Origin of the sequence: Bradyrhizobium zhengyangense, assembly GCF_022012435.1 — a bacterium.
Lineage (GTDB): Bacteria > Pseudomonadota > Alphaproteobacteria > Rhizobiales > Xanthobacteraceae > Bradyrhizobium > Bradyrhizobium zhengyangense.
Map to the genome: position 1 here is coordinate 1 of NZ_JAKLUA010000013.1, position 114,140 is coordinate 114,140.

The window sequence follows — 114,140 nt, forward strand, 5'->3', positions numbered from 1 at the left end:
TGGCATGCTCACCACGCATGCGGATGTCCTCAACCCCGACCTGCTCTCGTTCATCAGGTCTTGACGACATCTCTCATGCATCATCGCCTGTGTAGACAGGATACTCAAAGGCACTCGACCGGCCGAGATTCCGGTCGAGCAGCCGACAAAATTCGAGCTGGTCGTCAATCTCAAGTCCGCGAAAAGGCTCGGCATATTTTGCAAACAATCATTGCGCGCGCCGACGGTGTGATCGAATAGCAGATACCGGCCGCGTCTGCGCGGCCCTCAAGGCGACACCACCATCTCCCTGCGGCATTCATCGCAGCGCGCGCTCGTCCCGACGATCTCGCAAGTCATGTCGTTCGGTCCGATGTTGCGGCGACATTTGGGGCAGGAATATCCTGAAGTCCCCAGCTCGAAGTCGTACGCCGGCCCGACATAGGCGCAGATCAGGTGATGAAATACCGGAAAGCTTTGCAGGCCTTCGGCGCCACAGGCCGGACAGACGATCTGGTTGCTTTCAATCTGCATGCTCTGCGGTTCACTGCAGTCCGAAGAGACGAACGAGCGCGCCGCCCAGCCAGGCAGCAAACCTGCTGTAGTGCATATGCACATAGACCGTGGAGTTGAGGGGCGGCGCCGAGGCGCCGGGATCGAAGCGGATGCGCGCGATCTGGGTCGCGGGGCGGTCTCTCAGTTGATTTTGCGTTCCGGTGTACACGGCCGAGACTGGCAGGATTTGTGCGATCGTTCCGGGGATGCGCCGATTGCCGAACACGACAAACACCTCTTTGCCAACGGTCGGGTCAATCAGGCGTTCATTGGGGATATACCAGTCGACAAACGTATCGGTTGGATCGAGGATTTCGGCGATCGACGTGCCCGCCGTCAAGGACTGGCCGACATGCGCAATGCCGGTCGAGACGACGCCAGCGGTGGGAGCAAAGGCCTTCCCTTGGCCGAAGTGCCGTTGCGCTTCGTCCAGTTGGCTGCGCAGCTGACGAATGAATTCATCCAGTGAGGCGAGTTGGATGGTGGATTCCGCCACTTCGGCCTCATGGGAGACCACGGCTTTGCCAGCAGAGGCGCGTTCGCGCAAAACTTCCATGCGGAACGTCACAGTTGCGGAGGTCATGCCGTCCACTTGCTTTGCTGCCTCTTCGGTCACCTGCAGGTAAGCGCGCGCGGCGTTGAGGGATTCCTGCGCAACGCGGGCCTTGATACGCAATTCGGCGGTGCGGCCGTTGATGTCAGCCAGCGCGCGCATATAGGTCGAGACGATGCTGTCTTGCTCCGGCGAAACCACCTCCGCGATTTCCTCGCCCGCCTTGACGGTCGCGCCGGGCTCCAGGTTCATCCTGGTGATCTGCACGGTATAGGGCAGCGACACGATCTGGCGTGGCGAGGTGACGATGCCGGGCCCGCCGAGATAGACGAAGGGCGCGCCGAAGTAGATGACGAAGAATGCGAGGACGCCGAACACGATCATCGCATAGGCGAAGCGCACCACGCGACCCGCTGCGCGGCGCCGGCTTTCAACCGGATCGGGTAAATTGGGATCGAGACGATTGAGCTTGATGTCCATGTCCTGTGCACTCAAATGCGATCTTTGAGGAGAGCTCGACGAACCCGCGGTGGCACGAAGTCGTCGTGGCGCGACGTGGCGAATATGATCTCCGACGAATAGGAGACGAACCGGGCGAACTTCAAATAGACGCCCTGATAGAACGGAAAGATCAGCGACGCGCCGAGAGCAAAGAAGCCGACGGACCGATTGAACATCACGAAGGCAAGCGCCAAGTTGAAAAACGAGATCCAGAGCAGCAGCAGGTAGATGGCGCCAAGGAACGCGGCAGCGCTCGGACCGAACAGCAGAACGACGTAGGCCAGGTAGAACGGCAGCGCCAACGTCGGAACGAGATCGAAGACGATGAAATCGAGCCTTTGTAGCGTGTCCGCGAGCCCTTCGAGCGGATGAAAGAAGTTCAGTTCGCCGTACATCATGAGCCGAATTCTCAGGGAGTCGCGATCCCAGCGCGCGCGCTGGCGCAACAGGCCGATGCCGCTCGCCGGCCCGTCGGTCTCCGCCCATGCGTCCGGAACGAAACGAATGAGATAATCGAGGCGGCGCAGCCGCAAGCTGAATTCGAGGTCTTCGCCGGGGCCGACGTCGAGGCCGCCCTGGCGCAGGAAGACGTCGCGACGATACATCGCGCAGGCGCCGGACAGGCACGCGATCGCGCCTGCGACGTCGAGGATGGAGCGGCCGGCGCTGATCGACATCAGGTACTCGACGCTTTGCAGGCCGGTCCAGAGCGAATCGGCCTCGTTGCCGAGCGCGATGTTGCCGCTCGCGCCTGCAACGCGGGTATCGTGGAACGCGGCTGCGAGCTGGGCTACTGCATGAGGCTCGAAGACCGTATCCGCATCGACGGTCAGGATGAGATCTCCGCGTGCAAACCGGGCGCCGGCGTTGATCGCCGGGCTGCGGCCGCAGCGCGTGCCGTGACAGATCACCATATCCACCAGGCCGAGCGCGCGCGCCCGCTCTGCGACAGCACGGGTCTGATCGGTCGAGCCGTCGTCGATCACGATGATCTCGAATGGGCGCAACGTCTGCCGGTGCAGCGAAGCGATGGTCGGTTCGAGACCAGAGCCGCCGTTGAAGGTCGGAATGATGACGCTGACCGTGGCGTCGGCGGCCGGCGGCGCGACGCCTGACTTGCGCATGCCGAACAATGCCAGCGAAATCAGCGATAGCGTAAAGCGGGGAATATCGAAGATCAGCACGGCGAGAAAGAGCTGCAATGGGTCGGTTCTGGCGACAAGCTGCAACATCTCGAACATGATGGCCTCCCGCAGGGGCTGACCGTACTCGTGAGCGAGACCTATCTCGATGGGGGAGGCGGCATTTGAGATGGATCAATGAACGATGGCGACGCCGGCAGAGCCGATCTGAATGCCAAAGATTTGAATCAATGGGATCTCACGTACCGCCCTTGCCACCTGAGACTGGAACTCCTGTCGCACTGCCATTCGTTATCAAGGCGCAGCCGGCACATCCACGATCCCTTGTGTTGGCTGTCGGGCAAAACACGCTAGTCGTGGGGCAATATACGCCGGCAAAATATTCCGCTTTACCGAAATTCGGAAATGGCGTATGTGTCGTGGCGACCCGGCCCATGAAAGAGGGGCGTATCGCGATCGTCACGACGCGGGCCGGACGGCGGTGGACGTGGGTCACGTCGGCGCGATCAGCTCTGCAGGGCGGGCAACCGTAAGCAAGGCTATCCGCGCAAACGACCGGTGTGGCTGCGTACGGCAAAATCGTGTGGTCCTGGCGCCCGGGTCTGTGCGTCAAGGCTCGTGGTGATACGGGTGGTCCAAGCGGACCTTCGTATTGGCGATCTGCGAGACGACGGGGATAGTGCCTCGCTCCCCGGGGAGAGCACGACATAAGCCGTAAAACCACTGCGCAGGGAAGGCCGGATGTTTCGGCTTCACCTGTACGCCGCTGTGCAGCCTCTTCTTTTAGGTATCGCACAGTGGACCCCAGGTGCCAGTCGGGCACCCGGTCTTCCCTGCGGCCTCTTTCAGATGAGGGTGAGGCGACAAAGCAAAGCTCGGGCGAGATGAGCCGCGAGAATGCGAAAGTGTGTCTGCGATGAAGATGCGGATCGAAAGAGCGACGCCGCCACCACACACGCCGTCATTGCGAGGAGCCCTTGCGACGAAGCAATCCAGACTGCCTCCGCGGAAAGACTCTGGATTGCTTCGCTGCGCTCGCAATGACGGTGTTGATGCAGGTGTGCCCAAAAGCAACGCTAAGAGGCGTTGCGGCGCGTCCGGGACACGGGAGAAGAGAATGGTGCGCTACACCCCAGACATGAGAAAGCGCCCGTGGGGGGCGGGCGCTTTCTGTAGTCGACTTGGGGTTGGGGTCGTCTACATATCCACGTGGCGACTTTGGGGGGCTGGTAAAGAGCCGCGTGAATTCCTTAAAACTCAAAATCTCCTTAGCGAACGAGCGATGCGTTCGAACTGGTGATCACGACCGGCTTGCCGGCCTTGATGACGCGAGCAGTCTGTGTGAGCCCTTCATCTGACCCAGTGCGCGCCGAGATGCCAAAGCCCGCAACCGCGATGCCGGCAACGAGCGCCACGGCCACCACCTTCAGGTGGGTCGAGCGATCCGCGCTGTAGATCGAGTGGTTCATGGAAGCCTCCTGCCGCCATCTACCCGAAGTAGTCGCCAGCCTGTTCAGGCAGGTTCATGCTTCCGGTGCCCAACAACCTAGTATTGGGGGGATTCGTTCCCAAGGGGCCATCACAAGAGCGTGATAGGACGTGAAAGATCGCGATCAAAAGCAGGTCTTGATCGTTCGATTTTGCAATTATTTCAAAGTGGTAATGCGCTTGTGAGGCGCCTTGTCAGCATTTGCTCGACAAGGCGCCCGGAACTCAAAAACCATTTGCCTGTGGCCAAAAAACACACGGCTTCTTAAGCCAAATCAGATGCTTCCGACCGTTTTCAACCTCGCTCTGGGGTGGATTTCAGCCTGCGACAAGACAGTTGTCTGAGCCCGGAACCGTTCGACCAGGGAGCGGACGAAGGGACGAATTGCCGCAGAGGTCACCAGCACCGGCGCCTCGCCTTCGCGGGCGGCGCGCTCGAAGGCCTCGCGCACGGCGGTCATGAATTCCGACAGCTTCGAGGGCTGCATCGCGAGGCTGCGCTCCTCGCCCTGGCCGATGATGGATTCGGCAAAGGCCTGCTCCCATTTCGCCGACAGTGCGATCAGCGGCAGGTAGCCTGCATAGGAAGTGTTTTGCGCGCAGATCTGCCGCGCAAGGCGGGCGCGGACATGCTCGACCATGGTCGCGGGATTGCGCGAGAAGGCGAGCGAGTCGGCGATGCCCTCGAGGATGGTCGAGAGGTCGCGGATCGAGATGCGCTCGGCGAGCAGCAGCTGGAGCACGCGCTGGATGCCGGAGACGGTGACCTGTCCGGGCACGATGTCCTTGACCAGCTCGCTCTGCTCCTTCGGCAGCTCCTTGAGCAGCTTCTGCACCTCGCCGTAGGACAACAGGTCCGACATGTTAGCCTTGAGCAACTCGGTGAGATGGGTCGAGAGCACGGTGGCGGCGTCGACGACGGTGTAGCCCTTGAGCGAGGCCTCCTCCTTGAGGCTGGCATCGACCCAGGTCGCGGGCAGGCCGAAGGTCGGCTCGGTGGTGTGGATGCCGGGCACCTGCACCTGGCTGCCGCCGGGATCCATGACCATGAACTGGCTCGGCCAGATCTTGCCGGTGCCGGCGTCGACCTCCTTGATCTTGATGATGTAGGTGTTGGCCTCGAGCTGGACGTTGTCGAGGATGCGCACGGCCGGCATCACGAAGCCCATCTCGATCGCGAGCGAACGGCGCAGCGCCTTGATCTGCTCGGTGAGGCGATCGGTGCCATCGGGGCCGTTGACGAGCGGCAGCAGCGCATAGCCGAGCTCGATCTTGAGGTCGTCGATCTTCAGCGCCGCCGAGATCGGCTCCTCGGCCGCAGCTGCGCCCGGCGCTCCGGGCTGACCTGCCGCTGGCGCGGCCTTGGCAGCGGCTTCGGCCTTGGCCGTCGCACGGTTGCGGTTGCGCGCGGTCCAGGCCAGCACGCCGGCGCCGGCGCCGAGCGCGAGGAAGGGGAGGGTCGGAATGCCCGGCAGCGCCGCCAGCACCAGCATGACCGCCGAGGACATTGCCAGCGCCTGCGGATAGCCGGAGAACTGCTTCATCAGCGCCTTGTCGGCCGCACCGGAGACGCCAGCCTTGGAGACGAGCAGGCCGGCCGCGGTCGAGACGATCAGTGCCGGCACCTGGGTGACGAGGCCGTCACCGACCGTCAGCAGCGTGTAGCTGCGTCCCGCATCGGCAAAGGACAGACCCTGCTGCGCGACGCCGATGATCATGCCGCCGACCACGTTGATGAAGACGATCAAGAGGCCGGCGATGGCATCGCCGCGGACGAATTTCGAGGCACCGTCCATGGCGCCGAAGAAGCCGCTCTCGTCCTCCAGCGCCTTGCGGCGCTCCTTGGCGACCTTCTCGTCGATCAGGCCGGCCGACAGATCGGCGTCGATTGCCATCTGCTTGCCGGGCATGGCGTCGAGGTGGAAGCGCGCGGCGACTTCCGCGATACGGCCCGAACCCTTGGTGATGACGACGAAATTAACGATGATCAGGATGGCGAAGACGATGATGCCGATGACGAAATTGCCGCCCATCACGAAGCTGCCGAAGGCCTCGATGACGTGACCAGCCGCATCCGTGCCCTCGTGCCCGTGCGACAGGATCAGGCGGGTCGAGGCCATGTTGAGCGACAGCCGCAGCATGGTCGAGATCAGGAGGATGGTCGGGAAGGCGGAGAATTCCAGCGGCGCCTGGATGAACAGCGACGTCATCAGGATCAGGATCGACAGCGTGATCGAGATCGCCAGGAACAGGTCCAGCACGATCGCGGGCAGCGGCAGGATCAGCACCACCAGGATGGTGAGGATGCCGAGCGCCAGCGCGATGTCGCCGCGCTTGAGGATGTTGACGATCTCGGAGAGGGTGGGAACGCCGGCCTTCGTGTTGCCTACGCCCTGTCCCGCGGTGACGTCGACCATGGTAGCTGCCTCCCCGCGCGACTGCCGTCCGCGCGCCCCAAACGTCTGCGCGGCGGCCGATGGGCCGCCGGTCCGAAAGTGAGGCACCGCACTGGCGTCCACGGGGGCTCCCGTTCTACGCGGCTGACGACACTCGACTTCACCCGGCAATTCTTGCCGGGTGTATGGTTAGCAAAGGGTTAACGGAGGGGGGGCGGGAAGAGGTCGGGCCGGGGTATTTCGGGGCCTCCGGCCGTCATTCCGGGCGATGCGCAGCATCGAGCCCGGAATCCATCGTGCCGCAGGTGTTGTGGGGAAATGGATTCCGGGCTCGCGCCAAGAGGCGCGCCCCGGAATGACCGTTGAGGGGATGCTCCTATTTCGCCTTCTGCATGCTGGTCACCATGTACCCCGACGGGGCCTCCTCCGCTTCGAAGGTGACCTTGTCGCCGACCTTCACCTGCTTGAGCATGCCTGGATCCTTGACGCGGTAGACCATGGTCATGGGCTCATCCATGCCGAGGCTCTTGGCGGGACCGTGCTTGAGCGTGATCTTGCCGGCACCTTCGTCGATTTTCTTGACCTCACCGCTGATGGAGGCGGCTTGCGCCAGCGCGCTGATGGTCAGGCCCAGCGTCAGCGCAAGCGCTGCGGTGGTGATGCGGATGATTGGCTTCATTGATGTCTCCATTGGCTTCATTTCACGGTGACGTGGCCGACCATGCCGTAGTCGCGATGGTCGGGGATCAGGCAGGAAAATTCGAAGGTACCGGCCTTGGTGAACTTCCAGACGATCTCGGCCGTCTTGTTCGGCGCGAGCCGCACCCCGTTCGGATCGTCGTGCTCCATGTGCGGATGCTTCTTCATCACCTCGGCATGGGCGAGATTCTCCTTGGGTGTGGCGAGCAGGAACTCGTGATCCTCCCTGCCGACATTGCGCAACACGAAGCGGATCTGCTCGCCGCGCTTCACGTCGATCTTCGATGGCTCGTAGGACATCTCGCTCAACGCGATCTCGATGGTGCGCGCCGGCTTGTTGGGATCGCCGGGCTCGCCGGCCGAGAAGCCGTGATGGTCGTGCCCCTCGTGCGCGAGGGCGGGTGCGGCCGAGAGCGCGGCCAGCACGAGAGCGAGTTCGATCGTCTTCTTCATTGTAGTCTCCGGTTGGTAGTTCATGGAAACGCTCGGCTACATCTTCATCTTCGGCATCGGCGCCGCCGGTTGCCGTGGAGGCTCCGCCGCGGGCGAGGCGATCTCGTAGGCGACGGTGCCTTGCGGGAATTGATAGGGGCCGGGATCGCGGTAATCGTCGCGCGCGAGGCCCTCGCGGATCTTCATCACCGTGAACATGCCGCCCATCTCGATCGGGCCGAACTGGCCGTTGCCGGTCATCATCGGCAACGTGTTGTCGGGCGCCGGCATCTCCATGTTGCCCATCGCCATGCCGGTCGAACCCATCGCCATGCTGTCGGGCGCGAGCTTGCCGACGGCCTTGGCGAGATCCTTGCGCGACACGCCGATGAGGGTACGCACCTCGTGTCCCATGGCATTCATGGTGTGATGTGACTTGTGGCAGTGGAACGCCCAGTCGCCGGGATTGTCGGCGAGCACGTCGAACACCCTGACAGCGCCGACGGGAACGTCGGTCGTGGTTTCGGGAATCTGCGCGCTCTCCGGAATCCAGCCGCCGTCGGTGCAGGTCACCGCGAAGCTGTGGCCGTGCAGGTGGATCGGATGGTTGGTCATGCTGAGATTGCCGATGCGCACGCGCACCTTGTCGCCGAGCCGGACCGGCAAGGGGTCGATGCCCGGAAACACCCGCGAATTCCAGGTCCACATGTTGAAGTCGGTCATCTCGTTGACCCGCGGCAGATAGGTGCCGGGATCGACGCGGTAGGTGCTCATCACGAAAACGAAGTCGCGGTCGACGGGCCTGAAGTTCGGATCGCGCGGATGCACGACGACCATGCCCATCATGCCCATCGCCATCTGCACCATCTCGTCGGAATGCGGGTGGTACATGAACGTCCCGCTCTTCCTCATCTCGAACTCGTAGACGAAGGTCTTGCCGGGCTGGATGTGCGGCTGGGTCAAGCCGCCGACGCCGTCCATGCCGCTCGGCACAATCATGCCGTGCCAGTGGACGGTGGTGTATTCGGGCAGTTTGTTGGTGACGAAGATGCGGACCTTGTCGCCCTCGACCGCTTCGATGGTCGGGCCCGGCGACTGGCCGTTATAGCCCCACAAATTCACCTTCATCCCCTCTGCGAATTCGCGCACCACGGGCTCGGCGACGAGGTGGAATTCCTTCCAGTCGCCGTTCATGCGAAACGGCAGCGACCAGCCGTTCAGCGTGACCACGGGGCGATAGTCGGGGCCGTTGATCGGGTGCAGCGGCGGCTGCATCACCACTTTATCCATGGTGGGCGCTTCCGGAATCGACGCGGCCTGGACGCGGCCGCTGACGGCTGACGCACTGACGAGCGCGGCGGTGCCCAAAAATCCTCGGCGGGAAAACATGCTGGTCTCCATGTCAGTGACCGCCATCGGCAGGCGCTGCCGCGGCGATATTGGTGGGACTGTCGCCGCCGGACGCAGGCGTGCCGCCGCCATTGACGACGGCCTGCAACTCGGACCGGGCGAGGAAGAAGCTTTGCTTGGCGTCGATTGCGCCGCGCAGCGACGCGAGGCGCTGCCGTGCCTCGGTCAGCAGCGCGAAGATGTCGACCTGCATGCTGGAGAAGCGCAGCTGCATCTCCTCGGTGATGATTTTTCGTAAGGGCAAAATCTCGCGCTGGTAGTGGCTGGCGATGTCGTAAGTCGATCGGTAAGCGCGATAAGCATCGCGCGCCTCCGAGCGAACGTTCACGGCACGCTCGGTCAGGCGGTTGAAAGCGAGATTGTAGGTCTCCGCCGCCTGCCGCACGCGCACCTCGCCGCCGTCGAAGATCGGGATCTGGAACTGGACGTCGAAGCCGCGTTCGCGGAACGGGGCGCCTTCTGGATCCTGGGTCCGGCGGGAGATGCCGGCGAGATCGAGCAGCGTGACGAAGCGCGTCGCCTCGGTCAGGTTCAACGACTTCGCCAGGGCCGTCAGTTCGAGCCGCGCGATCTGCAGGTCGATGCGATGAGCGACCGCATCGGCCTCGATCGAGGGCAGGGCCTGCGGCCGGCCTGGCAACGACGGCAACGCGTTGGGTAGACGGAAGTCGAGGCCGTCGTCCCACAGTCCCATCAGGCGCGCCAGTCTTTCGCGCGCGCTCGTCGCCGCCTGGCGCGCCGTCGCGAGATCGGCGGTGGTTTCGGCGTAGAACACCTGCTCGCGGGCCTGGTCGAGCTTGTTGAGCGAGCCGGTTTCACCGAGCTTGACTGCAAGCTGCGCGGTGGATTCCGCCGTCGCCTTCGCGTCGGTGAGCAGCGCCACCATCTCGTTGCCGGCAACTGTGCGGACATAGGCGCGGCGCACGTCGGCAGCGAGCCGCAACGTCGCCAGTGCCGCACGCAACTGGGCCTGACGGAAGCGGTCGCGCGCGATGTCGGAGCGGAACGGCAGCGTCGCCAGCGCGAGGATGTCGCCGACCACCTGGCGCTCGACCTCGCTCGCCCCGTTCCCGCTGATGCGCGAGATCGAGAACACGGGGTTGGGCGGCAGGCTCTGCTCGACCAGATCGGTTTCGGCCAACGCCAGCTCATTATACGCGGCTTGCAGACCCTTGTTGTTGAGCAGCGCGATCTGCACCGCGGTCTCGATCGTCAGCGTGCGCGCCAGCAACCGGTGGACGGTTGCATCGACGGCCTCGGCACCTTCGGCCGATCGGACGAAGGCGACGTCCTTCTTGATGGTCTGGCTGGTGAGGTCCGAGACCGTTGTCATGCCGCCGTCCGGCGAGAATGCCATGCAGCCGGCAAGACCTATGGACGAAAGTCCGAACGCGGTGAGCATGAGCAGGCCCCGCGCAAGATGATGTGCCATGGCGCGCCCCTACCGGTCTTGCTTCGGTTGCGGCGCGACGGCGTCGTTGCGGTCCCGCCACGGTGTCGGTGCCGCAGGCCGCAGGCTGGTGTAGGGCGCGATGGTCGAGCGATAGCCGACGCGTGCCGCCTTTGCCGCTGGATCGGCGGGGTCGGCGCTGGTGACTTGTGTCGTTGCCGGCATGCACCCGGACAGCGCCAACGCGGCAAAGGCCGGCAGCAGCCAACTGAATCGAAAATATCGTCCATTGAATCGAAAATATCGTCCATCCACCGCAGATGCGGCGGCAGACTTCGCCCCGAAAAGCGCAAGCATGATTCATCCCTGATCTGGAAACCACAGGTTCGCGCGCGCAGACGCGCGCTCGAACCGACGTCGTTGCGTCAGATCAGGCGATGGGGGGACGGTAGTGCTGGGGCGGCGCAGTGCTGTGCAGGCTGGCCACGATCTCGGGCGCGCAGGTCGAGGTCGGCCGGACCGGTGTGGCAACGCTGGGCAGATCGGCTGGCAGCGCGCTGACGCACATCATCGCGCAGCAAGGACCCACGGTTCCCTTGCCGCCATGGTTATGCGGAGCGGGTGCGTCCTTTGCCGCAATTTGGTGATGCGCATGGGTTCCCGCATGTTCGTGCGAGGAATCACCATGTAGATGGCTCGCCATCTGCTGATGCACCGGCACGAGGTCGGCGACGAGCGTATCGTCGAGGCATGGCGCGGGACCGGTGCCCCAGGCGAGGCCTCCCGCCGGCGCGAGCACGCAGAACAGATAGGCAAGGGCGATGATCCGTCCCACCCTGATCCGCATTGGTCGCGTCAACCGCAACAACATTCCGCCGATATGCTCCTCGCGCGGCAAGGTTGCTCACGCTGATTGCAAACTAGTGGCAAAACGCGCGTTCGCCAAGCTCCTTCTTACCGCAGCGCACCACGCATGCCCAATATATCGCCACGTTGCTTGACCGTGTCGCGATCCACAGGCCATGGTCCGGCCGTGCACGCGCCAAATCATCCAGGACAAAGACCAGACTCATTCGCCCCTGACTCGCGTCAGGCCTGGGTGCGGCTTTTGCTCGCACTGGTGATCGGCTCGATCGGCAGCGTCGGCATGTGGGCTGTGGTCGTGGTGATTCCCGTGGTGCAGGCCGAATTCGCTGCCACACGAGGCGCGGTGTCGCTCGCCTTCACGCTCATGATGTTCGGCTTCGGCCTCGGCGGCGTGATTGCAGGCAAGATCACCGACCGCTTCGGCATCGTGCCGGCGATGGCGATCAGTATCGCCTTCCTTGGCATCGCTAACGTACTGGCCGGGCTGTCGACGCAGCTTTGGCAGTTCGTGGCTGCCTACTTTCTCATTGGTCTCGGTACCTCGGCGACCTTTGCCCCTTTGATGGCGGAGGCCTCGCACTGGTTCGAGCGTTATCGCGGGCTCGCAGTGACCATCGTGGCAAGCGGCAATTATGTCGCGGGCACGATATGGCCGCCAATCGTGAGCTACGGCATGAGTACGGTGGGTTGGCGCACCACTCACATCGGTATTGGCCTCGTCTGTGCGAGCCTGATGGCTGTGCTGGTGCTGGTGCTGCGCGCGCAGATGGGCGACGACAAGGTCCGCAATCACGCCAACGCGCCGCCGCCGCGCGTCGATCTCAAGCTCTCGACCAACACGCTGACGGTGCTGCTCTCGATCGCCAGTATTTCCTGCTGCGTCGCCATGGCGATGCCGCAGGTGCATATCGTCGCCTATTGCGGGGATCTCGGTTACGGCGTGGCGCGGGGCGCCGAGATGCTGTCGCTGATGATGGCCTGCGGCATCGTCAGCCGCATTGGCTCGGGCTATCTCGCCGACAAGATCGGGGGCATCCGTACGCTGCTGCTCGGCTCGCTGGCGCAAGGCTTTGCGCTCGTGTTCTATCTATTCTTTGACAGCCTCACCTCGCTCTATCTGATCTCCGCGATGTTCGGCCTGTTCCAGGGCGGCATCGTGCCGAGCTACGCCATCATCGTGCGGGAGGCGATGCCGGCGAGTGAAGCCGCAACCCGCGTCGGCATCGTGATCTTCGCCTCCGTGTTCGGCATGTCCTTTGGCGGCTGGGTGTCCGGCATCATCTTTGATGCCACCGGCTCCTACGGCGCAGCGTTCGCCAACGGCGTCGCGTGGAATGCCCTCAATGTCAGCATCGTCTTGACGCTGCTGATCCGCTCGCGCATGAACACGGCAAGAGCAGGGGCCGGCTTCGCGACTTGAGCCGCGCACCGTCGGCGCGAGGTCGTATCGATGCAGACCGGAACACTTTGACCATGCCGCTGGCGCCGTCACGCCGGTGGATCTGGCTGATCATTGTTGTCGTGCTGCTGGATCAGGGCACCAAACGGCTCGCCGTCGGTTTACTGGAGCCGGATCGACCGATGATCATTCTCGCGTCCGGCGCATTGCCGTCGATCGACTTTCTGCTGTCCTACAACAAAGGCGTGTCGTTCAGTTTCCTGCGGCTCGCCGGCGATGCGCAGCGCTGGCCGCTGGTTGGCCTGTCGCTCCTCGCTTGCGGATTATTGGCCTGGTGGCTCCGCCGCGTGCCGGCGCGCCAGTCGATCTTGGCCACTGGACTGGCCCTGATCATCGGCGGGGCGCTCGGCAATATGCTGGACCGCGCCCGGATCGGCTCGGTGGTCGACTTCGTCCATCTCTCCTACCGGGCCTGGTCGTTCGCCATCTTCAACGTCGCCGACACGGCCATCACCTTGGGTGCCATCGCGACCGTGATATCCTTGATGCTCGAGGCGGCTTAAACCGCCTGTCCCGCCTTCAGCAGCGAGCAGCCAGTGATCTTGTAGCTTCCGTCCGCTTGCTGCTCCAGCGTGTAGAGCGCTTCCCAGGCTTCGCCATTGGCATCGATGATGTGGACGCGCTGGGCAATCGAGCTGCCCTCGGTCTTGCTGTCGCCGAACTCAAAGCTCTTGTGGCGGTACACCGGCGCGTAGCCGTTCTGCACCATCGACATGAAAATATCGGGTGCGGGGAAGATCTGCTTGATCGCCGGTGCGGCATAGGAATAGGCGGCGCTCGCATCATCATGGATGAAGGCCTGCTCCTGCGCGCGGATCGCGTCTTGTGCCGCCGAGACATCGTCGGCGCGCGCGGCGAGGGGACTCAGGGCAATGGTGAGGGCGACGACCAAGGCTGCAATGCGCATGACAGGCTCCGCGTTGATATCCCGGCGATACTGACGCTAACACGACCTGGGGAAATACGGACGTGCTACCGCTTCCGTTTCACCGCCGCCTTCGCCGGTTTGGCTGTGCGCGTGTTGGTACGTGTCTTGGCCTTTGCGACGGGCTGCACGCGCAATCCGTCTACGAATACGTCTAGCATCCGCAGCACCGAGGATTGCCAGCCGGGCTGGTCGTGCATGTAGCACATGCCGAAGAACGCGCGCAGCAAATCCTCGGGGCTGATATCGGCGCGCATTGCGCCGGCTGCGACTGCGCGATCGAGCAGCGAGCCGACCGCCTTGGTCAGGCGCTCGAAGGAAAAAGCATGCAACTCGGACCCGCTCTGCACCGCAAGTGCCAAGGCTGCGACCATGCCCTTCTTGGTGGCAACGAACTCGACACCTGACCAGAGCCAGCGCCTGAGCGCATCGACCGGGTCCTTGGCGTTCTTCAACTGCTCGGCGAACTCGCTGAGCTGCTCGACTTCGCGCCGGTACACCGCCTCGAACAGATCCTCGCGCGTCGGGAAATGCCTGTAAAGGGTGCCGATGCCGACCCCGGCGCGTTTGGCCACGGCCTCGAGGCTCGCCTCCGGGCCGCCCGCGTTGAACACGAGCTTGGCCGCTTCGAGCACGCGTTCACGATTGCGCACGGCATCGGCACGGGGTTTTCGGGTCTGGTCGGTGTGGTCGTCCATATCAGGCAATGTAGATCACGAATTGGTTAGATTGAACCCCGAGCCTGCTGCATCGCGTTGTCAGCCCACGGGCTTTTGACGAATTCCAAATATTTTCGGGGGGCCCTTGTTAAGCGGAGGGTGCCTCCGTATCTTCGCGGGTGTCGGCCCGGAACATGTCCGGGCTGGCGCGATATCGACGGTGGCCACGGCGGTGGCGCGCCGAACGATGAGCCATGTCCATATCTGATCGGAGCCCTTTATGAACCACTCCATCAGCCTCACCGTGAACGGTGCGCGGCGCGACTTCGTCCTCGACGATCCGCGCGTCACGCTGCTCGATCTCCTGCGTGAGCGCCTGCATCTCACCGGAACCAAGAAAGGATGCGACCGCGGCCAGTGCGGCGCCTGTACCATTCTCGTTGACGGCAAGCGTATCAATTCCTGCCTTGCGCTCGCCATCAGTCATGATGGCGCCGACATCCTGACCATCGAAGGCGTCGCTCGAGGCGACCAGCTTCATCCCGTGCAGGCCGCCTTCATCGCCCATGATGGATTCCAGTGCGGCTTCTGCACGCCCGGCCAGATCATGAGTGCCATCGGCATGATGCGGGAAGCCCAGGCCGGCAATGATCCCGAACGCATCCGCGAGTGCATGAGCGGCAATCTCTGCCGCTGCGGCGCCTATGCCGGTATCGTCGATGCCGTGCTCGAGGCTCAGGCCGGTGCCGACGAAACCAACCAGAGGCGCTCCGCATGAAACAGTTCGCTTATGTCAGGCCCGCGACGGTCACCGAAGCCGTTGCCGCCGCCGCCCAGCCGGGCGCTGTCTATCTTGCCGCCGGCACCAATCTGCTCGATTTGATGAAAGGTAATATCAGCCGTCCGGACCGGCTGGTCGACGTCACCCATCTCGACGGGCTCGATCGAATCGAGCGCCTCGCGGACGGGTCGTTGCGGGTCGGTGCGCTCGTGAGCAATGCCGATCTTGCGTATGATGCTGAGTTTGCGAAGGCCTACCCGGCCGTCGCGGAAGCGCTGCTCTCCGGCGCGTCTGCGCAATTGCGTAACGCTGCGACGGTGGGCGGCAATCTGTTGCAGCGGACGCGCTGTGCGTATTTCTACGACACCGCCAGCCGCTGCAACAAGCGCGAGTCCGGCAGCGGATGCGACGCCCGAGACGGCGAGAACCGCACCCATGCCGTGCTTGGCTGGAGCGACAGGTGCATCGCGACGCACCCCTCAGACTTCTGCGTGCCGCTGGTCGCGCTCGACGCCATCGTTGAGATCGAAGGCAAGAACGGTCGTCGCGAGATCGCGCTCGACGAACTACATCGCTTGCCCGGCAATGCGCCCGAGCGTGAATCTGCGCTCGAGCCCGGCGACCTCATCGTCGCGGTGCGCCTGCCGCCCGCGGCGCGCGGGTTTGCCGCGCATGCGCGCTATCTCAAGGTCCGCGAGCGGACGTCTTATGCGTTCGCCATTGTCTCGGCTGCGGCAGCGTTGCGGATCGAGAACGGCAAGATCGCAGATGCGCGGCTTGCTCTCGGCGGTGTTGCAGCAAAGCCGTGGCGTGCCCGGGCCGCGGAGGATGTCCTCAAAGGCGTCGCGCCCACCGCAGATGCCTTCCAGGAAGCCGCCTGGCGCGCGCTGACCGACGCAAAACCGTCCGGCGACAACGCCTACAAGATCGAGCTGGCGCGCCGCATCGTCATGCGCGCGCTGACCCTTGCCGCTGCCGGGACGCCCGCGCGCATCCCCGCGCTGCCGGCATCTCCCTTTGCTTCGACCTCTGGAGCCATTCATGCCTGAGCTCAATCTCACCAGCGCTCCCGCGCATCTTCGTCACGGCTCGAGCATCGGCCAGCCGCTGACGCGCCGCGACGGCGTGCTCAAGGTCAAGGGCGAGGCGACCTACGCCGCCGACAATCACCCGCCCGGTATGTTGTTCGCGGTGATCGCCGTCGCCAGCATTGCGCATGGCCGAGTCACCTCGCTTGATGTCGCTGCTGCCAAGCGTCATCCGGGTGTGGTCGATGTCATGACGCCTGATCACAAGCCGCAGCTCGCGATCGATCCTGAAATCAAGACCAATCCGTTCGTGTTCCGGATGGAGGTGCTGCAGGGCAACGAGGTCCGCTACGCCAACCAGCCGATCGCCGTCGTGATCGCCGAGACACTCGAGGCGGCGACGGAAGGCGCGGTGCTGCTGGCGCCTCGCTACGAGACGCTGCCCGCGCTGGTCGGGCTTGATGCGGGCAAGAGTTACGTGCCTCCCGTCGTCGGCGTCGGCAATCCCTCGGAGAATCATCATGGCGATGTCGCAGCAGGCCTTGCGTCAGCCGACAAGCAGATCGATGCGACTTACGAGACGCCGGCGCAATATCACAATGCGATGGAGCCGCATGCGATCGTAGCTCACTGGAACGACGATCATCTTCAGATCGACATGCCGACCCAGGGATTGATGCTGTCCTTGGCGCGCGTCGCCGAGCTGTTCGGCATTGCGCATGACAAGATCCACATCCGCAGCCCGTTCCTCGGCGGCGGGTTTGGCTCGAAGGGGCTGATGGCCGGTCCTCCGGTCCTCGGCATCATGGCGGCAAAGTTGGTCGGAAGGCCGGTCAAGCTGGTGCTGCGCCGTGAGCAGATGTATGGCCCGGTCGGTCATCGTGCGCCGACGCGTCAGCGCTTGCGCATTGGGGCTGATGCCGAAGGTCGCCTGACCGCGCTCGATCACCACGCGCGCACTGTGTCGAGCACGTTCGACGATTTCTACGAGCCGGCTGCTGATGCCTCGCACACGCTCTATGCGGCGCCTGCGATTCGCACCTCGCATGACGCCGTGCGCGTCAACACCGGCACGCCGCTGTTCATGCGCGCGCCGGGCGAGGCAACGGGCTCGATCGCGCTGGAAAGTGCGATCGACGAGATGGCCTGGGCCTGCGGGATGGATCCGCTCGCCTTCCGCCTGAAGAACTATGCCGAGGTCGAGCCGATCACCGGAAAACCGTTTTCCTCGAAAGCGCTGCGTGCCTGTTACGATCAGGGCGCGGCGCGTTTCGGCTGGGCGAAGCGCTCGCTCCGGCCGCGACAGATGCGCGACGATGCCGGACTGCTGGTCGGCTGGGGGATGGGCACCGCGACGTTCCCCGCGCTGATGTTCCAGGCTGAAGCGCGCGCGGCGATCCGCCGTGACGGCACCGGCGCGATGGAAATCGGCGCGCATGATATGGGGCAGGGCGCCTGGACGGCGCTGGCCCAGATCGCGGCCGATGCGGTCGGCCTCGATATCGACAGCGTCAACTTCAAGGCCGGCACGTCCGACCTGCCGGATGCCGGCATCGCCGGCGGCTCGGCACACACGGCGACCGCGGGTGCTGCGATCCACAGCGCCGGTGCGGCCGTGATCGCAAAGCTCGCCGACCTCGCCACCAATGATGAGCGCTCGCCGCTGTTCGGCGCCGGCAATACCGGTGTGATCGCGCGCGACGGCCGCTTGATCCGGCGGGACGACGACAGCCGCAGCGAGAGCTACAGCGAGATCTTGGCGCGCGCCGGCGTTGCCGAGGTCGAGGCGCGCGGCACCGGCGCACCGAACCCGGCGGCGATGGAAGAGTATGCCATGCACGCACATGGCGCGGTGTTCGCGGAGGTGAAGGTCGATCCCGAGCTTGGCCAGATCCGTGTCACCCGCATGGTCGGCGCCTTCGCGGCGGGGCGCATCGTCAATCCGCATCTGGTGAAGAGCCAGCTGTTCGGTGGCATGATCTGGGGCATGTCCTTCGCGCTGCACGAGGAAGCCATCACCGACCGCCGCAGCGGCCGGATCATGAATGCCAATCTCGGCGAGTACCACATTCCCGTGAATGCCGACGTGCCGCCGCTCGATGTGATCACGGTCGAGGAGCACGATCCGCATGTGAATGCGCTCGGCATCAAGGGTGTTGGCGAAATCGGGATCACCGGCAGTGCCGGCGCGGTTGCCAATGCCGTCTGGCATGCGACCGGCGTGCGGGTGCGCCGCTTCCCGATCAGGATCGAGGAGCTGCTGACGCAGCGCTGAGGTCCGACAATCGATGCTGCCGCAAAGCGCGATGATGATTCACCAGAATCTCATCGCGTTTTAGCGTATCGCACTCGTCGGCTTGTCGATGTCTTCGGACGGCTTTGCCGGAAACAGCCGTGCCGTCGAGGAGATCGTGGTGTTGCGCTTGCATTTCGCTTCGTCGTCGGCGTTGTCGTTCTTGCCCTCGCGTTTCCTGGCAAAAACGTCGTCGAGCCGGTTGACGACGAGCATGCCATGGTCGCGTTCGAGCGTATCAGGGTTCTTGCGCTGCTCGCTTGATTGGAACGTGCCGCCCTTGATGTCGCCGCTGATCTCGTAGTCACAGCCGCCTTTCCAGTCAGCCTGCGACCATTTCCATCCCTGGGCGTCGACCGAACCGTCCTTGTCCACGGTGATCCTGATGACGGCGTTATAGGCAAGCCAGGTGCCGGCGAGGCCGGCGCGCTTGTCGTCGAAGCCTTCGAGCAGCGCGATGCGCTCGCGTTGCAGGCTGTCGAGACGGTCGCGTCCAAACACCGTGTAATGCATCGCCGATGTCTGCTTCTCCCATGCGGGATGCAGGAATTCGGGATATTGCAGAGACTGGGCGCTCACCCAGTGGCGCTGGTCGTCCGTCAACCCGCGTCGCGTTGCTTCGTCCAGCCGCGGCAACAGCGCTTTCCATGCACGGTTCAGCCGCTGGTCGTTCGCGGCCAGATCCGGGTCGGCACAGATTTCCTCGTCGGTCGCCGTTTCAGGGCGAGTGCAGTCGAACGTCGGAGACACGAAAGCGGTATCGATCTTGTCGGTCCCATTCTGCTTGGCGCTCGCGAAATAGGTGCCGGTCACCTGGCCGAGGCGATCGCAATCCGGATCGTTGGAGAACGACCATTGCTCCTCGCTTGCCAGGATCACCACGCGGAGCGTGTCGCCTTGGCGCCGCAATTTGATCGAAATCGGATCGGCAGGTTTTGCGCCGGGCTCGGATGGTTGTGTCGGGACCGTGACGCCTGCGAGCCAGCCGTCTGCGCCGGCCTTGACGTTTGCCGTGAGCGTGCAGTGCCAATGCTTGTCACTGCCATAATCGGAGTTCAGCTCCGCATCGAGACGATAGCTGCCCGTCTCGGTCGCCGCGACGGTGATGCCACCAAAGGCGTTGGCCCAGCCGCCGGTCAGGCCGCTGCGACCGAAGCCGCGCGCGAGGTCATCCAGCACGGTCGCGCGCTGGCGCAGCACGTTGGTCATGTTCTGGCGCAGCTCGGCCTCGTCGGCTTCCTCGACGGTATAGGCGGCTTCCTGGATCATCTCGTTGAACCAGACTTGGTCGCGCTTGAACAGGGGCCGAACGTTTGCCGGTGCCTTGGCGATGGCCGCCGCAAACGATGCCTCGACCGCAGCAACGTGCTTGTCGTAGCCGTTGGCCTTGCAAAACTTGCTCGCGCCGCCCTCGATCTTGCTGCCGTCGGAGTTTTTCGCGCAGAACGTCATCGCCAGCGGTCCGCTGCTGCTGGCGCGCATGAAATCGTCCATCGCGTCGGCAGTGGCGGAGCTGAGCAACGCGGCTGCAAGCAGCGCGAGGCGGACAGGCCTGGACATGGGCGGCTCGTGGTCAAAGCAGGTTCGGATCTGCTCCTTGGTCGCCGCTTGCATCCTTCCGGTTCAGGAGGCCGCGTGACGTCGCGTCCGCCCTGGCGGCCGGATCAGTTCATCATTCGGCGGAGCGCCTTGATCTGCTCTCTCTGCTCTTCGATGTATTTCTCGATGGCCGCGCGCAGCTCCCGCGAATGGAGCTTTCTGGTATCGCGCTGAACTTCGTCGAGCGCGGCTTCTGCATTGGCGAGGGTGGTCTTCATCGCGAGCCCTGTTACGAAGCGGCCCCGGAGCGCCTAGGAGTCCGGGGCCATAACCTCAGCACCTTTGCGCGAGGCTGCTCGGCTACATCTCGTAATATATAGCGGCTCGGTCCGCGGAAATTGAGCTGGCTCAAGCTCCGTAAGATGCCGGTGCTCCGTATGATTGCGGAGGTCGCGATCGCGCCTTAGAACGTCGGCGGCGTGCAGGCCGAGATCACCTCGCACGGCTTGCCGCCGACGCAGCGGAAGCGATGCGGGCGGCGGCTTTCGAAATAGTAGGCATCGCCGGGATTGAGGATGCGCCGCTCGTCCTCGACGGTGACTTCGAGCTTGCCCGATATCACGATGCCGCCTTCCTCGCCGTCGTGGACGAGGTGCACGCGCCCGGTGTCGCTGCCGGGCTCATAGCACTCCTTCAGGATTTGCAGGCTGCGGCCGAACAGATTGTCGCCGACCTGCCGATACGAGATCGGCTTCTTGCCGACCTCGGTCAGCTCCTCGGCGCGGTAGAAGATTTTGCGCCTGGACTCCGGCTCCAATGCGAAGAACTCGGCAAGCCCCATCGGGATGCCGTCGAGGATGCGCTTGAGCGCGCCGACCGACGGGTTCATCTGGTTGGATTCGATCAGCGAAATCGTCGAATTGGTGACGCCGGCACGCTTGGCGAGCTCCCGCTGCGACAGCTTCTGGCGGGCCCGGATGAATCGCAGCCGTCCACCGATGTCGACGCTCATGCCTCTGGCCCCTGTTGCAAGTGTTGCGGATCGCGCAAATATGGACCGGCTACCCAGGAAAATCAATGGCTTGCAGGTCACCAGAAAAGGACTTGTTGCGCTATCGAAGCCGTGGCTCTGCTATGCCGTCAGCAAAGGAGCGTGGCCCGTGACCCTTCATCAGATTCCGAACACTATCAAGACCGACTCGTTCTGGATGCCGTTCACGGCCAATCGCCAGTTCAAGAAGGCGCCGCGCCTGTTCTCCTCGGCCGAGGGCATGCATTACACCACCGTCGACGGCCGCAAGGTGATCGACGGCTCCGCCGGCCTCTGGTGTGTCAATGCCGGCCACGGCCGCAAGCAGATCGCCGCCGCCGTCGAGCGGCAGTTGATGACGCTGGACTTCGCGCCCGCCTTCCAGATGGGGCACCCGCTGGCCTTCGACTTCGCCGAGCGGCTCGCCGAGATCGCGCCGAAGGGCCTCGACCGAATCTTCTTCACCAACTCCGGCTCTGAATCGGTCGACACCGCGCTGAAGATCGCGCTGGCCTATCATCGTGCCACCGGCCAGTCGAGCCGCACCCGCTTGATCGGCCGCGAGCGCGGCTATCACGGCGTCGGCTTCGGTGGCATGTCGGTCGGCGGCATGGTCGCCAACCGCCGCGCCTTCGCCACGCATCTGCCGGGCGTCGACCATATCCGCCACACCCATGATCTTTCCCGCAACGCCTTCGCCAAGGATCAGCCCGAGCACGGCGCCGAGCTCGCCGATGATCTCGAGCGTCTGGTCGGCCTGCATGGCGCCGAGACCATCGCTGCCGTCATCGTCGAGCCGGTGCCGGGTTCGACCGCGGTGCTGCCGCCGCCGAAGGGCTATCTGCAGCGCCTGCGTCAGATCTGCGACAAGCACGGCATCCTGCTGATCTTCGACGAAGTCATCACCGGCTTCGGTCGCCTCGGCACGCCGTTCGCCGCTAATTTCTTCGGCGTCACGCCGGACCTGATGACCACGGCGAAGGGCATCACCAACGGCACCATCCCCTGCGGTGCGGTGTTCGCCAGCCGCAAGGTGCATGACGGCCTGATGGTCGGCCCCGAGAACCAGATGGAGCTGTTCCACGGCTACACTTATTCCGCGCATCCAACCGCCTGCGCTGCCGGCATTGCGACGCTCGACATCTACAAGGACGAGGGCCTGCTGACGCGCGGTGCGTCGATGGCCGAATACTGGCGCGATGCGCTGCATCAGCTCAAGGGCCTGCCCAACGTCGTCGACATCCGCAATTGCGGCCTGATGGGCGCGGTCGAGCTCGCCCCGCGCGAGGGCGCCGTCGGCGCGCGCGGCTACGACGTCATGGTCGACTGCTTCAACACCGGCCTTTACCTGCGCATGAGCGGCGACAGCTTCGCGATGTCGCCTCCGCTCATCGTCGAGAAGAGCCACATCGACCAGATCGTCTCGATCCTAGGCGATGCCATCAAGAAGGTGGCCTGATAATTGCTCTTTGCAGCAATGATGCATCGGCGAGCATGATGCCGCGGGAGTTTGACCAAGCGTGAAAGTTCTGATCCTCGGCAGCGGTGTCATTGGTGTCACCTCTGCCTACTATCTCGCCCGTGCCGGCCACGAGGTGACGGTCGTCGATCGTCAGCCCGAGCCGGCGCTTGAGACTTCTTTTGCCAATGCCGGCGAAGTGTCGCCCGGCTACTCCTCGCCATGGGCCGGCCCCGGCGTGCCGGTGAAGGCGGTCAAATGGCTCTTGATGAAGCACGGCCCGCTAGTGATCCGGCCGAAGCTTGATCCTGTGATGTGGGTCTGGCTGCTCAAGATGCTGCGCAACTGCACCAGTGCGCGCTATGCGGTGAATAAGAGCCGGATGATTCCGATCGCGGAGTACAGCCGCGATTCTCTGCGCGATCTCCGCCGCGACATCGGCATTCAGTATGACGAACGTTCGAAAGGCACACTGCAGCTGTTCCGCTACCAGGCGCAGCTCGACGGCACCGGCGAAGACGTCGCTGTGCTCAAGCAATACGGCGTGCCTTACGAGACGTTGAGCCGCGAAGGCTGCATCGCGGTCGAGCCGGCGCTATCAGGTGTGAAGGAAAAATTCGTCGGCGGCCTTCGCCTGCCGCAGGACGAGACCGGCGACTGCCACATGTTCACGCAGGCGCTGGCCAAGCATGCCCAGGCGCTCGGCGTGCGCTTCATGTTCAATACCGGCATCGACCGTATCGTCACGGATGGCGGACGCGTCAGCGGTGTCGCGACCAGCGCCGGGATGTTGCAGGTCGATAACTATGTTCTCGCGCTCGGAAGCTATTCGTCACGAATGGCCGCGCCGCTCGGCATCGCGCTGCCGGTCTATCCGGTCAAGGGCTATTCGATCACGGTGCCGATCAAGGACGCCTCCGGCGCGCCGGAATCGACCGTGATGGACGAGAGCTACAAGGTCGCGATCACGCGCCTTGGCGATCGCATCCGCGTCGGCGGCACCGCGGAGATCTCGGGCTTCTCGACCAAGCTGTACGGCGCCCGCCGCGCCACGCTCGATCACTCCCTGACCGATCTGTTTCCGCGCGGCGGCGACCTCTCCAAGGCGACGTTCTGGAGCGGCCTGCGCCCGATGACGCCGGATGGCCCGCCAGTGATCGGCCCGACCCAATACGCCAACCTCCACCTCAACACTGGCCACGGCACGCTCGGCTGGACCATGTCCTGCGGCTCGGGGCGCGTGCTCGCGGACATGCTCTCGGGCAAGAAGCCGGAGGTGGATGTGAGCGCGCTGACGGTGGACCGGTATCAGCACCGGTTTGGGTGATTGATGCTGTCATTCCGGGGCGCTTCGAAGAGGCGAACCTGGAATCTCGAGATTCCGGGTCCGATGCCTCGCATCGCCCCGGAATGACCGTGAGCTTATCCCGCCCCCGTCACGCAATTCACCCACAGTACCACGGCCTTCGTCTCCTGCGCAGGATTCGAAAACCGGTGCGGCCTTCGGCTGGCAAAACGAAAACTGTCGCCTGCCTTCAGCGACCACGTTTCGCTGTCCACCGTCAGCATCATCTCGCCTTCGAGCACGAGGCCGGCTTCCTCGCCGTCATGGGTGTAGAGCTCGTCGCCCGCGGAGCCGCCGGGATCGATATGCACCAGGAATAAATTGAGCCGGTTGTCGCTGCCCGCAGCGCTCAGCAATTGCTTCGAAATTCCGCTGCGCCAGAGTTTCAGTTCCGGCCGCTGAAGCCCGCGCGTCACCACCTGGTCGGAGGCGCCGTCGGCACTTGGGCTCGCACCGAACAAAGCCGCGATGCCAACGCCGAGCACGTCGGCGAGCGTTGCCAGCACGCGCAGCGACGGCGACGACAAGCCGCGCTCGATCTGGCTGAGGAAGCCGATCGAAAGCTCGGTGCGCGCCGCGACCGTTTCGAGCGAAAACTGCCTGACACGCCGGAGATCGCGGATACGGCGGCCGACCGCGACGTCCATTGCGGGCTCCGTCGGCTTCGCGGTAGCCTTCTTCCCGCTCTTGTTGCCATTCCTGGCCGGCTTTGCGACAGCCGGTTTGCGCATTCTCTTGCCACCGCTCACGTCAAAACGCTTCCTTCATGTGCATGAAAACCGCTTGCATCGTCGGCGAAAGTGTGACCAAATTTTCATATTGGTGAAAATAGGCCGAAACGGCTTGGCCCGCAACGTCTGCGATCAAGACGTCTGCGAGCGCCGTCATCGGCCGGACCCAAAGGGGGATGCGATGGCGTTAAAGCGTTTTGGTCTGGCCGCGGTCGCGGCGCTCGCAATTGCTGCGGTGACGCCGGCGTCGGCGCAGCAGGTGCTGAAGGTCGGCTCGACGCCGACGGGCATTCCCTTCACCTTCCTCGACACCAAGACCAATTCGATTCAGGGCATCATGGTCGATCTCGTCACCGAGATCGGCAAGGACGCCGGCTTCAACGTGCAGATCGAGCCGATGCAGTTCTCGGCACTGATCCCATCGCTGACCTCGAGCAAGATTGATATCATCGCGGCCGCGATGTTCATCACTGCGCCACGCAAGGAAGTCGTCGACTTCTCCGACCCGATCTACACCTATGGCGAAGGCCTGGTCGTCCCGAAGAGCGACACCAAGGCCTATGCCACGCAGGATGATCTGAAGGGCGAGACGGTGGGCGCGCAAGTCGGCACCGCCTTCGTCGATGCGCTGAAGAAGTCCGGCCTGTTCGCCGACGTGAAGGCCTACGACACGATTCCGGACATCCTGCGCGACGTGAACACCGGCCGCCTCAAGGCCGGCTACGCCGACTATCCAATCCTTGCCTACAATCTGAAGCAGGGCGGCTTCCCCGAGGTGCGGCTCGTCGACGGTTACAAGCCTGTCACCGTCGGCTCGGTCGGCATCGGGGTCCGCAAGGGCGAAACCGAGTTGCTCGGCAAGATCAACGCCTCGCTGGCGAAGCTCAAGGCCAATGGCACCATCGGCAAGATCCTCGAAAAATGGGGCCAGAAGGCGCAAAGCTGATAGAGGCTGATCGCAGGCTTTCCGATGAAAGGCTTTTGGCACGACGCTGTCGAGTTCTTCCCGATCCTGATGAACGGCGTCGCGTTGACGATCATCGTCACGATCGGCTCGCTGCTGCTCTCGACGGTGCTCGGCCTGATCTGGGCGATGATGCGGGTCTCCGGCATCAAGGCGCTGTCGATGCTCAGCGCCAGCCTGATCAATGTGATCCGCGGCATCCCGATCATCGTGCTGTTGTTCTATCTCTACTTCGTGATGCCCGATCTCGGCGTCACGCTGTCAGCCTTGCAGGCTGCCATCCTCGGGCTCGGCATTGCGTACTCGGCCTACCAAGCCGAAAACTTCCGTGCCGGCATCGAGGCCATCGACAAGGGACAAATCGAGGCGGCCCAGTCGATCGGCATGGGTTGGTGGTTGACCATGCGCCGCGTGATACTGCCGCAGGCGGTACGCATCGTGCTGCCGCCCTACGGCAACGTCATGATCATGATGCTGAAGGACTCCTCGCAAGCTTCCACCATCACGGTCGCTGAGCTTGCCCTGCAGGGCAAGCTGATCGCATCCTCGACCTTCAAGAACACCAACGTGTTCACGCTCGTTGCGCTGATGTATCTCACCATGAGCATCCCGCTGATCCTGCTGGTCCGTCACTTCGAGAAGCGGGCGGGCAAGAAATGATCGAGTTGAGCGACGTCCACAAGAGCTTTGGCCAGAACGAGGTGCTCAAGGGCATCACGGCGAAGGTCGAAAAGGGCGAGGTGGTCTGCATCATTGGCCCGTCGGGTTCGGGCAAGTCCACCATCCTGCGCTGTATCAACGGGCTGGAAAGCTACGATCGCGGCGACATCAGCGTCGAAGGCCTGAAGGTCGACCGCGACGCGCCGTCGATCGTGAACATCCGCACCCAGGTCTCGATGGTGTTCCAGCGCTTCAACCTGTTTCCACATCGGACGGTGCTCGAGAATGTCATCGAAGGTCCGCTCTTCGTGAAGAAAGAGCCGCGTGCCCAGGTGACCGAGCGCGGGCGTGCGTTGCTCGCCCAGGTCGGGCTCGCCGAAAAGGCCGACGCGCACCCGCCGCAGCTCTCCGGCGGCCAGCAGCAGCGTGTCGCGATTGCGCGCGCGCTGGCCATGCAGCCCAAGGCGATCCTGTTCGACGAGCCGACCTCGGCGCTCGACCCCGAGCTGGTCGGCGACGTGCTCGGCGTCATGCGCAAGCTCGCCGACGACGGCATGACCATGGTCGTGGTCACCCACGAGATGGGCTTTGCCCGCGACGTCGCCGACCGCGTGCTGTTCATCGACGGTGGAATCATCGTCGAGCAGGGGCCGGCGAAAACGCTGCTCAACCAGCCCCAGCATCCGCGCACGCAGGACTTTTTGCGCCGCGTGCTGCATCCGCTCTGACCGGGCTTCTACAATGACACGCCTGCCTCTGCCGCCATCGCTCTATGCCGACACTGCCGTCGCACCGGTGGCGACGCCGCCGCTCGATATGGACAAGAGCGTTTCCATCGCGATCGTCGGCGGCGGCTACACGGGTTTGTCCACGGCGCTGCATCTGGCGGAGCAGGGCGTCGAGGCGCTGGTGCTGGAGGCACAGGAGCCGGGCTGGGGCGCGTCCGGCAACAATGGTGGCCACACCAATCCCGGCTTGAAGCACGACCCTGATCAGATCGAGGCCGATTTCGGCACCGATCTCGGCCGCCGCATGATCGAGTTTTCCTACGGCACGCCGAGCTTCACCCATGATTTGATCCGCCGCTACCAGATCCCGTGCGAAGCGCGCCAGAACGGGACGCTCCGCGCCGCGTATAACGAGGCCAGCGCCGCCGCGATCGAGAAGACCGCCCAGCAATGCATCCGCCGCGGCATGCCGGTGTCGTATCTCAGTCGCGAGCAGTTGCGCAAGATGACCGGCACGGACCGCTATATCGGCGCCATGCTGGATAGCCGCGGCGGCGATCTGCATCCCCTCAGCTACGCCCGCGGCCTCGCGCGCGCGGCAATCTCAGCAGGCGCGAAAGTATATGGCGAGACGTCGGCGCTATCGCTCCGCCGCGACGGTGGTCGCTGGCGCATCGAGACGCCGCGTGCGGTCGTGCATGCGGAGAAAGTGCTGCTTGCCACCAACGGCTTTACCGACGATCTTTGGCCCGCACTCCGCCGCACCATTGTGCCGGTGTTTTCGTCGATCGCGGCCACGGCCCCCCTCTCCGACGAGGTCGCCCGCTCGATCCTGCCGACGCGTCCCGTGCTCTACGAGAGCGGGCACATCACCGTCTATTACCGCATCGACCAGCACAACCGCCTGCTGATGGGCGGTCGCGGCCCGATGCGCTGGATCAAGTCGCCAACTGATGTCGCCTATCTCATGCGCTACGCCGAGCGGTTATGGCCGCAGCTCAAGGGCGTGGCCTGGACCCACGGCTGGAACAGCCGGCTCGCCATCACCGGGGACCATTACCCGCACGTGCACGAGCCCGCGGAAAGCGTCCTGATCTCACTCGGCTGCAATGGCCGCGGCGTCGCGCTCTCGACCGCGATGGGCGCGCAGCTCGCGCGTCGTCTGATCGGCGGCGCCAAGGCCGAGATCGACATGCCTATCACGGGCATCAAGCCAATCCCGATGCATGCGTTCTGGCCGGTCGGCGTAACCACGGCGGTGATTGCGGGCCGCGTGCGAGACCGGCTGGGAATCTAGCTTCAGGCCTCCGCCACCGCGTCGGCCCAGGGCTGGAAGGTCTCGACCGCGCCTGAATTGATGTCGCCGTCGCGCATCACCGCGCTCGGGCAGGCGAACTTCATCGGCAGGGTCTGCACCGGCGCCTCCCTGTACTCGAAGCGCGCGGCAAGCGCCTTGCGCACATCCGCGGGCAGCCTGGTGTCGCCGAGCACGATCGCGCCCTCGCTGCAATCGATGCGGGGCTGGTGTATGGCAGTATCGAGATCCATGCCGAAATCCATCACAAAGGACACGAGCTGCAGGACCGAAGGCAGGATGCGGCGGCCGCCGGAGGCGCCCACCGACAGGCGCTTGCCGTCGCTGGTCTCGGCGATGACAGGTGTGTAGTTGGTGAGGCAGCGCTTGCCTGGAGCGAGCGAGTTGGTGGTGCCCGGCGTCGGGTCGAACCACATGATGCCATTGTTCATGGCAATGCCGCTGTGCGGCGTCACATATTTCGAGCCAAAGGATGAGAGCAGTGTCTGCGTCACCGCCGCGATGTTGCCGTCGCGGTCGACCACGGAGAAATGAGTGGTGCAGGCGGGTGCCAGATATTCAGCGCCGAGCGAGCGCTTGCCGTCGGCATCGCCCATGTCCTTGAGCCGCTCGCGGAAGGCGGCTTGCAGCGCGGCGGCATATTCTGTGTAGGCGGCCGCATCCGGCGCGGCTGTCGGTTTCAAAGCCTGCTGCAACAGGCGCAGCGCATGTGCCATGGTCGGGCCGGCCGTGAGCTCGGGCGTCGCCAGCACCTTGCCGCCGCGATAGGGGATCGCCAGCGGCTCGCGCAGATGAGCGCGGAATGCGGCGAGATCCTCGACCGACAGCGAGCCGCCATCGGCCTTGACGTCGGACGCGATGCTCTTGGCGAGATCGCCCTGGTAGAAGTCGCGCGGCCCTGCCTCGGCGAGGTGCAACAGCGTCGCCTTCAAATTGTCCTGCGGCATTCGGATCTCAGCCTCAATGCTCCAGGGCGGGCTCGGAGGCAGGCCGTCTTTCAAGAACATGGCCGCGCTCGCGGGATAGCGGCGAAGATCTGCCGCCGAGCCCGCGATCGTCAGCTCGGTCCACCAGTCGACCAGCAGGCCTTCGCCGGCGAGTTTCGCAGCTGGCTCGACCAGGTCCTTCCACGGCATCCTGGCGTGGCGACGGTGCACCTCTTCCATGCCGGCGACGACGCCGGGCACCGCGATCGCGCCGGGGCCGTGAACATTGCGATCGTCCTTCACCCGTGGCCACGGAAACAGGTCGGTGGCGACGCGGTCGCCGGTGATGGGATAGTCGGCCGCCCGCAGGCTTTGCGGTGCGCTCATGCCGTAGTCGATCACCTCATAGCGATTTTCCTTGGCGCGGTAGAGCACCATCGCGCCGCCGCCACCGATGCCGCTGTTCCAGGGCTCCAGCACGTTCAGTGCAAAAGTGGTCGCCACGATCGCGTCGACGCAGTCGCCGCCCGCCGCCAGCACCTGCGCTCCCACCTCAGCCGCCCGCCGCGATTGCGAAGCGACAATGCCGCCCTTGGATTTCACGGCGGGTTTGCGGACGGTTTGGTTGAGGCTGAACTGATGAGGCATGATGTCGCTTGTGCTTGTTTTGGCTTTGTTGCGATGACCTTGACGCTCCGTAATTGGCGGAGCGCGCGAAGGATGGCACATTGCCGGCAACGAGAACATCGAAACGGAGAGGCGACATGGCAGGTGTGAAACAGGCGCGGGATGGCGCTGTCGGGATCCTGACGCTCGACGAGCCTGAAAGCCTGAACGCGATGACGCCAGACCTGCTCGGCGCACTCGCCGCTGCGATCGCCGACATGAGTGGGGATGAGGAAGTCCGAGCCCTTGTCCTCACCGGTGAGGGGCGCGGATTTTGCTCAGGACAGAATTTGAAGGCGGCCGGAGCGCTGGGCGAAGACCTCGCCGCCGGCGTGATGCGCTTCTACTGGCCGGCCTTCAAGGCCCTGCGCGAATGCCGCGTGCCTGTCGTCGTTGCTGTCAATGGTGTCGCGGCCGGTGGCGGCTTCAGCTTGGCGATGGCCGGCGACATGATTGTTGCGGCGCGTTCAGCCAATTTTATTCAAGTTTTCAGCCGCATTGCGCTGGTGCCCGACCTCGGCTCGACCTGGCTGTTGCCGCGGCTGATCGGCCGGCAGCGCGCGCTTGAGCTGATGCTTTTGAACGAGCCGCTCACGGCCGAACGCGCCCAGGAGATCGGCCTGGTGCGGCAGGTCGTCGACGACGAGCGGCTGATGGAGGAGGCGCTGACCTTGGCGCGTCGTCTGGCGGAGGGGCCGACGCGGGCGCTGGTGGCGACGCGTGCTCTGGTCGAGGAGAGCGAGCACAGCAGCTACGAGGCGCAGTTCCGCCGCGAGATCGAGCTTCAGGCCACGGTCCGCACAAGTGCCGATGCGATCGAGGGTCGCAGGGCCTTTGTTGAGAAGCGTAAGGCGAAGTTCACGGGGAGGTGAAGGGCGGGCCAGCTCCTAAACGCAACAAGGCCGGGTCAAGCCCGGCCTTGTTGAAGAGGAGATTTGCGGGGAAGCGGCAAAAGCCGCCGAACTCAGAGCGTGCGGTTCAGGCGGCTGGCCTGATATTTGGCGTGCCATTTTGGGCCGGGGCCGCGCATGTAGTGCAGTTCGGGGCGGTAGGGGTTGCCGGCGACTTGCACCAGCTTCTGCCATTTGCTGGCGACGAAGGTGAGGGGATGGCGGAGCAGGGTCAGGGAAGCGAACAGCATGGCATCACCTCAATGGGGCTTGCCGAGCATGGCGGTGAAGGGGAGATCGAAGATTTCCTCGCCGTCGTCGTCGCTGATGTGGATCACCCAATCGCGCCAGTCTTCCGCGCCTGGCGTCTCGATCATGGAGCGCATGATCTGGGCGGCGCGGTCGCGCGCTTCGGTCAGATTGGCGACTGCGGTGCCGTAGCGATCAACCAGAGTGCCTTCGGCATTCGAGCAGTGGAAATACATCTGAACCATACACGCCTCCTCTGAAAGCGATTTGGATGGCATATCGGTACCACCCGAAAGAGCCGAAAAATATTCGGGTCAAGCCCGGTAAGGAAATCTACGGAGGTTGGTCGGCACCACGCTCCCTGCGGGTTTGATCACAGGCGGGTGATGTTCAACTGGACGGCGCCTGAACGGCATGGAACAACCCTCAGCCGAAAGCCTGGGGAGGCCGTCGTGAATCATCCCACTTTGCAGAATGGACGCCGAAGCTTGTGCGCAGCTGCCGCCGTCGTCAGCGCGGTCTTGCTCGGCTTCCCCGTTCTGGCCGCGTCCGATCCGTTGCGGAAAAGCGGCTATGCGGTGGGACCAGAGACCTGCGGCAGCGGCGATCTCGCCTTTCCCAAGGTCCAGATCGACATGAAGGCGGGCTTCTGCGCCGGCCTCGTCGGCAGCGAGGAGGACCATCTGAAATTTCCCCGGTCGATCATCCAGGTGCCCGGTCGTGATCTGTTCGTGGTGGCCGACATGGGCGGCTGGGGCCACAGCGATGGCCGGTTGCTGCTGCTTGATCCCCGCGCCGCCAGCGGCCAACGCTTCAAGGAACTCCTGACCGGAATTGAATATCCGTTCGGGCTCGTGATCGGGCCGGACAAGAAGCTCTATGCCTCGACCGCCGAGACGATCTTCCGCTTCGATCCACTCGCCGACAATCCGCGCGGCACGGTCGAGACCATCATCCGTCACATGCCGGGCCGCCGCATCACGCTGCCTGACGGCACCAAGCTCGAGGAGGCCGCGCATCCGCTCAAGCAGTTTGTCTTCGACAAGAACGGACGGCTGTTCGTCAATGTCGGTGCCCACAGCGATGATTGCATCACGCCGGCGCCGATCACGAAGCCTTGCGCGCCGGCTGAAGGCACGTCCGCCATGGCGGCGCTCTGGCTGTTTACGCCGCCGTCAGGCGGCGTCTTCCCGGCCTTGAAGCCTGGCGATCCAGATCCGGCTCACACGATCTACGCGCGCGGCTTGCGCAACTCGCTCGCGCTGGCACTGCATCCGAACTTCCCTGATGCCGGCTATGCCTTCCTGCAAGGCGAGAATGGTCGGGACCTGCCCGATATCTTCAAGCCGAACGAGGAGATCAACGCGATCGAGCAGGGCAGGCATTATGGCTGGCCCTATTGTTACGATCTGTCGACGCCGAGCCCCGAGTTCAAAAGCGTGCTGCAATCGGGCGTCTACAAATCGCTCTGTACGGCGAACACGCTCTACAAGCAGCCGTTCTCGCTGCTGCCGCCACACGGTGCGCCGCTCGCGATGCTGTATTATCACGGTGCCAAGTTCCCCGAGCTGGAAGGCAAGCTCCTGATCGGCCTGCACGGTTATCGCCCGACCGGCAGCCGCGTGCTGATCTACGATGTCGACAATCACGGCTTCCCAAAGCCTGCTCCGCCGCCGGTGCGCTACCACGTCAGCTGCGCGGCCGATCCGACCCACAATTTCCAGACCGACGCCGGCGATGTCGCCGCGGCACCGTTCGACGAGCTGATCGCCGGCTGGCACCGCGTCAACGGGACGCGGCCGCAAGGCGCGCCGGTCGGCATGACGGTCGCGGAGGACGGTGCAATCTGGCTGGTCGAGGATAAGAACCAGACCATCATCCGCGTCGATCGCGCCGCCGGCGATCCTCCGCCGCCATTGCCTTGCGATACCCGCAGCCAGGCGCTGATCGACCAGCTCGCCGCTTTCGTCGCCAAGGACCCGCAGAACAAGATACGGCTCATCACGCTGCGCAAGAACCTCGTTGAAAAGCATTGCGTCGGCTGTCATTCCGATTTCGGCCTCAAGGCGGGGCAGTCGGATGCAGACAAGGACGCGACCGTGCTGAAGTTCATGCTGTCCCAGGACGGCTGGATCTACCCAGGCGATCCCGTCTCCGGCAGACTGCGCACACGGCTGCGCGGCACAGGCGCGGAGAAGCTGATGCCGCCCGGCGGCGAGAGCCTGCCGAAGACCGAGCCCGGCTACGCGGCCCTGCTCACCACCGCGGATCTGCTCGTTGCCAGGATGGTTCCGGGAACGCCGATGCTCATCAGGCTTGGCCTGCCGCAGCGCAAATTCTTCAGCAAAGCGAACAAGGAATGCGGCGAAATACCGGCTGCCAAGGTCGTCGTCGTGACACAAAGGAACGCTGTAGACAAACCCGGCTTCAGCCGCTTCTTCCGGCCAGCCGATCCTTATCTGAATGGCGATTGCAGCGACGATGATGGCTATTACATCCGGCAGGACTTTCTGGTGCCTGTGCAGTAGCATTCTGCTTGTCGTCGCAACGCCGCTCTTCGCAGCCGAGGCGAAGCTGTTCGAAAGCGTGCAGGTCACGCCCGACGGTGAATACACACATGGCATCGAGGGGCCCGCCGCCGATCTCGATGGCAATCTCTTCGTCGTCAATTTCGGCAAGCCCGGCACCATCGGCCGATTGCCCGCGGGCGCTGCGGCGTCTGAAGCCTTCACGGAGCTTCCCGAGGGAAGCGTCGGCAATGCGATTCGCTTCGATCGCAATGGCACGATGTTCATCGCCGACTACAAGAAGCACAACATCTTTGCGATCGCGAAGGGCGCAACAGAACCGATTGTCTGGTTTCACGCCGACGAGATGAACCAGCCCAACGACATCACCATCGCCCGTGACGGCGCGATCTACGCGAGCGATCCGAACTGGAAGGGACGGGAAGGTCACATCTGGCGCATTGCGAAAGCCGCCGATGGCGTGGTGCAAGGACAGATCATGTCGGCACCGCGTGCGATGGGCACCACCAACGGCATCGATCTCAGCCCCGATGGCAAGACGCTGTACGTCGGTGAGTCCAGCAATGGTCAGGTCTGGTCCTACACCATCCGCGGCAACGAGCTCGCCGATGCCAAGCTCGTCAAGACATTCCAGCCCGACACCATCGACGGCCTGCGCACAGATGTCGCTGGCCGGCTTTACGTCGCGCGCATTCTGAAGGGCACGATCGCGCTGATGAAGCCGAGTGGGGTGGTCGAGCGCGAGATCGCACTGAGGGCGAAAGAGCCAACCAATCTCGCCTTCGGCGGCAGCGACGGCAAGACCGTCTACGTCACCCAGCGCCAGGGCGGCTTCATCGAGTCCTTCCGGACCGACCAGCAGGGTCGCGAGCACTGCCTTCAGCGCGGGCGCTGTTGAGCGCCTGCTCAGAGGCGATCTGCTTCCGACGCAGGACGGCTAGGCGAGGCCGGCATTCTTCTTGCTTGCATCTGGCCGCCGCAGCGATCAAGAACTCTGTGGCGCTGTTGAAGAGCACGGAGTGTTGAGTGAAAGCCGTCCATACCGAACTGCACCGCAGCCACGACCCGCAATTCTTCCTGGTTCGCGGTGTGGTCAAGCGCACCACCGAGCAGCCCGAGCGCGCCGACCGCCTGCTCAAGGGCTTGAAGGACGGCAAGCATCAGCTGGTCGATCCGACCAAATTCGGCCAGGGCCCGCGCGCGCGCATTCACAGCCCGGAATATCTGTCGTTCCTCAGCGAAGCCTGGGATGCCTGGGCGGCGCTCGGCGATTCCGGTCCGGAGATGATCGGTAATGTTCATCCCGTGCGCCACGCAGCGACTTATCCCACCCATATCGTCGGGAAGCTCGGCTGGCACACAGCGGACACTGCAGCTCCCATCGGCCCCGGCACATGGGCTGCAGCCTGCGCGGCGACTGATGTCGCGGTCACCGCGGCGCAGATGGTGATGGACGGTGAGGATGCTGTTTACGCGCTCTGCCGTCCGCCCGGCCATCACGCCTATCGCGACATGGCCGGCGGCTTCTGCTTCCTCAACAACAGCGCCATCGCGGCCGCGCATCTGCGGCAGAAGCACGAGCGCGTCGTGATCCTCGATGTCGATGTCCACCACGGCAACGGCACGCAAGGGATCTTCTACGCGCGGCCGGACGTCTACACGATCTCGATCCACGCCGATCCGATCGCCTACTATCCCTATGTGTGGGGCTACGCGCATGAGCGCGGCGAGGGCCCCGGCCTCGGCGCCAATCTCAACATTCCCTTGCCGATCGGCACAGGCGATGACGGCTACCTCAAGGCGATGGACGTCGCGCGCAAGGCGATCGAGTCCTTTGCGCCCGGCGCACTCGTAATTGCGCTCGGCCTCGATGCCTCCGAGCACGATCCGCTGAAGGGTCTCGCGGTCACCACACCCGGCTTCCGTCGCATCGGCCAGGCCATCGCGAAGATGGGCCTGCCGACCGTGTTCGTGCAGGAGGGCGGCTACCTCTCGGATATTCTCGGCGCCAACCTGACCTCGGTGCTGGCGGGCTTCGAAGAGGTGCGGTGAGATTTTTACCTCTTCCCGCGCTTGTCTCGCCGGAGCCTTGGCGAAGGCGGGTGCGGGGAGAGAGGATTCTAAAACATCCCGCTCGCTCTGAGCGCGTTGCAAACATGCTGCATCTCGGCCTTATCCGCGACCATGTCGAGCATAATTGTGGTCAGCCCCTTCGCCGCAAACTCCTTCAGCTTAGCGCCGATCTCGGCGTAGCTGCCGACGAGATAGGGGCAGTCGGCCTGGAAGGTGAGGTAGGGCAGCAGCCAATAGCCATTGTCGGCGAGCTCGCCGCTTTGCCCCTCGTATAATCGCCGCTTCCAGACGGAATCCGAATTTTCGACCGTAAGCGCGAGCAGCTCGCGATCGTCAGGGTTGTCGCGGAAACGGGCCTTGGCCGCCTGCCGCGCCTCCTCACCGCCCTCGCGCGCGAAGATGCCAAAATTCATGCCTGATGCGCTGAGGCAGCGATCGAGGTCGGGCGGCAACATCTGCATCTTGATGCAGCCGGTCTCCTCGGCGACGTGCTTGGCAGCGTCCGATTGCCCCGCGATCAAAAATTCCGGCATCAGCTCGGCCGGCAGGCGCGGCCGCAGTTGCAGATTGCTGGCGCGATAGAATCGGCCGTCGACATTCACCGGGCGCGGGCTCGAGAGCAGCTGTCGCATCAAGGTGACGAACTCGCCGAGCCGGACATAGCGGTCGGCATGAGACTGCTCGTCGCCCAGCCCCCGCAGGTCACTGATCGCGGTCCCCGTGATCATGTTGAGGTAGACCTTGCGGCCGTAGAGCTGCGCAAAGGACGAGACGAACTTCGCTGCCGTGAACGGGTGCATGTAGACGGGGTTGACGGCGATCAGCGGCGAGGAGCGCGTCGTCTCCGCGAGGATGTGCTGGGCCATGGCCCAGGGCTCGACGAAGACGTCATTGCCCTCGAACAGCAAAATGCCTTCGAAGCCGTTGCGGTCGGCGAAATCAGCCACCCGCATCAGTTCGCCGACATATTTCTTGGGATCGCGGTTGCGCGAGATCGCGGGAAAGACGCGCAGCCGCGCCGGCATCACTCCGCCGCTTCCTGGAGCGGCCAGGCGTTGCGGGTGATGCGCAGGCCGCCGGCCGCGCGCGAGCCGTCGGCGATCGCGAGGCGATGCGATGGCGACGGCGAGCACAGCGAGAAGCGCCAGCCTGCAGGGTCATCGGCGATGTCGGGCTTGAAGCTGATCCCGATCGCCTCCCGCGACACCTGCATCGCGAACGCATCCAGCGGCAGATTGAGCCCAAAACCCCTCGCTTTCAGATAGGCTTCCTTCAGCGTCCAATAGTCGAAGAATCGCTCGATCGCGGCGGGCTCCGGCAGCGTGCGGAGTGTCTCGACCTCTTCCGGCGCAAAGAAGCGGAGCGCGGTCGAGAGCGGCGCGACGCGCCGCGACACGGTCTCGACGTCGACACCGACGGTCTCGTGCTTCGACACGACGCACGCGACGCAGCCATCGGCATGAGACAGGCTGAAATGCAGCGGCGTCGAGGTCGCAGGTGCCGCGACAAAGGGCCGCCCATAGCGTCCGGTCGAGAACGACCAGTCGGTCGGTTCGACATCCGGCGCTGCGTGTGACAGCGCGAGCCGCAGCATCGCATGCGCGAAGACATATTGCCGCTGATGCCGTTCGAACTTGAAGCGGTCGGCGCGCATCCTCTCGTCGAGCGAGAGCAACCGTCGGCACGCATCGACTGTGCCCGGCGTGTCAATGCTCTCAATCAATCCGATAAACAGTCCAATTCCGTCGTCTGCCATCAATTGGGCCCATAGCGTCAGGCGGAGGCCAAATCCGGCCCTGACTGAAGGATCAACCGAACAGGAAGCAACTCGGCGGATCGCTTCTAGCGGCCCACCCGGGCAAATTCTTGTCGATTGCTGGCCGGTTTACAGGCGCAAGCTTGTGCGAGACCCCAACCCGACAGGCGAGCGGCCAAAATCCGATAATGAAATGCAAAGATCCGCGCGGCGTCCCGGCCGCCGAATCTTACTTCTTCTTCTTAGCCTTCTTCGACCCGCCCAGCATCGAAAGGCTGGCGTCGACGTCCTTCAGTGCGGATTGAAGCTTCTTCTTCTCGGCAGTGAGCAGTTTCTGCAGCGACTTGCGGTCCTTGTCGCTGAGCGAGGTGCCTTTGGTAAATTTGATGAAACCCATAATCACACTCCCCCGGTTGAAAATATCAGTCCAAATCAAAAGGCGCGAATAATCTTGCGCGCTGGAGCCAAATAATCAAGATGCAACTTGGGCATTCACAGCTTTGACGGGTGAACTCGTGTTCGCCGGTCCTGTACGGCCGGTCATGCGGCCCTGCGAGCGAGCAAGCGCTCCAGTGGCGCGTTTGGCCGGTGGACAGCGGCCTTGAGCAGCGCGACGAGATCTTCCATCCATGCGCCGACCGTGGCGCCGTCGAGCAGATCGTCCTTGTAATTGCACGAACCTGTGATCCCGGTCGGACGCTCCTTCAGCATCAGCGACAGCCAGGTCTGGTCGACCGGCAGCACCGGCTGGCCCTCCCGCGCGACGTTTCCGATTGATCGCACCGTGACATCGGGCAGGTCGAGCGGCTGGCGCAGCGGGTTTTGCAGCGTGAAATAGACCTGGAGCAGTGAAGCCGGGTCGATGCCCTTCTGCTCCAGATGGTCGGCCAGGATGTTGAACGGCAGCTCCTGCCGCGCATGCGCGTCGAGCACGCCCCGGCGCACGCGGTCCAAGGCCTGCGCGAAAGACAGATCGGGCGTGATTCGGCTGCGGACGATCACGGTGTTTTCGAACGGGCCTATGATGCGATCAGTGTCTGGCTGAGCGCGGTTGGCCATGGCGGTGGCGACCGAGATGTCGGTGCGCCCGGTCCGCGCCAGCAGCAGGGCCTTCAAGCCGGTGAGCAGGCACATGAACAGCGTGCTGTTCTGCTGGCGCGCATAGGAGGCGAGACTGGCGACGAGATCACGCTCCAGGCTGAGCGGATGATGGCCGGTCGCCGCGCCCGCGCGCCCTTCGCCGTCAAACAAGGGGGCTGCACCGCGTAGATTCTCGGCCCAGTCGATGGCCTGCCGGCGGGCCGCATCGGTTCCGCACCACCAGCGCTGCCAGCGCGCGACGCTGGAAAACGCCAGCGGCATCTTCGGCAGGGGCGGCGGTGGATGGCCTGCCAGCGCGGCATAGCGGTTGGACAATTCCTCGAACAGCACGCCGATCGACCAGCCATCAGCGATGGCATGGTGCAGCGTCAGCAACAGGACGTGATCCTCGGCGTGAAGCCGCAGCAGCCGCGCCCGCAGCAGCGGCGCCCGGGCGGTGTCAACGGGGCTATAGGCCTCCTGCGCGACCAGGAGCTCGATCTTCCTGAGTTCGAGCGCCTTGCGCCGCCGGTTGTTGTGGGGTCGTCCGTCACCGATGGTCTCGACGGTCAGGACCGGACCGAGCGTGGCTGGCGCGAGGACCCGGCTGACCGGCTCCTCGCCATTCCAGCCGAACGCCGTCCGCAATGATTCGTGGCGGCGCACGATGTCGTCGATGGCCTGCGCCAGGGTGCGCGGATTGATCGGGCCTTCGAGGTGGAAGGCAAAGGGCAGGTTGAACAGCGGCAGATCGGGCAGGTTCCGCTCGATCCGCATCATCTGGTCCTGCGCGATCGACAGCGTGGGGGGCGCGCTTTCGGCCAGGCGTGGAACGCCGGCCGCGGGCTTTTGCCGCGTCGTGGCCGCGGCCTCGTCGACCCGCCGGGCGAGCTCCGAGATCGTCGGTGCCTCGAAGATGGTCTTGATCGGCAGTGATACGCCGAGTGCCCGGGCGATGCGCGCCATTGCCTGGCCGGCGAGCAGCGAATGGCCGCCGAGATCGAAGAAATTATCGGTGACGCCGAGGCTTTCGACCTTCAGCAGGTCGACCCAGATGTCGGACAGGACCTTTTCCGTGAAGCGGCGCGCCGGCACGGCCGTCTCGGTCGCGGTGCTCTCCTGCTGCATCGGCGCCAGCAGGGCGGAGCGATCGAGCTTGCCGTGGGCATTAAGCGGGACCTGATCCAGGAACAGGAACGCCGACGGGATTGCATGAACAGGCAGCCGGCTTTTCAGAAAATCCCGCAGCTCGTTGGCGCTAATCTTGTTGCCGGCTTTGGCAACGACATGGGCGATCAGCCTGACATCGCCATCGCCGTCGCGCCGTGGCTCGACGATGCCGGCCCGCACGCTCGCATGGTCTGCCAGCGCAGCCTCGATCTCCTTGAGCTCGATGCGATAACCACGGACCTTGACTTGAAGGTCGGCGCGGCCGAGGCATTCGATTGTTCCGTCGGCGCGCCGGCGGGCAAGATCGCCGGTGCGGTAGAGCCGGTCGCTTTCCCTCCGCGCGAACGGATCGGGGACGAAGCGCTCCCGGCTCTGCGCGGGATCGTTGACATAGCCGCGGCCGATTCCGGCGCCGCCGATGCAGAGCTCGCCGACCACGCCGATCGGCTGCGGCTCCAGATGCGGATCGAGCACGTAGATCTGGGTATTGGGCAGCGGCGCTCCGACTGGAACATTGGTCGTCGCGGATTCAGGTGCGCGGGTCAGCCGGTGCAAGGAGACGTCGTCTGAACATTCCGAGGCGCCATAGGCGTTGATCAGCGGCACCTTCGGGCAGCGGGCGAACCAGGCGCGGCAGAGATCGACCGGCAGCGGCTCGCCGGTCGAGATCAGCAGCCGCAGCTTCGCAAAGGCGCGCAGCACAGGCGCCTCGTCCATCCGTTCGAGGATCACGCGGAGCAGCGAGGGCAAGATCTCAAGCACCGTGATGCCCGCGTGCTCGATCTCCCGTGCCAGCAGGATCGGATCCTGCACGGCCGGGGTGGCGCAGACATGGACGCGCGCACCAACCATGGGACCGGCAAGGAACTGCCAGACTGAGATCACAAAACTCTGCGGCGCAGTCTGCGCGATCACGTCCTTGGCCGTGAGGCCGAGCTCGTCGATGAGCGAGGCGAGATGGTTCGACAGCCCGCGCTGTTCGATCATGACGCCTTTCGGTGCGCCGGAGGAGCCGGACGTATAGATGAGATAGGCCAGGCTCGAATCCACGCGCCGCGCAGGGCGGCCCGGCTTGGTCGATGCGAATGCGATTGTCTCGTCGAGCTCGGCGACCCGGATGCGCGCGACCAGCGGTTCGAGCAGCGTGTCGACCATGGCGGACTGCGCGCGACCCGTCAGCAGCACGCTTGCGCAGCTCGAGCCGAGGATGGTTGCGAGCCGCGCCGGCGGCTGCTCGGGATCGAGATTGAGGAACGCCGCGCCCACACGCTGCACCGCGATCATCGCTGCGAGCAGGTCCGGTCCGCGATCCGCTAGCAGCGCGACCACGGTTTCCGCACCGACACCTTCGCGGGCGAGCCAGCGCGTGATAGCCTGGCTCCGGCCCGCCAATTCGCGATAGCTCAAGGACACATGTGCATCTGAAACCGCGACGGCATTTGGCGTCTTTTTCGCCTGCCGCTCGAAGCGTTCGCAGAGATTTCCGCGCGCTGCGAAGTTGACAGGCCTGCTCTTCGCCAGCACTTGCCGGCGCTCGGTGGCCGTCAGCAACGGCAGATGCGAGACGCGCTGCTCGGGATTGGCGATGACCGCCTTGAGCAGGGTCTTGAACTGGTCCGCCATGCTCTCGATCGTACCCGCGTCGAACAGATCGGTGGCATATTCGAAGAAGCCGGTGAAGCGGCCCTCGGCCTCGACCAGCTCGAGCGTGATGTCGAAGCGTGCGACTTCCGGATCGATTTCCAGCCGCCGCGTCGACAGGCCGGGGAAGCGCGCGGCTTCGATCGATGCATTCTGGAGGATGAACATGATCCGGAACAGCGGATTGCCGTCGCTCCTGCGCGCGACCTGCAACGCGCGCAGGACTTCCTCGATCGGAAGGTCCTGGTTGCGGTAGGCATCGAGCGTGACCTGACGCACCCGGCGCAGCAGCTCGCCGAAGGTCGGGTCGCCGCCGAAATCGTTGCGCAGGATCAGCGTGTTCGCAAACAGTCCGATCAGTCGCTCGCTTTCGATCTGGTTGCGGTTCGCGATCAGAGATCCCGTCGCGACGTCCTCATGCGAGGTGTGGCGGAACAGGAGGCACTGGAACACTGCGAGCAGCGCCATGAAAGGCGTCACGCCCTGGTCCTGGCTCAGCGAGCGGATGTCGGCGGAAAGGGCCTTGGAGAATTCGAAATGATGACGGGCGCCGTGACCGCTCCAGACCTCCGGCCGCGGCCGGTCGGTCCGCAGCGGCAGCGTGGTGACGCCGTCGAGCTGGGTCCGCCAATAGTCGAGCTGCTCCTTCGCGGCCGGCGTCTGCGCCCAGCTCTGCTGCCAGCGGGCGAAGTCGCGATATTGAAAGCTGGGCGAGGGCAACGCCGTCACACTCGCCTTGCGCGCGGCAGAATATCCGGCGGCAAGCGCCTCCCAGAACAGCCGCTGCGACCAGCCGTCGGTGACGAGGTGATGGACATTGACCACCAGCGCATGGCTGGATTTGTCGAAGGAAAGCAGCGTGACCTTCAGCGGCGGCTCACCGGCAAGATCAAATGCGGACTGCGCGAGCTTGAGCGCCTCGCGCCTGACGACGGCAACGCGCCGGTGCGGAGGGCAGGGTTTGAGTTTGATCCGCTCGAACTGTGGCGATGCCTGAAGCACGCGCTGCACAGGCTCGCCCTCGCGCTCGACGAAGACCGAACGCAGCGCCTCGTGGCGTGTGCAGATCGCAGCGAGGCTGACCTGAAGCGCAGCAATATCGACCGCGCCCTTCAGCAGCGCGACCTCGACCACGTTATAATTGTAACGCGTCGGATCGAGCCTTGAGAGCACATACATCCGCTGCTGCTGGAACGACAGCGGGGCGTCTCCTCCGGAAGCCTCCTGGCGCCATGCCGGCAGCCTCGCGTCGCGGTGCGCCGTGGTCTCGATCCGGGCGGCGAGAGCACCGACCGTGGCGCAATCAAAGATGTCCTCGAAGGAGAAATCGACGCTGAACCGCTCGCGCAGGCGCGAACGCATCTGCGTGACCGCGAGCGAATCCGCGCCGAGCGCAAAGACATCCTGATCGATTCCGACTTGCGGAAGCTCGAGCAGATCGGCCCAGGTCTCGGCAAGCTGGGTTTCCAGCTCGTTGCGCGGCAGCTGCGTCTCGTCGTCGTCGTGGGGCGCTGAAATCAGCTCGGCCAGCGCGTTGCGCTTGACCTTGCCGCTGGCGCCCTTCGGCAGTGCGGCCACGCTGTGGATCAGGCCCGGCACCTTGTAGGCGGCGAGACGCTTGCGCGCGAACTGGCGCAGCTGGTCCGAGGTTGTCTCGGAATTGTCCCTGAGCACCACGACGGCGGCGACGTTCTCGCCGAGCTTGGCATGGGGAATGGCGAAGACACCGGCTTCCAGCACAGCGGGGTGCGCCAGCAGCACCTCTTCCACCTCGAGCGGTGAGATTTTCTGGCCGCCGCGGTTGATGACGTCCTTGATGCGGCCGACGATGAAGAGATAGCCGTCGGCGTCGAGATAGCCGAGGTCGCCGGTCCTGAACCAGCCGTTGCGGAAGGCGGCTTGCGTTGCCGCCTCGTCATTGTAATAGCCGCGGCTCATGTTCGGCCCGCGCAGCATGATCTCGCCATGCTGGCCGTGCGCAAGCAGGCGGCCCGCTTCATCCATGATCGCGATCTCGGGGCCTGCGGCACGGCCGACCGAACCGATCTTGCGCAACTCGAACGGATTGGCGGCGATCTGCGAGGCAGCTTCCGTCATCCCGTACGTTTCCAGCACGGGGACGCCGAAGATCGCCTCCAGCCCGTTGAGGATCGCGGGCGCAAGCGAGGACGAGGCCGAACGGATCACCCGCAGCGACGATGACCGGACGCGCTCGGGGCTCGCTTCCGCGGCCGTCAGCAGCGCGCGATGAATGGTCGGCACCGCCGTGTACCAGGTCGGTTGCAGGTCCCGCATCCAGCCGAAAAAGGACGGCGCGTCGAAACCATTGGTCGCGATCACGCTGGAGCCCGCCGCGAGCGCGGTCAGGAGGCCGGAGATCAGGCCGTGGGCATGAAACAGCGGCAGGACATTGAGCAGGCGATCATGTGGTGTGAGCGCGAGCACCCGGCCGGCATTCTGCGCCGAGAGACACACATTGCGGTGCGTCAGCGGCACCATCTTCGGGCGCGCGGCCGTGCCCGACGTCAGCAGGATGAAGGCGTCGTTCTCCGCGCGGGCGGCGCCGTCGGCACAGGCCGGGCCGATCGTCGGGCCAACGAACTCGCAGCCGCCGAGATCCGCCTCCGGTCCCGGCACGAAATCGACCACCGCGATATCAAGCGCCCTGGCGACGTCGCGGCTCGGCGAATTCATGTCCGCCCGTGTGACGAGCGCTGTGAGCTTCAATTCGCTGAAATAGCGTTGCAGCTCGTCCGCCGTGAAGTCGGGATTGACGGGGACGCAGGCGCAGGTCGATGCCACCCCGAGCAGCGCCAATGCACTGTCGGCCCCGCGCGGCAGTGCAACGGCAATTCGGTCGGCAGGTGTAATGCCGAGCCCGCGCAGCGTGCGGACGACATGCGCGATCCTCGTGCCGAGCGCGCCATAGGTCAGAGGAGGCCGGCCGGGAGCGAGCAGCGCGGGCGCCGCTGGCATCGCGCGCGAGTGAAAAGCGAGAATGCTACCGATATCGGCAAGGTTCTCGGTTTCGACGCCCGCGCCGGCCAGTCTATCTCTCGCCTCGGGTGCAATATCCGACAATGCCATTCCCTTTTGATCTGATTGGGCTATTCTTCCCTGGAGTTTGGGAACGCGTCCAGTCTGAGGTGAAGTTTAGGCCCCAAAATCTGTGGTTGAGGGACCTTAAGCCCTTTGGCGGAGGGAGTGTACGGCGGGATCACCATGCTGGAGAATGAGCCGGGGACTGAAGTCGGGTTGAAGCGTTGGCTCGAAGGCATTGGTCTCGGTCACTACACCGATCTGTTCGCGCAGCACCGCCTCGATCTCGACGTCATGGGCGACCTGACCGAGGCGGATCTTGCCGAGCTCGGGCTGCCGCTCGGCGATCGCAAGCGGTTGCAGCGGGCCATGGCCGCGCTGTTCAAGGCGGAGACGGTGGAGGCGCCGGTTGCGCCGGCGCGTCCGCAGACCCGCATAGAGGTTGGCGCCGAGCGGCGCCAGCTCACCACCATGTTCTGCGACATGGTGGATTCCACGGCCCTCTCGGCCCAGTTCGATCCGGAAGACGTGCGTGACATGATCGCCAGCTTTCGCGAAACCTGCGTGCGCGTCGTCAAGCATTACGAAGGCTTTGCCGCCCGCTTCGTCGGCGACGGCATTCTGGTCTATTTCGGCTATCCGACTGCGCATGAGGACGACGCCGAGCGCGCGGTGCGCGCCGGGCTCGAGATCGTGCGGGTGCTGTCGACCGCGCGCGCAATCGAGCCGCGCGGTGCGCTCAGCCACGCGCCCGCCGTCCGCATCGGGATCGCGACGGGCCTCGTCGTGGTCGGCGACCTCGTCGGTCAGGGTACCGAGGAGCGCGACTCCGCCGTTGGCGAGACCGTCAATCTCGCCGCGCGTCTGCAGGCGCTGGCGCCGCCCAACGGTGTGGTGATCTCCGCCTCGACGCAATCGCTGCTGAAGGGCAAGTTCGACTACCGCAATCTCGGCGCCCAGGCGTTGAAAGGCATCTCGGAAAAAACCCAGGCCTGGCACGTCGTGCGCGCCACGCGCGTCGAGACCCGCTTCGCCGCCGCCATGGGCACGCGACTGACCCCGCTCGTCAACCGCGAGGAGGAAATTGCGCTGCTGATGGCGCGCTGGCAGCAGGTCAAGGAGGGCGACGGCCAGGTCGTCGTCAAGTTCGGCGAGCCCGGGATTGGCAAGTCGCGCATCATCCAGGAGATTTTTGAGCGGATCGCCGGTGACCGGCATGGGCATGTCGCGTTCCAGTGCTCGCCCTATTACACCTCCACCGCGTTCTATCCCTTCGTCGAGCAGCTCAAATTCTCCCTCGGCCTCGACCGCGAGGATGCCTCCGCGCTGTCGCTGGCCAGCCTGGAGAATGCGATTGCAGCGGCCCATGGCGATATCGAGCAGGTGGCGCCGCTGTTCGCGGCGCTGCTGTCGATCCCGACCGGAGAGCGCTATGCGCCGCTGGACCTGTCGCCGCAGCAACAGAAAGACGCAACTGTCGCGGCGTTGGTCAATCATTTCCTGGGGCTCGCCCGCGAGATGCCGCTGGTGATGGCCTTTGAGGACCTGCACTGGATCGATCCGACGTCGCGCGAGGTTGTCGATTTGCTGGTCGAGCAGGTGCAGAACCAGCCGATCCTGGCCATCATCACGGCGCGCTCCGAATTCCAGCCGAGCTGGAATGCGCATTCGCACATCACAACGCTGGTGCTGAACCGGTTGAGCCGGGCGCTGCGCACCACGCTGGTCGAGCGCGTTGCGGGCAGGGAGCTTCCCAAGGAGGTCGTCGAGGAGATCATCGTCAAGACCGACGGCGTGCCGCTGTTCCTTGAGGAGTTGACCAAGACGGTTCTCGAATCCAACCTTCTGACCGAGCGGCACGGGCGCTACGTGCTGTCGGGCCCGTGGCGGCAGCTCGCGATCCCGGCGACCTTGACGGACTCGCTGATGGCCCGTCTCGACCGGATGGGGCCTTTCAAGCGGATCGCACAGATCGGCGCGACCATCGGCCGCGAATTCTCCTACGAGACCCTGCACGCGGTCGCCAACATGCCGGCGGAGCAGATCGAGGCGGCGCTGACCCATCTGGAGGAGGCCGGCCTGATCATGCGCCGGGGGCATCCGCCCGATGCGCTCTACTCCTTCAAGCACGTCATGATCCAGAACGCGGCGCATGACAGCCTGTTGCACAGTGAGCGGCGCAAGCTGCATGCCAGCATCGCCCAGGTCCTGGCCGAAATGTATCCGGAGAAGACCGATCGCGAGCCGGAGCTGCTGGCCCATCATCTGACTGAGTCCGGGCAGAGCGAAGGCGCGGCGAGCTTCTGGCTCAAGGCAGGCAAGCAGGCGGCCAAGAGCGGCGCCAACCTCGAGGCGATCGGCCATCTCCGCCGGGGCTTGAGCGTCGTGCAGGCCAATGCACGCATGCAGGGCGCCGACGAGATCGAGCTCGAGCTGCGGATCGCGCTCGGCAACGCGCTGATCGCCGCCAAGGGCTACGCCGTGCAGGAGGTCGAGGAGAACTACATCCGCGCCCTCGAGCTCGGCCAGCAGCTGGACGACGACGAAAAGGCCTTTGCGGCCACGCGCGGGCTATGGGTGTGCCATTTCATCCGTGCCGACCTCACCCGCGCGCATGATCTCAGCGTCGAACTGCTGAAATTCGCCAAGCGAGAGCGGTTGAATGAGGACACGGTGCAGCAGACCGGCTACCTGATCGAGGCGCACCGCTCGATCGCGATGACCATGCTGTATCGCGGTCGCTTCGCCGCCGCGCAGCATCATCTGCATCGCTGCATCGATCTCTACAGTCCCGATTTGCATTCCGACCTGATGGAGCGCCACGGCACCGATCCCGGCGTCGTCTCGCTGTCCTATCTCGGCTATCTTCTCTGGTTCCTCGGCCAGCCCGATGCGGCGCGCCAGCACAGCGAGCAGGCGATTGCACTCGCGGAGAAGATCCGCCATCCGTTCTCGCTCGCCTTCGCGCTCGTGTTCGGCGCCTATCTCTGCCAGCATCTGCGCGATATCGAGGGCACACGCGATCATGCCAACCGCGCCATGATCATCGCCACCGAACACAATTTCCTGCATTGGAAGCAGCAGGCTGCGATCCTGCGCGGCTGGGCGCTGGCCCAGCTCGGCGATGCCGATGAAGGCATCAGCCAGATGCGCTTTGGCCTCGATGAATATGAGGCGATGGATTCCTGGCTCGCCGGCTGCTGGTTCCGTTGCTTGCTCGCGGAGGCCTATGCCAAGGTCGGCATGCGCGACGCCGCCTTGCGCGCGCTGGACGGTGCGCTTGCGACCGCAAGGCGCACCGGCGATCACTCCTATCTCGCCGAGGTCTACCGCCTGCAAGGCGAGATCACCTTGTCGGACGGCAATCCGGCCTCGGTGCAGGAGGCCGAAGATCTGTTCGACCTGTCGCTGGAGACGGCGCGCAAGCAGGGCGCGTTGTCCTGGGAGCTCAGAACCGCGGTCAGCCTCGCGCGGCTGTCGCACGCATCAGGCAAGCGCGAGCACGCAAGCCTTCTGCTCGTGCCGATCGTCGGCAAGTTCAACGAGGGTTTCCTGACGCCCGACCTGAAGCTCGCCTTGCAGCTGGTGCACGAGCTCGGCGGCGATACACCGGCGCGTCCGCAGGCCGATCCGGTGAAATGAGCGATCTGTCCGCCGCGCGGGCGCGCTACGTCGAGCTCATTGCGAAGCGCGAGCGGATTGCTTCGCCGCGCCTGCTTGCCGCCCTCGCGTCGGTGCCGCGTGAAAATTTTCTGGCGAAGGGGCCCTGGCGCATCAAAACCGAGGCGGCGCGCAGCTATCGGCTGACACCCAGCGCCGATCCCGTTCATCTCTACGATAATGTGCTCGTCGCCATCGACGCGCGCCGCAAGCTCGACACCGGATTGCCGAGCCTCTGGGCCCATTTCATCGATCTGCTCGATGTCCGAGCAAAGGATCGCGTGATCCAGATCGGTTGCGGGCTCGGCTATTTCTCGGCGATCCTGTCGGAGATCGTGGGGCCGAAGGGCAGGGTGCGCGCAATCGAATGCGACGCCCGGCTCGCATCGCGCGCTGCGAATTACCTGCGGGCCTATCCCAATGTCGAAATTATCAACGGCGACGGCTGTCGCGATATCGGCGAGCCGGCCGATATCATCATCGTGCATGCCGGCTTTTCGCATCCGCATCCGCTCTGGCTTGCCTCGCTCCGCCCGCGCGGTCGGCTGCTGGTGCCGCTGACGCAGCGGGACCGCGAAGGCGCCGCACTCAAGATCATGCGCCGGGGCAAGGGGTTCGTCGCCGAAGCGGTGCAGCAGATTCGGATCTTTCCGGGCCATGGCCGCGGGGTGACGGCACTCGACGACCGCGTCGCCGACTGGTGGCAACGCGCATCCGCCCTGGCGCCGCTGCGCTTTCGCGGGCTCGAGCAGGGACTGCCGTCGGATGGCTGACGAAGAGCCGAGTTTCACCTGTCCCGGTGAGGACGAGGTAAGACAGGCGCTGATCCTCACACGTCCTTCGTGAACTTGCTGATGACATTCATCAACGGCTTGGGCTTGAACTCGCCATCAAGCGGCAATGGCCGGTTCGGCTGCTTGTCCGGGCGTTTGACGTAGCCGTTGATCCAGCTGTAACGGTCGGAAATGCCCCAGGTGAGGACCGAGCGCACAGGTCCGCTGGTCGAGATCGCGGTCAGGAGATCGTCGACGCGTTTGGCGACGATGGCATCGCGCTCCGCAGGGCTTCCGGTCAGCTTCTGGTCGTCGACGTCGAGTTCGGTGACGAAGACCTCGAGGCCCCATGAGCGGACTTCGGTGACGAATTCGGCAAGCCCGTGGGTGTCGATCTCGAGCTCGGCATGCAGATGCGATTGCAGCCCGACCGCGTGCAGGGGCACGCCTTGATCCAGCAGCTCCATGATGAGGTTGCGGTAGGCCGCGCGCTTGGCGATGAACGAATCCTTTGCCGATTCGATATCGTATTCGTTGATCGCGAGCTTGACGTAGGGATCGGCCGCTGCGGCCGTTCGGAACGCGAGCGGAATCCAGCCGTCGCCGAGATGCTGCGTCCAGAATGTATCGCGACGGTCCTTGGCGCTCCCGGGATTGTCAGGGATCGGTTCGTTGACGACGTCCCACGAGGTCAGCTTGTCCTTGTAATAGGACACGACGGTGTTGATGTGATCGACATAGGCGCGCTCGACGCCCTTCGAATCCTTGATCTGCTTGGTCCAGTCAGGAATGTCATGATACCAGGCGAGCGTATGGCCGCGCATGGTCAAATCGTTCTTTTGCGCGAAATCATAGATCGCGTCGGCGCGCTCGAAGGCGAAGGTGTGCGCGTCCGGCCGGAGCATCGGCCATTTCAGCTCGAGCACCGGCACCACCTGCGTGCAATAGGTGCTGATGGCCTCGCCCAGCCGTGGATCGGCCTGCAAATCCCAGAGCGTGGCGGCCGCGCCATAGCCCTGATGACGCTGGACAAGTTTCGACGCTGGCGGGGCCGCGGACGCCGACGCGCCTGTCGCGAGCGTTGCGGCGCTGCCGAGGAGAAATTGGCGTCTGTCGAGCGTCGTCACGTGGTGGAAGTCCTTTCGGAACCAACGCGCCATCGTACCAAGCGGCGCCTTGCAGCGCCGCGGTTTCCTGTTGTTGGGTTAATTGTCGCGAATGTTCCGCTCAGCGCGCGTGGCGCTGCATTACCGCTTCGGCGATGTCGTAATAGTGAAGCGCGCCCTTTTCGAGCGTGAGATGGTCGATCACATAGTCGCGAGGCGCGAAGCTGCCTGCGCTCGCCTGCGACCAGAAGCCGCTCCAGCCGGCGATGAAGCCATCGGCATCGACGAATGTGCCGCCGCAGCGTGCGTCAAAATAGGGCACGGAGGACACGCCGCCTTCGTATCTCACGCGGTCCGGGAAATATTCCGGATCCTGCCACGGGCCGCCGCGATCCCAGGCGAATACGGGCACGCCGCTAGATAGCGCCTGCTGGCAGGCGATGCCCTGGCTCTCGTGCTCGCAGAGGAAGACCATGCTGCGGCAGCGCGCCAGCGCGGCCTTGTAGTCATCTTCCTTGTAATGGCCGTAGCGGATCACTTCCACCGAGCGGCCGCTTGCTTCGAGATGCTTGCGGATCGGTTCGATCAGCTCGCGATCATAGCGGTCATGGCCCCAGCGAACCTTGTCATAGAGCAGCACGTCGACGCTCTTCTGCGCGGCCGGCGTTGGCGTCCACAAATCGGTTTCGATGCCGACCGGCCACACCTCGATACGCGGCCAATATGGCCGGCACATCTCTGCATACCAGTCGCAGGGCACGAGGATCGTGTTCTCATGAAACTCCTTGAGGCGCTCGGGCACGTCGACAGGATGGTTGTACATGACGACGCCGAGCAGCAGCGGGTTCTTCCACGCGAACCAGTCGAGCACGAAGGGGCGCCCGAGGATGCAGGCGAGCTCCTCCGGATGCTTGCGGATGTAGCTGTAGTCATTGACGCGATAGGGGATGCCGACCCGGTCGAGCCCAGCGCAGAGATTGAGGAACACGCGCCGCTGGCCGCTGATCCAGGATTTTCCGAGCAGCATCCGCCGCACCAGCGGTCGGACGTGACGGTCGCCCGGAAACCAGCGGTCGTCGCGCTCCTCGAAGAACAAATTGAGCGTCGTCCGCCCGTCCCCGTCCCCAGGGGACGCCGGGACCAGGGACGCATCGGTCCCGCCATGGGGCAGGGAACTCGGGTTTGCCCCCATGCGTTCGACAACGACCATTTTAGCCACGTCCATACGTTAACCAAACGCCGGGCGACGTCTTGAAATCATGGTTTCTTTTCGGTGATCGCGGCGCCCCGTTCAAGGACAGCGCAAATTTAACGCTAACGCGCGAAAGCGGTGGAGCCATCCCATTTGGCGGCCGATTTGCAGACTTAAATGACTATCTTGGGAGATGCTGCGGCGCAGTCGAACCATCACGCCAAGGTCCAACTGATTAACGGCCGCTCGATTTCAAGGCCGCCGGTCCCGTGCACGCATGCTGAACCGCCATTTCTCCATCTACCTCGTCAGCTACATCCTGTCTGCTGCGATGGGCTTTTTTGCGGTCACCGCCTACACGCGGCTGCTGACGCCGGCGGAGTATGGCGTCTATGTGGTCGGCATGAGCATCGCCGGAATTCTGGGCGCGATCTTCTTCGCCTGGATCAAGCTGTCGGTGTCGCGCTATCAGGCGATGTCGGCGGAAGTGGATTTTCGCGGCACGGCGATGGTTGGCTTTGCACTGACCGTCCTTGCCATGTGTGCGGCGACCCCGCTGGTCTTCCTGTTCCGTAGCGACGTCAGTGTCGAGCTGGTGCTCGCCAGCATGTTCGTCGCGATCATGTCGAATGGGTTCGACGTCGGCCAGGAGTTCGAACGTGCCAAGTTTCGGCCCTTTCGATTTGCGGCGATTTCGATGGTGCGCAGCGTGTCGAGCGTCGGATTCGGCCTGCTCGGGATCTGGCTTGGCTGGGGCGGCATGGGCCTGCTCGCAGCCTTTGGCCTCGGTTCGCTCGCCGGCGTCATCCTCAATCTCGTCAGCGATCGCGCCAGGGTCGCAAGCTTTTCGCGCAACCAGTTCATGCAGCTCGCGCGCTACGGCCTGCCGTTGACCCTGGCTGGATTGTCTGTCGCGGTCTATTCGGCCAGCGACCGGCTGATCGTCGCCTATTTGCTCGGCAGGGATTCCGCCGGCATCTTCGGTGTCGCCGCCGATCTGCCGCGCCAGTTCATGGTCATGATCGCCACCAGCGTTGCCGCGGCCACCGTGCCGATGGTGTTCCGCTCGCTGTCGGAGCAGGACACGACGCGGGAGCGGCTGACCGAGAGTCTCGAGCTGCTGCTCGTCGTTGTCGCGCCCGTCGCGGTCTGGCTTGCGCTCGCCGCAGATCAGGTCACGGGCACGCTCGTCGGTGTCGATTTTCGCGCCGGCGTGTCCGCGCTGCTGCCGACGCTGGTGCTCGCCCGCTGCTTCGGCATCGCCAATCAATTCTACGTCCAGCTCAGCTTCCAGCTCGCCGAACGGCCCTTCATGCTGGCGGCACAGTCGTTCCTCACGCTGGTCTTGAGCATTGCGCTGATGTTCACGATGGTTGCGGGTTATGGCATCTACGGCGCTGCGCTGGCGACGCTTGCAACCGAGGTGATCGGCTTCGTCGTCGCCGTCGTTCTCATGCGCCGTGCCCATCCCGTGCCGTTCGACGTCAATCGCCTGACCGGCGTCGCCGCTTCTGCCGCGGCAATGGCAGCTGCGATCCTCCTCGCGCGGTCGCAGATCCATGGGACGGGTATCGCGGCGCTGATCATCGTGAGCGTTGCGGGCGGCTTTGCCTATGTCGCCCTCGCGTGGCTTCTCAATGTCGCCAATGTGCGGACGTTGTCGCTGCGCTTCCTGCGAACGTTCAATCGCAAGGCGCTAGGCGTCTAGGGGCGATTTCGGCCTCATTCCCCCCGGAGGCGCGCATCCGGCTACGGCGCGGGGTTTGTTCCAGCGAGCAATATTGACCAGCAATTTCGGACCCGGAGGCACATGGTGTCCTGGTCGTCGTCCCTATGGGCAACTATCGGCGATGTAACGCTCTCGCCCGATAGGAGTGAATCGTTTGCTTTCGCAATACTTCCACTCATCCGGCCCGTCACTTGCACCGGTCCTGCGGCCGCGCTGTCCCAAGTGCGGTGGACACGTGAACCTGGTAAGAATTCGAGAGCCATCCGCATTGGACATCGGAATGTTCGATTGCGACTGTTGCCAGCACATCTATGCTGCCACAGTTGAAGCAGATCCGATGCGCTCGACAGCCGTCCTCTGGCTCGCCAGTCACGAACTCAGGCCGCCGACCTGACCGAGTGACCCGAATTGATGATCTGGAGGAATTCGTTCACCGCGAGAACCTGAAACTCTTCAGAAGGCAGCTTGATCTGGCCCAGGACGATGCCCGACGGCAGTGGCTATTGAAACGTCTCATCGAAGAAGAGGCGAAGGTTCCGGTCGCGGCCGGATGGCTGACGATGGGCGCACCATCAAGGAACTCTTGATGGAGGGTGTGTCATGAGCGGGTACATTATCAACAACAAGGGTGCTCGCGCTGGACTTCAGACCGGCACGGCCATCTTCGACCTTGCCGGCAGAAAGGTTTACGAGCTCAGGGGCAACAATATCTATCGTCTCTCGGGCGAATTGGTCGGCCATTTGCTCGATACGCCCGGCTCGGACAAGCGTCTGGATCGCCACAGCCAAGAGCTTCTTTCCGTCCGAGGACGCCCGGAATCTATCAAGCCGGAGAAGCCTGCCGTCCCGAAGCGGCAGCCGTCTGCCAGCTTCGCGCAAGCAATACGTCTCCGTCGGATGGTCTCCGACACCCCGTCCAATCGTCGCAAGAAGGGATGATCACGGGGCGTCATTGCAGCGGGGATCTCGTCCTCGTCGCGGCATCGTAGATCAGGATCTGTAGCATTGGAAATCTGCCCAGCAGTTCGGCCCCGGCTTTCTGAGCGGCATTCTGGTCGTCGTAATGCGCCTTCAAGCGACCGTCGACCACCAGCGAGAAGCCGTCCGTTGGCGCCACGTCGGCTCTTTGAACGATTCTCGGCTCACTCTCGTCTGCTGGTGCAGGGGGCTTTTTCATTGGTTCTTCTCGCATCGTTGCAAAGTCGAAGCGCCGGTCATTGTCCTGCATCGCGCCTCGCGTGATCGACTGCCATTATAGGCAACGAGACGGCGCGCTTGATGTTCCGCTATGCGCGGGAGATCGCCCGGACCGCTTCGATCCTTCCGACCGAATGGCTCAGTCGTCGTCCCTCACGATCTCTGGCTTGTCATACAAGACCGCGTTCAGCAGGGAATTGTGAACTTCGATCTTGCCGTTGTAGGTGATGAAGCCGAGCTTGCGAAACTTGTTCATGAAGAAGCTGACCCGAGAGCGCGTTGTCCCGATCATCTCGGCGAGCGTCTCCTGACTGATTTGCACTGCAATCGGTTGGGCGACGCCGTCTTTTCCAAAATTTGCCAGGAGAAGGAGGAGCCGCGCGAGCCGCTTCTCGCTGGAATTGAACAGCTGGTCGATCAGGTCTTCCTCGATGCGGCTGTTTCGGCTGAGAAAGTACCCCATGAACAATTCGGAAAACTTCGGCTCGCCCTTGAGTGTCGCAAGCATCGCTGGCTTCGCGATGGACGTGATCACACACTGTTCCATCGCCACCGTCGTCGAAATTCGCAAGGGATGTCCGTTCAGGCAGCCTTCGCCGAAGAATTGCCCCGGCTCCATGATTCCGACCACCGCTTCCTTGCCCTGCTCGGAGACGACCAGAACCTTGATCTTCCCCTTCTGGATATAGAAAACGGTATCCGCAGCATCGCCGTGCGAAAACACGACCTGGTTCTTGTCGAATTTCAATATGGCTTTGCCGTCGCCGACCTTGGCGAGAAAGGTCTTTGGATCGAATGTTCCTTTCGGCGCTTTTGGCATGATGTCGTGGAAGTCCTCTGCAGGATCACCTCAGTTTAGCAGGCCGACACCTGGTCGGTTAGCCGAATCTTGCTTTCTGCCGGCTCATCATGAGTGCGGCATTAAGCTCCGCGATGCGGTTGGTCGTTTCGATGGGCGACGTCATCGAGTCTAGCAGCTAGGTCGCGTCTCCGTAGAGCAGAATTGCTCAGCCCTGTCGGAGGATTGGTCCGCAATAGCGGCAAGCCCCGCGCCGCTCAGACGACCGGCATCTGAGCCGTTTTGCACATCCTGCGCTGTCGCTCTGGTCTATTCTGAGCGGTGGCGGAAGTTCCGCAGTTTGTTGGTGAGGACGTGAACATGAACATATCCGGTGAGAGCCTTCTCGTCATATTGGTCGTGGGCGTTGCGGCTGGCTGGCTGGCGGGTCAGATCGTCATGGGTACGGGCTTGGGTCTGTTTGGCGATCTCGTCGTGGGAATCGCAGGAGCCTTCGTTGCGAGCTGGATATTTCCGCAACTTGGATTCCATCTCGGTTCTGGGATGGTTGCGCAGATCGTTGACGCAGCGATCGGCGCGATCTTGCTGCTCCTGATCATCGGGCTCGTCCGCGGGCGGAGCCGATGGGGCGGAAGCTGGGGCGGCGCTTGGCGGAAACGCTGGTAGCGCCTCGCGAGAGCATGCGCTTGGAACGAACGTCGCCGGGGCTACTTGGTGATGGCGACCGGATACGATGCCCACTCATCGTATCCGATGAATGGCGGCCCTGGCTCGCAGCCCCTGTGCCAGGGTCGCTTCATCCAACGTTCCCCTTCAGCCGCTACTTGGCTGCCACCGTCGGATCGACGCTGGATAGTTTGTGGACATTCCCGCACTTCGAGCATTCGAAGATCCGCAGATTGGGCCCGTCGCAACCTGCCGCGACGTGGATCAGCATCATGCGGGTTTGGCAGGCCGGACAGAGTGGCCGGGGTATGGGAATCAGCGTCGGTTCGGGACGAGCGTAGACCTCTGACATATGAAGCTCCTGCCGATATGGCGGGGTATGCCGTACCCGAAGCCGCCGCCGCTCGCAGCCGATTCGCCGGTTGCGACGGAGTGAACATGCCGTGCTCCCGTGCCGGCTACTGTTCAATATTGCTCATATGCGGGAATTGCCTGCTGGCCGGAGCGAGCGCTGGGCCGCCTCCGATCGCGGTGAGCCGCGCGGCCCGGGATGTTCGGATGGGATCGCTGGATCCTGGACTGTGCAATATTGCTCAGCAAAGCATCCGCGCACTGATCAATATGGGAGTACGTGGGGCGCGACCCCGGAGCCGCTGGCGGAGGCGTCCGTGCGCGAGAACCTTATCGGCTTGTGCGGGCATGTTCGGAAGCAAATCAGATATGAGCCCAACATTGCCGGAAATCCGCGCACTGCCACAATTGCTCGCCCGTTATCGCGAACCCGACAGCACGCGTGCGGTTTTTGAACTGGTGATCACGGCTGTGCCGTTCCTGCTCATCTGGGCTCTGATCCAGGGTGCTTTTAGTCACGGTTATTGGCCTGGCCTGCTGCTGGAGGCGCCCGCGGCTGGCTTGCTCGTGCGCCTCTTCATGATCCAGCACGATTGCGGACATGGCTCGTTCTTTCGCAGCCGGGTCGTGAACGATTGGGTTGGCCGAACTCTCGGTGTTGTGACCCTGACGCCTTACGATTATTGGCGATACAGCCATGCATGCCATCATGCGAACTCCGGCAATCTCGACCACAGGGGACTGGGCGACATCGACACATTGACCGTGGGTGAGTTTCTCGCGCAGCCGCGCGGGCGTCGGCTGCTATATCGTCTCTATCGGCATCCCCTGGTGATGTTTGGCGTCGGTCCCGCCTATCTCTTCATTCTGAAGCATCGATGGCCGGTAGGGAGAATGCGTGGCGGCTGGAGACCCTGGCTGAGTACGATGGGCACAAATGTCGCCATCGCGGTTCTTGTCGCTACGGCGGTGCGGTTGGTGGGCTATGGGCCTTTCCTGCTTGTGCATCTGCCCATTCTGATTCTGGCGGCGTCGATCGGTGTCTGGCTGTTCTACGTCCAGCATCAGTTCGAGCATACGTACTGGTCCCATGACGAAGGCTGGAGTTTTCACGAAGCTGCATTGCATGGTAGCTCCCATTACCACTTGCCGGCGGTCCTGCGATGGTTCACGGCGAATATCGGCATCCACCACATCCATCACCTGTGCAGCCGGATTCCCTGCTACCGATTGCCCGAAGTGTTGCGGGAGTATCCGCAACTCGCGGGTGTCGGACGGGTGACCCTGCTCCCAAGTCTGCGGTCCATGCGGCTGGCCCTGTGGGACGAGGAGCGGTTGCAGCTGGTCTCTTTCGGAGAGGCGTGGGCTCGGCGCGCCAGGTGACGAGCCGGTAAAACGCAACGGCTGCGGCTTGCGCATACGCATCTGAATCCTGCGCTACATCTCACGCCCGACAATCAATGTATCGTCTGCCTCGCCGGCATCGCGAGCGATGCGTCCTCCAACCACAGCGAAGCGACGATGGCACCATCAGGCCCTCTCAGCGGTATCCGCGTTCTCGATCTGACGAGCGTGCTGTTCGGTCCCTATGCTGCGCAAATGCTCGGCGACTGGGGCGCCGATGTCATCAAGATCGAGCCGCTCGCCGGCGACACCTGGCGCTACACCGGCCTGTTCCGGAACCGTGGCATGAGCGGCCAGTTCATGGCGGTCAACCGCAACAAGCGCAGCCTCGCGCTCGACCTGAAACATCCCGATGGCAAGGCGGTGCTGGCCAAGCTGATCCCGACGGTCGACGCGCTCGTCACCAATGTCCGCCCGGCCGCGATGGCCCGGCTTGGCTTCGGTTATGGGGACTGCGCAAAGCTCAATCCGCGGCTGGTCTATGCCGCCGCGACCGGCTTCGGCCAGGACGGCCCGTGGGCCGCGCGCCCGGCCTTCGACGAGATCATCCAGGCGGCCTCGGGCCTCGCATCGTCGATCGGATCTGACGATGAGCCGCAATTCGTCCCGAGCCTGATCGGCGACAAGATCTGCGCGATGGCGATGGTCGGCGCGGTGTCCGCGGCGCTGTTTCGCCGCGAGCGCACCGGGCAGGGGCAGATGGTCGAGGTGCCGATGCTGGAGACGATCGCAGGCTTCAACAGCATCGAGATGCTGGGCGGGCATGCGTTCGATCCGCCGATCGGCCCGACCGGCTACAAGCGCATGAAGAACCGGCGCCCGGTGAAGACGAAGGACGGCTGGCTGACGATGCTGCCCTATTCGGGCGATAATTGGTGCGCCTTCTTCGAGGCCGTCGGCCGCCCCGAGCTGATCGAGGAGCTCGGCGTGCGCGATCCCGTGCTGCGCTCCCAGAACATCGACAAGGTCTACGATCGCATGAGCGAGATCGGGCCGACCCGCACCACCGCGGAGTGGGAGGAGCTTTTGCTGCGGCTCGACGTGCCGCACACTGCTTTCGCCAAGCTGACCGAGATCGGCGAGCAGCCGCATCTTGAAGCCGTCGGCTTGTTTGCCGATATCGATCACCCGACGGAAGGTCGCATTCGCCAGGCGCGCCCTGCGACAAAATTCTCCGCGAGCCCGGCCGGCATCCATCGTATGGCGCCGCGGCTTGGCGAGCATTCGCGTGAAGTGTTGCGCGAGGCCGGGTTGAGCGACGCCGAAATCGAATTGCTCGTGGCGAACAAGGCCGTCGGTGCGCCGTAAAGCGGGCGCGCCATTTCTGTGATTCTGGTCACATCCGGCCAGGCTGCCTCCATGGGCGAACATTGCTTCGCAGCCGTCCCGCCATCGCCAGCCCCGGGGCCAGCCTTGGCCGCCGACCGCCCTTTCGCCCGCACGGACCCTCGTATAAGAGAGTTTCGCCGCTGGAACGGACCGAATAATGCCGGAAACGGAACAGATGGTGGCTGCGAATTCTTAATCCAAAGATCGCAATCTGACGGATCATCGATGCAAGTGCGGACAGGCAACCGGGGAATGGCATGAAAGACCTGATGACGACGGCGCAATCCAATCGGGTGATGCGGCGTTGGGGGACTCCCGGAATTGTGATGTTCGCGGCGGCACTTGCCCTGGCCGCCCCGAGCGAAGCCATTGCCGCCAAACAGCCGCGCCAGACCGCCGAGGCGGTGGCGCCGCGCGAAGCGGGCGAGCCGATCATGGCGATCGTCTCGATCAAGAGCCAGCAGGTGACGTTCTACGATTCCGAGGGCTGGATCCTGCGCGCGCCGGTCTCGACCGGCACGACCGGCCGCGAGACGCCCGCCGGCGTCTTCGCCGTCATCGAGAAGGACAAGGACCACCACTCCTCCATGTATGACGATGCCTGGATGCCGAACATGCAGCGCATCACCTGGAACGGGATCGCGCTGCACGGCGGACCGCTGCCCGGCTACGCGGCCTCGCACGGCTGCGTGCGCATGCCCTTCAACTTTGCGGAGAGCCTGTTCGATAAGACCAATATCGGCATGCGGGTGATCATCTCGCCGAACGATGCCGCCCCGGTCGATTTCTCGCATCCCTCGCTGTTCATACCGAGCAAGGAGGCCATCGCGGCAGCGCCTGGTCGTATCGGCAAGCTTTCTGCCGAGGCCGAGGAGGCCATCAGGGCTGCGGACGAGACCAAGAAGGCCGCGGCTGCAGCGGCGAAGGAAGCGCAATCGCTCCCGGCAACGCTGCGCAAGCTCGAGCAGCAGAAGGCTCGCGCCGACGCCGAGAACACCTATGCCGACAAGCTGGTTGCCAACGCCAAGAACGATCAGGCCAAGGCAAAGGCCGACGAGCTGAAACAGAAGGTGGCGGCCAAGGCCGCTGATGCCGCAACCCAGCTCGACGCCGCCAAGGCCGCCGCGCAGCCCAAGCGCGACGCGGTTGCCGCGACCAAGGACGCGGCCAAGGTCGCCGCGGCCAAAAAGGTCGAGGCTGTGAAGGCTGCGACCGACGCCAAGCTCGCGCTGGAGCCTGTCTCGGTCTACATCAGCCGTGCCACGCAGAAGCTCTATGTACGGCGCAACACCCACAAGCCCGCGCCGGATGGCGGCGGCGAGGTGTTCGACACCAGCATCGAGGTTCCCGTCACCATCCGCAATCCCGACCAGCCGCTCGGCACGCATATCTTCACGGCCATGGCGAAGAACGATACGGGTCTGCGCTGGAGCGTTGTCAGCATCGACGAGGGCGACACCGCCAAGGACGCGCTTGACCGCATCACCATCCCGCAGGAGGTGTGGGATCGCATCGCGCCGACCGCGTTGCCGCGTTCCTCGATCATCATCTCGGACGAGCCCTTGAGCGCCGAGACCAACTATCGCACCGAGTTCGTCGCGGTCCTGAGCAATCATCCGCAAGGCGGCTTCATCACCCGCAAGCCGACCGCGCCGTCGGTGGAAATGGCCAGCGACGATGGCTGGGGCGGTGGCTTCGGCGGCAACGGCTTCTTCTTCTTTGGGCAGCGCGATCCCAATCCGCAGCCGGTCAATCCGCGCCGCCGCGCCGGCCAGTACCAGTATTATCAGCCGGCACAGCCGATGCCGATGCAGCGGAGTTTTTGGTAAGGGCAGGGCTGGAGCATAGCTGCTCCGGCCATCACGGCCGGGCCGTGATCACGAGCGCCTGAATCTTCGCTTCGACCGGTCCCGAGCCATGGCGTTTCCGGATCGCCTCGGCGACGGCATCGGTCGCGGCCTCGAGCTTGCTCGCATCCCTGGCCTCGATCTCGCCGCGCAGCGGCGTTCCCTGGCAATACGCGATCGCGACATATTCGGCGGAGGGCGCACGGCTCATCGCTGTCTTGGTTTCGATCGATATGTCCCTGAAGCCTGCACGCTCGAGATCGGCCTTGATGACGGCCTTGTCGTGATAGCCGTGCGGCGTCCGCGCCATGAACAGTGGCGGATCGTCGGGGAACACCTTGCCGAGCGTGGCGGTCGCGTCATCGGCGAACACATTGTCCGCGATACGGTCCCACACGTTGAACAGATACGTGCCGCCAGGCTTCAACACCCGCCTCGTCTCGGCGTAGCCCTTGCTGCGATCCGGAAAGAACATCGCGCCGAACTGGCAGCAGACCACGTCGAACGCCGCATCGTCGAAGGGCAACGTCAGTGCATCCGCCTGACGCCAGGTCATGCGGGGATCGTCATTCTGACTCTGCCTGGCAACCGCGAGCATCGGCTCGTTGAGGTCGGTCGCGACATAGCGGACGCCTGAAGGCAGCAACGCCGCCACGGCCCGTGTGACCGCGCCGGTGCCCGCCGCGATCTCGAGCAGGTCCGAGGGCGATAGCGCAGCGATGCGCCTGGCAAGGTCGTCGGCGTAGACGGAGAAGATCAGCGGGACCAGATATTCGTCGTAAAGCTTTGGGACTGAGCCGGCGAAAACCTTGTCAGTTGCAGACATGCTTGCCTCGCTGAGCTCCGGGCCGGGAGGCGTTATGTTACCATGCATCGTCGGTCCGGCAACGGTGTGCCTGTCCTCACGTGCGGCGCGGCAAACGGGAGCTATGATCTCGCGCCGCCGACCTCGCGGATCGGTCGCGAGCCGTCCCAATTCATCGCCGCCTGTCTGACCTTGTCGAAAAACGGCCCCTTGGTGCCGCTGATATCGGAGATCTCGATGATCGTGCCCGGATGGGCCTCGGTGTCGAAATAGGCAAAGCGACCCTTGTCGCCGCCGATCTGACCCTCGTGACCGATCTTGTAGCCGAGCCCGATCGCCTTGTCGTAGAGCGCCTGGTAATCGTGGCTCCAATAGGACATGTGCTGGAGGCCCTCGTGGCCGGCGTCCAGAAATTCCTTGTAAAGCGAGGGCGCGTCGTTGCGCTGCTGGATCAGTTCGATCTGGAGATCGCCGGAATTGGCGAGTGCGATGCTCATCTCGACCGCGGAATCCTGGCCGCGATAGCGGAACCAGTCGGTCGTGACACGGTCGATGTAGTACCAGGGGCCGACGCCCATCACCTTGATCCAGTGCGTCATCGCGGCCTGGATGTCCCGCACCACATATCCATTCTGGCGCACGGCGCCGAAGATGCGGCTCATGCCCGCGCTCCCTTGATTGCTCTCCGCGTCTCGATCCCGCGCGGAGTTGACGTCTCCGGATTGACTAACGAACGATCGTTCGTTAGTCAATCCGTCATGGCTGTTCACCCCCCGAGCGCGGCGGAAGTGGCTGCGCCCACCACCCGTGAGCGCATCCTCAACGAGGCGCTCAACCTGTTTGCGCAGAGCGGCTATGGCGGCGCCTCGATGCGCGAATTGGCCCGTCGCGTCGGCGTCCGCGAGAGCAGCCTCTACAATCATTTCTCCGGCAAGGCCGCGATCCTGGAAGCGATCGTCAGCGAGCACGGTCCGGCCAGTTCGGCGAGCCGGCTGGAAGAGCCGCGCTACAAGCAGCTCGCGCGCCAGCCCGCCGCATTCTGCCGCCAGTTCGCGCTTGACCTGGTCGAGCAATGGTCCGATCCGCGCGAGCACCAATTCCAGAAGGTCATCACCGCCGAGCGCAACCGCGTGCCCGGCATCCGCGCCAAGTTCGCCGATCAGTTCTACGCGCGCGAGCAGCGCCTGATGACGGATTTTTTTCGCGGCTTCGCGTTGGCGGGCCTCGTCTCGACACCGGACCCGCGCGAAACGGCCCGGCTGTTCGCGGCCGGCCTCATTTACATCAGGCTCGAGCATTACGTGATGGGCGCGGCACCCTCGCCACGGCCGAAGGTGATCGAGGCGATCGACCGCTATCTCGCCTTCTTTCTGTCGCTGATTGCGGCGGGCGACGACGACAACAAGAGAAAAAGAACCAAGGGAGAGACGCGTGGCAAGGCTGCCCCTGATTGATCCGGAGACGACGAGCGGCGATATCCGCGCCTCGTTCGACCGCATGTCGGTCAAGCTCAACATCTTCCGCATGATGGCCCATGCCGAGGCCAACATGATTCCGGCGATGCGGCTCGGCAATTCGATTCTTCACAAGCAGAAGCTCAGCGCGGTCAACCGCGAGCTTTTGATCTTGCAGGCCGCGCAGCTCGAAGGCGGCGCCTATGAATGGCGCCAGCACGTGCCGATCGCGCTCGGCGTCGGCTGCACGCAATCGCAGGTCGACGCGGTCGAGCGCGGCGATTACGATTCTGCGGCGCTGAATGAGGCCGAGCGCGCGCTGCTCAAGTTCGGTCGCGAGGTCGTCGAGAACGTCCGCGTGCCTGACGCGATCTTCATCGCTGCGCGAAGACATTTCAGCGACCAGGAGATCGTGGAATCCATCGTCGCGATCGGCTTCTACATGATGATGGCCCGTGTCACCGAGGCGACCGAAACCGACCTCGATCCTGCCGCCGGCATGAAGGTCTATGACGGCGGCAAGAAATAGGCGGCTGAGATGACGGACACGGAGAGCAAGCCGGAGCGCTACGTCCGCGCGCCGAGTCCGGAGTCATTGGGCGAAGCGCCCGGCAGGGGACGCCTCAAGGGCCGCCGCGTCCTGATCGTCGGCGGTGGCCAGCGCGTGTTCGATGCCGCCACCGATCCGATCGGCAATGGCCGCGCCATGAGCATTCTTTGTGCCCGCGAAGGCGCGAAGGTCGCAGTCGCCGATCTCAACCACGCCTCGGCGCAGCAAACCGTCAAGCGTATCACCGACGAAGGCGGCGAGGGTTTTGCCATTGCGGCCGACGTCACCTCTGAAGCCGACGTCCAGCGCATGATTGCCGAAGCCCACCGCGCCATGGGCGGTCTTGACGGCATGGTGCTGAACATCGGCACCTTCGGCAAGACCGGCCTCGACAATGTCAGCCCGGAAGAGTGGAACGGGATCTTCGACGTCAATGTCCGCGGCCCCATGCTGTGCTGTCGCGCCGCGCTGCCAATATTCGACAGCGGCGGCGCCATCGTCTTCATCTCCTCGATCGCCGCGTTGAAGGCGGGATCGCAGATGGCGGTGTATGATTCCTCCAAAGCCGCGCTCGGCGGCCTGATGCGCAACATCGCCCATCTCGGTGCGCGCCGTGGCATCCGCGCCAATCTCGTCTATCCCGGTCTCGTCGACACGCCCAACGGCCGCGAAGCCGGGGCCGGTCGCCCCAACCGCGGCAAGGGGCATGTTCCCTTCGGACGGCAAGCGACCGCCTGGGAGATCGCCTACGCCGTGCTGTTCTTCCTGTCGGATGAGAGCGTTTATGTCACCGCACAGACGCTGGCGGTGGATAGCGGCTTGAGCGGGATGTAAGGCAAGGCGGATGTCTCCCCGATGTCGTCCTGGCTTTCGCCAGGACGACGGTGAGATTTGACGCGCCTCTGCGCCATCAGCTGGTCTTCCCGCCCCCTAGATTCACATTGCGCCCGCTAGCCATTCCCTCTAATTGTCTTGTACAAATGACCAAATAGCATGGTCGCGCGCTAAACACGCGATCAGGGACGGGAAGCGCAGCATGTCGCAGGATGGTTTTGGCTTGGCTGGCGTCATCGGCATGCCGGTCGCGCATTCGCGCTCCCCGGTCATTCACAATTACTGGCTGAAGGCGCACGGCATCCGCGGTTCCTACGTGCCGCTCGCGGTCAAGCCGGAGCGGCTCGCGGATGCGCTTCGCGGCCTCGTCGCGCTCGGATTCCGCGGTTGCAACGTCACCATGCCGCACAAGCAGACGGCGATGGCGCAGCTCGCTCGAGTCAACGAGACCGCCAGGCGCATCGGCGCCGTCAACACCATCGTGGTCGAGGCAGACGGCACACTGTCCGGCTTCAACAATGACGGCAATGGTTTTGTGCAGAGCCTGCGCGACGCGAAAGCAGACTGGCGCGGCGATGCCGGCCCGATCCTGTTGCTCGGCGCAGGCGGCGCCTCGCGCGCGGTTGTCGTGGCGCTGCTGGAGAACGACGCACGCGAGATCCGGATCGCCAACCGCACCGCGGAGAAAGCGGAGGCGATTGCGAAGGAGTTCGGTTCCGCCGTCAGCACCGTGGCATGGGACGATCGCGCAGCCGCGCTCGGCGATGTCGCGCTGCTGGTCAACTGCACTGATCGCGGCATGGTCGGCAAGAGCGCGCTCGAGATCGACCTGTCGCGGCTGAACCCGGCAACGCTCACTGCCGATCTCATCTACACGCCGCTGGAGACGCCGTTCCTGGCCGGGGCCCGCGCGCGCGGCTGCGTCACCGTGAACGGGCTCGGCCTGCTGCTCAACCAGGCGCGGCTCGCCTTCAAGGCCTGGTTCGGCGTGATGCCTGACGTCACGCCCGATTTGATCAAGGCGATCGAGGCCACGTTCTGAACCGCGGGAAGCTTTGTGCCATGACATTGCCGGCGGGCCCCAAGATCGACTGTCACATCCACGCCATCGATCCCGTCCGTTTTCCCTATGGCGCCGATACGCCGTATCGCCCGAGCGGGCAGGAGATTGCGCCGGCCGCGCAACTCATCCGTGTGTTCGACGCTTTTGATGTTCGCCATGCGCTGGTCGTCGCCACCAACACCGGCTATGGCAGCGACAGCCGCATCCTGCTCGACACCTTGAGGCAGGGCGGCGGCCGCTTCAGGGGCGTCGCCGTGGTCGAGAACGACGTCGACATCCGCGAGCTCGAACGCTTGAAAGCCGCGGGCGTCATCGGCGTTGCCTACAATGTGCCGTTCCACGGCGCCGACTATTATCGCAACACCGCGCCGCTGCTGGAGAAGCTGGTAAGCCTCGGCCTGTTCCTCCAGATCCAGGTCGAGAACGATCAACTGCTTGATCTGCTGCCCCTCATCGACAAATCGCCAGTGCGTCTGGTGTTCGACCATTGTGGCCGACCGTCGGTCGGCCAGGGTGTCAAAGGCAAGACCTTTCAGGCCCTGCTTGCGATCGGCCGCGAGCGTGACGCGCACATCAAACTGTCAGGCTATTACAAGTTCTCGCAACAGCCGCACCCTTATGAGGACACCTGGCCGTTCATTGCAGCGCTTGTCGAGGCCTTCACGCTCGATCGCTGCGTCTGGGGCTCGGACTATCCGTTCCCGCGCGCAGCCGAAAGGCTCGACTACGGGCCGCTGCTCGCGGTGCTGACATCGCTGTTTCCGGACACGGGCGACCAGCAGCGCCTGCTGTGGCGAACGCCGGCGAAACTGCTCGGCTTCGATGGATCATAACAAGGAAAGCAACGGGGAGGACATCATGAGGCATCTTCCAGGCACGCTCGCCATCGCCTTGGCAGCATCGCTCACCACGGGCGCAGCCCGTGCGCAGAACACCGTCTACATCCCTGACGTCATCGAGCTCTCCGGCCCCGGCGCCGTCTCGGGCACCAACTGGCGTGACGGCGTCCTGCTCGCAGTTGACGAGATCAATGCCGCCGGTGGCATCCTGGGTCGCAAGATTCAGACCGAGCATCTGGACACCCAGAGCAACCCCGGCATCTCGCGCGCGCAGGTGCAGAAGGTTTTGGACAAGGATCCCTATGTCGTGCTTGGGCCGATCTATTCCGGTTCGGTCAAGGTCAACATGGCGCTGACGCAACAAGCCGAAATCCCTCAGATCGTCGGCGCCGAGGCTGCCGACATCACCACGCAGGGCAACCCCTGGATTTTCCGCACCGCCTTCGGCCAGCAATTCTCGATGCCGAAGATCGCTAATTATCTGCACGACAAGCTGAACGTGAAAAGCGTCGCGGTGCTCTGGGTCAACAATGATTTCGGTAAGGGCGGCCACGACAATTTCGTGAAGGAGATGAAGGCACGCAACATCGAGATTGCGGCCGATATCTCCACCGAGCAGGGCCAGGTCGATTTCGGCTCCGATGTCATCAAGCTCAAGGGCGCCAAGGCCGATGCCGCCTTCATCTACACCAACGAGGAGGAGAGCGCGCGCTTCCTGATCGAGGCGAAGCGGCAAGGCCTGTCGACGCCGCTGTTCGGCGAAACCACGCTGCTCAGCCAGAAGGTGGTCGAGCTCGCCGGCTCCGCCGCCAACGGCGTGCGCGGTCATGTCGGCCTCAGCGCCGACGCTCCGATTCCGGCGATCGAGGAGTTCACCAAGAAGTTCAGCGACCGCTTCAAGTACCGCCCCGATCACAACGGCATCAAGGGCTACACCGCGGTCTATCTCGTCAAATATGTCACCGAGAAGATCGGCAAGTTCGACAGCAAGGCCTTTGGCGCGGCGATGAAGGGCCTGACGCTGACGCCTGACAAGGCACCGGGCATGCTGATGGAAGCCAGCTGGGACCAGAACGGCGACATCGACCGCGCCAGCTTCCTCGCCGAGATCGTCGACGGCAAGCAGAAGATCGTGGAGACGCTGCCGAAGCTGAATGGCAGCAAGAGCGAATGAAGGGCGCGTAGGCAAGACGTGCCGTCGGATGACTCCGCCGACGGCACAACCCGCTTCATCCCTTCGTTGCGACAGGCCTGCTTTCCTGTCCTAGTGGACCGCGCAATTCCCTTGCGCGGTGTTTTTCTTTGGTGCATCCTCTGGTAGCGGCAGCAGATTGGCCGCGGAAAGCTTATTTTTGCGAAAACTTTATTTCAGGAGTGTGCCATGGCAAGGCGTGGCAACATTGCAATACTCTTTATGCTTGCAGTCTGTCCTCCTCGGTATGCAGATGCTCGGCCTTATGAGAACGGACCGGCGTTGAGGTCACTCGATAAACTTGGTTCGGATCTTGCGCCTGTGAATCGAGCGCCCGGAGCTTCTCAAGTTGCACCGGATATTCTGAAGTTAAGTGGATTCTTCGATTTTCTGCGTACGGTGCAGCAGGCCCCGGCACCGCGCGAGCCTCCAGCTCCGAAAGCACCGGCACCACGCGAGCCTCCAATTCCGCGTCCTCCGCCAGGTGAGCAGCCGGTTCAGCTGCAATTGCCGGCTCCACCTCCCATGGCGCCACCGCGCGAGCCGCCATCGACGCCGTCGCCCGCAAAGTGAAGGTCGAGATGTGCAAGCAGCAGAAGGCGGAAGCGCAGCTTGCCGGGCAGAAACGGCAGGAAGCGATCCCCGCGGCCGTCGCCGATACGTCGGCCGAACCCGATCTGACTTGGGACGTTCTGGGCTTGCGGGTCGGCCGCAAGACGGAGATCATCGCCCTTGTCGCGTTTATGCTCTCGCTGGGCGGTGTCCTTTGGCAGGTTTTCAATTTTGCCCGTGGCGCGGTGGTTCAGCTGTTTCCTTCCGATCAGATTGTTCTGACGACGGTCGAAAAGCTCGGCAAGAACTATCGCAGCCAGGACAACAATCTCGCGCTCATTGCGACCATGGCCTATTCCAACGAGGGGGATGTGGGTCACAACGCAATTGTGCGCCGTGAATACATAACGATGACGTTCGGCGACCGTACCGTCGAACACAGATGGTATGAGTTCGGTAGCTCAGATCTCAAGGATGGCGCGCTGGAATTCAAGCGCGACAGCGAGGCTCGTCCGTTTCCGGTCAACGCAGCCTCGGCCGTCAGTCACGAGACGTTGTTCGCCGCGTGGGAGGTTGATTGCGGGGAGGGCGACAAGAAATGCGATCCGCGGGGCAATTTCGTCCAATGGGACGACTTCCTGGCGGCTGCCAAGGCTAACCATAAGCTCGTAATTACGACGAAAGCCATTGTCTATCCGTCGACAGAGTTGACCGCCTCATGCGAAATCAAGCTGCGTCAGTGGGAGATTGACGTGTTGCAAACGGACCAGTGGTTGTCGGCAACGTGCAGCCAGCCTGGAGCCCCGGCTGTGCTGAGAGTTCCTTTGCAGGGAAAATCTGCCAAGTGACGGGTCGAGGTCGCGCGACTGCTGCCTGCAATTTGTAAGGCCGGCCGCGACGTGGCCTGGCAGCCGGCCCCAGGATCGGATTGCATCGCCACCGCTAGCAGCGCCGGCCGATCGCGGGCATGATGAGGCCGTTGATTCCGGATGCTGTTTTATGAAAACCACGCTGCTGAATGCCGAAGACTACACCCGTGCGCCCTGGAAGAACGGCGGCGGCGTCTTTACCGATATCGCGGATGCGCATCGGCCCGGCACGGTGGTGAAGAACTGGGACAGCCTGCTGTGGCGCTTTGCGTCCACGCCGATCGTTGCGCCCGGGCCGTTCTCGCACATGCCTGATATCGATCGCTTGCAGATGGTGATCGGCGGGCGCGGGCTGGTGCTGAAAGCCGGGGGGCAGGAGCTCGACGAGCGCGAGCCGTTCACGACCGTCCGCTTCACCGGCGAGATGGAGATCGTGACCGAGCTCGAGGCCGGCCCGGTCGAGGTCGTCAACCTGATGGCGCGGCGCGGTGCGGCGGAGATCGAGCTGGTGGCGCTGAAGGAGCCCGGCGAGCGGCCATTGCCCGCCGGCACGCATCTGGTATACGCGCTATCTCGCGATTGTGACATTCATCTCAAGTGCGAGGAATTTCTCGTTCCCGGCGGCAGCACGCTGAAAATCGAACTGACCGAGGCGTCCAGGCTGACGCTCGTTTCGGGACTTGCGGTACTGGCATCGATTCGGCTCGTCAGCTAGGCGGCGGTCGTGCGAATGCGCACAATCCGTGCAACTGGCTAGGTTGACGCAGCCGATCCGGAACACGATATGTGCGGGCATAAAGACCGCCGCTGAAGGCCAGGATATGAACGCGCCAGACAAGGTTCCCGCTACAACACTATCCGACGGTGTCGTCGATTGGCTGACCACGGGGACGCACAACGAGCGCTTCATCGACAACATTTTTGCCGAGATGTGCAACCGCATCCAGCAAACGGGCATTCCGCTGAAGCGGTCGACGCTTCACGTGCTGATCCAGCACCCGCAATGGTTGGGGGCGCGTTTCATGTGGGCCGACGGCATGCGCGAGGCCGAGATTGCGCGGGTTGATTTCGATGTACGGGAGCGGTCCGAATATATCGGCAGTCCTGCCAACGAAATGCAGAATGGCGCCACTGAAGTGCGTGAGAATCTGGAGCAGGATCCCGCGCTTGGCCGCAAGCACGCGCTCTATGACGAGATGCGGGCGAGGGGCCTCACCGACTATGTCGCCTGGCCGCTCTACCACACGCTCGGCAAGCGCCATCTGGTCACGTTCGCAACTGATCGGCCCGGCGGATTCGACGCTGCGCATATCGTCGCGCTGAAGAAGCTGCTGCCGGTGCTGGCGCTGGTCAGCGAAATCCGCATCAAGAACCGCCTGGCGCGCACGCTGCTGGAGACCTATGTGGGCTCCCATGCCGGCGAGCTCATCCTGGCCGGCGCCACCCGCCGCGGCACCGGCACGACGGTGCGCGCCGCGATCATGATCTGCGATCTCAGGGATTTCACGAAGATCTCCGACAATTGGCCGCGCGACGACGTCATCGATCTCCTCAACGATTATTTCGACGCGATGTCCGACCCGATCGCGCGGCATGGCGGCGAGATCCTGAAATTCATCGGCGACGGCCTGCTCGCGATCTTCCCGCTCAGCCAGCCCAACGCATGCGCCAATCTGTTGCGCGCCGTTACCGAGGCCCGGAAGGCGATGGCTGCGCTCAACACGCGCAACAACGGCACGGGCCGCGCGCCGCTCAACTATGGCATCGGCGTCCATGTCGGCGACGTCATGTACGGCAATATCGGGTCATCAAGCCGGCTCGACTTCACCGTGATCGGCCCCGCCGTCAACATGGCCTCGCGCCTCGAGGCGCTCACCAAGCAGGTCGGCAAGCCAGTGCTGCTATCGCGCGACTTCGCCGAGCTGGTCGATCGCGAGTTTGAGCTGGAGCGGGTCGGCAAGCATGCTGTGCGCGGCTTCAGCGATCCGATCGAGCTTTTCGCGTTTGAGCCGTCGCCGCGGACGTAAACCGCGCCGCGCGACGCGCGCTGTTGCCAAGGCGCGAGCGTCGAATTACGCTCCGGGTCTGCCATATCGGTTCAGCATCAGCCGCATCGTCATGCCCAAATTCCTTCGCGTCGGCCTGCATCAGTCGAACGTATCAGGGTACACGTCGAAGGCGTGGTGCGTGCGGCGGGTCGGTTCGGCGGTGTTCCTGAAATGGGGCGCCGTCGAAGTGCAGGGCGCCGGCAACGGCCGCAAGGTTTACTGGACACACCTGCCGCAGGAGAAAACGATCCGCTGCGGCACGGCGCAGCGCGCCCAGGATTACACCAAATCCGCCATCGCACGGCGGCGCAGCCATGACTATGAACCGCTCAGTGGCGCCATTGGGGTCAGGAGAAGATCTGCCAACGGCAGCGCCGAGCTCAAGCAGACGCTCGCCACGATCCTGATCGTCGACATCGTCGGCTCCACGGCGAAGGCCGCAAAGCTCGGCGACGCGCGCTGGACCAAGGTCATGGGCCTCTACTACGCCGCGGTCCGCAAGGAGCTGAAATCGTCGCGCGGCAAGGAGGTCGTGACGACCGGCGACGGCGTGCTTGCGACCTTCAAGGCGCCGGCGGCTGGCATCAATTGCGCGACTGCGATCCAGAGGGCCGTGCGCACGCTCGGCCTCGAGATCAGGGTCGGCCTTCACGCCGGCGAATACACGATCAGCGGCGGCGAGATGGTCGGTCTCGCCTTCCACATCGGCACCCGCGTTGCCGCCAAGGCGCGCGCCGGGGAAGTGCTGGTCTCGAGCGCGGTCAAGGACCTGCTCGCAGCGCAATCCCAGATCCGCCTTCGGGATCACGGCAGCCACCAGCTCAAGGGCGTGCCGGCGCGGTGGCGGCTCTATCGGGTGGAGGGTTGAAGGAGGCGAGGCCGATCTCGCCGTCCTTCCCGAAGCGCTCTTGCGTAAGATTGTCTGCCGGGCCTTGCAAGACGCAGATGATCGCCGGCCGGGAATAAACACAAACCCGAATTGATCCTCACCAGGGGAACCGCGGCATACGCGCGGCGCGCGTTTGCGCGCGGCGGCGTCGCGATGGGGCGGAGACGAAACACAACAACAAAAGAAGCCGGAAAACCCTGGGAGTACCTGATGTCGTTGGAGAGGTTTGCAAGCGCCGCACGGCTGTGCGGCGCGGGGATTGTCTTGTCGTCACTGTTGGGCAGCGAAGCGCATGCGGCCGATCTTCTGACGAAAGCGCCGCCTGTTCCTTATGCTGCGGCCGATGATTTCTGGACGAGGCCGTATCTGTTCGGCGATCTCGGCAGGACGCGGCTGAAGGAGCAGGGCATCTCTCTCGCGCTGACGCTGGGCGACGAAGCCGTCACCAACCTGTCGGGCGGAGCCAGAAACACCGGCGCCAATGCCGGTCAGCTGGCGTTTCAGGCAAGATTCGACCTGGCGAAGCTGGCCGGCCTCCAGGGCGGTACCGTCGGCCTCACGCTGGTCGACCGCTTCGGCAACAATTTGAATAGCGAGGCTGACATTCCCGCCCTGCAGCTCACCAATGAGGTCTTTGGCCGCGGCACCATTCTGCGCCTGACCGAGCTTTACTACTCGCAAAAGCTTCTCGACGATCGCCTCGAGCTTAAGGGCGGCCGTCTCCCCGTCGGCTCCGACTTCTTCTTCGGCGAGTGCGATTTTATCAACCTGACCTTCTGCGGCGGCCAACCCGGCAACATCCTGGGTGGCTACATCTTCAACTGGCCGGTGAGCCAATGGGCCGGCCTGGCCCATTTCAATCTGACCAAGGAATGGAAGATTTCGGTCGGCGTCTACGACGCCAATCCGAATTATCTGACGACGTCAGATCCGACGATCTACTTCCTGCCCGGCATTCCTGCCTCGAGCCCTGCAGCGGGTGTGCTCGTCCCGGTGGAGTTGACCTGGACTCCGAGTGGTCCCCTGAACGGAACCTGGAGATTCGGCGGCTGGTACGACAGCGCGTCGACGATTGATGGCGGCCTCCCGGGCATCGTTGCGACAATTCCGGGCGCCGGTGGTGTCCCGGATCAAAATCTGGGAGATCAGCGTGGTCGCTTCGGCGTCTATGAGTCGATCCTGCAGCGGTTGACCGTCGATGGTCCCAAAACGCAGGGCTGGTACACGTTCCTCAACACGACCGTGGCCGATCACCGGACGTCGTTCCAGGACTACCAGATCTCCTGGGGCGTCAAGCACAGTGGAACGTTCGCCTCGCGCCCCGATGACGAGGTTGGCTTCGCGGTGGGCACGACTCATGTGAACTCGGCAGCCCTCGGACCGAATGCAGGAGGTAACGAAGCTCCGATCGAGCTCTGGTACGGATTGCAGGCAACCGGCTGGATGAACCTCAAGTTCGACGCCCAGTACGTCATCAATCCTGGCGGGCGCGGGTTTAATGCCGCCGGTGTCAAGACCGACAACGCGTGGGTGCTGGGTCTGCGCACCGCGGTCCGGTTCTGAGGCGAGGTGGAGCCGGAGCATTGAGCCAACGCTGCCGGATCAGGCGGACACTGGCTCAGATTGGTGCTGGACCGGCAGGCAGAAGCGTGGACGGCTCTCGCTATGGCTGCCACGCCGAGGCCATGCCATCCAGTTCACGTCGCACACGATCGACGACGCTGCCCCAGTCGCCTCTGGTGGGCTGCCTGAACAGCCGCATCGACCGGTACCACGGGCTATCGTCGCGATCGAGCAGCCAGCGCCAATCCGGGTTGAAGGGCAGCATCGTCCAGACCGGTGCGCCAAGCGCGCCGGCGAGGTGAACGACGCTGGTGTCGACCGAGATCACCAGGTCGAGACAGGACGTCAGCGCCGCGGTCTCGCTGAAATCGGTGAGCTGCTCGGTCAGGTCGACAATGTTGGAGCATTCGGCAAGGAAGGCGCGGTCCTCATCGCGGATGCCTTTCTGCAAGGAGACGAACTGGACGTCGCAATCCAAGAGCGGCACAAGCGCGCGTAGTGCGATCGACCGGTTGTGATCGTTCTTGTGACCCGGGTCGCCCGACCAGGCCAAGCCCACGCGGAATCGTGTGCGGGGGCCAAGCCGGCTCTCCCACGCCTTCACGCGCTCCGTCGACGGCGCAGGAAGATAGCCATCCGCGAACGGAATCGTATCCGGGCGCGTCCCGAACGCCAGCGGCAGGCTGCCGAGAGGACAGTGCAGGTCGAATGCCTGTGACGGCGTCGACGATCGGTCGATACAATCTGCGACGCCGCTGATCCCGGCCAGTAGCCGCCGGACTGCAGGCTTGACCTCCAGGACGACGCGAGCCCCGGGCGCAGCTACCATCGACGCGTAGCGCGCAAACTGGATGGAGTCGCCGAGAGCCTCGTCGGCATGCAGCAGGATGGTCTTGCCCTCGAGCGGCTGGTCGCCCAGCCAGCGTGCTTGCGAAAACCCACGCTCGGCAAGGCCCAAAGACGGCGCTTTCCAACGGGCCTCGCGTCCCAGCCAGCCCCGCTCGAAATCTCCGGTCAGCATCTGCAGCAGCGCGAGATTCCAGATCGTGTCCGCATTGTCGGGGGCGACCGCGAGCGATCGGTGAAACGTCGCGAAGGCGTCATCCAGCAATCGCAGGCTCCACAGCGCCCGCGCCTTTTCGTTGAGTGCTGCGGAAAAATTGGGACGAAGCGCGAGTGCGCGATCGAAGCTCGCGAAAGCCTGCTCCATGCGGCCCAGCCGCGAATGCAGCGTGCCGAGATTCTTGTGCGTTTCCGCCTCGCCAGGGTTCAGCGCGATGGATCTCTCGAAGTCCGCCTGGGCCTCCGCGAACCGGCCCAGTCGCTGCAGGCAAAGGCCACGCGTTTGATACAAAGGTGCGACATTGGGATTGAGCTTTTCGAATGCGTTGAAGCATTCCAGGGCTTCGGCAAACCGGCCGAGATTGAACAGCGATTGGCCCTGTTTTGCTGCCTCCAGGCTCTTCGCAATCTGCAGATTTTGCGGCGCGGATTTTGGGGAATGTTTGGCCGCGGCCCGGCGCTCTTGGCGGTTCATTGGCTGACCAGAAATGGAGACGACGTCCCGTCGCGGCATTTTCTGGTGCCAGGCTGGTGCGAGGCTGGTGCTGCCCGAAAGGCTCACACAACGAGAGAGGCCGCCTTCGCGGCGGCCTCACTTCCGTTGTTACCATCGACCGGGACCGACGCCGATCGTGACGCCCGGCCCGTCATACCCGCCGTCGTAGTAGCCGCGGTCATAATACCCACGATCATAATAGGTGCGGGCCGGCGCCTGATAGTAGCCATAGCTGTCGCGCCACCTCGTGTGGCGGTGTCGGCAATTTCCAACGCCGGCCATCAACTGACCGCCGCTCATGGCGGGGCCCTCGGCGCCGACCGCGTTGTTGCCTGAGCTTGTGCAGGGACCCGGGCCTTGAGCGAAGCTCGGGGTTGCCATCGCGGTCATTGCAATCGTCGCGGCGATCACGCCAATGCTTGGAACGATCCTCATGTCTGTCCTCCAGTTTCGAGAGGGATCAACGACGCGTAGCTGCCGACGTTCCCCGCGATGCGCTGATGCGAGGGATGCGGAACATGGGAGCCTCCCTCTTCGCCTCCGTTCGGTTCCAGCTATTCCAGGATCCCGCGAGGGTCAGGCGGATGGAGTTCCGTGCGGATCGCGCTCGGTCAGGAACTGACTGATGGCGTCGAATGCCTGCATGCGGTTCCTTTCGAGCAGCACCATGTGGGTGCCTTCGCCGATTTCCACCCATCGGCGGTATGGCGCCCGTTTGAGCGAACTGAAGAAATTTTGCATCGTGGCCATGGTCACGTCGCGGTCCCATTCGGCGTGAACGAGGAGCACGGGGACCCGAATGTCGTTCGCGTCGTAGATCGTTTTGCCTGCGCTCCAATAATCGCGGATATCCTGGATCGGACCGTTCACCGCGCGCATCACACGGGGGCGCTCGGTGTTGCCTTGCGGATCTGACGCGAGCGAGGCTTCCGCCCAGCGATCGAACCAGCCTTCCGGGATCAGGCTCGCGCGTGCCGCTTCCGGCGCCGCCGCGAGCCAGCGCTCCCTGAAATCGAGCACGGGGACCTTGCGGTAGCCACCGAGCGCGCCGCCGGAATCGATCGGGGCCGGGGTGTTCAGCAACCACAGCGGCGCGACCAGCGCGAGCCGCACGACCTTGTCGTTGTTGCCAGCGGTATAAGCGCCGGCCACCGAGCCGCCCCAGGACATGGCGACGAGATTGAGGCGCGGGATGCCGCGATGCCGAAGGATGTAATCGACCGCGCTGGCGAGGTCGCGCACTGCGACATTGGTGCGAACGAGCGGCGCGGAGTCCTGCGCCGGCGCGTCCATTTCCGGCGGCCGGGTCGATCCGCCATAGCCGCGCACGTCGAGTGCGAACACATCAAAGCCCTGCGCGGCGAGATGATCCATGAAGGAGCGGCCGCCGAACGGCACGTCGAAAAGGCTCGCCGACGAATAGGTTGCGCCATGGACCATCAGGATGGTCCGCTCGGCGGAAAAGGCCTTCTGCGCGCTGGCTCGCTTGTTGCGAAGGTGAAGCGAAATGCCGGGCGTGTCGCTCGGGACAGCGAGATCTTCGACCACGAGATCGGGCCTGTATCCATGTGCGGGAATGGTCTGGTCCATCATCAGTCTTCCTTGATCAGAGGAATTGCCAGGCGAAGCGCTCTCCGCTGCGCCTGATGCGCCCAGTGGAGGACTCCGCGAAATGGGTGGTGAAGACGGTTGCGCCGCTCTCGGCCGCATCCTCCAGCACGGCGTTGCGCGAGCGGAGCGCGGCTTCAGGGAATTCGCAGAAGCAGGAGTTGAGCGAGGGCTCATAGACCTGGAGCGGGTGATGCATCACATCACCCGCAAACAGCGCTTGCTCGCCGCGAGAGACGAGGCGGATGGAGGCGTGGTCGACACTGTGGCCTGGCGTCGGGATGAACGAAATTCCCTCCAGCACTTCGCCGCCGTCAACTGTGACCAGCCGTGCCAGGCCCGCATCGATCACCGGCCGCACGCTGTCGTCATAGACGCGATCGGCGGGCTTGCGCAGCGCAGGGCCCAAGGCCGGATTGGCCGCTGGCTCCCCACCATTGGCCAGACTCTCGCCATAGGCCTGCTCGACGCGAGAGAAGATGTAGGTGGCGTTGGGGAACGTCGGCGTCCAGCAACCGTCGACGAGGCGCGTGTTCCAGCCGACGTGATCGGCGTGGACGTGGGTGAGGAGCACATGGTCGACGTCATCGGGCCTGACGCCAGCAGCGGCCAGCCGCGCAAGGAAGGGCTCGTTGAGCCGATGCAGCGGCGGAATGTCGGGCCTGTTCTTGTCGTTGCCGGTGGCCGTATCGATCAGGATGGTGTGGCGCGGCGTTTTGATCAGCCAGCTGTGGATGCTCTGGATGAACGTGCCGGTCGCAGCATCGAACGGGCCGGCCTCGAGCCGCGACCGCTGGCGCTCCAGCGCGTCCGGATCCGCGCCGGGATAGAGCGTGTCGAACTGAAAGGCTGCGAGCGACAGTTCGTCGATCCGCGTGATGACTGCATCGCCGACGTGATAGGTCTTCGTCTCCTTCGTCACTGAGAGATCCTCCGCTTCGGTCGGCGCCGGACGCGGCGTGATTGCCGACATCCTGGACCCGCCGCCGTGGCTGTGAGGTACGCGCCGGGCTGCGCCGCCGGGAGGGCCGCGGCCTCGATACGTCCAATCGATGCCGTTGATATCTGGGCGTTCCGGCGGCCTGCCTTTTCATGTCCGCGCGAAGGCCTTAACTTCTCTCAGCGCGGCTCGTATGGCCGCGATAGTTTGCCTTGAACGGAGGTGCCGCGATGGCGGATGTCGAACGCGGTCCGGGCCGGTCGGCCGACGATGCCGAGCTCGCTGAGATCGATCTCGGCCTGTTGCTCGCGCTGGAGGCGCTCTTGCGCGAGCGCAATGTCACCCGTGCGGCGTCGCGGCTGAACATCGGGCAGCCGGCGCTATCGGCCCGGCTCAACCGATTGCGGCAGGTGTTCGCCGATCCGCTGTTCGTGCCTGCGGCGGCGGGGCGGGGCGTGGTGCCGACGACGCGAGCGGTGGAGCTACAGGCGGAGCTTGCGGAGGTGCTCGGCAAATTGCGCCGCATGGTGGAGGGACCGGCTGCGTTCGATCCCGCGGGCGACCAGCGAACCTTTGTCGTTGCCATTCACGAGAATCCGGCGGTGACGCTGGCGCCGGGTTTCGTTGCCCAGTTGACGTCGATGGCTCCCCGCACGCGGCTTGCCCTTGTCCATCCCACGTCCGACATCGTCGATCGCCTCGAACGAGGTGAGATCGATGTCCTGGTCACGGGACCCGGCGGGACCAGCGGCGAGCTGATGCAGCGTCCGCTGTTCGAGGACAGCTTCCTGACCGCGCAGCGCAAGGGCCACCCGCGCGGCACAGGTACGCTCGATCTCGACACGTTTTGCGCATCCGATCATCTGCTGATCTCCGCGGATGGCGGCGGTTTCGCAGGCCTGGTCGACGACGCGCTGTCCGCGCTCGGCCGTTTCAGGCGCGTCGCGGTCTCGATCCAGACCTATGCGCTTGCCCCAATCATCCTCGCGCACAGCGATTGCATCTGCACCCTGCCGCGGCGATTTCTGCTGCGCTTTGCCCATGAGCTCGACCTTGCGCCACCGCCGCTCGATCTGCCGCCGGCACGCATCGTCGCGCTATGGCACCCCCGCAACCAGGAGGACGCAGGTCACGCCTGGTTGCGCGATCGCCTCTACCAGGCGGCTGCCGCCACGTGATGTCTGCAATCGCGTGGATGAGCCGAGCCCGCGTTTGACAAAGCCGACCTAGCCGCTACCTTCGGTTCGCTTGCAATAAAGAAGCACGTTGCGCAACTCGTGCATTGACAAGCGGTCAACTTGTGTCATCGGCCGGTCACACGCGCCTCAATTGACACGTGGTCAGGGAGGACAGTTCATGAGCGGCTTCGCGCTGTCGCGTCGTTCATTGATCGGCGCCGGTATCGGCGGTGCAACATTGGCGGGCCTGGGTGGCCTGCCCGCTGCGGCGCGAGAGTTGCGGCTGCGCATGTTCTGGTGGGGCGCCAAGGAACGGGCGGAGCGCACCGACAAGGTCAATCAGCTCTATTTGAGCAGCCATCCGGACATGACAATCGCCGGCGAGACGCTGGGCTGGACCGATTATTGGGCGCGGCTTGCGACGCAAACCGCCGGTCGCAATGCGCCCGACGTGCTGCAGATGGATTACCGCTACATCTTCGAATATGCGCGCCGGGGTGCCCTGCTGCCGCTCGATGCTTACGTACCGAAAGCCCTTAACCTCACGGATTTCAGCCCGGCCGCGGTCGACAGTGGCAAGGTCGACGGCAAGATCTACGGCGTCAGCCTCGGTCTCAACTCGACGGCGATGGTCTACGACAAGGGGCTGATCCAGAGCCTGGGCCTGAAGGAACCGATCTGGAACATGACATGGAGCGAGGTTGGCGATCTCGCGGCCGAGGTCACCAAGGCCGCCAAGCGCGACGGCTTTACCGGCATGGAGGACGGCGGTGGCAACGAGCCGCTGCTGGAGGTCTGGCTCGCCCAGCGCGGCAAGTCGCTGTACACCGGCGAAGGCAAGGTTGGTTACGACGACAAGGACATGGCCGAGTGGCTCGCATTCTGGAGCGATATGCGCAAACGCGGCGCCAGCGCCGCGCCTGACGTTCAGGCGCTCGATCGCGGCGAGATCGATTCGAACCTGTTGTCGCTCGGCAAGGTCGCCATGACCTTTGCCCACTCCAACCAGCTGGTCGGCTTCCAGGCCATCAACAAGAGCAAGCTCGGCCTCTCGACGTTTCCCGACGGCGGGCAGGGCGCGAAACCCGGCCAATATCTGAAGCCGGCCATGATGTGGAGCGTCTCCGCGCAGTCGAAACAGGCCGAGGCTGCGGTTCAGCTGGTCAGTTACTTCATTGCCGATACTGAGGCCGGCAAGCTGCTCGGTGTCGAGCGCGGCGTGCCGGCGTCGTCAGCGGTGCGCAATGTCGTGACGCCGTCGCTCGACGACCTCGGCCGCGCCATGGTCGACTACATCAGCCTGATCAGCGACAAGGTTGGACCATTGCCGCCTCCGCCACCGCGGGGCGCCGGCGAGATCCAGAGCGTGCTGCGGCGGGTGAATGAACAGGTCGGCTTCGGCCGTCTGACGCCAGCCAACGGCGCCAAGCAGTTCGTCGCCGAGGCGTCCGCCGTGCTGGCCCGCGGATAGAAGCAGTGGCGGATACGCTGATCGACGCCGCCACGTCCCGACAGGCCTTGCCGGCGGTACGCGCACCCGAGACGTCCTGGCGCGAGAGCGCCACGGGCTATCTGTTTCTCGCGCCCTGGCTCATCGGCTTTTTCGGGCTCACGCTGGGACCGGCGCTGGTCTCGCTGTATCTGTCGTTCACGGATTACGACCTGCTCAGCAACCCGCGCTGGGTCGGCGCCGCCAACTATGTGCGCATCGCCACCAGCGATCCCAAGTTCAGCGCGGCAATGCACGTCACCTTCCTCTATGTGGCGCTATCCGTGCCGCTCAAGCTCGCCTTCGCACTGCTGGTGGCCATGATGCTGAACCGGGGCCTGCGCGGCCTGCCGCTGTACCGGGCGATCTTCTATTTGCCTTCGCTGATCGGCGCCAGCGTGGCGGTCTCGGTGCTGTGGCGCCAGTTGTTCGCAAGCGACGGCCTGCCCAACCAGGCGCTGAAGCTCGTCGGCATTCATGGACCGAGCTGGATCTCCAATCCCGACACCGCGCTCTATACGCTGGTGGCGCTGGCCGTGTGGCAGTTCGGCTCGCCGATGATCATCTTTCTCGCCGGCCTGCGCCAGATTCCGAAGGACGTCTATGAGGCTGCCGAGATCGACGGAGCCAGCCGCAGCCAGCAGTTCTGGCGGATCACGCTGCCGCTGCTGACGCCGGTGCTGTTCTTCAACGTCGTGGTGCAGACCATCGACGCCTTCAAGGCGTTCACGCCGGCCTTCATCATCAGCGGCGGCACCGGCGGGCCGATCGACGCGACGCTGTTCTACACACTTTATCTCTACCAGGAGGCATTTGCCTATTTCCGCATGGGCTATGCTTCCGCGCTGGCCTGGGTGCTGGTGGTGATCATCGCGGCCTTCACCGCGTTATCCTTCCTGTCATCGCGCTACTGGGTGCATTACGATGGTTGATCTCGCAGGACAGGATCAGGTTTCGCCCTCTCGCAATCGAGGCGGCCGCACGCTGCTCTATCATGTCGTGCTGTGCCTCGCCTCGATCGCCATGCTGTATCCGCTGCTCTGGATGCTGGCGAGCTCGTTCAAGCCGGACAGCGACATCTTCGGCGATGCCTCGCTCTGGCCGCGCCACTTCAGCCTTGCCGCCTATTGGCGCGGCTGGTCGGGGCTGCAAGTGACCTTCGGCAAGTTCTTCCTGAACTCGCTGGTGGTGTCACTGTGCAGCGTGGTGGGCAACGTGATGTCGTGCTCGCTGGCGGCCTACGCGTTCGCGCGACTGAAGTTCCGCGGCCAGAAATTCTGGTTCGCTTTAATGCTCGGCACGCTGATGCTGCCGTACCACGTCACGCTGATCCCGCAATACATCCTGTTCCTCAATCTCGACTGGGTCGACACCTTCCTGCCGCTGATCGTGCCGAAATTCCTCGCGGTGGACGCCTTCTTCATCTTCCTGCTGGTGCAGTTCTTCCGCTCGATCCCGCGCGAGCTCGATGAGGCCGCGATGATCGACGGCTGCGGTCCCTGGCGCATCTACTGGATCGTGATCCTGCCGCTGTCGATACCGGCGCTCGCCACGGCCGCCATCTTCACCTTCATCTGGACCTGGGACGACTTCTTCGGGCCGCTGATCTATCTGAACGACATGAACTCCTACACCGTCCAGCTTGGCCTGCGCAGCTTCGTCGATTCCACCGGCAAATCCGACTGGGGCGCGCTGTTCGCGATGTCGACACTGACGCTGCTGCCGTTGTTCGTGTTCTTTCTGTTCTTCCAGCGTCTCCTGATCGATGGCATCGCCACGACAGGGTTGAAGGGCTGACGGCCGCTAACCAAGGAAAAAAATCATGAGCAAACTGCGTTTCGCCGCGATCGGCATCAATCACGCCCACATCTATGGCCAGGTCGATTGCCTGTTGCGCGCCGGCGCCGAGCTGGTCGGCTTTCATGCGGTCGAGGACGATCTCTCCCAGGCTTTCGCCGCGAAATATCCGCAAGCGCCGCGCGTCGCCGAGCGGGCGCGATTGCTCGAAGACAAGTCCATCGCACTGATCCTCTCGTCCGGCATCCCCGCCGACCGCGCGCCGCTCGGCATCGAGGTGATGCGCCACGGCAAGGACTATATGAGCGACAAGCCGGGCATGACCTCGCTGGAGCAACTGGCCGAGGTGCGCCGGGTCCAGGCCGAAACCAAGCGGATTTACTCTGTCTGCTACTCCGAGCATTTCGAGACCCGCTCCACCGTGAAGGCCGGCGAGCTGGTCGCATCAGGCGCCATCGGCAAGGTCATCAACACCGTGGGGCTCGGTCCGCACAAGCTGAAGAACCTGCCGCGGCCCGACTGGTTTTATTCGCGCGAGCGCACCGGCGGCGTCTTGACCGACATCGCCTCGCATCAGTGCGAACAATTCCTTTTCTTCGCCGACGCGCTCGACGCCAAGGTCGTCAGCGCGACGGTCGCCAATCGCGCCAATCCTGATAGGCCTGGCTTGCAGGATTTCGGCGAGATGCTGCTGCGGACCGGCGACGTCACCGGCTATATCCGTGTCGACTGGTTCACCCCCGATGGCCTGCCCAATTGGGGTGACGGCCGCATCACCATTCTCGGCACCGAGGGCTATATGGAGCTGCGCAAATACATTGATATCGCGGGGCAGGGGGGCATCGACCACCTCATCATGGTCGACCGCAAGGGCGTGCACCGGATCGACTGCTCCAACGTCGAACTCCCCTATGGCCGCCAGCTCATCGCCGACGTGCGTGATCGCACCGAGACCGCGATCCCGCAGGCCCGCTGCTTCAAGGCCATGGAGCTGGCGCTCACCGCGCAGGCGATGGCGGAAGGCAAGGCGCAAGAAAGGGCCTAAAGTATGTCGAAGCGTAGAACGGTTGCTGTCATCGGCCTCGGCATCGGCCGCAGCCATATCGACGAGGGCTATGCGCGCCTGCGCGATCGGTTCGATGTGCAGGTGATCTGCGATCTCAACGAGGAGCGCCTCGCGGCTGTCGGCGACGAGTTCGCGGTGCCGCGCCGGACCACCTCGTTCGACGAGGTGCTGGCCATGGGCGACGTCGAGATCGTCGATATCTGCACGCCGCCAACACTACACTTTCCGCAAGTCATGGCGGCGCTCGCCGCCGGCAAGCAGGTGATCTGCGAAAAGCCGCTGGTCGGCTCGCTGCAAGAGGTCGACCAGCTCGCCGCCGCCGAGGCCACCTCGCGCGGGCGTCTCATGCCGGTGTTCCAGTATCGTTTCGGCAACGGCCTGCAGAAGGCACGGCGCATCATCGAGCTTGGCCTTGCCGGCAAGCCGTATCTGGCGACCATCGAGACCGCCTGGCTGCGCGGCGCCAAATATTATGCGGTGCCGTGGCGCGGCCGCTTCGAGACCGAATTGGGTGGGGCGCTGCTCACCCACGCCATTCATTCCCACGACATCCTGACCTGGCTGATGGGCGATATCGCCTCAGTGTTTGCGCGCACCGCAACGCGCGTCAATGACATCGAGGTCGAAGACTGCGCGGTGGCGAGCCTCGTGATGGCAAACGGCGCGCTGGCCTCGCTGGCCGCGACGCTGGGGTCGGCCAAGGAGATCAGCCGTCTCCGGCTGTGCTTCGAGCACGTCACCTTCGAGAGCTCGCTTTCGCCTTATGCTCCCGGCGACGATCCCTGGCAGATCATCGCCACCTCGCCGGAAGCAGAAGGGCGGATCGCCGCGGCGCTCGAAGGGTTCACCTTCGTGCCATCGCGCTTCGAAGGCCTGATGGCAGCCTATCATCAGGCGCTGGAATCGGGCGGCCCGTTGCCGGTGACGCTGGACGACGCGCGGCGTTCGCTGGAGCTGATCACCGCGCTCTATCATGCCGCTGAAACAGGCACGGCGGTGGCGCTGCCGATCGGCAAGGGCCACCCGAAATATCGCAGCTGGCGCCCGGCGGCGGCGACTGCGTCGGGATGATGCTCAACTCGACATCAGTGTGCGCGCGGCACGGGCGAGACGACGGCTGACGGTCTTCTGCCGCAGCGCTTCGGTCCAGTCGAACATGCTTGAATTGACATCATAGTCGCCGCGCTGGGCGTCCGGTATCGCACCGGCGACGATGCGCGCGATCAGCTGCGGCAATTCCCGATAGAAGGTATCCGTGCGATAAGGTGGGTGGAGCGAGTAGAGCCCGGCGCCCGAACCGAGAAAGTCGATGCGGGAAAGATGATTGCGCATCATGGCCGCGGAGATGATCTCCTCCGCCGGCATCGTCAGCGGCGACTGGCGAAACAGTTTTGCGCGAATCCGGCGCTTGAGATTCGGACGCACCAGTTGCAGCGCTCCGATCGATGCATCGAACTTGGTCTGATCAAGCACGAAGATCCGCGTGCTCACCGTGCGAAAACGGTAAGCGGGGTAGGCGGCGTCCAGCCGTTCGGGCGGCTGGATGCCTGATAATCCCGGGAAGCCCCCATGCAGATCGCCGAGTGTGCCGTCAGTGCGGGGCGGCCCGGGAAGCGGTCCGGCGAACAGCGCATCGGGCGTTGTCTTCAGCCAGCCGATCGCTTCCTCCAGCCAGACCTGGCTGCCGCCGCCGAACAGCATGTCGCTGTCCATATGCACGACATAGTCCGCGTTCGTCTTCAACAGACCGTAGAAATAGGCGTGGAACGGCCCGCCATCGAAGGCCTTTTCCGGATAGGCGCTGGATGTCGAGAAATAGCGCTGCCGTACGGCCTCGAGCGCCGCCGGCGAATAGTCGACCTCGGAAATCTCTGCCTTCGGCGATTTCAGCGCGATGGCCTCCAGCAATGCGAACAGGCGCCTGCGGCTCTCCTCGTAAGCGCTGCCGGTATAGCGGCCGCTCTTGCTCTGCTTGGTGTCGACGGTGAAGACGATACGATCGACCTGATCGCCCCACACGTCGAGCTGATGCGGCAGTGTGTGGACCGCATGGCGCACGTCCAGCGGATGCAAATTGATCTGAAGCGCTGATCTGACTTGCATCTCATCTTTCCTTGCCGGTGCACGGGTCGGTCACGTCCATGAACAGCTCGCGTCTGAATCAGCTGCTCAAGGGAGGCGGCCTGAGCGCGGTCGGCCTGGATTGGCGCCTCTGTGGTCGTATGCGAAATTTATCAAAGATGGCCTTCATCAGAAGCCAATTCGTACTGCGTCGTTAATGAACCGCGGCAGGCAAAGGAGGGATCATTGCCGGCGATGCGTGGCTCGACCTGAGTTGCTCAACACGCAAGGGCTGGCGCAGCGGCGCGCGCAGCACGAAGAGGTGGTGAAGCGGGTCATCCCTCTGAGCGTCAATATTCGGGTAACCACTTTTGTTAAGGCAGGCGCACCGGCAACTTGTCGCGGGTTGGTTGGACCGGCAAGGCGCATCCGAAATAGGGTGGCTGGCCGCCGGCAGCAGCGACCGCGCCGCTGCGCTGGCGTCCGGTGCTAACCGCCCCATCCCGCAAACGGATTATGACCTGGTTCTGGCTGATCATCGTAGTGCGGGGTCGGCTGAGGGCGGGCCGGCGCTCCCGGTGAATAGGCCCAGGCCGCGGCGGCCCCTGTGGTCGAAACTCGGCCAGAGTGAACAGTTGCATGATGCCGATGTCCCTGGGCTGCCGTAGCGGCGCCGACGGGTGCGCACAGGAAAATCAAAAGGCTCAGGACCAGACTTGATCGCATGGTCATTTCTCCGATGGACTTACTGTGAACCAACAAGTGAGCCTCGGTCGATGTCCCCGCAATCCGCTACCGCCTCGCGGCGGGTAACATCCGCGGCATCATGCTCGGGTGACGGTGGAATTCGTGCGAATCTGCAAACCCGTCTTGCCGTGACGATTGACGCGATCCCTCGTCACGAGGTGAGCTTCTATCAACCCTTCTGGGCCGTCGCTGCACCTCTGTTGAACGAATGCAGCGAACATCGGAGCTTCACGCTGCCTACGGTCGCGCAACATGAGCGCACCGCGATTCGAGGTCGTAGCCTCTTCTCCTCGTCGGCAGAATGCCTTAGGACGTGACGAGGACGAGGGGTGATATGGCAAAGCAGACCGTGAAGAAGCCGCCCGCACTCAAGGGCGTATCGGCAGCAGAACGCGCACTCGCGGTGCTGACCGCGTTCCGCCGCGGCGACGGCGCCTTGAGCCTGGCCGAGCTCGCGGAGCGGACCGGCCTCGTCAAGAGCACGATCCTGCGGCTGGCCTTGTCGCTGCAGCAATACCGGTTGCTCGCCCGCCTGCCGGACGGCTCCTACCGGCTCGATGCGGAGACCTTGCGCCTCGGCACCGCCTATCAGCAGGCGTTTCGTCTGGCCGACCATGTCATGCCGGTGCTCGAGCAGCTTGCGGCAAAGACCGGTGAGACGACGTCCTTCTATGTTCGCAATGGCGAGGAGAGGCTTTGTCTGTTCCGGGTGGAGAGCAGCAATCGCATCCGGATGACCGTGCAGCCGGGCGATACCCGCCCCATGGACAAGTCCGCCATCGCGCAAACGCTGCGGCGGTATGAGTCCGGGCCGCCCGAGCCTGATGACGAACTGCCGCTGTTCACCTCCGGTGTGACCGATCCTCATGCGGCCGCGCTCGCCATGCCCGTGTTCGGCATCGGCGACTCCCTGGTCGGGGCGCTGGCGGTCTCGGGCCCGGTCAGCCGGCTCACCACGGCGCGCGCGGAGCAGATCAAGGCGCCGTTGGTCGAGGCCGCAAGCAAGCTGACGCTAGCGTGCGGAGGAACTCCGACCTCGGGCACGGCGAAAAGCGGACGCAGGCGGACCGGTTCGACATGAAACGGAACGGCGTTTCGTTTTAGCTTGCCGCGTCGGCCTCGGCGGGCGACAATCCTGTCGACTCGATGGTTCTGCCAAGCTCGTCCCAAAGGTTAGCCGATGACGTTCTTCAGCCCGCCGCGCCGGATCGAAACCAGCATCTTCACACGGCTGCCTGATCATCTTCGCAAGCCGCGCCGCACCGCCTGGGCGGATGCCAACCAGGGCGGACGCGAAATCGACTCCTTCCTGGAAGGGCCGTCCTTCGATCGGCAGGGGCGACTGTACATCACCGACATTCCCTATGGCCGCATCTTCCGCGTCAGCGCTGACGGCGTGTGGGAACTGGTGTCCGAATATGATGGCTGGCCGAACGGCTTGAAGATCCACCGTGACGGCCGCGTGTTCATCACCGATTACAAGCGCGGGATCATGCTGCTCGATCCGGCCAGCGGCGCTGTGACGCCGTTCCTGGAGACGGCGGCGAGCGAGAGCTTCAAGGGCGTGAACGACCTCGTCTTCGCACCGTCTGGCAATCTCTATTTCACCGACCAGGGCCAGACGGGCATGCACGATCCCAGTGGCCGGGTCTGGAAGCTGACGCCGGACGGCCGGCTCAGCTGCCTGATCAACACGATCCCGAGCCCGAACGGCATCGTCGTCGATGCCGAGGAAAGTTTTCTGCTCGTCGCGGTGACGCGCGCCAACCAGATCTGGCGCGTGCCGCTGCCGGCGAGCGGCCTCACCACGAAGGTCGGCATCTTCTCGCATCTGCATGGCGGTCCCGGCGGTCCCGACGGACTGGCGCTGGATGACGGCGGCAATCTGCTGGTCTGCCACACCGGCTTCGGCTCGGTCTGGCGATTGTCGCAACTGGCTGAACCGCTCGACCGCATCGTCTCCTGCGCGGGTGTCGGTACGACCAATCTCGCCTTTGGCGGACCGCAGCGAAAGAGCCTCTTCATCACCGAGAGCCGCACTGGAACCCTGCTGCGCGCCGAACTCGAAACACCGGGCCTTCCGATGTTCTCGCACGCCGACTAGCTGCCACACACTGGGTGTCATCGCCCCGCCAGTGCGCAATTGCGCACTAGGACCGGGCGATCCGGTACTCCGAGACAGAGTGATCGAGCCGAAAGGCCGCGGCGTGCTGGATGCCCGGTCAAAGCCAGGTCAAAGCCGGGGCATGACAGTGGAGATCGAGGCTGCGGCGACGCACCTTAACCGACGATTGGCGCTCACTTTTCCCTGGGACCAGCTGCGAAGGGCGCGCGACACCTTTCAATAAAATGAAACGGCGTTTCAAAATGAATTGCAACGCCGTTCTATTTTTGTTAAGGCGCTCCCCATGGCCGGGAGAACACCGGCGCCCGGAGGGAACCCATGGCAAGCGTTGCAGCCGCCTCAGCCCAACAGGGCTTCACACCCGAGGAGGAGAAGATCCTCTCGAAGGTGCTGTGGCGCATCGTGCCCTTTCTGCTGCTCTGCTACATCGTCGCCTATCTCGACCGGGTCAATGTCGGCATCGCCAGCCTGACGATGAACGGCGACCTCGGCATCTCGCCGTCTGCATTCGGCTGGAGCGCCGGGCTGTTCTTCTTCGGCTATTTCCTGGCGGAAGTGCCGAGCAATCTCGCCTTGCAGGCGATCGGCGCCCGCAAATGGATTGCCCGCATCCTGATCACCTGGGGCTTGATCTCGGCGGCAACCGCATTCGTGGTTGGTCCTGCGAGCTTCGGCGTCATGCGCTTCCTGCTCGGACTTGGCGAGGCCGGCTTCACGCCCGGTGTGTTCCTCTATTTCACCTATTGGTTTCCGGCGCGCGTCCGCGGCACGGCGACTGCGGCTTTTCTGCTCGGCATCCCGATCGCCAACATCATCGGTGCGCCGATCTCGAGCTCGCTGCTCACCCTTGACGGCCTGGGCGGCCTGCATGGTTGGCAGTGGCTTTTGATCATCGAGGGCCTGCCGGCCACGTTGCTTGGCTTCGCGTGCCTCTTTGCGCTCACCGACAAGCCCGAACAGGCCAGCTGGCTCAGCCCCGCGGAGCGGACCTGGCTCGCAGGCGTGCTGGCGTCGGAACGCGAGGCCATTGCCGCCAGACACTCATCCCGCCTCAAGGATGCTTTCCTCAACTGGCGGGTTCTCGTCTGCGCGGCCGTGAATTTCTGCGCCATCATCGGCTCGGTCGGTCTAGGGCTGTGGATGCCGCAGATCATCAAAGGTTTCGGCTTCGGCGTCGTCGCCGTCGGCTTCATCGCCGCCATTCCCTATATCTGCGGCGCCATCACGATGATGCTATGGGCGCGGCTGTCGGACAACGGCGGCGAGCGCAGCTGGTTCGTGGCGTCGGGCCTGCTCGTCGGCGCGGCCTCGCTGATCGTCTGCGGCTACGCGACATCGTCCGCGCTGGTCTCGATCGTCGCCCTCTGCGGCGCCGTGATCGGCATCATGTGCTACCAGTCGACCTTCTGGCCGATCCCGTCGAGCTTCCTCACCGGCAGCGCCGCCGCGGGCGGCCTCGCGATGATCGTCTCGATCGGCAATCTCGGCGGCTTCGTCGGTCCCTATCTCATCGGCGTGATCAAGCAGGCGACCGACAGCTTCTCATGGGCCCTGATCTCGGTGGCCGCGTTTCTCGCCCTGGCCGGCATCCTGATCCGCCTGGTTGGCGCCAGCCTGCAGCGACAGGCCGGAACGGCTGACGGCCGCGCGGGCGCGATCGCACCCCTCTCGAAAGGAATTTGAAAATGAGCGAGCGAAAGCAGTTCCGTCTCGGTCTCGTCGGTTATGGCGAGATCGGCAGCACGCTGGGCAAGGGACTGCGCGAGGCCGGCCTGCTGCAGATCTTCTGCTACGACAAATACGCCTTCGACGGTCCCTATGCCGATCTGATCCAGGGCCGTGCCAAAGCCGCGGGCGTCACTCTGGTCAAGTCCAACCGGGAATTGGCCGATGCCGCGGAGCTGATCTTCAGCGTCACGCCGGGTTCCAGGTCGCTCGAAAGCGCAGCCGCGTTTGCGCCTGTGCTCGATGGCCGCCATACCTTCCTCGACTTCGCCTCAGCTACGCCCAAGGTGAAATATGGCGTCGCCGAACGGCTCGCAGGGACAGGCGCCACGCTCGGTGACGGCTCCATCATGGGCACGCCCAAGCATGGCTATGCGATGCACATGATGTCGAGCGGTCCCGCCGGCCAGCGCGTGGTCGACCTGCTCGTGCCCTGGGGCATGAGCATCGAATTCGCCGGCGACAAGCTCGGCACGGCCTCGGGCATCAAGATCCTTCGTTCGGTCCTGATCAAGGGCATCGAGGCGCTGATCGACGAGACGCTGCTCGCCGCCCGGTCCTATGGCCTGGACGAAACCGTATTGGCCTCGGCGTCGAAGACGCTGACGCGTCCGTTCATGGACACGGTCGAGAGCCTGACGCCCTCAGGCGTCATCCACGCCAAGCGACGCACCGAAGAGGTCGAGATGGCGGCCGAGGCGGTCGAGGATGCCGGCATCGAGCCGCTGATGGCGCGCGCGACCGCGGCACGGCTGCGCTGGAAGGACAGCCTGGGCCTGAAGGAGCACTTCAAAGGCGTCGTTCCCGAGAACTACAAGATCGCCATCGATGCGATCGCGACCCGGATGCAGGCCAGCGCGAAAGCAGCCGAATAAAGCCAACAATAAAAGGGAGAGAAACGTGACGGCTGCTCGAACGGACATCGACCCGATAGAGAAGGCGACGATGCGCAAGGTGGTCCTGCGCCTCGTGCCGTTCCTGATGATCTGCTATTTCTTCGCGCTGCTCGATCGCGTCAATGTCGGCTTCGCAGCGCTGCAGATGAACAAGGATCTCGGGCTCACGCCGGCGATGTTCGGCTTCGGCGCCAGCCTGTTCTTCGTTTCCTATTTCCTGGTGGAAGTGCCGAGCAACCTGGCGCTGCAGAAATTCGGCGCGCGGCGCTGGATCGCCCGGATCATGATCACCTGGGGCCTGGTGACGGCGTGCATGGCGTTCGTCGTGGGGCCGTATTCGCTTTATGCGATGCGCTTCATCCTGGGCGCGGCGGAGGCCGGCTTCTTTCCCGGCGCGATCCTCTATCTGACCTATTGGCTGCCTTCCGAGTATCGCGCGCGCATCCTGGCGACCTTCACGGTCTCGATCCCGCTTGCGACCTTCCTGGGGTCGCCGCTGTCGGTCGGCTTGCTCGAACTCGACGGCGCGCTTGGCCTGCGCGGCTGGCAGTGGCTTTTCATCCTGGAGGGATTGCCGACCGTCTTGCTCGGGCTTGCCTGCCTGTTCGTTCTGACCGACAGGCCCGAAAGGGCGCCCTGGCTGACCAATGAGCAGCGGGATTGGTTGACGGCCCGCATGGCGGCGGATGCAGCCGCGCGCAAGCCGGTCGGTCATCTCTCGCTCTGGCAGCTTGCCACCAACAAATATTTCCTGGTCATGGCCCTGGTCTGCTCCGGTGCCTCCGCCACCGGCAGTGTGCTGTCGGTCTGGCAACCGCAGCTGCTGAAATCGTTTGGCCTGTCGAATCTGCAGACCGGCTTCGTCAATGCGATCCCGTACGGCATCGCGACCGTGCTCATGGTGCTGTGGGGCCGCCATTCGGACAAATCGGGCGAGCGCCGCTGGCACACGGCCATTCCGCTGCTGCTCGCCGCCGGCGGCTTCACCGCATTGGGCCTGACGGGAACGGCTGTTGCGCCGACCATCGTCATGGTGACGTTCTGCCTGGTGGGCGCCTATGCCTTCAAGGGGCCGTTCTGGGCGCTGTCGGCAAGCTGGCTTTCGACCAGCACGCTCGCCGCCGGCCTCGCCGGCATCAACGCGATCTCCAATTTGATCGGCGGCGGGTTGATGGTGAACGTGGTTGGCCTGGTCAAGCAATCGACCGGAAGCTTCGTGCTCGGGATGCTGCCGCTTGCGCTGCTGTGTGCCGTGGCCGCGACCTGCGTCCTCGTGCTCGGCCGCAACGTCGCGCGTGCTGCCGACATGGTCGCGGTGAAATCATGAGCGAGCGCGGCAAGACGTCACGGCGCGCCATTAACAGGCGCGGCGTTCTCGTTGGTCTACTGGCTGCGAGCACGGGCGCCTGGGCGGACGGCGTCGAGCAGGCGGTGCCCAACAGCACCGGGTCGGCGCCGCCGCGCTTGAACGCGCCCGCGGACGCATGCGATTGCCATCACCATATCTACGACGGACGGTTTCCCGTTTCGCCGCATTGGCACCAGGGCTTTCCATCGGGTGCGACCGTCGCGGATTATCGAAACCTCCGTCGCCGGCTCGGCACCACCAGGAGCGTGGTGGTGCAGCCATCCACATACGGGGTCGACAACCGGTGTCTCGCCGACGCGCTGGGCCAGCTCGGCTCCTCGTCGCGCGGCGTAGCCGTGGTCGACGCCGACGTCGAGGAAGCAGAGCTGCGCGCGCTGGCCGACGCCGGCGTCTGCGCCATCCGCGTCAATTTCGTATCTCCGCAGACCTGGGGAACGACAACGCCGGAGATGCTTGCCGCGCTCGCGAGGCGCGTCAGCCCGCTGGGCCGGCACGTGCAGATCCTGATGACCGGCGATCAGATCGTCACTCATGAGAAAGTCATCCGGTCGCTGCCCACCAAGGTGGTCATCGACCATCTCGGGCGTATTCCGCAGCCCGATGGCGTCAAGCATCCTGCGTTCGCCGCCGTGCGTCGCATGCTCGATGAGGGGCGCACCTGGGTGAAGGTCACCGAGCCCTATGAGGACAGCAAGCTCGGTTCGCCCTATGCGGATTCCAGCGACGTTGCGCGTGCCTACGTGCAGGCAACGCCCGAGCGTATCCTGTGGGGCACCGACTGGCCGCATCCGACCCAGCGCGGCACCAAGCCGGATGATGCGTTATTGCTCGATCTTCTCGCCGTCTGGGCGCCGGACGAAAAAACCCGCCGGCGCATCCTGGTCGATAATCCGGTCGAACTGTTCGGCTTCTAACCACCTGGCCGAAGGCGTCTCAATCGACGCCTTCGCACTTCAGCTCGCGCAATTGCTTGTCCACCCAGGAGGCGTCGTGGGTGCCGGCCTCGATATTGGCCATCTGCTTCTGCTCGGCCTCGAACTTCGCGGTGGCGGCCTTGAACACCGCCTCGGTCTGATCGAACGGCACGCAGAGCAGGCCGTCATCGTCGCCGATGATGAGGTCGCCGGGCTCGATCACCATGCCGTCGATCGCGATCGCAACGTTGATTTCGCCCGGGCCATTCTTGTAAGGGCCGCGATGGGTCACGCCCGCCGCGAAAACCGGAAATGTCTGGCTGCGGATGAAGCCGGCGTCGCGGATCGCGCCGTTGATGACGAGGCCCGCCACGCCGCGCTTGACCATCTGCATCATCATCATCTCGCCGGTGATGGCATTGGTCAGGTCGCCGCCGGCATCGACGACGATGACGTCGCCGGGCTCGGCCAGCGCGATCGCCTTGTGCACCATGAGATTGTCGCCGGGCGCCGTCTTGACCGTCAGTGCCGCGCCCGCCAGCCCGCCACTCCCGTGCATCGGACGAAGCCGCGCACCGCCGGCCGTCAGGCGCGACATGCTGTCGCTGACATTGGCGACAGGCAGGCGCGCAAAACGCTCGACGACATCGGCGCCGATCTTCCTGTTGCGTTTCAAGATTCTGAATCCGACGGGCATGAATGGTTCTCCAAATGGGCTGGAAAATCCATAGAACGACGTTTCGTTTTTCGCAATGTGCATGATGAGAGGAACTGGTCGGTCTCCTCACAAGCCTCAGCGCCCGAGCGGCACCGAGGCCTGGATCGTCCAATCGGCGATGGGGATGTCCTGTCCTGAACGGACGACGCAAATTCTGTCGAAGGTAATGGCGCGGCCCGCGAGGCGCTGCCCGAATTCGGCTGATGCCGGCGCCTTCACGACCTCCGGCAGGTTGCCATAGAGCAGCGAGACATGCGGCATGAAGCGTTCAGCTTCCTGCGGATCGAGGCGTTGCTTCAGCCTGGAGAGCGGCGCCGAAACGGCGAAGCGCACGTAGAAGGCCCGGAAGAACGCCTGCGTCGTCTCGATCCCAGCTATCGGTTCGGCGAAGACCTGCGACGCAGCGGCTGCTGCCCGAGCATCCTCGTGGAGATGCTCGAACGTTGCATTGGTGTCGCCGCGCAGCGTCAGATGCGGCGCGAAATTCGGCGTGCCGAAGCGCGCCGCAAGCTCGCCGATGAGCGAAGCGAGAAACGCTTCGTCTTCGGGGCACGGCATGAGCCAGAGCGATCGGATCTCGACGGTCATCGGGAGTCATAAATCTGTTGCACGAGCGCGCTAGGGGTCGGTATGTTTATTCCACGCTGATCGCAGAATGGAAGAACAATTCCATCTGAGCAAATAGGGCGGCGTGGAGGAGCGAAACGTGCGGGCGGGCTCGCAAGTGATGTCGGGTGTCGGCGCGGCAATCGAGGTGCGCGGCCTGCACGTCGCCTATGGCGGCACGAAAGTGCTTCACGGCGTCGATCTCGATTTTGCGCCGGGGTCTTTCACGGCGCTGCTCGGCTCCTCCGGCTGCGGCAAGACCACGCTTCTGCGCTCGCTCTCCGGCTTTGTGCCGGTCTTGTCCGGCTCGATTGCCGTCGGTGGCAAGGACGTCGCCGGTCTGCCGCCCGAGAAGCGCGGCATGGCGATGGTGTTCCAGTCCTATGCGCTCTGGCCGCATATGACGGTGCTCCAGAACATAGGCTACGGCCTGAAGCTGCGCGGGGTGTCCAAGCGCGACATCGCCGCCAAGGTGTCCTCGCTGCTGGCGATGCTCGGGCTCTCCGGCTACGAAGATCGCAAGGTCACGGCCATGTCGGGCGGGCAGCGGCAGCGTGTGGCGCTGGGACGCGCGCTGGCGGTCGACCCCGGCATCCTGCTGCTGGACGAGCCTCTGTCCAACCTCGACGCCAAGATCCGCATGACGATGCGTCACGAAATCCGCGCCATCCAGCAGCGGCTCGGCGTCACCACGATCCATGTCACGCATGACCGCGAGGAGGCGATGACGATGGCCGACAGGCTGGTCATCATGAATGCTGGCCGCATCGCGCAGATCGGTACGCCGGAGGAGGTCTATGACCGGCCGAACAGCGCCTTCGTCGCCAATTTCATGGGCGCCGAGAACGTGCTGCCCGTCCGTGTCGAGTCCGGCGAGGGCCCCGCCACGATCGCGGCTGGCGAGGCGCGCTATGTGATCCCCCGTGAACGCGACCTTGCTCTGCCAGCGGGCGAAGCACTCGCTTATTTCCGCGACGACGTCGCCAGTCTGGATGCGCCCGATGCCGCACCCGGCGAGGATCTGGTGGTGCCGGGTCGCATTGCGGCGCGCAGCTATCCGGGTGGGCTCTACCGCTACAGGATCGAGGTCGCCGGCCGCCAGCTGACCGTTGATCATGCCATCAGGCATGAGCCCGGCGCGGCCGTCGGCCTGCGTATCCCGCTTTCACGCCTTCACATCTTCCCGGCTGCACAGGCGTCCATCCCGGCCTGACCCCTTCCAACGATCCGACACGGAGCCAGACTCATGCGCCTTCTCACGATTGCCACCTCGCTCGCCGCGCTGATCGCGGCTTCGCCGCTCGCTGCGCAAACGCTCAACGTCGCCTCCGCGGGCGATCAGAATATGGTCGACTACGTCAAGGACTACCTTGCCCCGATGTTCGAGAAGGCCCATCCGGGCGTCAAGATCGTCGCGGTCGGCACCGGGCCGGGCGATGCCGGCTCGCAGAAGATTTACGAGAAGCTCAACGCCCAGAAAGGCGCGACCGCAACCGATTTCGATGTGGTGGTGATCCACCAGAAGGCCGCCGGCCAGATGGTCAAGGAGGGCCTGCTCGACAAATATTCGGCCGATGTCGATACCGCCAAGCTCGCCACGGGCGACGCGTCCAGGAACGCGCTCGGCACCGACGTAAGCGGCTACGTCATCCCGATGTTCCAGTCGCAGACCGCGCTCGCTTACAATGCCGACATGGTCAAGACGCCGCCGGCGAGCTTTGCCGAGCTCGCCGATTGGGCCAAAAAGAATCCGAAGCAGTTCGGCTATAACGGCATCAAGGGTGGCATGTCGGGCGTCGCCTTCGTCGCCGGCTGGGTCTACGCATTCGGCGGCGATGCCGACAAGCTGATCAAAGGCCCCTACGACGCCGCCACCAAGGCCAATTGGGACAAGGCCTTCGCGGATCTAAAGGCCTTCAACGCCAACGCCACCATCACCCCCGGCAATGCCGGCACGCTCGACATGTTGAACCGCGGCGAGATTGCGATCGGCCCTGTCTGGGTCGACATGTTCTACTCGTGGCAGGCCGACGGCAAGCTGCCGCCGAACATGAAGCTGAAACTGATCTCGCCCGGCATGCCCGGTCAGCCGATGTATTATTCGATTCCGGAGAAATCGGCACAGAAGAAGCTGGCCGAGGCCTTCATTGCGCTTGCAACTTCGCCGCAAGTCCAGGCCGACGGCATCGTCAAGAAGTTCAACTGGTATCCGGGCATCGACGCCAAGAACCTCGAAGGCAAGCTCGACAAGGCCGCCTGGGACAAGCTCTTCAGCGACGTTACGCCGGCCGAGCTCGCCAGCAACGGCAAGCCCTTTCCGATAGCGCCCTACTTCAACGACATCCTCGAGGGCTACGAGAAGAAGGTCGCGAATTGAGGTTCGTTGCGAGGGTCGTGATTCTCGGGCGCGTGCCCGGGAGTCACGACCTTTATCCTCTGCGCCGTTGTCAGCAGGTTCGATGTCCATCTCCCAACGCCAGCTCGCTCTGCTGCTCATCGCGCCTGGCCTCGCGCTGGTGGCGGCGCTGTTTCTCTATCCGCTGAGCTTCTCGCTGATCTCGGCCTTCACGGGGCCGAAAGGAGGCGTCTCGCTGGATGCCTTTCGAAAGGCCTGGGAGCTCTATTCCGGCGACGTCCTCTTTACCGTCGTGATCGTGCTCGCCTCCTGCTCGTTCACGGGGCTCGCCGCCATCATCATCGCCGGTACGCTGACGCTCGGCGAGAATCGCTGGATCGTTGGCACGCTGAAAGCGCTCTATCGCTGGCCGCTCTTCATCCCGTTCATCGTCGCGGCACAGTGCATGCGCACCTTCCTCGCCAAAAACGGGCTGATGAACAATTCCTTCGTCGCCATGGGGCTCATGGAGCCGCTCCAGGCGGTAAGCTTCCTCGACTGGCGCGGCATCATCGCCACCTTCGTCTGGAAGCAGACGCCCTTCGTTGCCCTGCTGCTCGCTGGCGCGCTCGCCGCGATCGACCGCGCGACGCTTGAAGCGGGCCGCAATCTCGGTGCCTCTCGCTTGCGCGTGCTGGTCGAGCTCGCGTTGCCTCAGGTGATGCCGCAGCTCCTCGTGGCGCTGGTGCTGTCGTTCGTGACGATGCTCTCGGTGCTGTCGGTCCCGATGATGGTGGCGGGATCGCAGCCCACTTTGCTGACCGTCGACATGGCCTTCCGCATCAACGCCTATGGCGATTACGCCACGGCGAATGCGCTCGGCGTCATCACCTATCTGCTCTCGGCCGGCGCTGCGATCATCTATCTGAAGCGCGGCATGGCCAAGGAGAGCGCGTCATGATGCCTCTCGCATCTTCGTTGCGCACGGCGCTGGCTGTGGTCCTGCTCGCGGCCTTTGCCTTCGTGCTGATCGGCCCGCTCGCCAACCTCGCGCTCTGGTCCGTGGCCGAGCGCTGGTACACGCCCTATAAGCTGCCGGTGACCTACGGCACGCGTTATTGGCAGCAGGTATTCCGCCCCTCAGGCGACGCCATGGCCTCGCTCGGCACATCGGTCTGGATCGCGGTGCTGACGGTCGTCGTTGCGCTCGCGCTCTCGATTCCGGCCGGCTACGCGCTGGCGCGGCTGAAGCTGCCGGCGCGCGCCCTGTTCATGGTTGTATTCCTGCTGCCGCAGGCCTTTCCGTCGGTCGCGATCTACATCAACGTCGCCCGCGTCTTCTACCAGCTCGGCATCAACGGCACTGTCTTCGCCGTGGTGCTCGTCCACGCCGCGCACGGGCTGGTCTATTCGGTCTGGATCGCGGCCGCCGCCTTCGGCGCGGTCGACAAGGATCTGGAGCTTGCGGCGCGCAACATCGGCGCCTCGCCGCTTCTGACGTTTTTCTCGGTGACGCTGCCGCTGGCGGCACCCGGCATCGTCGCCAGCGGCATCTTTGTCTTCCTGGAATCGCTCGACGAGTTCACCGGCACCTTCTTCGTCGGCGTGCCGCAGGTCACGACCCTGCCGCTGCTGCTCTACAATGCGGCGATGGGCGGCAACTATCAGGTCGCCTCGATCACGGCGCTGATCCTCCTCGTGCCCTCGGTGCTGTTCATGCTCTTCATCGAGCGCTTCCTGCGCGCCGACGTGCTGGCCAAGGTCGGCGCCTAGGCCGGGTCATTGGCTACGCTTGGTATGCCGGTCAGGATGCTAGCCCCGATCCCTGGCGAGCTCGGCAAGCACGCGGCGAAGATTGCCGTCGCCGTCCTTCAGAAGGGTCTCCGCATCAGCCCTGCTGACACCCAGCGCCAGAAGCACCGCCGTCTTGACGTCTCCTTCGGCCTGCTCGAGCGAGCGTGCCGCGTGCGACGGGTCGCAGTCGGCGATTTGTGCCACCATGGCTTCGGCGCGCCGCTTCAGCTTGGCATTGGTCGGCGGCATGTTCACCATCATGCCGCGATACACCCGGCCAAGGCGCAGCATGATCCCCGAAGAGATCAGGTTGAGCACGACCTTCTGCGCGGTGCCCGCCTTCATCCGCGTGGAGCCGGCGATCAGCTCGCGGCCGGTCTCGATCAGGATCGGAAACTTTGCCGATGCCAGCAGGGCGGTGCCGGGATTGTTGGCGACAGCGACCGTCACGGCATCGAAAGAGCCGGCGTGCTGCAGCGCCGCGACCGTGAACGGCGTTGTGCCGCTGGCGGCGACCGCGATCACCACGTCATGGGGTGTGAGCCGTGCGGCCTCGATCTGCGTGACGGCATCATCGACATCGTCCTCCGCGCCCTCGATGCTGGTGACGAACGCCCTGTCACCGCCGGCGAGGACGAAGCGGACGCGCTCGCGGGGCCAGGCGAAGGTCGGTGTCAGCTCGGCGCCGTCCTGGACCGCCACGCGGCCCGAGGTGCCGGCGCCGACATAGACAATGCGGCCGCGATCGCCGAGCGCAGTCTTGGCCGCTTCGGCCGCCGCGGTGATTGCGGGAAGGGCATGGCCAATTGCGGCGACCGCCGCAAGCTGGCCCTCCCACATCGCTTCCATCGCCGAATTCAGCGGCCATGCATCAAGGTCGGCAAATCTGGGATCGACTTCTTCGGTCGCCATGCCGCTGATCCAAGCCTCAAACGCGGAACTTCGGAGCCTGTTCATAGTAGGTTTCTCTCCTCGGCAGGTCCAGCTTGGCCAGGTCCAGGTCCGCCAGGTCAGCGCGGCAGCTGAATTCGCCGCCATCAATGGCGAGAGGCCTGGTACCTTTTGTTCCCATGGGACCTTAACGCGAGGAATTAGCTCCGGGTCCCTGAAGCCGCTGTGTACGCGAATGATCCGGGCGGGGCGGGGCTCGCCTCACGAGTCCGTGACGGCGATTCTCGGTTCAGCACCGAGGGGCCAATCTGGGTCTTCCGCCTTTCTCTCGATTGCCGCGCAGCGGCGAGCCTTCAAGTCGACGAACAGGGCCCGAAGAATTGAGTGCACTGTCACCGAAATTCGAGAATCTGGTGGCGCCGCACGGCCGCTGCTTCATTGCCCGCGGTTGCCCTTGCCGAATAGCGAACCGCACATCGAATAGAACGAACACACGGGACTACCGAAGCGCCTGAGCGGTCGGCGGCGAATCACGGATCAATCTACAGACTCGGGCTACCGGCGCGACCCCGAACGTTGCCTGCACTGCAAATTGAGGACGGTCAGCGTAAGACCCTGAGGCTCAATAAGGGCGATAGTAGTCGCGCCGCCATCGCGGCCGGTACTCCTCCCGGTAGTATCGACGGGGCCCGTAGTAAGCGTAGCCTTGGCGAGCTGCCTGATACTGCGGCGGAATGACACCGTTGGGATAGCAATTCCCGTGGATGTCTATGTCATAGCCATTCCCACACCAGCCGCCACGAACTTGTACGATCGGGGCATCGCTTTGAATTGCAGGTGCTTCGGTTTGGACCGCTGTGGGTGCCCCAATTTGGAGAGCAAGGATCGTTGCGGCAGCTGCGCTGGTCAGTGGCATGTTCAGTTCCTCCCGTGGCTTGTAAGGGCTAAACGCCGCAGAGCTTGGCCCGGTTTCCTGGACGGGAATGGATTTTGCCGCGGCACGCGGCGTTCATCGCTTATTCATATTCAGCAACGCGGTCTCGTGGCCGGAATTACGGTGACAGTGCACTTAATTCACAAGGCTTGGTGGCGATCATTGGAGTGCACTGTCACCGCAGCTTCTGGCAATTGAAGGGCCATCAACCCAACATTACCGCACCCCCGTGCCTTTGCAGCGCTGGCACTTCACCACCTTGTCGCCCTTCTTGAGCAAGCCCTTGCCTTCACAGTTCTTGCATTTCTGTTTCTTCTTGATGTTCGGGCCTTTTTCGCTGGCCATGAAAATCTCCTGCCGTGAGAGTGGGGGCGACTGGTGGCTAGTAAGAGCTTGTGTCCGCAAGAGCGCCAGTCCGTCATCGCTTCCGCTGCGCTCCAGCTATGCCGGACACGCTTCGCCCTTCGGCTCCTGCGTGGCTGCTCCGCCCGCCTTCGCCCGGTGGGCTTCGGCGCGGCAGCCTTCGCTTGCCTTTCGTGGCACCGGCTCGCCGAGCCGAAGCTCGCGAAGCGAGCGAAGGCTGGTGGGCCCGGCAGGACTCGAACCTGCAACCAGACCGTTATGAGCGGCCGGCTCTAACCATTGAGCTACAGGCCCCGCCGCGGGACGGCCGCTGGAAGGCGCGGCCGGCAACGGTGCGCGGTTCGTTTACAGGGATGGAGGCGGGGGTGCAATGCCGGGACAGCCGACGCGAAACGTCAGCGCGGCATTGCCGGGCACATTCCGAATAACCGAATTTTGGGATGATGCCCTTATACGCCTGTTTTGCCCGACGGAACAAGTGTTTTTCGGTGGTCTTGATTTTTGCTGCCGTAACCCGTTGTAATCCCCGCACTTTCTACTGTGCATGGGGTTGTTTTGGTGTTTTGACGGGAGGGGCCCTTAAGTCCCCTCCTGCCGGCCCGAATGAGTAGAGGACAGCCCGCTCAGTCCACCGAGACCCCGGCGAACTCCACGACCTTCTTCCACTTCTCGGTCTCCTCAGTGACGAGCTTGCCGAACTCGGCGGGCGTCATCTGCCTCGGGATGCCGCCATTCTCGGTCAGGCGCGCCGCCACCTTCGGGTCCTTCAGCGCGTCGTTGACGGCCTTGTTGAGGAGCTCGACGATTTCAGGTGGCGTGCCCTTCGGCGCGGAGATGCCGTAGAAGCCGACCGATTCGAAGCCCGGCACGGTCTCGGCGATGGCGGGCACGTCGGGCACCGCGGGCCAGCGCTGCGGCGAGGTCACGCCGAGTGCGCGGACATTGCCGCCGCGCGACTGCTCGAGCGCGGACGGCAAATTGTCGAAGATCAGCTGCACCTTGTTGGAGATGATGTCGGGGAAGGCGATCGCCGATCCGCGATAGGGCACATGCACCATGTCGCACTTGGTCATCGCCTTGAACAGCTCCGCCGACATGTGCACCGAGGTGCCGTTGCCTGACGAGGCGAACGAGATCTTGCCGGGGTTGGCCTTGCAATAGTCGATGAACTCCTGGACCGTCTTCACCGGCATCGCATTGGAGACGACCAGCATGTTGGTGAGCTGCATGATGCTGGCGACCGGCGTGGTGTCGCGCAAAAAGTCGAACGGCAGCTTCTTGTACAGCGAGGTCGAGATCGCGTTGTTGGGCGCGACGAACAGCAGCGTGTAGCCGTCGGCCGGCGAATTGATCGCGGCGGCGGCCGCGATGTTGCCGCCGGAGCCGGTGCGGTTCTCGACAATGAACTGCTGGCCGAGATGGTCCGACAACCACTGCGCCATGATGCGCGCGACGATGTCGACCGGGCCGCCGGCGGCAAAGCCGATCAGCCAGTGCACGGGGCGGTCGGGGTAGGCGGCGGAGGCGCGAGGGGTGGCGGCGAGGAGACCTGACAGCAAGACCAGCCCGAAACCAGCGCACCGCAAAATTCGCAACATGACGCCTCCCATTGCTTTATTGTTTGCGAGCATGCTTTCACAAAAACCGCCCGCTGCCTACATCGTCTCTGGTCGATGTTGACGCAGGCGCAGCCGGACCGATGATGAAATTCGCAATCGATATCCTTCTCGGTGCGGCGCTGCTGCTCAGTCCCGCTGCTGCTCAAACCGGAGGCAACGCCATTTCCACCACGACCATCAGTTTGGGCACCGCGACACCCGGCGGCGGCTTCCCGCTCTATGGCAACGCCTTCGCCGAGGTGATGAATGCGGCGGATGGCTCGCTCACCATCGCCCCGCGCAACACCAAGGGCAGCAACGAAAACATTCCGCTGCTGGAAAAGGGCGAGCTCGATCTCGCTTTGGTCGCGGGCGAGCCGGCCTATGAGGCCTTTGCCGGCATCGGCCGCTCGCCCGTGCGGCTGAAGATCTTGACCGCGATCTATTCCAACCCCGGCATGTTCGTGGTGCGCGCGGACAGTCCCTACAAGACGATCCGCGATCTCGTCGGCCAGGCGGTCGCGTTCGGCGCCAAAGGCTCCGGCCTGCCGATCCTGGCGCGCTATGTGCTCGATGGTCTCGGCCTGAAGCAGGACGACGACTTCAAGGCCATCTATCTCGATCGCGCCGGCGACGGCCCCGCGATGGTCGAGGATGGTCGCGTCGCAGCGCTGTGGGGCGCCGGCATCGGCTGGCCCGGATTTGCCGCGGTCGCATCGAGCGCGTCAGGCGCGCGCTTCATCGCGCCTGATGCCGAAGAGATCACGCGCATCCGCGCCAAGCATGCGTTCCTCAAACCGCTGACCGTGCCGGCCGGCAGTTACCCGAAGCAGAGCGAGCCAATCGCCTCGCTCGGCTCCTGGAGCTTTGTGCTGACGCGCGAAGACCTGCCCGACGATGTCGCCTATCGTCTCGCCAGGACGCTGCACGGCGTCGAAGCAACCTTCTGCAAGAAGCTCGCGCAGGCGTGCGAGACCACGGCGGCAAACACCGCCGCCGCCGCGCCGAGGCCGGAGCTGATTCATCCGGGCGTGATGAAATATTATCGCGAGATCGGCGTGGTGAAATGACGGCCGCGGGAAGCGGCCGTCACGCTCTCACTTCTTCAGCATCGGACACGCCGGGTCGGGCGGGCCGAACGCCTTGTCGCCGGGAATCGTCGCGAGGATCTTGTAATAGTCCCACGGATATTTGCTCTCCTCCGGCGTCTTCACCTGCACCAGCCAGAGGTCGTGCACCATCAGATTGTCATCGCGAAGCTTGCCGTGGCGGGCGAAGAAATCCTCGACCGGCGTCTCGCGCATTTTCGCGGCGACCTTGAGCGGTTCGTCGGTGCCGGCAGCCTTGATGGCGTTGAGATAGTGGATCACGCTGGAATAGACGCCGGCCTGCCACATCGTCGGCATCTTGTTCATCTTGGCGAAATAGCGCTTCGACCATTCGCGGGTCTTGTCGTCCATGTCCCAATAGAAAGAGGTCGTCAGCAACAGGCCCTGCGCGGCCTGCAAGCCGAGGCCGTGGATGTCCGTGATCAGCGCCAGCAGCGCCGCCATCTGCTGGCCGCCCTTGAACACGCCGAACTCCGAGCCGGTCTTGATCTCGTTCATGTTGTTGGGGGGACCTGCCGCAATGCCGATGATCTTGGCCTTGGAGGCCTGCGCCTGCAGCACGAAGGAGGAGAGGTCGGGCGTCGCCAGCGGCGGCTTCACCGAGCCCAGCACCTTGCCGCCATTGGCTGTGATGACGCTGGAGGCGTCGCGCTCGAGCGAGTGGCCGAAGGCGTAGTCGTCGGTGATGAAGAACCAGCTGTCGCCGCCGCGCTTGACCACGGCGTCCGCAGTGCCGACCGCGAGCGCACGGGTGTCGAACACCCATTGCATCGCATAGGGCGAGCAGAACTTGCCGTGGAAATCGGCGGTGCCGGTGGAGTGGGTGATGAACAGCCGCTTCTTCTCGTTGGCGATGTTCTGCACCGCAAGGCCCACGGCCGAGACCGGCACGTCGACGATCAGGTCGACCTGGTCGACGTCGTACCAGCGCCGCGCGATCGCAGCGCCGATGTCGGCCTTGAGCTGGTGGTCGCCGATTACGATGCTGATCGGCTTGCCGAGCACGGTGCCGCCGAAATCGTCGATCGCCATCTGTGCGGCCGTCACCGAGCCCTGGCCGGTCGGCGCGGAGGCCGGGCCGTTCATGTCGGTGAGCACGCCGATCTTGACGACGTCGTCGGACACCTGCGCCGTTGCGGCCCCCGATAGCAGAGCCGCCGTTAAGGCGGCCGCAACCGGCAGTCCAAATTTCATTGGATTCACGCTTGTCCTCCCCTGATCCGGCGCGTTGGCCGAAAGTTGCCTGCCGGGTACGGCCCGGCTGAATTGGTTTCTTTTGCAACTATTTGGGGGTGGGCGTCAATCTCAGGCCGCGAAGCGGATTTGGCCTGCGGGCGAGGGATCATATCCGGTCAGCTCCTCGGCGCGCTGCCGAAGCCGCCGTTCGCCGAGGAACCGGATCAGGGCCTGCATGGCGGGGCGGAAATAGCTGCGCTGCCGCATCGCAAGATCAAGATTCTCCCAGGCCAGCGGCACAAAATCGAGCCCAGCCGAGCGCGCCGCCGCGCGCGTCGCGACGCCGCAATCGGCCTGTCCGGCGCGGACCATCTCGGCGAGGTCGGGCCCGGTGAGGGCCGGCGTCTCCACCGGCCGCAGATCGCGCGTCGTGGCGTCGGCGCGCCTCAGCAGCATGTCGAGCAGCATCTGCGCGCCGGTGCCTTGCTGCCGCATCGCCATCCGCGCGCCGAGCGCGAGCACGTCGGAGAGCCCGTGCAGCCGCTTCGGATTGCCGGGCGGCAGCACCAGACCCTGCTCGCGGCGCACGAAGGCGACAAGCAGCGCATCATGTAAGTCAGGCGCGTCCCGCAGCGCCGTCACGCTGGCGTCGGAGGCAAGGTTGCCCGCGGGATCGAGGCTGTGGAAGTGCACGGCGACCGCCATCACCTCGTTACGTTGCAGCCGCTCGAGCCCGCGCGCGCTGCCCTCGGTCATCGATCCGAGGCCCGAGCCGGATTCGCGAAGGCTCCAGTCGAGCAACTCGTCCTGGCTGCCGCCCACCACCGGCGGCGGCTCCGCCGTCAGCATGCCCGCCGGACGAGCCATGCCCGACAGGACCCAGAGATCGAGCTCGTGCCGCGGGAAGAGCCATTTGCCTGTCACCTTGGTGCAGGGGATCGCGCCGTTGGTAACGAGTTCGTAGAGCTTGCGCTCGCCGAGGCGGAGATAATCCGCGGCTTCACTGGTCGTCAGGAATTCCATCCTGCATTCCTATGCAAATTCTTGCTTCTTTTTGGCGTTCAACGCAGGTGGAATTCTGCACTTCGATTTTTGTCCGCGCGAACCATGCCCGATGAGCTCGTTGCTTTGCAACACATCCTGACACGTGTTTTGATTTTGGTTGACGATCTTGCGAGGCGCTGATGGTGCGGGCCTTGCGGCCATTGCGCGCGTGAGTGCAATCAACGTGCCGGTTGATTCATTGCCGAAATTTCCCGAATGATTCATGTCGCGCGGTGCATGGCGCGCCACGAGCCTGCCTTTCGGTAGTGGCCCTGGCCCAGCCTCTACCTGATGTTGCCGTCGCCGCGGCCATCTCCGTCACGAGTGCGGCGTAATCGCTCATCATGATCGCGTCGTTTTCGATAGGAACCCGTCATGGCCGTTCACCGACTGACCGTTGCATTTGCGCTGCTCTGCGGCCTCGCCGGGGTCGTCGCGACATCGTCTGCCGAGGAGCGCGGGATTGTCCTGGCCTCGACGACATCGACACAGGAATCGGGCCTGCTCGACTATTTGCTGCCCGTCGTCCGCGACAAGATCGGCATCGAGGTGACGGTGATCGCACGCCGGAGCGACGAGGTGCTCGACGGCGCGCGCCGGGGTGAGGCCGACGTGGTGTTGTTGCATGCCCGGCCGCAAGAGGAGAAATTCGTTGCCGATGGTTTTGCCACCAAACGCTACGACGTGATGTACAACGATTTCGTGCTGCTCGGGCCGAAGAGTGATCCCGCGGGCGTGAAGGGCAAGGACATCGCCACCGCGCTGAAAGCAATCGAGGCCAAGGGTGCGCCGTTCGTGACGCGCGGCGATCGTTCCGGCACCCACGCGGCGGAACTCGCACTCTGGATCGTTGCCGGCATCGACATCGCCAGCGCCAAGGGCGCCTGGTATCGGGAGAGCGGGCAGGGCATGACCGCGGCGCTCGACGCCGCGCGTACGGCGAACGCCTACATGCTCGCGGATCGTGCCAGCTGGATCTCGTACAGGGATCGTGGCGACCTCGACGTCATCGTCGAGGGTGACAAGCGGTTGCTCAACCAATATGGTGTGATGCTGGTGAACCCGGAAAAGTTTCCGGACGTGAAGAAGGATCTGGGCCAGACCTTCATCAATTGGCTGATCTCTCCAGAGGGGCAGGCGGCGATCGCCGGCTACAAGGTCGACGGGCAGCAGGTGTTCTTTCCGAACGCGGACAAATCGCGCGGCTGACGGCCGAAGTACGTGCGGTTGCCAAACCGCCCGATGCGTGGTCCATCATGAGGCATGACCCAGCGCTTGCCGCCCTCGCTGACGCCGCTCGCTACCGCGCTCGCTGCGCTGCTGCGCGGCGTCACCCCCGTCACAGTGCAGGAATTGCCGCTGATTGAAGCGGCCGGCTGTGCTTCCGCGGGCATGCCATTGCTGCCGGCCCATCCGCCGCGCGACATCGCTGCAGTGGACGGCTGGGCGCTTTGCGCCAGCGACCTCGTCGGCGCATCCTCCTATTCGCCGCTGCCTCTGGCCGGGCTTCCAGTGTGGGTTGAGGCCGGCGATGCGCTGCCGGCGGGATGTGATTGCGTGCTCGATGTCGACGTCATCGAGGTGTCAGGCCCGCTTGCCCAGGTCCTGGCAGAGGGCATTCCGGGACAGGGCGTTGCGCGTGCGGGCGGCGATGTCGCCGAAAGCACGCCTGCGGCCGCGGCGGGATGTCCCGTCGACGCGGCGGCTCTGCTGCTCGCGCGCGTTGCGGGTGCGGACAAGCTGAGTGTCAGGCGGCCGCGGCTGCGCATCGTCAACGTGCCGGGCCCAACTGTGACGCTGCAGATGATCGCCGACCTCGCAAGCGCGGCAGGATTGGATGTGAGCGCGCATGAAGCCACGTCGCGCGATGCGGCGTCGATCGCGGCGGCGCTCGATGTCTCGGCTTGCGATCTCCTGGTGACGATCGGCGGCAGCGGCGTCGGTCGCGCGGATGCCGCGGTGACGGCGCTGGCCGAGCGCGGGGCGAAGCTTGCCCACGGTCTTGCGCTCCAGCCTGGACGGACCGCAGCCGCTGGTCGGCTCGGAAGCATTCCCGTCGTCGTCTTGCCCGGCTCGCCCGCCCAGGCACTCGCAGTTTGGTTGGCGCTTGTGCTTCCGCTCATCGACAGAATGTCGGCGCGGCGGCCACGTCGCGCAGTGACCTTGCCGCTTGCGCGCAAGATCGCCTCCAGCGTCGGCATTGCCGAAATCGCGCTATTGGCGGAGGAACATAAAACGTGGATGCCGCTTGCCATGGGCGAATGGCCGCTGCACGCGATCGCCCGGTCCGATGCATGGCTGCTTATTCCCGCCAGCAACGAGGGATTTGCGGCGGGCGAGCCAGTCGATGCTTATTTGATGCGGGAATGATATGGGTTCCGGCATGACGATGATCCCGAAGCCACCAGATCGCAGCGCGCTCGAGCAGGAGCAATTCCTCAAAATCCTCTCGCGCGAGGAGGCGCTGGCGCGCTTCGACGCTGCGCTGTTTCCGCGTCCGATCCCGAATGAGGTCCGCAAGCTTGCCGGTGCACTCGACGCGCCCCTCGCCGAAGACATCACTGCACCAATCGACGTGCCGCCGTTCGATCGCTCCAATGTCGACGGCTTTGCCGTGCGCTCGGCGGATCTTTCAGTCGCTGGCGAAGGCGCGCCCGTGCGGCTGGCGCTGAACCGCGAGATCATTCACTGCGGCACCGCACCGATGCTGCAAGTGATGACAGGAACCGCAACGCCGATCGCGACCGGCGGCCCGCTACCGCGCGGCGCCGACGCCGTCGTCATGGTCGAGCACACCCAGCCGTCCGGCCTTGATGCGATCGATGTCCGTCGCGCAGTCTCGCCGGGGCAGTTCGTCTCGTACGCTGGCTCCGACATCGCGCGCGGCGAAGCGCTGCTGCGCGCTGGCACGATCATCGGCTCGCGCGAGATCGGCATGCTGGCGGCCTGCGGCATCGCAGAGGTGAGAATTGCACGGAAGCTGCGAGTTGCCGTGATCTCCACTGGCGACGAGCTCGTGCAGCCCGGCGAGGCGCTTGCGCCGGCCGCGATCTACGACACCAATGGTGCGATTGTCGCAGCTGCGATCAACGAGAATGGCGGCGAGGCGATATTGCTCGGCGCGATTCCCGACGATGAAGCCAGGCTGGAGGCCGCGATGCGCGAGGCGCTGGCCAATGCCGACATGCTGGTGCTGTCGGGCGGCACGTCGAAGGGCGCGGGCGACCTGTCGCATCGCATCATCGGCCGACTGGGCAAACCGGGGATTATCGCGCATGGCGTGGCGCTCAAGCCCGGCAAGCCGCTCTGCCTTGCGGTCTGCGACGGCAAGCCGGTGGTGATCCTGCCGGGCTTTCCGACCTCGGCGATGTTCACCTTCCACGACATGATCGTGCCGGCGTTGCGCAAGATGGCGGGATTGCCGCCGCGCGCCGATGCCAAGGTGAGCGCAACCGTGCCGGTGCGTATTGCATCCGAGCTGGGCCGCACTGAATTCGTGATGGTCTCGCTGGTCGAGGGCAAGGACGGGCTGATCGCCTATCCCTCCGGCAAGGGCTCCGGTGCGATCACGTCGTTCGCGCAGGCCGATGGCTTTCTGCGCATCGATGCGCTCGCCGACCAGATGCCGGCGGGGACGAATGCCGAGGTGACTCTGTTCACGCCGCATGTGCGGGTGCCAGATCTCGTCATCGTCGGCAGCCATTGCACTGGCCTCGATCTCGTGACTGCGCCGCTCGCCCATGCGGGCCTCTCCGTGCGCTCGATTGCCGTTGGCAGTCTCGGTGGCCTGGCGGCGGCCAGACGCGGCGAATGCGATCTCGCGCCGATCCATCTGTTCGACGACAAGAGCGAGACCTACAACACGCCTTACCTCGTCGAGGGGCTCGAGCTCGTGCCGGGATGGCGGCGGATGCAAGGCATTGTCTTCCGCAAGGACGACAAGCGTTTTGAGGGGCTCGGCGCAAAGGAGGCCGTTGCTGCCGCGGTCGCCGACCCCGCCTGCATCATGGTCAACCGCAACCAGGGTGCCGGCACGCGTATCCTGATCGACCGGCTGCTCGGCGGCGCGCGCCCGGAAGGCTATTGGAACCAGCCGCGCTCGCACAACGCGGTTGCCGCGGCCGTCGCGCAGCACCGTGCCGACTGGGGCATGACCATCGCGCCGGTCGCCCATGCGGCCAATCTCGGTTTCATTCCGTTCGCGGAAGAGCATTATGACTTTGCCTTGGTGACGTCGCGCAAGCAGCGCCCCGCGGTACAGGCCTTCCTTGACGCCCTCGGCTCGGACGAGGCGCGCACGGCACTTGAGCGAGCGGGCTTCCGGCCCGCATAGACGACGCGGCATCCAAGCCGCGCGCGACACAGGGTGGGGACGCGATGGCAAGGCCGCTTTCGGTTGCGATTATTGGTGCCGGCATGGGCGGGCTCGCGACCGCCGCGGCGCTCAGGCGCGTCGGCATCGACGTGATGGTCTACGAGCAGGCCTCGCAGTTTGCCCGCATCGGCGCCGGAATTCAGATCGGCTGCAATGCGATGAAAGTGCTGCGGGCGCTGGGGCTAGAGAAGCGGATGCGCGAGCAGTCGTTCTATCCGCGCTCTTGGAATAACCGCCATTGGAAGAGCGGCGACATCAAGTTCGACATGATTTTTGGTGAAAGCGCGGAGGAGAGGTTCGGCGCGCCCTATCTGCTCGCACACCGCGGCGATCTCCATGCGGCGCTGGCGAGCGTGGTGCCGGAAGAGTGCATGAGGCTCAACCACAGGCTTGTCGGTCTCGATGAGACAAATGAGGGCGTCCGGCTCAGCTTTGCCAATGGCAGCAGCGCCGTTGCTGATGCTGTGGTCGGTGCGGATGGTGTTCATTCAGCCGTACGGGACATCCTGTTCAAGACAGCGCCGGTCAAATTCACCGGGCGCATTGCCTATCGCACCGTCTATCCCGCCGCACTGCTCGGCGAGAAAATCGACGATTGCACCAAATGGTGGGGCGAGGACCGCCATATCGTGATCTATTACGTGAAGCCTGACCGTAGCGAGGTCTATCTCGTCACCAGCCAGCCGGAGCCGGACTTCCGCATCGAGTCCTGGTCGGCGAAGGGGGACGTACAGGATCTGCGCGCCTCCTTCGAAGGCTTTCATCCGCAAGTCGGCAAGGTGCTGGCGGCATGTCCCGACGTGCACAAATGGGCGATCATGGATCGTGATGCGCTCGAGTGCTGGGCCGACGGCAAGGTGACGCTGCTCGGCGATGCCTGCCATCCGATGACGCCCTATATGGCGCAAGGCGCGGCCATGGCGATCGAGGACGCCGCGGTGTTGTCGCGCTGCCTCGACGGCATCGACCGCGACGGCGTCGCAGATGCCTTCCGCCGCTTTGAGGGGACACGCAAGGAGCGAACGACGCGAGTGCAGGAGACCTCGCGCGCCAATATCTGGCTGCGGGAGCGGACCGATACGAGTTGGGTTTACGGTTATGATGCCTGGTCGGTGCCGCTGGCGGCCTGAGCGGCCGCCTCGCGCGCCCGCTCTCGTTCCTCGGCTTCCGCAAGCGCGCGCTGCGCTGCGGGCGGCAGCGGCCTCGGGTCCGGCGGGACGTCGACGATTTTGTCGCTGCCCGTGGCTTGTTGGCTCAGCCGCTTGGTGCTGTCGATCGCCTTCGAGAGATCGAACACGAAGTCGACGACTGCGAATATGGCATTCAGAAGAGAGTCGGCCATGGCTGATCCGGAATGCACCCCGATCAGTAGTCGCAGCTCGTCTCGGTCCGGTTCGATGTCCCGTCAAATGCTAGGATGCCGCATCCAGCGCCGCGAGACGCTCGGCTTCCGTGATGTCCTCGACCGTGTTGGCATTGAAGAATGGATCGAGCGGCTCGACCGGCCATGTCACTGTCGCGAGCGGATAGCGCGCGGTCCAGCGATCGATCTTGCGGAGATCCTCGACCACCAGGGCGTGACGCAGCTCGTTGCGCAAGGCGACGCGCCACAGGCCGATCACCGGATGCGACTGGTCGCCTGATGCAGCTACGGCGAGCTGCGCATTTTCTTGCTCACGTGCTTCATGCAGGCGTGCGACGAGATCACGCGGCAGGAACGGACAGTCGCCGGCCGCGCTGAGTACCCATTCGATCTCCGGCCGATTTTTTGCAGTCCAGTCGAGCGCCGCGAGGATGCCAGCGAGCGGACCGGGGAAGCCGGGCACGTCGTCGGCGATCACCTGCAAGCCAAACGCAGCGAAGCGCGCGGGATCGCCATTGGCATTCAGGATCAACCCGTCGCATTGCGGCGAAAGGCGCGCGATCACGCGCTCCAGGATAGTGCGGCCGCCGATGGTCCGCATCGGCTTGTCGCCACCGCCCATGCGACGTGCAAGGCCGCCAGCGAGCAGCACGCCAAGAGTCGGTGGAACGCGCGTTGCCGGAATGTCAGTCGTCACCACTCTCGCCCTTGCGCTTGTGCCTCGCCGATTCCTCTTCGACGTAAGCGAGGTTCTGGTCGTAGACGATCCGCTCCTCGCCGGCGAGCGCGATGAAGCGTTTTCCGCGGGTGCGCCCGACCAGAGTCAGGCCCACTTGGCGTGCGAGATCGACGCCCCAGGCGGTGAAGCCGGACCGCGACACCAGGATAGGAATGCCCATGCGTACGGTCTTGATCACCATCTCAGAGGTGAGACGGCCGGTGGTGTACAGAATCTTATCGGAGGCATCGACGCCGTGGCGGTACATCCAGCCTGCGATCTTGTCGACCGCGTTATGGCGGCCGACGTCCTCAGTATAGCACAGCGGCTCACCCTCCTTGCACAGCACGCAGCCGTGGATCGCGCCGGCCTCGAGATAGAGCGATGGCATGGTGTTGATGGTTTGCGTCATCTGGTAGAGCCAGGAGGTGCGTAGCTCCGCCTTCGGCAGCGCGACACTCTCGACCGCTTCCAACAGATCGCCGAAGGCGGTGCCCTGCGCGCAGCCTGAAGTCTGCGTGCGCTTCTTGAGCTTCGCCTCGAAATTGGTGTGATGCTCGGTGCGCACCACCACGACCTGGAGGTCGTCGTCGTATTCGACCTCGGTAACAGCGTCATCATATTTCAGCATGTTCTGGTTCAGCAGATAGCCGAGAGCCAGATACTCCGGATAGTCGCCGATCGTCATCATGGTGACGATTTCCTGCGAATTCAGGTAGAGCGTCAGCGGCCGCTCCATCGGCACCTTGATCTCGACCCTGGCGCCGGTCTGGTCGGTCCCGGTCACGCTCTGGGTCAGGCGCGGGTCGTCGGGATTGGGGATAATCAGGGGCACCGGGGCCTTGTCGATCTTCATCATGGTCGCGACGTTAGCATGACATTCGCCTCAAGCCGATATAAGCATGCGCACGACGATGGAGAAGGCGGTTCCGGCGCGTCATGCTGCCGGCGGAGATCGAGTTGCGATGAAAGTCATCGGCCTTGCAGGCTGGAGCGGTGCGGGCAAGACCACGCTGTTGACGCGGCTGATCCCGCATTTCAACGCACAAGGCCTGCGCGTCTCCGTCATCAAGCATGCCCATCATCAGTTCGACGTCGATGTGCCCGGCAAGGATTCCTGGCGCCACCGCGAGGCCGGTGCGGCCGAGGTGCTGGTGGCATCGTCGAACCGCTGGGCCCTGATGCATGAGTTGCGCGGCGCGGCCGAGCCGCGGTTGCCGGAACTTCTCAGCAAGCTGTCCGCGGTCGATCTCGTCATGGTCGAAGGCTTCAAGCGCGAGCCGCATCGCAAGATCGAGGTGCATCGCGCCGCCAATGCCAAGCCGCTGCTGTTCCCTGATGATCCCGGCATTGTCGGGATTGCGACCGACACTGCGGTTGAAACCCGGCTGCCGACTGTCCATCTCGATGATATCGAGGCTGTGGCGGCTCTCATGCTGCGTGCCGCGATACAGGTCGAGGATGCGATGGCAAGAAGCGCGGCGACGCGCTGACGAGGCACCATGGCGCAACTGTCGGATGATTGCTTTGCTTTCGGCGGACCGATGATGTCGGTCGATGAGGCTGTTGGCCTGATCACGACCCGCGTCCACGCGATTGCCGACCTCGAGACGGTGGCGCTCGGAGATGCCGACGGGCGCGTGCTGGCGCGCGATATCGCAGCGCCGCTGCCGTTGCCGCCCTTCACCAACTCTGCCGTCGACGGCTATGCCGTCGGCAACGCGGATCTCCCGCAAGCCAGGGAACAGGCGCTTCCGCTCGATGGTCGTATCCAGGCCGGCGGCGTTGCGCAGGCGCCGATCAAGCCCGGCCACACCGCGCGCATCTTTACGGGCGCGCCGATGCCGCCGGGGGCCGAGACCGTCTTCATGCAGGAAGATATCCGTATCGATGTATCAGGAAAGATCGTGCTGCCGCCCGGGCTGAAGTCGGGTGCCAATGTCCGGCCGGCAGGGGAGGACATCCCCATTGGCCATGTCGCGCTGCGGGCAGGCCAGCGACTGCGGCCGCAGCATGTTGCCCTTGCCGCCGCGTTTGGCCTTGTCAGGCTTGATGTCGTCAGGCGCATTCGCGTCGCCGTATTCTCGACCGGCAACGAGTTGGCCTCGCCCGGGGAGCCGCGTGCGGCCTCGCAGCTATTCGACTCCAACCGCTTCATGCTGATGGCGATGCTGCGCCGCCTTGGCTGCGAGGTCTCCGATCTCGGCATTCTCCGCGACGAGCGTGCTTCGCTTGCCGGCGGATTGAAGCAGGTTGCGGGCCACCATGATCTGATCCTCACCACCGGCGGCGTCTCGACCGGCGAGGAGGACCACGTCAAGGCGGCGGTCGAGAGCGTCGGCTCACTCGTGCTGTGGCGGATGGCGATCAAGCCCGGCCGGCCTGTGGCGATGGGCATCATCGGCGGCACGCCGCTGATCGGGCTGCCCGGCAACCCCGTCGCAAGTTTCGTCACATTCGTCCACGTGGTGCGGCCGACCGTGCTCGCGCTCGCCGGCAGTCTGCCGGAGCCGCTATTGCCGATCCCGCTACGTGCGGCGTTCACCTACAAGAAGAAGCTGGGCCGCCGCGAATATGTTCGCGCCT

104 protein-coding genes, 1 tRNA gene and 2 pseudogenes (1 of these 107 running past the window's edge) are annotated in these 114,140 nt (G+C 64.1%); 59 read left to right on the plus strand and 48 right to left on the minus strand.

The genetic code is table 11. The features are described 5' to 3' along the window. Positions 1–91 precede the first annotated feature (91 nt). Positions 92–240: pseudogene (locus L6637_RS30110) on the plus strand (ABC transporter substrate binding protein); the annotation flags it as partial. Between the two features lie 27 nt (positions 241–267). Here the strand turns inward: L6637_RS30110 and L6637_RS30115 are convergent. The 11 genes from L6637_RS30115 to L6637_RS30165 form a co-directional block, all read right to left on the minus strand. After that, positions 268–513, minus strand: coding sequence for a TackOD1 domain-containing metal-binding protein (locus L6637_RS30115; RefSeq protein WP_237865166.1), 246 nt, complete (start codon positions 511–513; stop codon positions 268–270). A gap of 10 nt (positions 514–523) precedes the next feature. After that, positions 524–1,567, minus strand: coding sequence for an HlyD family secretion protein (locus tag L6637_RS30120; protein WP_237865167.1), 1,044 nt, complete (start codon positions 1,565–1,567; stop codon positions 524–526). Positions 1,568–1,578: 11 nt separating this feature from the next. Beyond that, entirely contained in the window at positions 1,579–2,829 is a 1,251-nt protein-coding gene (locus L6637_RS30125) for a glycosyltransferase family 2 protein (RefSeq protein WP_237865168.1), read from the minus strand. 1,169 nt (positions 2,830–3,998) lie between these two features. Beyond that, the gene (locus L6637_RS30130; protein ID WP_237865169.1) at positions 3,999–4,199 is read right to left on the minus strand and encodes a hypothetical protein; all 201 of its coding nucleotides are present in this window, start codon (positions 4,197–4,199) and stop codon (positions 3,999–4,001) included. A 294-nt stretch (positions 4,200–4,493) separates the two neighbouring features. Then, complete coding sequence (flhA, locus tag L6637_RS30135) at positions 4,494–6,635, minus strand: flagellar biosynthesis protein FlhA (RefSeq protein ID WP_237865170.1); 2,142 nt, start codon at positions 6,633–6,635, stop codon at positions 4,494–4,496. 355 nt (positions 6,636–6,990) lie between these two features. Further along, the gene (locus L6637_RS30140; protein ID WP_237865172.1) at positions 6,991–7,293 is read right to left on the minus strand and encodes a copper-binding protein; all 303 of its coding nucleotides are present in this window, start codon (positions 7,291–7,293) and stop codon (positions 6,991–6,993) included. 17 nt (positions 7,294–7,310) lie between these two features. Beyond that, on the minus strand, positions 7,311–7,766 hold the full coding sequence (locus L6637_RS30145; protein WP_237872728.1) for a cupredoxin domain-containing protein: 456 nt from the start codon (positions 7,764–7,766) through the stop codon (positions 7,311–7,313). A gap of 36 nt (positions 7,767–7,802) precedes the next feature. Then, a complete protein-coding gene (locus tag L6637_RS30150; protein ID WP_237872729.1) occupies positions 7,803–9,134 on the minus strand; it encodes a copper oxidase in 1,332 nt (443 codons plus the stop codon). A 13-nt stretch (positions 9,135–9,147) separates the two neighbouring features. Continuing rightward, positions 9,148–10,587, minus strand: coding sequence for a TolC family protein (locus tag L6637_RS30155; protein WP_237872730.1), 1,440 nt, complete (start codon positions 10,585–10,587; stop codon positions 9,148–9,150). Positions 10,588–10,596: 9 nt separating this feature from the next. Further along, on the minus strand, positions 10,597–10,902 hold the full coding sequence (locus L6637_RS30160; protein WP_237872731.1) for a hypothetical protein: 306 nt from the start codon (positions 10,900–10,902) through the stop codon (positions 10,597–10,599). Positions 10,903–10,975: 73 nt separating this feature from the next. After that, entirely contained in the window at positions 10,976–11,392 is a 417-nt protein-coding gene (locus tag L6637_RS30165) for a hypothetical protein (protein WP_237872732.1), read from the minus strand. 252 nt (positions 11,393–11,644) lie between these two features. Between L6637_RS30165 and L6637_RS30170 the strand changes: the two genes are divergently transcribed. Further along, on the plus strand, positions 11,645–12,832 hold the full coding sequence (locus L6637_RS30170; RefSeq protein WP_237872733.1) for an MFS transporter: 1,188 nt from the start codon (positions 11,645–11,647) through the stop codon (positions 12,830–12,832). A gap of 53 nt (positions 12,833–12,885) precedes the next feature. Then, positions 12,886–13,374 (plus strand): signal peptidase II, encoded by a 489-nt coding sequence (gene lspA / locus L6637_RS30175; RefSeq protein ID WP_237872734.1) that lies wholly within the window; start codon positions 12,886–12,888, stop codon positions 13,372–13,374. Here lspA and L6637_RS30180 read toward each other — a convergent pair. Both L6637_RS30180 and L6637_RS30185 read right to left on the minus strand, forming a co-directional pair. Continuing rightward, positions 13,371–13,778 (minus strand): DUF4864 domain-containing protein, encoded by a 408-nt coding sequence (locus L6637_RS30180; protein WP_237865184.1) that lies wholly within the window; start codon positions 13,776–13,778, stop codon positions 13,371–13,373. The genes lspA and L6637_RS30180 overlap by 4 nt on opposite strands. A gap of 65 nt (positions 13,779–13,843) precedes the next feature. Continuing rightward, complete coding sequence (locus L6637_RS30185; protein ID WP_237872868.1) at positions 13,844–14,494, minus strand: TetR/AcrR family transcriptional regulator; 651 nt, start codon at positions 14,492–14,494, stop codon at positions 13,844–13,846. 241 nt (positions 14,495–14,735) lie between these two features. On the opposite strand from L6637_RS30185, the gene L6637_RS30190 reads away from it, so the two are divergent. The 3 genes from L6637_RS30190 to L6637_RS30200 are packed head-to-tail and all read left to right on the plus strand — an operon-like array spanning position 14,736 to position 18,539. Next, positions 14,736–15,233, plus strand: a complete 498-nt coding sequence (locus tag L6637_RS30190) for a (2Fe-2S)-binding protein (protein ID WP_237865185.1) — start codon at positions 14,736–14,738, stop codon at positions 15,231–15,233. Further along, positions 15,230–16,285, plus strand: a complete 1,056-nt coding sequence (locus tag L6637_RS30195; RefSeq protein ID WP_237872735.1) for an FAD binding domain-containing protein — start codon at positions 15,230–15,232, stop codon at positions 16,283–16,285. Before L6637_RS30190 ends, L6637_RS30195 begins: the two co-directional genes overlap by 4 nt. Beyond that, complete coding sequence (locus L6637_RS30200) at positions 16,278–18,539, plus strand: xanthine dehydrogenase family protein molybdopterin-binding subunit (protein WP_237872737.1); 2,262 nt, start codon at positions 16,278–16,280, stop codon at positions 18,537–18,539. Before L6637_RS30195 ends, L6637_RS30200 begins: the two co-directional genes overlap by 8 nt. 60 nt (positions 18,540–18,599) lie before the next feature. Here the strand turns inward: L6637_RS30200 and L6637_RS30205 are convergent, their stop codons facing one another. From L6637_RS30205 to L6637_RS30215, 3 genes are all read right to left on the minus strand, one after another. Then, positions 18,600–20,117, minus strand: a complete 1,518-nt coding sequence (locus L6637_RS30205) for a lysozyme inhibitor LprI family protein (protein ID WP_237872738.1) — start codon at positions 20,115–20,117, stop codon at positions 18,600–18,602. 104 nt (positions 20,118–20,221) lie between these two features. Beyond that, positions 20,222–20,374 carry a hypothetical protein gene (locus tag L6637_RS30210; protein WP_164934218.1) on the minus strand — a complete coding sequence of 51 codons (153 nt, stop codon included), beginning with the start codon at positions 20,372–20,374 and terminating at the stop codon, positions 20,222–20,224. Positions 20,375–20,559: 185 nt separating this feature from the next. Further along, positions 20,560–21,108, minus strand: coding sequence for a cupin domain-containing protein (locus tag L6637_RS30215; protein ID WP_237865193.1), 549 nt, complete (start codon positions 21,106–21,108; stop codon positions 20,560–20,562). A gap of 148 nt (positions 21,109–21,256) precedes the next feature. Here L6637_RS30215 and aptA point away from each other — a divergent pair, with 148 nt between their 5' ends. Together aptA and L6637_RS30225 are read left to right on the plus strand one after the other, a co-directional pair. Continuing rightward, complete coding sequence (gene aptA / locus L6637_RS30220) at positions 21,257–22,585, plus strand: omega-aminotransferase AptA (protein WP_237872739.1); 1,329 nt, start codon at positions 21,257–21,259, stop codon at positions 22,583–22,585. Between the two features lie 61 nt (positions 22,586–22,646). After that, complete coding sequence (locus L6637_RS30225; RefSeq protein ID WP_237872740.1) at positions 22,647–23,912, plus strand: D-amino acid dehydrogenase; 1,266 nt, start codon at positions 22,647–22,649, stop codon at positions 23,910–23,912. A gap of 95 nt (positions 23,913–24,007) precedes the next feature. On the opposite strand, the gene L6637_RS30230 is transcribed toward L6637_RS30225, so the two are convergent. Beyond that, positions 24,008–24,661 carry a helix-turn-helix domain-containing protein gene (locus L6637_RS30230; RefSeq protein WP_237865199.1) on the minus strand — a complete coding sequence of 218 codons (654 nt, stop codon included), beginning with the start codon at positions 24,659–24,661 and terminating at the stop codon, positions 24,008–24,010. A 181-nt stretch (positions 24,662–24,842) separates the two neighbouring features. On the opposite strand from L6637_RS30230, the gene L6637_RS30235 reads away from it, so the two are divergent. From L6637_RS30235 to L6637_RS30250, 4 genes are read left to right on the plus strand one after another with little or no spacing between them, the layout of a single operon-like run. After that, entirely contained in the window at positions 24,843–25,607 is a 765-nt protein-coding gene (locus tag L6637_RS30235; RefSeq protein WP_237865201.1) for an ABC transporter substrate-binding protein, read from the plus strand. Between the two features lie 24 nt (positions 25,608–25,631). Next, positions 25,632–26,285 carry an amino acid ABC transporter permease gene (locus L6637_RS30240; protein WP_237865203.1) on the plus strand — a complete coding sequence of 218 codons (654 nt, stop codon included), beginning with the start codon at positions 25,632–25,634 and terminating at the stop codon, positions 26,283–26,285. Then, positions 26,282–27,013 carry an amino acid ABC transporter ATP-binding protein gene (locus L6637_RS30245; RefSeq protein WP_237872741.1) on the plus strand — a complete coding sequence of 244 codons (732 nt, stop codon included), beginning with the start codon at positions 26,282–26,284 and terminating at the stop codon, positions 27,011–27,013. Before L6637_RS30240 ends, L6637_RS30245 begins: the two co-directional genes overlap by 4 nt. Before the next feature lie 13 nt (positions 27,014–27,026). Continuing rightward, positions 27,027–28,310, plus strand: a complete 1,284-nt coding sequence (locus tag L6637_RS30250) for an NAD(P)/FAD-dependent oxidoreductase (protein ID WP_237872742.1) — start codon at positions 27,027–27,029, stop codon at positions 28,308–28,310. A gap of 2 nt (positions 28,311–28,312) precedes the next feature. Here L6637_RS30250 and L6637_RS30255 read toward each other — a convergent pair whose 3' ends face one another. Next, entirely contained in the window at positions 28,313–29,902 is a 1,590-nt protein-coding gene (locus L6637_RS30255; RefSeq protein WP_237872744.1) for a gamma-glutamyltransferase family protein, read from the minus strand. A gap of 116 nt (positions 29,903–30,018) precedes the next feature. Between L6637_RS30255 and L6637_RS30260 the strand changes: the two genes are divergently transcribed. Then, the gene (locus L6637_RS30260) at positions 30,019–30,792 is read left to right on the plus strand and encodes an enoyl-CoA hydratase-related protein (protein WP_237872745.1); all 774 of its coding nucleotides are present in this window, start codon (positions 30,019–30,021) and stop codon (positions 30,790–30,792) included. A gap of 92 nt (positions 30,793–30,884) precedes the next feature. Here L6637_RS30260 and L6637_RS30265 read toward each other — a convergent pair whose 3' ends face one another. Together L6637_RS30265 and L6637_RS30270 are read right to left on the minus strand one after the other, a co-directional pair. Beyond that, a complete protein-coding gene (locus tag L6637_RS30265) occupies positions 30,885–31,061 on the minus strand; it encodes a hypothetical protein (RefSeq protein WP_237865212.1) in 177 nt (58 codons plus the stop codon). 9 nt (positions 31,062–31,070) lie between these two features. Beyond that, positions 31,071–31,304 (minus strand): DUF6894 family protein, encoded by a 234-nt coding sequence (locus L6637_RS30270; RefSeq protein ID WP_237865214.1) that lies wholly within the window; start codon positions 31,302–31,304, stop codon positions 31,071–31,073. A gap of 243 nt (positions 31,305–31,547) precedes the next feature. Between L6637_RS30270 and L6637_RS30275 the strand changes: the two genes are divergently transcribed. The 3 genes from L6637_RS30275 to L6637_RS30285 all read left to right on the plus strand — a co-directional run bounded on the left by L6637_RS30275 (position 31,548) and on the right by L6637_RS30285 (position 35,639). Continuing rightward, positions 31,548–33,587, plus strand: coding sequence for a PQQ-dependent sugar dehydrogenase (locus L6637_RS30275; protein WP_237872746.1), 2,040 nt, complete (start codon positions 31,548–31,550; stop codon positions 33,585–33,587). Continuing rightward, the gene (locus L6637_RS30280; protein WP_237872747.1) at positions 33,544–34,485 is read left to right on the plus strand and encodes an SMP-30/gluconolactonase/LRE family protein; all 942 of its coding nucleotides are present in this window, start codon (positions 33,544–33,546) and stop codon (positions 34,483–34,485) included. Before L6637_RS30275 ends, L6637_RS30280 begins: the two co-directional genes overlap by 44 nt. Before the next feature lie 128 nt (positions 34,486–34,613). Beyond that, positions 34,614–35,639, plus strand: a complete 1,026-nt coding sequence (locus L6637_RS30285; RefSeq protein WP_237872748.1) for a histone deacetylase family protein — start codon at positions 34,614–34,616, stop codon at positions 35,637–35,639. A gap of 68 nt (positions 35,640–35,707) precedes the next feature. Here L6637_RS30285 and L6637_RS30290 read toward each other — a convergent pair whose 3' ends face one another. The 4 genes from L6637_RS30290 to L6637_RS30305 form a co-directional block, all read right to left on the minus strand. Continuing rightward, entirely contained in the window at positions 35,708–36,688 is a 981-nt protein-coding gene (locus L6637_RS30290) for an LLM class flavin-dependent oxidoreductase (protein WP_237872749.1), read from the minus strand. After that, positions 36,685–37,383: a 4'-phosphopantetheinyl transferase family protein gene (locus tag L6637_RS30295; protein ID WP_237865222.1), complete on the minus strand. Its 699-nt coding sequence runs from the start codon at positions 37,381–37,383 to the stop codon at positions 36,685–36,687. The genes L6637_RS30290 and L6637_RS30295 overlap by 4 nt, the downstream gene beginning before the upstream one ends. 262 nt (positions 37,384–37,645) lie before the next feature. Next, complete coding sequence (locus L6637_RS30300) at positions 37,646–37,813, minus strand: hypothetical protein (protein ID WP_237865223.1); 168 nt, start codon at positions 37,811–37,813, stop codon at positions 37,646–37,648. Between the two features lie 143 nt (positions 37,814–37,956). Next, positions 37,957–44,394, minus strand: a complete 6,438-nt coding sequence (locus tag L6637_RS30305) for a non-ribosomal peptide synthetase (protein ID WP_237872750.1) — start codon at positions 44,392–44,394, stop codon at positions 37,957–37,959. 135 nt (positions 44,395–44,529) lie between these two features. Here L6637_RS30305 and L6637_RS30310 point away from each other — a divergent pair, with 135 nt between their 5' ends. Both L6637_RS30310 and L6637_RS30315 read left to right on the plus strand, forming a co-directional pair. Continuing rightward, on the plus strand, positions 44,530–47,988 hold the full coding sequence (locus L6637_RS30310) for an ATP-binding protein (RefSeq protein WP_237872869.1): 3,459 nt from the start codon (positions 44,530–44,532) through the stop codon (positions 47,986–47,988). Beyond that, a complete protein-coding gene (locus tag L6637_RS30315; RefSeq protein ID WP_237872752.1) occupies positions 47,985–48,779 on the plus strand; it encodes a protein-L-isoaspartate O-methyltransferase family protein in 795 nt (264 codons plus the stop codon). Before L6637_RS30310 ends, L6637_RS30315 begins: the two co-directional genes overlap by 4 nt. A 56-nt stretch (positions 48,780–48,835) precedes the next feature. Here the strand turns inward: L6637_RS30315 and L6637_RS30320 are convergent, their stop codons facing one another. Next, positions 48,836–49,906 (minus strand): endo-1,4-beta-xylanase, encoded by a 1,071-nt coding sequence (locus L6637_RS30320; RefSeq protein ID WP_237872753.1) that lies wholly within the window; start codon positions 49,904–49,906, stop codon positions 48,836–48,838. A 100-nt stretch (positions 49,907–50,006) separates the two neighbouring features. Further along, positions 50,007–51,095, minus strand: a complete 1,089-nt coding sequence (locus L6637_RS30325; RefSeq protein WP_237872754.1) for a glycosyltransferase family 1 protein — start codon at positions 51,093–51,095, stop codon at positions 50,007–50,009. A gap of 259 nt (positions 51,096–51,354) precedes the next feature. Here L6637_RS30325 and L6637_RS30330 point away from each other — a divergent pair, with 259 nt between their 5' ends. From L6637_RS30330 to L6637_RS30340, 3 genes are all read left to right on the plus strand, one after another. After that, complete coding sequence (locus tag L6637_RS30330) at positions 51,355–52,785, plus strand: oligosaccharide flippase family protein (protein ID WP_237872755.1); 1,431 nt, start codon at positions 51,355–51,357, stop codon at positions 52,783–52,785. A gap of 419 nt (positions 52,786–53,204) precedes the next feature. Beyond that, the gene (locus L6637_RS30335) at positions 53,205–53,393 is read left to right on the plus strand and encodes a hypothetical protein (RefSeq protein WP_237865237.1); all 189 of its coding nucleotides are present in this window, start codon (positions 53,205–53,207) and stop codon (positions 53,391–53,393) included. A 13-nt stretch (positions 53,394–53,406) separates the two neighbouring features. Next, positions 53,407–53,745: a hypothetical protein gene (locus L6637_RS30340; protein WP_237872756.1), complete on the plus strand. Its 339-nt coding sequence runs from the start codon at positions 53,407–53,409 to the stop codon at positions 53,743–53,745. Positions 53,746–53,755: 10 nt separating this feature from the next. Here L6637_RS30340 and L6637_RS30345 read toward each other — a convergent pair whose 3' ends face one another. Further along, positions 53,756–54,034 (minus strand): hypothetical protein, encoded by a 279-nt coding sequence (locus L6637_RS30345; RefSeq protein ID WP_333909303.1) that lies wholly within the window; start codon positions 54,032–54,034, stop codon positions 53,756–53,758. A 108-nt stretch (positions 54,035–54,142) separates the two neighbouring features. After that, positions 54,143–54,823 carry a Crp/Fnr family transcriptional regulator gene (locus L6637_RS30350; protein WP_237872757.1) on the minus strand — a complete coding sequence of 227 codons (681 nt, stop codon included), beginning with the start codon at positions 54,821–54,823 and terminating at the stop codon, positions 54,143–54,145. Positions 54,824–55,162: 339 nt separating this feature from the next. Here L6637_RS30350 and L6637_RS30355 point away from each other — a divergent pair, with 339 nt between their 5' ends. The 4 genes from L6637_RS30355 (at position 55,163) to L6637_RS30370 (ending at position 60,381) form a co-directional block, all read left to right on the plus strand. Continuing rightward, on the plus strand, positions 55,163–55,468 hold the full coding sequence (locus tag L6637_RS30355; protein ID WP_237872759.1) for a GlsB/YeaQ/YmgE family stress response membrane protein: 306 nt from the start codon (positions 55,163–55,165) through the stop codon (positions 55,466–55,468). Positions 55,469–56,188: 720 nt separating this feature from the next. Further along, positions 56,189–57,202 carry a fatty acid desaturase gene (locus L6637_RS30360; RefSeq protein WP_237872760.1) on the plus strand — a complete coding sequence of 338 codons (1,014 nt, stop codon included), beginning with the start codon at positions 56,189–56,191 and terminating at the stop codon, positions 57,200–57,202. Between the two features lie 138 nt (positions 57,203–57,340). Continuing rightward, positions 57,341–58,531: a CaiB/BaiF CoA transferase family protein gene (locus L6637_RS30365; protein ID WP_237865248.1), complete on the plus strand. Its 1,191-nt coding sequence runs from the start codon at positions 57,341–57,343 to the stop codon at positions 58,529–58,531. Between the two features lie 278 nt (positions 58,532–58,809). After that, complete coding sequence (locus L6637_RS30370) at positions 58,810–60,381, plus strand: L,D-transpeptidase (RefSeq protein ID WP_237872761.1); 1,572 nt, start codon at positions 58,810–58,812, stop codon at positions 60,379–60,381. Between the two features lie 31 nt (positions 60,382–60,412). Here the strand turns inward: L6637_RS30370 and L6637_RS30375 are convergent, their stop codons facing one another. Next, on the minus strand, positions 60,413–61,225 hold the full coding sequence (locus L6637_RS30375) for a class I SAM-dependent methyltransferase (protein WP_237865254.1): 813 nt from the start codon (positions 61,223–61,225) through the stop codon (positions 60,413–60,415). A 101-nt stretch (positions 61,226–61,326) separates the two neighbouring features. Beyond that, entirely contained in the window at positions 61,327–61,866 is a 540-nt protein-coding gene (locus tag L6637_RS30380; RefSeq protein WP_237865257.1) for a VOC family protein, read from the minus strand. 96 nt (positions 61,867–61,962) lie between these two features. On the opposite strand from L6637_RS30380, the gene L6637_RS30385 reads away from it, so the two are divergent. The 6 genes from L6637_RS30385 to L6637_RS30410 all read left to right on the plus strand — a co-directional run bounded on the left by L6637_RS30385 (position 61,963) and on the right by L6637_RS30410 (position 67,118). Then, positions 61,963–62,658 carry a TetR/AcrR family transcriptional regulator gene (locus tag L6637_RS30385; RefSeq protein ID WP_237865259.1) on the plus strand — a complete coding sequence of 232 codons (696 nt, stop codon included), beginning with the start codon at positions 61,963–61,965 and terminating at the stop codon, positions 62,656–62,658. Continuing rightward, positions 62,636–63,187 (plus strand): carboxymuconolactone decarboxylase family protein, encoded by a 552-nt coding sequence (locus tag L6637_RS30390; protein ID WP_237872762.1) that lies wholly within the window; start codon positions 62,636–62,638, stop codon positions 63,185–63,187. The genes L6637_RS30385 and L6637_RS30390 overlap by 23 nt, the downstream gene beginning before the upstream one ends. A gap of 9 nt (positions 63,188–63,196) precedes the next feature. Beyond that, the gene (locus tag L6637_RS30395) at positions 63,197–64,042 is read left to right on the plus strand and encodes an SDR family NAD(P)-dependent oxidoreductase (RefSeq protein WP_237872763.1); all 846 of its coding nucleotides are present in this window, start codon (positions 63,197–63,199) and stop codon (positions 64,040–64,042) included. Positions 64,043–64,244: 202 nt separating this feature from the next. After that, positions 64,245–65,084 (plus strand): shikimate dehydrogenase, encoded by an 840-nt coding sequence (locus L6637_RS30400; protein WP_237872764.1) that lies wholly within the window; start codon positions 64,245–64,247, stop codon positions 65,082–65,084. Positions 65,085–65,104: 20 nt separating this feature from the next. Continuing rightward, entirely contained in the window at positions 65,105–65,938 is an 834-nt protein-coding gene (locus L6637_RS30405; protein WP_237872765.1) for an amidohydrolase family protein, read from the plus strand. A gap of 25 nt (positions 65,939–65,963) precedes the next feature. Next, positions 65,964–67,118 (plus strand): ABC transporter substrate-binding protein, encoded by a 1,155-nt coding sequence (locus tag L6637_RS30410; RefSeq protein WP_237872766.1) that lies wholly within the window; start codon positions 65,964–65,966, stop codon positions 67,116–67,118. Positions 67,119–67,356: 238 nt separating this feature from the next. Here L6637_RS30410 and L6637_RS30415 read toward each other — a convergent pair whose 3' ends face one another. Further along, the gene (locus tag L6637_RS30415; RefSeq protein ID WP_237872768.1) at positions 67,357–67,590 is read right to left on the minus strand and encodes a hypothetical protein; all 234 of its coding nucleotides are present in this window, start codon (positions 67,588–67,590) and stop codon (positions 67,357–67,359) included. 127 nt (positions 67,591–67,717) lie between these two features. Here L6637_RS30415 and L6637_RS30420 point away from each other — a divergent pair, with 127 nt between their 5' ends. From L6637_RS30420 to L6637_RS30440, 5 genes are all read left to right on the plus strand, one after another. After that, entirely contained in the window at positions 67,718–68,536 is an 819-nt protein-coding gene (locus L6637_RS30420; protein ID WP_237872769.1) for a hypothetical protein, read from the plus strand. 151 nt (positions 68,537–68,687) lie between these two features. Continuing rightward, complete coding sequence (locus L6637_RS30425; RefSeq protein WP_237872770.1) at positions 68,688–69,272, plus strand: HutD/Ves family protein; 585 nt, start codon at positions 68,688–68,690, stop codon at positions 69,270–69,272. Positions 69,273–69,378: 106 nt separating this feature from the next. After that, complete coding sequence (locus L6637_RS30430; protein WP_237872771.1) at positions 69,379–70,584, plus strand: adenylate/guanylate cyclase domain-containing protein; 1,206 nt, start codon at positions 69,379–69,381, stop codon at positions 70,582–70,584. A 91-nt stretch (positions 70,585–70,675) separates the two neighbouring features. Further along, positions 70,676–71,473 (plus strand): adenylate/guanylate cyclase domain-containing protein, encoded by a 798-nt coding sequence (locus L6637_RS30435; protein WP_237872772.1) that lies wholly within the window; start codon positions 70,676–70,678, stop codon positions 71,471–71,473. Between the two features lie 231 nt (positions 71,474–71,704). Continuing rightward, positions 71,705–73,057, plus strand: coding sequence for a carbohydrate porin (locus L6637_RS30440; RefSeq protein ID WP_237872870.1), 1,353 nt, complete (start codon positions 71,705–71,707; stop codon positions 73,055–73,057). Positions 73,058–73,157: 100 nt separating this feature from the next. Here the strand turns inward: L6637_RS30440 and L6637_RS30445 are convergent, their stop codons facing one another. From L6637_RS30445 to L6637_RS30460, 4 genes are all read right to left on the minus strand, one after another. Further along, a complete protein-coding gene (locus L6637_RS30445; RefSeq protein WP_237872773.1) occupies positions 73,158–74,594 on the minus strand; it encodes a tetratricopeptide repeat protein in 1,437 nt (478 codons plus the stop codon). Between the two features lie 129 nt (positions 74,595–74,723). After that, positions 74,724–75,050, minus strand: coding sequence for a hypothetical protein (locus tag L6637_RS30450; RefSeq protein ID WP_237865278.1), 327 nt, complete (start codon positions 75,048–75,050; stop codon positions 74,724–74,726). Between the two features lie 141 nt (positions 75,051–75,191). Beyond that, positions 75,192–76,208 (minus strand): alpha/beta hydrolase, encoded by a 1,017-nt coding sequence (locus L6637_RS30455; protein ID WP_237872774.1) that lies wholly within the window; start codon positions 76,206–76,208, stop codon positions 75,192–75,194. Between the two features lie 13 nt (positions 76,209–76,221). Next, the gene (locus L6637_RS30460; protein ID WP_237872775.1) at positions 76,222–77,196 is read right to left on the minus strand and encodes an MBL fold metallo-hydrolase; all 975 of its coding nucleotides are present in this window, start codon (positions 77,194–77,196) and stop codon (positions 76,222–76,224) included. Positions 77,197–77,393: 197 nt separating this feature from the next. On the opposite strand from L6637_RS30460, the gene L6637_RS30465 reads away from it, so the two are divergent. The 6 genes and pseudogenes from L6637_RS30465 to L6637_RS30490 all read left to right on the plus strand — a co-directional run bounded on the left by L6637_RS30465 (position 77,394) and on the right by L6637_RS30490 (position 83,764). After that, complete coding sequence (locus L6637_RS30465) at positions 77,394–78,341, plus strand: LysR family transcriptional regulator (RefSeq protein WP_237872776.1); 948 nt, start codon at positions 77,394–77,396, stop codon at positions 78,339–78,341. Positions 78,342–78,519: 178 nt separating this feature from the next. Continuing rightward, positions 78,520–79,812 (plus strand): ABC transporter substrate-binding protein, encoded by a 1,293-nt coding sequence (locus tag L6637_RS30470; RefSeq protein WP_237872777.1) that lies wholly within the window; start codon positions 78,520–78,522, stop codon positions 79,810–79,812. An 89-nt stretch (positions 79,813–79,901) separates the two neighbouring features. Beyond that, positions 79,902–80,762, plus strand: a pseudogene (locus tag L6637_RS30475) (carbohydrate ABC transporter permease); the annotation flags it as partial. A 91-nt stretch (positions 80,763–80,853) separates the two neighbouring features. After that, positions 80,854–81,627 carry a carbohydrate ABC transporter permease gene (locus L6637_RS30480; RefSeq protein ID WP_237865507.1) on the plus strand — a complete coding sequence of 258 codons (774 nt, stop codon included), beginning with the start codon at positions 80,854–80,856 and terminating at the stop codon, positions 81,625–81,627. Between the two features lie 25 nt (positions 81,628–81,652). Further along, complete coding sequence (locus tag L6637_RS30485) at positions 81,653–82,672, plus strand: Gfo/Idh/MocA family protein (protein WP_237872778.1); 1,020 nt, start codon at positions 81,653–81,655, stop codon at positions 82,670–82,672. Between the two features lie 3 nt (positions 82,673–82,675). Next, positions 82,676–83,764, plus strand: a complete 1,089-nt coding sequence (locus tag L6637_RS30490) for a Gfo/Idh/MocA family protein (RefSeq protein ID WP_237872779.1) — start codon at positions 82,676–82,678, stop codon at positions 83,762–83,764. A gap of 3 nt (positions 83,765–83,767) precedes the next feature. Here L6637_RS30490 and L6637_RS30495 read toward each other — a convergent pair whose 3' ends face one another. Then, positions 83,768–84,796: a glycosyltransferase family 2 protein gene (locus L6637_RS30495; protein ID WP_237872781.1), complete on the minus strand. Its 1,029-nt coding sequence runs from the start codon at positions 84,794–84,796 to the stop codon at positions 83,768–83,770. Between the two features lie 1,039 nt (positions 84,797–85,835). On the opposite strand from L6637_RS30495, the gene L6637_RS30500 reads away from it, so the two are divergent. The 6 genes from L6637_RS30500 to L6637_RS30525 all read left to right on the plus strand — a co-directional run bounded on the left by L6637_RS30500 (position 85,836) and on the right by L6637_RS30525 (position 92,530). Further along, positions 85,836–86,582: an IclR family transcriptional regulator gene (locus L6637_RS30500; protein WP_237872782.1), complete on the plus strand. Its 747-nt coding sequence runs from the start codon at positions 85,836–85,838 to the stop codon at positions 86,580–86,582. Positions 86,583–86,681: 99 nt separating this feature from the next. Beyond that, a complete protein-coding gene (locus L6637_RS30505) occupies positions 86,682–87,605 on the plus strand; it encodes an SMP-30/gluconolactonase/LRE family protein (RefSeq protein WP_237872783.1) in 924 nt (307 codons plus the stop codon). Between the two features lie 339 nt (positions 87,606–87,944). Further along, positions 87,945–89,309 (plus strand): MFS transporter, encoded by a 1,365-nt coding sequence (locus L6637_RS30510; RefSeq protein ID WP_237872784.1) that lies wholly within the window; start codon positions 87,945–87,947, stop codon positions 89,307–89,309. 2 nt (positions 89,310–89,311) lie between these two features. Continuing rightward, positions 89,312–90,226, plus strand: a complete 915-nt coding sequence (locus L6637_RS30515) for an NAD(P)-dependent oxidoreductase (protein ID WP_237872785.1) — start codon at positions 89,312–89,314, stop codon at positions 90,224–90,226. A gap of 25 nt (positions 90,227–90,251) precedes the next feature. Next, a complete protein-coding gene (locus L6637_RS30520) occupies positions 90,252–91,574 on the plus strand; it encodes an MFS transporter (protein ID WP_237872786.1) in 1,323 nt (440 codons plus the stop codon). Further along, positions 91,571–92,530 carry an amidohydrolase family protein gene (locus tag L6637_RS30525; protein ID WP_237872787.1) on the plus strand — a complete coding sequence of 320 codons (960 nt, stop codon included), beginning with the start codon at positions 91,571–91,573 and terminating at the stop codon, positions 92,528–92,530. Before L6637_RS30520 ends, L6637_RS30525 begins: the two co-directional genes overlap by 4 nt. A gap of 19 nt (positions 92,531–92,549) precedes the next feature. Here L6637_RS30525 and L6637_RS30530 read toward each other — a convergent pair whose 3' ends face one another. Both L6637_RS30530 and L6637_RS30535 read right to left on the minus strand, forming a co-directional pair. After that, complete coding sequence (locus L6637_RS30530; RefSeq protein WP_237872788.1) at positions 92,550–93,227, minus strand: RraA family protein; 678 nt, start codon at positions 93,225–93,227, stop codon at positions 92,550–92,552. A gap of 96 nt (positions 93,228–93,323) precedes the next feature. Next, complete coding sequence (locus tag L6637_RS30535; RefSeq protein WP_237872789.1) at positions 93,324–93,836, minus strand: 2'-5' RNA ligase family protein; 513 nt, start codon at positions 93,834–93,836, stop codon at positions 93,324–93,326. 118 nt (positions 93,837–93,954) lie between these two features. Here L6637_RS30535 and L6637_RS30540 point away from each other — a divergent pair, with 118 nt between their 5' ends. The 4 genes from L6637_RS30540 to L6637_RS30555 all read left to right on the plus strand — a co-directional run bounded on the left by L6637_RS30540 (position 93,955) and on the right by L6637_RS30555 (position 97,962). Further along, positions 93,955–95,067 carry an ABC transporter ATP-binding protein gene (locus tag L6637_RS30540; protein WP_338076875.1) on the plus strand — a complete coding sequence of 371 codons (1,113 nt, stop codon included), beginning with the start codon at positions 93,955–93,957 and terminating at the stop codon, positions 95,065–95,067. A 33-nt stretch (positions 95,068–95,100) separates the two neighbouring features. Continuing rightward, positions 95,101–96,231, plus strand: a complete 1,131-nt coding sequence (locus tag L6637_RS30545) for an ABC transporter substrate-binding protein (RefSeq protein ID WP_237865331.1) — start codon at positions 95,101–95,103, stop codon at positions 96,229–96,231. Between the two features lie 88 nt (positions 96,232–96,319). Then, a complete protein-coding gene (locus tag L6637_RS30550) occupies positions 96,320–97,150 on the plus strand; it encodes an ABC transporter permease (protein ID WP_377803189.1) in 831 nt (276 codons plus the stop codon). Next, a complete protein-coding gene (locus L6637_RS30555; protein WP_237872791.1) occupies positions 97,147–97,962 on the plus strand; it encodes an ABC transporter permease in 816 nt (271 codons plus the stop codon). The genes L6637_RS30550 and L6637_RS30555 overlap by 4 nt, the downstream gene beginning before the upstream one ends. A 39-nt stretch (positions 97,963–98,001) precedes the next feature. Here L6637_RS30555 and L6637_RS30560 read toward each other — a convergent pair whose 3' ends face one another. From L6637_RS30560 to L6637_RS30570, 4 genes are all read right to left on the minus strand, one after another. Beyond that, positions 98,002–98,940 (minus strand): N-acetylmuramic acid 6-phosphate etherase, encoded by a 939-nt coding sequence (locus tag L6637_RS30560; protein WP_276575780.1) that lies wholly within the window; start codon positions 98,938–98,940, stop codon positions 98,002–98,004. Positions 98,941–100,024: 1,084 nt separating this feature from the next. Further along, on the minus strand, positions 100,025–100,153 hold the full coding sequence (locus L6637_RS42455; protein WP_256379163.1) for a hypothetical protein: 129 nt from the start codon (positions 100,151–100,153) through the stop codon (positions 100,025–100,027). A 236-nt stretch (positions 100,154–100,389) separates the two neighbouring features. Continuing rightward, a tRNA-Ile gene (locus tag L6637_RS30565) sits at positions 100,390–100,465 on the minus strand. Positions 100,466–100,794: 329 nt separating this feature from the next. Then, the gene (locus L6637_RS30570) at positions 100,795–101,769 is read right to left on the minus strand and encodes a Bug family tripartite tricarboxylate transporter substrate binding protein (protein WP_237872793.1); all 975 of its coding nucleotides are present in this window, start codon (positions 101,767–101,769) and stop codon (positions 100,795–100,797) included. A gap of 104 nt (positions 101,770–101,873) precedes the next feature. Here L6637_RS30570 and L6637_RS30575 point away from each other — a divergent pair, with 104 nt between their 5' ends. Next, positions 101,874–102,839, plus strand: a complete 966-nt coding sequence (locus tag L6637_RS30575; protein ID WP_237872874.1) for a TAXI family TRAP transporter solute-binding subunit — start codon at positions 101,874–101,876, stop codon at positions 102,837–102,839. Positions 102,840–102,866: 27 nt separating this feature from the next. On the opposite strand, the gene L6637_RS30580 is transcribed toward L6637_RS30575, so the two are convergent. From L6637_RS30580 to L6637_RS30590, 3 genes are all read right to left on the minus strand, one after another. Continuing rightward, the gene (locus L6637_RS30580) at positions 102,867–104,081 is read right to left on the minus strand and encodes an ABC transporter substrate-binding protein (RefSeq protein WP_237872795.1); all 1,215 of its coding nucleotides are present in this window, start codon (positions 104,079–104,081) and stop codon (positions 102,867–102,869) included. A 102-nt stretch (positions 104,082–104,183) separates the two neighbouring features. Beyond that, positions 104,184–105,077, minus strand: a complete 894-nt coding sequence (locus tag L6637_RS30585) for a helix-turn-helix transcriptional regulator (RefSeq protein ID WP_237872796.1) — start codon at positions 105,075–105,077, stop codon at positions 104,184–104,186. A gap of 9 nt (positions 105,078–105,086) precedes the next feature. Further along, complete coding sequence (locus L6637_RS30590) at positions 105,087–105,347, minus strand: hypothetical protein (RefSeq protein ID WP_237872797.1); 261 nt, start codon at positions 105,345–105,347, stop codon at positions 105,087–105,089. A gap of 126 nt (positions 105,348–105,473) precedes the next feature. Here L6637_RS30590 and L6637_RS30595 point away from each other — a divergent pair, with 126 nt between their 5' ends. From L6637_RS30595 to L6637_RS30610, 4 genes are read left to right on the plus strand one after another with little or no spacing between them, the layout of a single operon-like run. Beyond that, entirely contained in the window at positions 105,474–106,307 is an 834-nt protein-coding gene (locus tag L6637_RS30595) for an ABC transporter substrate-binding protein (protein WP_237865343.1), read from the plus strand. A gap of 54 nt (positions 106,308–106,361) precedes the next feature. Continuing rightward, positions 106,362–107,468 carry a molybdopterin-binding protein gene (locus tag L6637_RS30600; RefSeq protein WP_237872798.1) on the plus strand — a complete coding sequence of 369 codons (1,107 nt, stop codon included), beginning with the start codon at positions 106,362–106,364 and terminating at the stop codon, positions 107,466–107,468. 13 nt (positions 107,469–107,481) lie between these two features. Then, entirely contained in the window at positions 107,482–109,431 is a 1,950-nt protein-coding gene (locus L6637_RS30605; protein WP_237872799.1) for a molybdopterin biosynthesis protein, read from the plus strand. A 44-nt stretch (positions 109,432–109,475) separates the two neighbouring features. Then, positions 109,476–110,603: an FAD-dependent monooxygenase gene (locus L6637_RS30610; protein ID WP_237865346.1), complete on the plus strand. Its 1,128-nt coding sequence runs from the start codon at positions 109,476–109,478 to the stop codon at positions 110,601–110,603. Here the strand turns inward: L6637_RS30610 and L6637_RS30615 are convergent. From L6637_RS30615 to fdhD, 3 genes are all read right to left on the minus strand, one after another. Then, positions 110,570–110,815 carry a hypothetical protein gene (locus L6637_RS30615; RefSeq protein WP_237865347.1) on the minus strand — a complete coding sequence of 82 codons (246 nt, stop codon included), beginning with the start codon at positions 110,813–110,815 and terminating at the stop codon, positions 110,570–110,572. The two genes, L6637_RS30610 and L6637_RS30615, sit on opposite strands and share 34 nt — an antisense overlap. Before the next feature lie 70 nt (positions 110,816–110,885). Further along, positions 110,886–111,533, minus strand: coding sequence for a molybdenum cofactor guanylyltransferase MobA (gene mobA / locus L6637_RS30620; protein ID WP_237872800.1), 648 nt, complete (start codon positions 111,531–111,533; stop codon positions 110,886–110,888). Beyond that, entirely contained in the window at positions 111,523–112,413 is an 891-nt protein-coding gene (fdhD, locus tag L6637_RS30625) for a formate dehydrogenase accessory sulfurtransferase FdhD (RefSeq protein ID WP_237865350.1), read from the minus strand. Before fdhD ends, mobA begins: the two co-directional genes overlap by 11 nt. A 106-nt stretch (positions 112,414–112,519) precedes the next feature. Here fdhD and mobB point away from each other — a divergent pair, with 106 nt between their 5' ends. After that, a complete protein-coding gene (gene mobB / locus L6637_RS30630) occupies positions 112,520–113,047 on the plus strand; it encodes a molybdopterin-guanine dinucleotide biosynthesis protein B (protein WP_237872876.1) in 528 nt (175 codons plus the stop codon). A gap of 9 nt (positions 113,048–113,056) precedes the next feature. Continuing rightward, positions 113,057–114,140, plus strand: partial view of a molybdopterin molybdotransferase MoeA gene (locus tag L6637_RS30635; RefSeq protein WP_237872801.1) — the 5' portion only. Its footprint extends 173 nt past the window's final position; 1,084 of the gene's 1,257 nt are visible here — the first part of the coding sequence; its start codon is at positions 113,057–113,059; its stop codon lies off the right edge, out of view.

Excerpts from the sequence above, each read along its gene's own strand:
- L6637_RS30115 (WP_237865166.1), bottom strand. The coding sequence starts at position 513 with ATGCAGATTGAAAGCAACCAGATCGTCTGTCCGGCCTGTGGCGCCGAA.
- L6637_RS30120 (WP_237865167.1), bottom strand. The coding sequence starts at position 1,567 with ATGGACATCAAGCTCAATCGTCTCGATCCCAATTTACCCGATCCGGTT.
- L6637_RS30125 (WP_237865168.1), bottom strand. The coding sequence starts at position 2,829 with ATGTTCGAGATGTTGCAGCTTGTCGCCAGAACCGACCCATTGCAGCTC.
- L6637_RS30130 (WP_237865169.1), bottom strand. The coding sequence starts at position 4,199 with ATGAACCACTCGATCTACAGCGCGGATCGCTCGACCCACCTGAAGGTG.
- flhA (WP_237865170.1), bottom strand. The coding sequence starts at position 6,635 with ATGGTCGACGTCACCGCGGGACAGGGCGTAGGCAACACGAAGGCCGGC.
- L6637_RS30140 (WP_237865172.1), bottom strand. The coding sequence starts at position 7,293 with ATGAAGCCAATCATCCGCATCACCACCGCAGCGCTTGCGCTGACGCTG.
- L6637_RS30145 (WP_237872728.1), bottom strand. The coding sequence starts at position 7,766 with ATGAAGAAGACGATCGAACTCGCTCTCGTGCTGGCCGCGCTCTCGGCC.
- L6637_RS30150 (WP_237872729.1), bottom strand. The coding sequence starts at position 9,134 with ATGTTTTCCCGCCGAGGATTTTTGGGCACCGCCGCGCTCGTCAGTGCG.
- L6637_RS30155 (WP_237872730.1), bottom strand. The coding sequence starts at position 10,587 with ATGGCACATCATCTTGCGCGGGGCCTGCTCATGCTCACCGCGTTCGGA.
- L6637_RS30160 (WP_237872731.1), bottom strand. The coding sequence starts at position 10,902 with ATGCTTGCGCTTTTCGGGGCGAAGTCTGCCGCCGCATCTGCGGTGGAT.
- L6637_RS30165 (WP_237872732.1), bottom strand. The coding sequence starts at position 11,392 with ATGCGGATCAGGGTGGGACGGATCATCGCCCTTGCCTATCTGTTCTGC.
- lspA (WP_237872734.1), top strand. The coding sequence starts at position 12,886 with ATGCCGCTGGCGCCGTCACGCCGGTGGATCTGGCTGATCATTGTTGTC.
- L6637_RS30180 (WP_237865184.1), bottom strand. The coding sequence starts at position 13,778 with ATGCGCATTGCAGCCTTGGTCGTCGCCCTCACCATTGCCCTGAGTCCC.
- L6637_RS30185 (WP_237872868.1), bottom strand. The coding sequence starts at position 14,494 with ATGGACGACCACACCGACCAGACCCGAAAACCCCGTGCCGATGCCGTG.
- L6637_RS30190 (WP_237865185.1), top strand. The coding sequence starts at position 14,736 with ATGAACCACTCCATCAGCCTCACCGTGAACGGTGCGCGGCGCGACTTC.
- L6637_RS30195 (WP_237872735.1), top strand. The coding sequence starts at position 15,230 with ATGAAACAGTTCGCTTATGTCAGGCCCGCGACGGTCACCGAAGCCGTT.
- L6637_RS30200 (WP_237872737.1), top strand. The coding sequence starts at position 16,278 with ATGCCTGAGCTCAATCTCACCAGCGCTCCCGCGCATCTTCGTCACGGC.
- L6637_RS30205 (WP_237872738.1), bottom strand. The coding sequence starts at position 20,117 with ATGTCCAGGCCTGTCCGCCTCGCGCTGCTTGCAGCCGCGTTGCTCAGC.
- L6637_RS30210 (WP_164934218.1), bottom strand. The coding sequence starts at position 20,374 with ATGAAGACCACCCTCGCCAATGCAGAAGCCGCGCTCGACGAAGTTCAG.
- L6637_RS30215 (WP_237865193.1), bottom strand. The coding sequence starts at position 21,108 with ATGAGCGTCGACATCGGTGGACGGCTGCGATTCATCCGGGCCCGCCAG.
- L6637_RS30230 (WP_237865199.1), bottom strand. The coding sequence starts at position 24,661 with ATGCGCAAACCGGCTGTCGCAAAGCCGGCCAGGAATGGCAACAAGAGC.
- L6637_RS30235 (WP_237865201.1), top strand. The coding sequence starts at position 24,843 with ATGGCGTTAAAGCGTTTTGGTCTGGCCGCGGTCGCGGCGCTCGCAATT.
- L6637_RS30240 (WP_237865203.1), top strand. The coding sequence starts at position 25,632 with ATGAAAGGCTTTTGGCACGACGCTGTCGAGTTCTTCCCGATCCTGATG.
- L6637_RS30245 (WP_237872741.1), top strand. The coding sequence starts at position 26,282 with ATGATCGAGTTGAGCGACGTCCACAAGAGCTTTGGCCAGAACGAGGTG.
- L6637_RS30250 (WP_237872742.1), top strand. The coding sequence starts at position 27,027 with ATGACACGCCTGCCTCTGCCGCCATCGCTCTATGCCGACACTGCCGTC.
- L6637_RS30255 (WP_237872744.1), bottom strand. The coding sequence starts at position 29,902 with ATGCCTCATCAGTTCAGCCTCAACCAAACCGTCCGCAAACCCGCCGTG.
- L6637_RS30260 (WP_237872745.1), top strand. The coding sequence starts at position 30,019 with ATGGCAGGTGTGAAACAGGCGCGGGATGGCGCTGTCGGGATCCTGACG.
- L6637_RS30265 (WP_237865212.1), bottom strand. The coding sequence starts at position 31,061 with ATGCTGTTCGCTTCCCTGACCCTGCTCCGCCATCCCCTCACCTTCGTC.
- L6637_RS30270 (WP_237865214.1), bottom strand. The coding sequence starts at position 31,304 with ATGGTTCAGATGTATTTCCACTGCTCGAATGCCGAAGGCACTCTGGTT.
- L6637_RS30280 (WP_237872747.1), top strand. The coding sequence starts at position 33,544 with ATGGCTATTACATCCGGCAGGACTTTCTGGTGCCTGTGCAGTAGCATT.
- L6637_RS30300 (WP_237865223.1), bottom strand. The coding sequence starts at position 37,813 with ATGGGTTTCATCAAATTTACCAAAGGCACCTCGCTCAGCGACAAGGAC.
- L6637_RS30305 (WP_237872750.1), bottom strand. The coding sequence starts at position 44,394 with ATGGCATTGTCGGATATTGCACCCGAGGCGAGAGATAGACTGGCCGGC.
- L6637_RS30310 (WP_237872869.1), top strand. The coding sequence starts at position 44,530 with ATGCTGGAGAATGAGCCGGGGACTGAAGTCGGGTTGAAGCGTTGGCTC.
- L6637_RS30315 (WP_237872752.1), top strand. The coding sequence starts at position 47,985 with ATGAGCGATCTGTCCGCCGCGCGGGCGCGCTACGTCGAGCTCATTGCG.
- L6637_RS30325 (WP_237872754.1), bottom strand. The coding sequence starts at position 51,095 with ATGGTCGTTGTCGAACGCATGGGGGCAAACCCGAGTTCCCTGCCCCAT.
- L6637_RS30330 (WP_237872755.1), top strand. The coding sequence starts at position 51,355 with ATGCTGAACCGCCATTTCTCCATCTACCTCGTCAGCTACATCCTGTCT.
- L6637_RS30340 (WP_237872756.1), top strand. The coding sequence starts at position 53,407 with ATGAGCGGGTACATTATCAACAACAAGGGTGCTCGCGCTGGACTTCAG.
- L6637_RS30345 (WP_333909303.1), bottom strand. The coding sequence starts at position 54,034 with ATGCAGGACAATGACCGGCGCTTCGACTTTGCAACGATGCGAGAAGAA.
- L6637_RS30350 (WP_237872757.1), bottom strand. The coding sequence starts at position 54,823 with ATGCCAAAAGCGCCGAAAGGAACATTCGATCCAAAGACCTTTCTCGCC.
- L6637_RS30355 (WP_237872759.1), top strand. The coding sequence starts at position 55,163 with ATGAACATATCCGGTGAGAGCCTTCTCGTCATATTGGTCGTGGGCGTT.
- L6637_RS30360 (WP_237872760.1), top strand. The coding sequence starts at position 56,189 with ATGAGCCCAACATTGCCGGAAATCCGCGCACTGCCACAATTGCTCGCC.
- L6637_RS30365 (WP_237865248.1), top strand. The coding sequence starts at position 57,341 with ATGGCACCATCAGGCCCTCTCAGCGGTATCCGCGTTCTCGATCTGACG.
- L6637_RS30370 (WP_237872761.1), top strand. The coding sequence starts at position 58,810 with ATGAAAGACCTGATGACGACGGCGCAATCCAATCGGGTGATGCGGCGT.
- L6637_RS30375 (WP_237865254.1), bottom strand. The coding sequence starts at position 61,225 with ATGTCTGCAACTGACAAGGTTTTCGCCGGCTCAGTCCCAAAGCTTTAC.
- L6637_RS30380 (WP_237865257.1), bottom strand. The coding sequence starts at position 61,866 with ATGAGCCGCATCTTCGGCGCCGTGCGCCAGAATGGATATGTGGTGCGG.
- L6637_RS30385 (WP_237865259.1), top strand. The coding sequence starts at position 61,963 with ATGGCTGTTCACCCCCCGAGCGCGGCGGAAGTGGCTGCGCCCACCACC.
- L6637_RS30395 (WP_237872763.1), top strand. The coding sequence starts at position 63,197 with ATGACGGACACGGAGAGCAAGCCGGAGCGCTACGTCCGCGCGCCGAGT.
- L6637_RS30400 (WP_237872764.1), top strand. The coding sequence starts at position 64,245 with ATGTCGCAGGATGGTTTTGGCTTGGCTGGCGTCATCGGCATGCCGGTC.
- L6637_RS30405 (WP_237872765.1), top strand. The coding sequence starts at position 65,105 with ATGACATTGCCGGCGGGCCCCAAGATCGACTGTCACATCCACGCCATC.
- L6637_RS30410 (WP_237872766.1), top strand. The coding sequence starts at position 65,964 with ATGAGGCATCTTCCAGGCACGCTCGCCATCGCCTTGGCAGCATCGCTC.
- L6637_RS30420 (WP_237872769.1), top strand. The coding sequence starts at position 67,718 with ATGTGCAAGCAGCAGAAGGCGGAAGCGCAGCTTGCCGGGCAGAAACGG.
- L6637_RS30425 (WP_237872770.1), top strand. The coding sequence starts at position 68,688 with ATGAAAACCACGCTGCTGAATGCCGAAGACTACACCCGTGCGCCCTGG.
- L6637_RS30430 (WP_237872771.1), top strand. The coding sequence starts at position 69,379 with ATGAACGCGCCAGACAAGGTTCCCGCTACAACACTATCCGACGGTGTC.
- L6637_RS30435 (WP_237872772.1), top strand. The coding sequence starts at position 70,676 with ATGCCCAAATTCCTTCGCGTCGGCCTGCATCAGTCGAACGTATCAGGG.
- L6637_RS30440 (WP_237872870.1), top strand. The coding sequence starts at position 71,705 with ATGTCGTTGGAGAGGTTTGCAAGCGCCGCACGGCTGTGCGGCGCGGGG.
- L6637_RS30445 (WP_237872773.1), bottom strand. The coding sequence starts at position 74,594 with ATGAACCGCCAAGAGCGCCGGGCCGCGGCCAAACATTCCCCAAAATCC.
- L6637_RS30450 (WP_237865278.1), bottom strand. The coding sequence starts at position 75,050 with ATGAGGATCGTTCCAAGCATTGGCGTGATCGCCGCGACGATTGCAATG.
- L6637_RS30455 (WP_237872774.1), bottom strand. The coding sequence starts at position 76,208 with ATGATGGACCAGACCATTCCCGCACATGGATACAGGCCCGATCTCGTG.
- L6637_RS30460 (WP_237872775.1), bottom strand. The coding sequence starts at position 77,196 with ATGTCGGCAATCACGCCGCGTCCGGCGCCGACCGAAGCGGAGGATCTC.
- L6637_RS30465 (WP_237872776.1), top strand. The coding sequence starts at position 77,394 with ATGGCGGATGTCGAACGCGGTCCGGGCCGGTCGGCCGACGATGCCGAG.
- L6637_RS30470 (WP_237872777.1), top strand. The coding sequence starts at position 78,520 with ATGAGCGGCTTCGCGCTGTCGCGTCGTTCATTGATCGGCGCCGGTATC.
- L6637_RS30480 (WP_237865507.1), top strand. The coding sequence starts at position 80,854 with ATGCTGTATCCGCTGCTCTGGATGCTGGCGAGCTCGTTCAAGCCGGAC.
- L6637_RS30485 (WP_237872778.1), top strand. The coding sequence starts at position 81,653 with ATGAGCAAACTGCGTTTCGCCGCGATCGGCATCAATCACGCCCACATC.
- L6637_RS30490 (WP_237872779.1), top strand. The coding sequence starts at position 82,676 with ATGTCGAAGCGTAGAACGGTTGCTGTCATCGGCCTCGGCATCGGCCGC.
- L6637_RS30495 (WP_237872781.1), bottom strand. The coding sequence starts at position 84,796 with ATGCAAGTCAGATCAGCGCTTCAGATCAATTTGCATCCGCTGGACGTG.
- L6637_RS30500 (WP_237872782.1), top strand. The coding sequence starts at position 85,836 with ATGGCAAAGCAGACCGTGAAGAAGCCGCCCGCACTCAAGGGCGTATCG.
- L6637_RS30505 (WP_237872783.1), top strand. The coding sequence starts at position 86,682 with ATGACGTTCTTCAGCCCGCCGCGCCGGATCGAAACCAGCATCTTCACA.
- L6637_RS30510 (WP_237872784.1), top strand. The coding sequence starts at position 87,945 with ATGGCAAGCGTTGCAGCCGCCTCAGCCCAACAGGGCTTCACACCCGAG.
- L6637_RS30515 (WP_237872785.1), top strand. The coding sequence starts at position 89,312 with ATGAGCGAGCGAAAGCAGTTCCGTCTCGGTCTCGTCGGTTATGGCGAG.
- L6637_RS30525 (WP_237872787.1), top strand. The coding sequence starts at position 91,571 with ATGAGCGAGCGCGGCAAGACGTCACGGCGCGCCATTAACAGGCGCGGC.
- L6637_RS30530 (WP_237872788.1), bottom strand. The coding sequence starts at position 93,227 with ATGCCCGTCGGATTCAGAATCTTGAAACGCAACAGGAAGATCGGCGCC.
- L6637_RS30535 (WP_237872789.1), bottom strand. The coding sequence starts at position 93,836 with ATGACCGTCGAGATCCGATCGCTCTGGCTCATGCCGTGCCCCGAAGAC.
- L6637_RS30545 (WP_237865331.1), top strand. The coding sequence starts at position 95,101 with ATGCGCCTTCTCACGATTGCCACCTCGCTCGCCGCGCTGATCGCGGCT.
- L6637_RS30555 (WP_237872791.1), top strand. The coding sequence starts at position 97,147 with ATGATGCCTCTCGCATCTTCGTTGCGCACGGCGCTGGCTGTGGTCCTG.
- L6637_RS30560 (WP_276575780.1), bottom strand. The coding sequence starts at position 98,940 with ATGAACAGGCTCCGAAGTTCCGCGTTTGAGGCTTGGATCAGCGGCATG.
- L6637_RS42455 (WP_256379163.1), bottom strand. The coding sequence starts at position 100,153 with ATGGCCAGCGAAAAAGGCCCGAACATCAAGAAGAAACAGAAATGCAAG.
- L6637_RS30570 (WP_237872793.1), bottom strand. The coding sequence starts at position 101,769 with ATGTTGCGAATTTTGCGGTGCGCTGGTTTCGGGCTGGTCTTGCTGTCA.
- L6637_RS30575 (WP_237872874.1), top strand. The coding sequence starts at position 101,874 with ATGAAATTCGCAATCGATATCCTTCTCGGTGCGGCGCTGCTGCTCAGT.
- L6637_RS30585 (WP_237872796.1), bottom strand. The coding sequence starts at position 105,077 with ATGGAATTCCTGACGACCAGTGAAGCCGCGGATTATCTCCGCCTCGGC.
- L6637_RS30595 (WP_237865343.1), top strand. The coding sequence starts at position 105,474 with ATGGCCGTTCACCGACTGACCGTTGCATTTGCGCTGCTCTGCGGCCTC.
- L6637_RS30600 (WP_237872798.1), top strand. The coding sequence starts at position 106,362 with ATGACCCAGCGCTTGCCGCCCTCGCTGACGCCGCTCGCTACCGCGCTC.
- L6637_RS30605 (WP_237872799.1), top strand. The coding sequence starts at position 107,482 with ATGACGATGATCCCGAAGCCACCAGATCGCAGCGCGCTCGAGCAGGAG.
- L6637_RS30610 (WP_237865346.1), top strand. The coding sequence starts at position 109,476 with ATGGCAAGGCCGCTTTCGGTTGCGATTATTGGTGCCGGCATGGGCGGG.
- L6637_RS30615 (WP_237865347.1), bottom strand. The coding sequence starts at position 110,815 with ATGGCCGACTCTCTTCTGAATGCCATATTCGCAGTCGTCGACTTCGTG.
- fdhD (WP_237865350.1), bottom strand. The coding sequence starts at position 112,413 with ATGATGAAGATCGACAAGGCCCCGGTGCCCCTGATTATCCCCAATCCC.
- mobB (WP_237872876.1), top strand. The coding sequence starts at position 112,520 with ATGAAAGTCATCGGCCTTGCAGGCTGGAGCGGTGCGGGCAAGACCACG.